At 33.7% G+C, this 87,672-nt stretch carries 75 protein-coding genes (1 of these 75 cut by a window edge); 20 read left to right on the top strand and 55 right to left on the bottom strand.

Going from position 1 to position 87,672, the window contains the following annotated elements; translation table 11 throughout:
• Positions 1-302 precede the first annotated feature (302 nt).
• Positions 303-713: a hypothetical protein gene (locus NTX22_16640; GenBank protein ID MCX6152156.1), complete on the top strand. Its 411-nt coding sequence runs from the start codon at positions 303-305 to the stop codon at positions 711-713.
• A gap of 51 nt (positions 714-764) precedes the next feature.
• Here NTX22_16640 and NTX22_16635 read toward each other — a convergent pair whose 3' ends face one another.
• Together NTX22_16635 and NTX22_16630 are read right to left on the bottom strand one after the other, a co-directional pair.
• Entirely contained in the window at positions 765-2,093 is a 1,329-nt protein-coding gene (locus NTX22_16635) for a UDP-glucose/GDP-mannose dehydrogenase family protein (protein ID MCX6152155.1), read from the bottom strand.
• A 381-nt stretch (positions 2,094-2,474) separates the two neighbouring features.
• Entirely contained in the window at positions 2,475-5,738 is a 3,264-nt protein-coding gene (locus NTX22_16630; GenBank protein ID MCX6152154.1) for a glycosyl hydrolase, read from the bottom strand.
• A gap of 218 nt (positions 5,739-5,956) precedes the next feature.
• Here NTX22_16630 and NTX22_16625 point away from each other — a divergent pair, with 218 nt between their 5' ends.
• From NTX22_16625 to NTX22_16600, 6 genes are all read left to right on the top strand, one after another.
• Positions 5,957-6,172 carry a PGPGW domain-containing protein gene (locus tag NTX22_16625; protein ID MCX6152153.1) on the top strand — a complete coding sequence of 72 codons (216 nt, stop codon included), beginning with the start codon at positions 5,957-5,959 and terminating at the stop codon, positions 6,170-6,172.
• Between the two features lie 72 nt (positions 6,173-6,244).
• Positions 6,245-9,658 (top strand): FG-GAP-like repeat-containing protein, encoded by a 3,414-nt coding sequence (locus NTX22_16620; protein MCX6152152.1) that lies wholly within the window; start codon positions 6,245-6,247, stop codon positions 9,656-9,658.
• Positions 9,659-9,856: 198 nt separating this feature from the next.
• Positions 9,857-10,486, top strand: coding sequence for a response regulator transcription factor (locus tag NTX22_16615; protein ID MCX6152151.1), 630 nt, complete (start codon positions 9,857-9,859; stop codon positions 10,484-10,486).
• Positions 10,487-10,614: 128 nt separating this feature from the next.
• Positions 10,615-10,899, top strand: coding sequence for a hypothetical protein (locus NTX22_16610; GenBank protein ID MCX6152150.1), 285 nt, complete (start codon positions 10,615-10,617; stop codon positions 10,897-10,899).
• Positions 10,900-10,931: 32 nt separating this feature from the next.
• The gene (locus NTX22_16605) at positions 10,932-14,768 is read left to right on the top strand and encodes a T9SS type A sorting domain-containing protein (protein ID MCX6152149.1); all 3,837 of its coding nucleotides are present in this window, start codon (positions 10,932-10,934) and stop codon (positions 14,766-14,768) included.
• A gap of 137 nt (positions 14,769-14,905) precedes the next feature.
• Entirely contained in the window at positions 14,906-16,798 is a 1,893-nt protein-coding gene (locus tag NTX22_16600) for an Nramp family divalent metal transporter (GenBank protein MCX6152148.1), read from the top strand.
• 44 nt (positions 16,799-16,842) lie between these two features.
• Here the strand turns inward: NTX22_16600 and NTX22_16595 are convergent, their stop codons facing one another.
• From NTX22_16595 to NTX22_16585, 3 genes are all read right to left on the bottom strand, one after another.
• Positions 16,843-18,519 carry a cation:proton antiporter gene (locus NTX22_16595; protein ID MCX6152147.1) on the bottom strand — a complete coding sequence of 559 codons (1,677 nt, stop codon included), beginning with the start codon at positions 18,517-18,519 and terminating at the stop codon, positions 16,843-16,845.
• Entirely contained in the window at positions 18,520-19,374 is an 855-nt protein-coding gene (locus NTX22_16590) for a universal stress protein (protein MCX6152146.1), read from the bottom strand.
• A gap of 296 nt (positions 19,375-19,670) precedes the next feature.
• Positions 19,671-21,080, bottom strand: coding sequence for a T9SS type A sorting domain-containing protein (locus tag NTX22_16585; protein ID MCX6152145.1), 1,410 nt, complete (start codon positions 21,078-21,080; stop codon positions 19,671-19,673).
• Positions 21,081-21,332: 252 nt separating this feature from the next.
• Between NTX22_16585 and NTX22_16580 the strand changes: the two genes are divergently transcribed.
• On the top strand, positions 21,333-22,841 hold the full coding sequence (locus NTX22_16580) for an NTP transferase domain-containing protein (GenBank protein MCX6152144.1): 1,509 nt from the start codon (positions 21,333-21,335) through the stop codon (positions 22,839-22,841).
• A gap of 70 nt (positions 22,842-22,911) precedes the next feature.
• Here the strand turns inward: NTX22_16580 and rpsT are convergent, their stop codons facing one another.
• Positions 22,912-23,193 (bottom strand): 30S ribosomal protein S20, encoded by a 282-nt coding sequence (gene rpsT / locus NTX22_16575; protein ID MCX6152143.1) that lies wholly within the window; start codon positions 23,191-23,193, stop codon positions 22,912-22,914.
• A gap of 256 nt (positions 23,194-23,449) precedes the next feature.
• On the opposite strand from rpsT, the gene NTX22_16570 reads away from it, so the two are divergent.
• On the top strand, positions 23,450-24,088 hold the full coding sequence (locus NTX22_16570; GenBank protein MCX6152142.1) for a radical SAM protein: 639 nt from the start codon (positions 23,450-23,452) through the stop codon (positions 24,086-24,088).
• Positions 24,088-24,504, top strand: coding sequence for a 6-carboxytetrahydropterin synthase (locus tag NTX22_16565; protein MCX6152141.1), 417 nt, complete (start codon positions 24,088-24,090; stop codon positions 24,502-24,504). Before NTX22_16570 ends, NTX22_16565 begins: the two co-directional genes overlap by 1 nt.
• 59 nt (positions 24,505-24,563) lie before the next feature.
• On the opposite strand, the gene NTX22_16560 is transcribed toward NTX22_16565, so the two are convergent.
• From NTX22_16560 to NTX22_16380, 37 genes are all read right to left on the bottom strand, one after another.
• A complete protein-coding gene (locus tag NTX22_16560) occupies positions 24,564-25,307 on the bottom strand; it encodes an NAD-dependent deacylase (protein ID MCX6152140.1) in 744 nt (247 codons plus the stop codon).
• Between the two features lie 42 nt (positions 25,308-25,349).
• Positions 25,350-26,048 (bottom strand): hypothetical protein, encoded by a 699-nt coding sequence (locus NTX22_16555; protein ID MCX6152139.1) that lies wholly within the window; start codon positions 26,046-26,048, stop codon positions 25,350-25,352.
• Positions 26,049-26,108: 60 nt separating this feature from the next.
• Entirely contained in the window at positions 26,109-26,897 is a 789-nt protein-coding gene (locus NTX22_16550) for a hypothetical protein (GenBank protein ID MCX6152138.1), read from the bottom strand.
• Positions 26,898-26,924: 27 nt separating this feature from the next.
• Entirely contained in the window at positions 26,925-27,902 is a 978-nt protein-coding gene (locus NTX22_16545; GenBank protein ID MCX6152137.1) for an HD domain-containing protein, read from the bottom strand.
• The gene (locus tag NTX22_16540; GenBank protein ID MCX6152136.1) at positions 27,903-28,433 is read right to left on the bottom strand and encodes a UpxY family transcription antiterminator; all 531 of its coding nucleotides are present in this window, start codon (positions 28,431-28,433) and stop codon (positions 27,903-27,905) included.
• Between the two features lie 89 nt (positions 28,434-28,522).
• Positions 28,523-30,118 carry an ATP-binding protein gene (locus NTX22_16535; GenBank protein ID MCX6152135.1) on the bottom strand — a complete coding sequence of 532 codons (1,596 nt, stop codon included), beginning with the start codon at positions 30,116-30,118 and terminating at the stop codon, positions 28,523-28,525.
• A 105-nt stretch (positions 30,119-30,223) separates the two neighbouring features.
• Positions 30,224-31,339, bottom strand: a complete 1,116-nt coding sequence (locus NTX22_16530; GenBank protein MCX6152134.1) for an NAD(P)/FAD-dependent oxidoreductase — start codon at positions 31,337-31,339, stop codon at positions 30,224-30,226.
• Between the two features lie 283 nt (positions 31,340-31,622).
• The gene (locus NTX22_16525; protein ID MCX6152133.1) at positions 31,623-32,288 is read right to left on the bottom strand and encodes a hypothetical protein; all 666 of its coding nucleotides are present in this window, start codon (positions 32,286-32,288) and stop codon (positions 31,623-31,625) included.
• 5 nt (positions 32,289-32,293) lie between these two features.
• A complete protein-coding gene (locus tag NTX22_16520) occupies positions 32,294-32,875 on the bottom strand; it encodes a sigma-70 family RNA polymerase sigma factor (GenBank protein ID MCX6152132.1) in 582 nt (193 codons plus the stop codon).
• Between the two features lie 169 nt (positions 32,876-33,044).
• The gene (gene holA, locus NTX22_16515; protein MCX6152131.1) at positions 33,045-34,070 is read right to left on the bottom strand and encodes a DNA polymerase III subunit delta; all 1,026 of its coding nucleotides are present in this window, start codon (positions 34,068-34,070) and stop codon (positions 33,045-33,047) included.
• A gap of 69 nt (positions 34,071-34,139) precedes the next feature.
• The gene (locus tag NTX22_16510; protein ID MCX6152130.1) at positions 34,140-34,841 is read right to left on the bottom strand and encodes a peptidylprolyl isomerase; all 702 of its coding nucleotides are present in this window, start codon (positions 34,839-34,841) and stop codon (positions 34,140-34,142) included.
• A gap of 89 nt (positions 34,842-34,930) precedes the next feature.
• Positions 34,931-35,773, bottom strand: coding sequence for an undecaprenyl-diphosphatase UppP (uppP, locus tag NTX22_16505; GenBank protein MCX6152129.1), 843 nt, complete (start codon positions 35,771-35,773; stop codon positions 34,931-34,933).
• Between the two features lie 8 nt (positions 35,774-35,781).
• Positions 35,782-36,423 (bottom strand): hypothetical protein, encoded by a 642-nt coding sequence (locus tag NTX22_16500; GenBank protein MCX6152128.1) that lies wholly within the window; start codon positions 36,421-36,423, stop codon positions 35,782-35,784.
• Complete coding sequence (locus tag NTX22_16495; protein MCX6152127.1) at positions 36,420-37,493, bottom strand: lysylphosphatidylglycerol synthase transmembrane domain-containing protein; 1,074 nt, start codon at positions 37,491-37,493, stop codon at positions 36,420-36,422. The genes NTX22_16500 and NTX22_16495 overlap by 4 nt, the downstream gene beginning before the upstream one ends.
• Complete coding sequence (gene lolA / locus NTX22_16490; protein MCX6152126.1) at positions 37,480-38,106, bottom strand: outer membrane lipoprotein chaperone LolA; 627 nt, start codon at positions 38,104-38,106, stop codon at positions 37,480-37,482. The genes NTX22_16495 and lolA overlap by 14 nt, the downstream gene beginning before the upstream one ends.
• A gap of 28 nt (positions 38,107-38,134) precedes the next feature.
• Positions 38,135-40,585 (bottom strand): DNA translocase FtsK 4TM domain-containing protein, encoded by a 2,451-nt coding sequence (locus NTX22_16485; GenBank protein MCX6152125.1) that lies wholly within the window; start codon positions 40,583-40,585, stop codon positions 38,135-38,137.
• A gap of 18 nt (positions 40,586-40,603) precedes the next feature.
• On the bottom strand, positions 40,604-41,347 hold the full coding sequence (locus NTX22_16480) for a 2-phosphosulfolactate phosphatase (GenBank protein ID MCX6152124.1): 744 nt from the start codon (positions 41,345-41,347) through the stop codon (positions 40,604-40,606).
• Positions 41,348-41,369: 22 nt separating this feature from the next.
• Positions 41,370-42,452, bottom strand: a complete 1,083-nt coding sequence (gcvT, locus tag NTX22_16475; GenBank protein MCX6152123.1) for a glycine cleavage system aminomethyltransferase GcvT — start codon at positions 42,450-42,452, stop codon at positions 41,370-41,372.
• Between the two features lie 7 nt (positions 42,453-42,459).
• Positions 42,460-43,107 (bottom strand): fructose-6-phosphate aldolase, encoded by a 648-nt coding sequence (gene fsa, locus NTX22_16470; protein ID MCX6152122.1) that lies wholly within the window; start codon positions 43,105-43,107, stop codon positions 42,460-42,462.
• A 158-nt stretch (positions 43,108-43,265) separates the two neighbouring features.
• Positions 43,266-44,852, bottom strand: a complete 1,587-nt coding sequence (locus NTX22_16465) for an Rne/Rng family ribonuclease (protein MCX6152121.1) — start codon at positions 44,850-44,852, stop codon at positions 43,266-43,268.
• 26 nt (positions 44,853-44,878) lie between these two features.
• Positions 44,879-45,949 (bottom strand): tRNA dihydrouridine synthase DusB, encoded by a 1,071-nt coding sequence (gene dusB / locus NTX22_16460; GenBank protein MCX6152120.1) that lies wholly within the window; start codon positions 45,947-45,949, stop codon positions 44,879-44,881.
• Between the two features lie 100 nt (positions 45,950-46,049).
• Entirely contained in the window at positions 46,050-48,164 is a 2,115-nt protein-coding gene (gene pnp / locus NTX22_16455; GenBank protein ID MCX6152119.1) for a polyribonucleotide nucleotidyltransferase, read from the bottom strand.
• Positions 48,165-48,171: 7 nt separating this feature from the next.
• Positions 48,172-48,441: a 30S ribosomal protein S15 gene (rpsO, locus tag NTX22_16450; protein MCX6152118.1), complete on the bottom strand. Its 270-nt coding sequence runs from the start codon at positions 48,439-48,441 to the stop codon at positions 48,172-48,174.
• 52 nt (positions 48,442-48,493) lie between these two features.
• The gene (locus tag NTX22_16445) at positions 48,494-49,432 is read right to left on the bottom strand and encodes a bifunctional riboflavin kinase/FAD synthetase (protein MCX6152117.1); all 939 of its coding nucleotides are present in this window, start codon (positions 49,430-49,432) and stop codon (positions 48,494-48,496) included.
• Between the two features lie 40 nt (positions 49,433-49,472).
• The gene (gene truB, locus NTX22_16440; protein ID MCX6152116.1) at positions 49,473-50,204 is read right to left on the bottom strand and encodes a tRNA pseudouridine(55) synthase TruB; all 732 of its coding nucleotides are present in this window, start codon (positions 50,202-50,204) and stop codon (positions 49,473-49,475) included.
• Positions 50,182-50,538, bottom strand: a complete 357-nt coding sequence (gene rbfA, locus NTX22_16435) for a 30S ribosome-binding factor RbfA (protein ID MCX6152115.1) — start codon at positions 50,536-50,538, stop codon at positions 50,182-50,184. The genes truB and rbfA overlap by 23 nt, the downstream gene beginning before the upstream one ends.
• Positions 50,538-53,252 (bottom strand): translation initiation factor IF-2, encoded by a 2,715-nt coding sequence (infB, locus tag NTX22_16430; protein MCX6152114.1) that lies wholly within the window; start codon positions 53,250-53,252, stop codon positions 50,538-50,540. Before infB ends, rbfA begins: the two co-directional genes overlap by 1 nt.
• Positions 53,253-53,325: 73 nt before the next feature.
• Entirely contained in the window at positions 53,326-54,573 is a 1,248-nt protein-coding gene (gene nusA, locus NTX22_16425) for a transcription termination factor NusA (GenBank protein ID MCX6152113.1), read from the bottom strand.
• A gap of 18 nt (positions 54,574-54,591) precedes the next feature.
• On the bottom strand, positions 54,592-55,044 hold the full coding sequence (locus tag NTX22_16420; protein MCX6152112.1) for a ribosome maturation factor RimP: 453 nt from the start codon (positions 55,042-55,044) through the stop codon (positions 54,592-54,594).
• A 253-nt stretch (positions 55,045-55,297) separates the two neighbouring features.
• Complete coding sequence (locus tag NTX22_16415) at positions 55,298-56,413, bottom strand: T9SS type A sorting domain-containing protein (protein MCX6152111.1); 1,116 nt, start codon at positions 56,411-56,413, stop codon at positions 55,298-55,300.
• A gap of 9 nt (positions 56,414-56,422) precedes the next feature.
• The gene (locus NTX22_16410; protein ID MCX6152110.1) at positions 56,423-56,842 is read right to left on the bottom strand and encodes a secondary thiamine-phosphate synthase enzyme YjbQ; all 420 of its coding nucleotides are present in this window, start codon (positions 56,840-56,842) and stop codon (positions 56,423-56,425) included.
• 184 nt (positions 56,843-57,026) lie between these two features.
• Positions 57,027-57,926: a hypothetical protein gene (locus NTX22_16405; protein MCX6152109.1), complete on the bottom strand. Its 900-nt coding sequence runs from the start codon at positions 57,924-57,926 to the stop codon at positions 57,027-57,029.
• Positions 57,927-58,082: 156 nt separating this feature from the next.
• Positions 58,083-60,116 (bottom strand): T9SS type A sorting domain-containing protein, encoded by a 2,034-nt coding sequence (locus tag NTX22_16400; GenBank protein ID MCX6152108.1) that lies wholly within the window; start codon positions 60,114-60,116, stop codon positions 58,083-58,085.
• A 66-nt stretch (positions 60,117-60,182) separates the two neighbouring features.
• Positions 60,183-61,217: a T9SS type A sorting domain-containing protein gene (locus tag NTX22_16395; protein ID MCX6152107.1), complete on the bottom strand. Its 1,035-nt coding sequence runs from the start codon at positions 61,215-61,217 to the stop codon at positions 60,183-60,185.
• 457 nt (positions 61,218-61,674) lie between these two features.
• On the bottom strand, positions 61,675-63,111 hold the full coding sequence (locus NTX22_16390; protein MCX6152106.1) for an IS1182 family transposase: 1,437 nt from the start codon (positions 63,109-63,111) through the stop codon (positions 61,675-61,677).
• 373 nt (positions 63,112-63,484) lie between these two features.
• Positions 63,485-63,778, bottom strand: coding sequence for a NadS family protein (gene nadS / locus NTX22_16385; GenBank protein MCX6152105.1), 294 nt, complete (start codon positions 63,776-63,778; stop codon positions 63,485-63,487).
• Positions 63,775-63,993 (bottom strand): hypothetical protein, encoded by a 219-nt coding sequence (locus tag NTX22_16380; GenBank protein ID MCX6152104.1) that lies wholly within the window; start codon positions 63,991-63,993, stop codon positions 63,775-63,777. Before NTX22_16380 ends, nadS begins: the two co-directional genes overlap by 4 nt.
• Before the next feature lie 228 nt (positions 63,994-64,221).
• Between NTX22_16380 and rocD the strand changes: the two genes are divergently transcribed.
• From rocD to NTX22_16365, 3 genes are all read left to right on the top strand, one after another.
• Positions 64,222-65,439, top strand: coding sequence for an ornithine--oxo-acid transaminase (gene rocD / locus NTX22_16375; GenBank protein MCX6152103.1), 1,218 nt, complete (start codon positions 64,222-64,224; stop codon positions 65,437-65,439).
• A gap of 316 nt (positions 65,440-65,755) precedes the next feature.
• Positions 65,756-65,941, top strand: a complete 186-nt coding sequence (locus NTX22_16370) for a PspC domain-containing protein (protein ID MCX6152102.1) — start codon at positions 65,756-65,758, stop codon at positions 65,939-65,941.
• Between the two features lie 4 nt (positions 65,942-65,945).
• Positions 65,946-66,497: a hypothetical protein gene (locus NTX22_16365; GenBank protein ID MCX6152101.1), complete on the top strand. Its 552-nt coding sequence runs from the start codon at positions 65,946-65,948 to the stop codon at positions 66,495-66,497.
• 7 nt (positions 66,498-66,504) lie between these two features.
• Here NTX22_16365 and NTX22_16360 read toward each other — a convergent pair whose 3' ends face one another.
• Entirely contained in the window at positions 66,505-66,951 is a 447-nt protein-coding gene (locus NTX22_16360; protein ID MCX6152100.1) for a hypothetical protein, read from the bottom strand.
• Positions 66,952-67,031: 80 nt separating this feature from the next.
• On the opposite strand from NTX22_16360, the gene NTX22_16355 reads away from it, so the two are divergent.
• Positions 67,032-67,604, top strand: a complete 573-nt coding sequence (locus NTX22_16355; protein MCX6152099.1) for an outer membrane beta-barrel protein — start codon at positions 67,032-67,034, stop codon at positions 67,602-67,604.
• 167 nt (positions 67,605-67,771) lie between these two features.
• Here the strand turns inward: NTX22_16355 and NTX22_16350 are convergent, their stop codons facing one another.
• Both NTX22_16350 and NTX22_16345 read right to left on the bottom strand, forming a co-directional pair.
• Complete coding sequence (locus tag NTX22_16350; protein ID MCX6152098.1) at positions 67,772-69,973, bottom strand: S46 family peptidase; 2,202 nt, start codon at positions 69,971-69,973, stop codon at positions 67,772-67,774.
• Positions 69,974-70,208: 235 nt separating this feature from the next.
• Complete coding sequence (locus tag NTX22_16345; protein ID MCX6152097.1) at positions 70,209-70,427, bottom strand: hypothetical protein; 219 nt, start codon at positions 70,425-70,427, stop codon at positions 70,209-70,211.
• 271 nt (positions 70,428-70,698) lie between these two features.
• Here NTX22_16345 and NTX22_16340 point away from each other — a divergent pair, with 271 nt between their 5' ends.
• On the top strand, positions 70,699-72,048 hold the full coding sequence (locus tag NTX22_16340) for a phosphomannomutase (protein ID MCX6152096.1): 1,350 nt from the start codon (positions 70,699-70,701) through the stop codon (positions 72,046-72,048).
• 178 nt (positions 72,049-72,226) lie between these two features.
• A complete protein-coding gene (locus NTX22_16335; protein ID MCX6152095.1) occupies positions 72,227-72,457 on the top strand; it encodes a hypothetical protein in 231 nt (76 codons plus the stop codon).
• A 104-nt stretch (positions 72,458-72,561) separates the two neighbouring features.
• On the opposite strand, the gene NTX22_16330 is transcribed toward NTX22_16335, so the two are convergent.
• Entirely contained in the window at positions 72,562-73,137 is a 576-nt protein-coding gene (locus tag NTX22_16330) for a phosphatase PAP2 family protein (protein ID MCX6152094.1), read from the bottom strand.
• Positions 73,138-73,273: 136 nt separating this feature from the next.
• Here NTX22_16330 and NTX22_16325 point away from each other — a divergent pair, with 136 nt between their 5' ends.
• Positions 73,274-75,532 carry an ATP-binding protein gene (locus NTX22_16325; GenBank protein ID MCX6152093.1) on the top strand — a complete coding sequence of 753 codons (2,259 nt, stop codon included), beginning with the start codon at positions 73,274-73,276 and terminating at the stop codon, positions 75,530-75,532.
• A gap of 43 nt (positions 75,533-75,575) precedes the next feature.
• Here NTX22_16325 and NTX22_16320 read toward each other — a convergent pair whose 3' ends face one another.
• The 3 genes from NTX22_16320 to NTX22_16310 form a co-directional block, all read right to left on the bottom strand.
• Positions 75,576-75,899: a cupin domain-containing protein gene (locus NTX22_16320; protein MCX6152092.1), complete on the bottom strand. Its 324-nt coding sequence runs from the start codon at positions 75,897-75,899 to the stop codon at positions 75,576-75,578.
• A gap of 6 nt (positions 75,900-75,905) precedes the next feature.
• Positions 75,906-76,466, bottom strand: a complete 561-nt coding sequence (locus tag NTX22_16315) for a GNAT family protein (GenBank protein MCX6152091.1) — start codon at positions 76,464-76,466, stop codon at positions 75,906-75,908.
• A gap of 106 nt (positions 76,467-76,572) precedes the next feature.
• Positions 76,573-77,037 carry a YbaK/EbsC family protein gene (locus NTX22_16310; GenBank protein MCX6152090.1) on the bottom strand — a complete coding sequence of 155 codons (465 nt, stop codon included), beginning with the start codon at positions 77,035-77,037 and terminating at the stop codon, positions 76,573-76,575.
• Positions 77,038-77,240: 203 nt separating this feature from the next.
• Between NTX22_16310 and NTX22_16305 the strand changes: the two genes are divergently transcribed.
• Positions 77,241-77,522, top strand: coding sequence for a hypothetical protein (locus NTX22_16305; protein MCX6152089.1), 282 nt, complete (start codon positions 77,241-77,243; stop codon positions 77,520-77,522).
• 89 nt (positions 77,523-77,611) lie between these two features.
• Here NTX22_16305 and NTX22_16300 read toward each other — a convergent pair whose 3' ends face one another.
• The 4 genes from NTX22_16300 to NTX22_16285 all read right to left on the bottom strand — a co-directional run bounded on the left by NTX22_16300 (position 77,612) and on the right by NTX22_16285 (position 85,193).
• Positions 77,612-78,115: a GNAT family N-acetyltransferase gene (locus NTX22_16300; protein ID MCX6152088.1), complete on the bottom strand. Its 504-nt coding sequence runs from the start codon at positions 78,113-78,115 to the stop codon at positions 77,612-77,614.
• Between the two features lie 10 nt (positions 78,116-78,125).
• Positions 78,126-79,325 (bottom strand): hypothetical protein, encoded by a 1,200-nt coding sequence (locus tag NTX22_16295; protein MCX6152087.1) that lies wholly within the window; start codon positions 79,323-79,325, stop codon positions 78,126-78,128.
• Positions 79,326-79,493: 168 nt separating this feature from the next.
• Entirely contained in the window at positions 79,494-81,947 is a 2,454-nt protein-coding gene (locus tag NTX22_16290; protein ID MCX6152086.1) for an AMP-binding protein, read from the bottom strand.
• Positions 81,948-82,097: 150 nt separating this feature from the next.
• Positions 82,098-85,193: a tetratricopeptide repeat protein gene (locus NTX22_16285; protein MCX6152085.1), complete on the bottom strand. Its 3,096-nt coding sequence runs from the start codon at positions 85,191-85,193 to the stop codon at positions 82,098-82,100.
• A 249-nt stretch (positions 85,194-85,442) separates the two neighbouring features.
• Here NTX22_16285 and nagA point away from each other — a divergent pair, with 249 nt between their 5' ends.
• Positions 85,443-86,600: an N-acetylglucosamine-6-phosphate deacetylase gene (gene nagA / locus NTX22_16280; protein ID MCX6152084.1), complete on the top strand. Its 1,158-nt coding sequence runs from the start codon at positions 85,443-85,445 to the stop codon at positions 86,598-86,600.
• A gap of 53 nt (positions 86,601-86,653) precedes the next feature.
• Here the strand turns inward: nagA and NTX22_16275 are convergent, their stop codons facing one another.
• Entirely contained in the window at positions 86,654-87,295 is a 642-nt protein-coding gene (locus NTX22_16275) for an NAD(P)-binding domain-containing protein (protein ID MCX6152083.1), read from the bottom strand.
• A gap of 320 nt (positions 87,296-87,615) precedes the next feature.
• Here NTX22_16275 and NTX22_16270 point away from each other — a divergent pair, with 320 nt between their 5' ends.
• Positions 87,616-87,672 carry the 5' portion of a hypothetical protein gene (locus NTX22_16270; GenBank protein ID MCX6152082.1) on the top strand. 189 nt of this gene lie beyond the right edge of the window, so 57 of the gene's 246 nt are visible here — the first part of the coding sequence; its start codon is at positions 87,616-87,618; the stop codon falls past the right edge of the window.

The raw sequence follows: 87,672 nt of genomic DNA, 5'->3' as shown, positions 1-87,672 counted from the left end.
GGAAGTTTCAAAATTTACCCGGAAAGATTTTGGGAAAGTCCTGTAAGTTTTGGAGAAACCCGCAACAAGTTATTACTAATCCAGAATAATTCTAGGAATGTCCGGAAAGATTTTATGTAAGGTTTAAAAAAAATATTTACGTTATGATGGAGGGTAGTGAAGATCAGGATCAAGAATAAGAATGAGATTTAGAAATTGAAGTCGCCAAATCCAATATCAAAGCCAAATAATATTTTTCCTTTTGTAAAATGATTTTCTTCATTTTTTTTTATAAGTTTCATTCAATAAGTATAGAATTACAAATGAAAAGTCTTATAAAATTTCTAATTATCCTTTTTCTTTTCTCATCAACTAATTTCTGCCAGGAAAATCAAGATTCCTCCCGGATAAAAAGTGAGAATGAAAAAAAACTTATTATACCAGTTCAATCATTCAAGTTGTTTACAAATACTTTTTCGTTTCAAAGTAACCTGCTCGGGTTTAATGAAAACTATACTACATCTAATTCATTCATTCCACTAAGTATGGCTGGGGATAAAAACTATTTAATTTCACTTAACAGGGATGATTTACTGCAGCAATTGACTTTGAATTATCAACAATCCAGACCAACTACTTTTCAACAAATAATGGGAATGGTACAAGTTGGGGCTGCTGTTGCTTTAGCAGGTTATCATCTTTATAAATATGAAATTAAAAAGGAAAAGAAATAAGCAAGAGGTAAACCTTCAGGATCAATTATGAACCTGAAGGTTTATAAATTATTAATGGTTTACAGGTACACGACCAATACTGAAATAAGTAAAATTAATCTCCTTCAACTTTTCGGGATTAAAAATATTTCTTCCATCAAAGATTACATGATTTTTTAATTTGGATTTAAGAATTTCAAAATCAGGATTTCTGAACTCGTTCCATTCAGTTAGAATCAGTAATGCATCGGCATTGTCAAGCGCGGTATATTCATCCTGTGCATAAGTAATCTTATCACTTAAAAAATATTTTGTGGTTTCCATTGCGGCTGGATCATAAGCTGTAATTGTTGCCCCGTTCTTCAGTAGCTCATTAATAATTACAAGCGAGGGAGCATCTCTCATATCATCTGTGTTTGGTTTAAATGCTAATCCCCAGATTGCAAAATGTTTTCCTTGTATATTATCATCAAAATATTTGAGGACTTTCTTCACTAAAACTAATTTTTGTTCTTTGTTCACCTTATCAACAACAGAAAGTATTTTCATTTCAGAATTGGCATCCAGAGATGATTTGATAAGTGCATTTACATCTTTAGGAAAACAAGAACCGCCATATCCAATTCCAGCAAATAAAAATCGTTTTCCAATTCTTGTATCTGTGCCCATACCTTTCCTTACAAGGTCTACATTCGCTCCAACGTTTTCACAAAAATTTGCCAGTTCGTTCATATAAGTAATCCGCATAGCCAGGTAAGAATTTGCAGCATACTTTGTTACTTCAGAACTTGCAGTATCCATTTCAATAATTGGATTTCCCTGCCGCACGAAAGGTTCATACAATGCTTTCATTTTTATCATTGAATCCGGATTGTTAGTTCCAATAACTATTCTATCTGGCTTCATAAAATCTTCAACTGCAAAACCTTCGCGTAAAAATTCAGGATTTGAAACAACATCAAAGTTAGATACACCATACTTTTTAATTGCAGATTCAACTCTGTTTGCAGTACCAACCGGAACTGTACTTTTATTTACAATCACTTTAAAATCCGTAATACTTTCTTCTTTCATTATCTTACCAATTTCATCAGCAACTCCCAGAACATATTGAAGATCGGCTGCGCCATCTCCACCTTGTGGTGTTGGTAGACTAAGAAAAATAATTTCTGATTTAGCAACCGCTTCTTTCAGATCGGATGTAAATGCTAACCTTCTCTTGGCAATATTTCGTAAGAATAATATTTCTAATCCTGGTTCATACATTGTAAGTTCAGCATCAAGAAGTTTTTTTAATTTATCCGGGTTATTATCCACGCAGATAACTTGATTCCCCATCTCGGCAAAGCAGGTACCGGAAACCAGCCCGACATACCCGGTCCCTATTACAGAAATATTCATTTAACCTCCCTTGAAAATTTTGTGGCGCACTAATACTGTGGACAAAAATAATAATTATTCAGACTAATAGAAATTGTTTTATGGTTTAGTTTCATGTCAATCCTCAGAAGTGAGACCACTAATTCTTACGTTTATGCCAAATAGTAAGTGGTTTTCAGGATGTAGGTATAGTGGTATATGGGTATACAGGTATATAGTAAGGTTCTCGGTGTACTTTATACCCTATACCAATATACCTTTATACCTACATCCCCAAAGCTTCTTAGATTTCACTATAACTTAAAATTAACTGGAAGACATATGCAAATGAAAAATTTTCTCTGCTCAATGTCTTCCAGTTTTAATGTTGGAATATCCTGATAATCAGGAATATTTAATAAACTATCTCAAGGATGGTAAACGACCAGGTGTCCAGGGTGCACCGGCTTTATCTAATTCAGCCTCAAGTGGTTTTATTCCTTCGCTTTCAATCTTCTTAACTTTTTCAAGGATCGGTGGAAATTCTTGTTGAAGAATTTCATAAGATCGTTTCTGGTTAAGTGTTACATTAGAAGTAGAAACCCACTGAGTATAGATCATTGTTCCCAACCTGTTATTCAAAGGAACAGCCTGAGGAGGAACTTCCTCTGCACTTGCTTTTGATGGTTGACCATTATAAGCAAATAAAACATCATCCAAATCTTTGGAAATTTGCTCAGCACGTTGCAACAAATCCGGTTTTACAGATGGTGTGTTGTTCAATGCCTGCTTAATAAATTCCACTCGTTTTACAAGTTCTTCCGTATATTTTTGTGTTCCTATTATGATACTTCCAAGTTCCATTGCTTTTTTCTGGAAGGTAACAACTTCTGCCCTGTTGGCTGCTGGTAAAGTAGTGTTGTTCAGAACAGTTGTATTAAAAGTAGTTGGGGCAATCAGTTCCTTTATTCCTTCCCTTGTAACCAAAGCCATAGCAACTTTATAATTCCCGGGCATAGCAAGTAATCCACTGTTACCTTTTGCAACCGGATCAAATTTATCATCCTTCAAATTGATTGGCTGAGCACTTTCATATTTTAAATCCCACACTATTCTGTTAATTCCATCTTTAGCTTCGGAATTTATTTTACGAACGACATTTCCTGTTTCATCCATTATTGTAAAAATAAAATATGGAGCTATTTCTTTTTCCTCTGTTTGCAATTCAGCATAGGTTGGCTGCGGAATGGGTTTTCCATCTTTGAACAAATCCTTCTCTTTTTCTTTGCGAATTTGTTTTAAAGTTTTTGGAACCTCCTTAAAGTAATAACTAAAGGTTGCTCCAAATTCCGGATTGGGGGCTTTGTAGTAAGTTGATCCCTGTCCATATCTTTCCCATTTAGGAATGTACATCAGAGCATCTTTTATTGGAAAAAGATAGGCATCTTTCTCGAAAAGTTCTTTTGTTACTTCACGCAGAGGAGAATAATTATCCAATATGTAAAAACCTCTACCGAATGTTGCAATCACAATATCATTTTCTCTTTTTTGAATTGCAATATCTCTGACAGGAATTGCCGGTAAACCGGATTTCAGTTGAATCCACTTCTCGCCGCCATCAAAACTAAAATAGAATCCAAATTCAGTTCCTACAAAAAGAAGATTTGGATTTATAAAATCCTGTTCAATTGAATGAACCATTCCGTTTGCAGGTAGATTACCAGCAATTGATTCCCAGGATTTTCCTTTATCATTACTCTTTAAAAGATATGGTTTAAAATCATCCCGCAGATGATTATTAAATGCAGCATAAACAATATTCTCATTAAACTTATCCGCAAGAATATCACTTACGTAGGTGTATTCCGGAACACCAGGAAATTTCTCTGTCTTAGTCCAGGTTTTAGCATCTTCTGAAACCTGAATCAAGCCATCATCAGTTCCTGCATAAATTAAATTTTCTTTTACAGGTGATTCCACCAGAGAAACAATTTCTCCGAAAAGTGAAGTTGAAACATCTTTAGAAACCGCATCAACGCTCCAATATTTTCCCATAACCTGCCAGGTGTTTCTATCAAGTTGTCTTGTTAAATCATCGCTAATAACTTCCCAGGTATCGCCATGATCATCGCTTCTAAAAATTTTATTAGCTGCGCAATATAAACGAGATGGTGAATGTGCACTGATAATCAACGGTGTGTCCCAATTCCATTTATATGTAAGCTCACCTTTGCGTGGTTCAGGACGGATATCAATCACTTCACCGCTCTTCTTGTCATAACGAACCATATTTCCATATTGAGCTTCTGCATAAACAATATTTGGATTAGTAGGATCAATTGCTGTCCAAAAACCATCGCCGCCATTTGTTACAAACCAATCACCGTTTACAATTCCATCTGCATTAATGGTTCGGGAAGGACCGCCGAAGCTGTTATTATCCTGCGTACCACCATAAACATAATAGAACGGTTCTGAGTTATCGACATTAACACGGTATAGTTGGGTTACAGGTAAATTTGATTTGAAGACATAATTTTTTCCACCATCAAATGATTCATAAACTCCTCCATCACCACCGATTAAGAAATGTTTTGTATCATCAGGATCAATCCATAATGCATGATCATCAACGTGACGGGAATTATTACCAAGTGATTTCCATGTTTTCCCACCGTCTTCTGTAACGTTTGTAATTGTTTCAACTGAATAAACTTTTTCTACATCTTTTGGGTCGCAATAAATCTCATTGTAATATTGCCCCTGCGCTACATGATCGCTCATTTTATCCCAGCTTGCTCCCCGGTTAGTTGAGCGAAAGAATCCACTTTTGCCTTCAGCCGCTTCAACAATAATGTAAACATAATCCGGATTAACCGGAGAAACTGCAATTCCAGTTCCACCAATATCCACAGTAGGTAGACCGCTCATGATTTTTTCCCAAGTCTCGCCAGCATCAATTGATTTATAAACCGCCGATTCTGGTCCACCATTTATTTTCGTATAAACATGCCTTCTTCTTTGTTCTGAAGTTGCATAAAGAACATTAGGATCTCTTGGATCGAAAACAATATTATTCACTCCGGTATTTTCGCTTATGTTTAGAGCTTTCTTCCAGGTCTTACCACCATCAACTGATTTAAATAAACCTCTATCACCGCCCGGTCCCCAAACAGAACCTTCCGCTGCAACATAAACAACATTGGAATTTCTTGGATCGATTACTATTCCGCCAATCTGACGCGAATCTTTCAATCCCATATTTTTAAAACTTTTTCCGCCATCAATACTTTTATAAACGCCATCACCATATCCTAAAGCCCGCTGATGATTGTTTTCCCCGGTTCCAACCCAAACTACATTAGAATTGTTTGGATCAATAACAACGCAGCCGATTGAATATGAATTGCAATTATCAAATACCGGTTCGAAAGTAGTTCCAGCATTAATTGTCTTCCAAACATGCCCGCTTGCGGAAGCCACATAATATTCGCTGTGGTTCTTTGGATTAACAGCAAAGTCCGCTATCCTTCCGGAAGTAAATGCGGGACCAATGCTTCTGAATTTCAATCCACCAAATTTTGAAGTATTTAAAGGATCTTTCTTTGTTGTATCCGCCTTTTCTGCCATTACGGAAACAGAACAAAGGGAAAGTACAAGTAAAATTGTAGCTAAATATTTTTTCATTATTACTCCATTTAATTGAATGATTGTTTCCTTACAAATTCAACAATCATAAATATTCCGAATTGCTTTTTACCATATTTAATAGTTTTAAAATAGTAATCTTTAGTGAGAAGTTATAACCGTTTATCCTTGATTTTTTCCTTTTGAAGAATAATTGGAAATTCAAAGCATTACCATTAACTTAATACCAGGCTTGAAACATTCGGGTGTACTTGTAAATGGTAACTAAAAGTCTGAAACAAATAAAGAAAATAATAATTGGTGTTGTTGGTTTTACAGTATTGTTAATTGGAATTGCGATGATTGTATTACCAGGACCTGCCATAATTGTTATACCAGCGGGACTGGCAATTCTTGGCAGTGAGTTTTTATGGGCTAAGAAAATACTGGAAAAAGTTAAAGAAAAACTAAAGCCAAAAAGCAAAATATTTTAACTACACTCTTTAAATTAAACTTCCCTATTCATTTAATTTTTAATATCTTCGCTTTCAAAATAATCTTTTCAGATGAATATATTCTACATACTGCTAACTATAAATTTGGTTTTCTTTACTAAGCCTTTCTTAAATGAAGAATTTAAGAAAAGCATTCAAAAAGTTGATGCTAAACAGCAAGAACTTTCATGGCAATTATTAGAATCACCATCTAAGAACCAGCTCAATTACATCAAAATGTTTTCTTCCAGCAAAGGCTACATTGGTGGAAGATATTTGCTTGAATTTGATGGAATTGAATGGGTAATTTCTAACAAAGGGCTGCCAAGAAAAGCAATATATAAATTGTTTATTGCTGAAGAAAATAATTTCTGGATGACCAATACTACATTTACAAATGAATCAGAGCTTTTTCATTTTGATGGTAAGCTTTGGAAGAAATTTTACAATCCATTTGCCAATCAAATTGAATCCTTGAATTTTTTTAAGGATGCTTATGGCTGGATTGGTGGTGATGGTGAATTAGCTTTCTTTGATGGAAAGAGATGGAAAAAATATTCGTATCCGCATTTTTCAGAACGAATTCTTAACATTTTTGGTGATAATGAATCAAGAGTTTGGATTCAATTAGCAAATCATACTCTTTATTTTTATGATGGAAAAAACTGGAAGCAAGAACTTGCGGGAAAAAAAGTCAACACCTTTCATTTTAATACTGTACAGAGTGGTTGGATATTAGCTGATGATGAACTGTATTTAGTTAATAATCTAAAGCCGGAATTTCATTCTAAAAATAATTTACTAAACAACATAAACCATCTTTACGTAATTAATCAACATAACATTTGGGCTGTAGGATCCAGTGGATTGATTCTCCATTATACTTTAGAAGGATGGCAAAAAATTAATTCACCTGCCAACGAATCACTTTTTTATATCCAGATGTTAAATGAATATGAAGGCTGGGCTGTTGGTGATAGAGGAACAATCCTTCACTACACGCAAACTAATTTTAATTCCAAACGCATACAAGATTATGGATTTGATCAGATGGTTGTTTATCCTTTTGGCAGAGAAGTTAATGATGAATATGGTATTGCAATGGAAGACCTGAATGGTGATGGATTGAAAGACATATATGCTGTTTGCATTTTCGATCCAAATCGTTTCTACGTAAATAAAAGCACAATAAGTTCAGACAAATTGGGAAATACAAAAAAGATTGACTTTTTTGAAGAAGCCGCTCCCCGGGGTATAAACGGAGTATTGGGTGGTGTAAATATGTTGGGTGCTTCTGATCTTTACCTTGGTGTAGGTATTGCTGACGTTGACAATAATAGTTCACCTGATTTGTATCTTTGCAGTCTAACCAGTACTAATAAACTTTTTTTAAATGATGGTACAGGATTCTTTAGAAATGTATCTGAAGAAAAAAATCGTGCTGCAGGTGAAAAGGAAAGAAGCAATTCCGCAATATTTGGAGATGTAGATAATGATGGTGATCTCGATCTTTTTGTTACTAATGAAAATACTTCAAATCGGTTATACTTGAATGATGGTAATGGATATTTTACAGATGTAACTGAAAGAGCCGGATTAAATTCCAACTTTGGTGGAATGGGCGCTTCCTTTGGAGATATTGATGGCGACGGCGACTTGGATTTATATGTTGCAAACTGGTATGGTAAAAATCTACTTTACAGGAACGAAACGAACAAAAACCAGGGAGTAATATTTATTGATATTACTCAAAGCCAAAATATTGGCGGAGAAATTTTTGCAAAAAGTAATGCTGTGGTCTTTGCTGATATTGATAATGATGGTGACCTGGATTTATTTGTAACAAATAGAAAAGCATCCAACCGGTTTTATTTGAATGATGGAAAAGGAAATTTTACTGACCTAACTTCAAAAATAATCGGTATTGATACAATGCTTAGCTATGGAGCAAGTTTTGCAGATTTTGATAACGATGGATTTCTGGATCTTTATGTGGCAAATGTTGGCGATAACGTTTTATATAAAAATATAAATGGTAAAAAATTTATTCCGATTACAACTAAATTCGATGCGCAGCTAAGTGGATACAGCACAGGAACTGCTGTTGGAGATATTGATAATGATGGTGATGTTGACCTTTACGTTGGGAATTATATTAACGGAAACAGTACACTTTTTATTAACAACATCAATAATAAAAATTTTCTGATCGTTAATTTTAGCGGAACAAAAAGCAACCGAGATGCAATTGGAACTAAAGTGTGGTTGTACAAATCAGGTTACTTAAATGATAAGAATAGTTTATTGGGATTTAGAGAAATAAATGGTGGAAGCGGATACGGATCGTTTAATTCAAAGGAGATTCACTTTGGAGTAAGTGATACCTCGTTTTACGATCTGGTAGTTTATTTTCCATCAAGTGGAATAAGAAAAATCTTTAAGCATATTTCTGCAGGCATACGCTTAAACATAAGCGAGGAAGATGGATTTGATAGAACACTAACACGTTTTTCTAAAGCGGCAAAAAGATTTATTACATGCCCAAGAACTCATTTTGAATTTGCAAAATCGCTGGTAATTGGTTTGTTAATCTTTGCATCCGGTTTCCGGGGCAAAAAAAGATATAAATGGTCAAAACTGACTCAAGTTTTTTATCATGGAATAATACTACTTACTTATTCATTACAAACTGGAATTTATTTTTACGAAAGTTTTTTCTTTTCCACTGTATTACCATTAATATCAGTAATTGTTTTACTTTCACTTATTCACCTTGTTTACGAACGATATGTTCTTGTAAAAATCTCCAGGCAGGAAAAGCAGGTAACACGGGATAGAATTGCAAGAGATTTACACGATGATTTAGCTTCTACATTAAGCAGCGCTGGAATTTATTCGGAAGCTCTTAAACGATCCTTAACAAATACATCAAACGATCAAGCAGATGTTGCAGCTAAAATTAATTCATTAATAATAGAGGCATCGGATTCAATTACTGATCTAGTTTGGACTGTCTCTCCACAGAATGATAAACTGGAGGATCTTCTGCTTCGCATCCGGTTGCTTATTAGCGAAACCTGCAAAACAAATTCAATAGAATATCACTTTGAAATGATTAGACTTGAAAATGAAATTATTCTTTCAGAAGATTTGAGAAGAAATATTTATCTAATCTTCAAAGAAGCAATAAACAATATTGCAAAACACTCTAGAGCAACTTTAGTTAATTTCAAATCGGGAATAAAAAACCACTTGCTGGAGATGGAGCTTGAAGATAACGGAGTTGGTTTATCTGATATAAAATTAACTATAACTTCAAATAGTAATAATACATTACCAAGATCATCAAAAGTTTTGCACGGTAATGGATTAAAAAACATGTTTCATCGTGCAAAAGAAATTGAAGGAGAAATAACAATTAGTTCTAACCCAAACGTTGGTACAAGGATTACATTTACCAGACAAATGACGCAAATGCGTTATTGATTTGTATGAATATTATTCTAAAATTTTATCTGTTGTTTTGAAATATTATAAATTTCCGATTATTTAAGAATACAATGGTTCAAAAGAATTGGTTTGAAATTTAACCTGAAGTATTTAATTCAAATACTTTTAATCGATGTTCAAGAAGTTTTCAATGACTTATTTTTATAATCTTAAAAATGGGGGAATGGACAGATAATGAATATTAAAATAGTAATTATCGAAGACCATAATGAGTTTAGAGAAAGCATTGCTTATATGCTTCAATCAACTGAGGGATTTAAATGCATCGGAAAATATGCCTCTGTGGAAGAAGCATTAGATCTTATGCAGGAGCCGGATGTAGTTCTACTTGACATAAATCTTCCAGGCATTTCCGGTATTGAAGGAATTGAAAAGATTAAGGCAATATTCCCCAAAACTAACATCATAATGCTTACCGTATTTGATGATAATAAAAATATTTTTCATTCAATACTTTCCGGAGCGGATGGCTACATACTAAAGAAAACGCCACCATTAAGAATACTTCAGGCAATAGAAGATGCAGCAGCGGGCGGTTCACCAATGACGGCTTCTATAGCCAAACAAGTGTTAAATCTTTTTAAATATCATATTCCTAAAAATAATGGAAGCATAAATCTTACTGAGCGAGAAAGAGAAATTTTATCTTTAATAGTTGTTGGTTTGAGCAATGACGAAATATCAACAAAACTTTTTATTAGTCAACAGACAGTTAGAAACCACATAAGACATATTTATGAAAAACTTCATGTCCATTCCAAAAGCCAGGCTGTGGCAAAGGCAATTAAGGAAGGAATTATTTAATAATTCATATTTAAAAATTATTGATACTTCCACTAAAACAATATAATAGAGGTGTTGCGTTTAGTTCCAGAAATGTACATGTTCCCTTAGGAAATTTTTGCTGCTTTAAAAATTAACTGGAAGCAGTTATGAAAAAAATAATATCATTTTTAATAAGAATTTCTACTTTCCACCTTTGTTTAGCTGCACAATCCATCTGTACAAAGACCTCCAATAAACAATGGGAAAGCATTCACAATTTTGTTAATGCTTTTTTCGCAATTATAAATCATTTAATTGATAGGGTTCTAACAAATAATTATCGAATTGTTCATTTACTTACACTTAATTCAATTTCAATTGCTTTTTTAAAATATATATCCAATAGCTTTACTTTTATTAACAATCAAAGTTTGCAAAGTACAATTATTTAAATAACAAAAAATGATAATAATAAGAGGCAAAAATGAAAATAAAGCATATGACATTTGTTTCTCCTTTTGTCATTGACTACAGTCGCCGATTAGCAATTTGTGGTTGGCTATTTATTCTTTTTTTAGGGGTGAACACTTCTAGTTTTGCACAAATTTATTCTACCACTTCCGGTGGGCTTTGGTCGAACACCACCACATGGATCGGAGGTAAAGTTCCTGTAAAAGAAAATGATGTGGTTATTCAAGGGAATGTACTTTTGGATGGAACAGTTGAATGTAATAACCTAAGCATAAATACCGGCAATATCTTAGAACATAATGGAAGTCCGGTTGATCTGAACGTCTGGGGAACACTTACAAACAACGGCACACTCCGTCATCAACCCGCAGCAGGTTGGTGGCTTAATGTAAGAGCTAAAGGTAATGTTATTAATAATGGATCTTTAATTGTTGATAACCTGATGTTTGAGAATCAAAATGATCAATACATCAGCGGCTCAAATCCGTTCAGCACTCAAAACATTAGGAAGGAAACCATCGGCGGAAATATTATTGCGGCAAGCAACATCGCCTTAGATTCTCTTGGTTCTTTTTGGCTTGGCGAAAATGATGTCCTGAATATGGGAACATACAAACTTACAATCGATAATCCGAATGATAATATTTACTGTTCTTATTCAAGCAACGGAAAGATATTTTCTAATGGTGAAATTGATGTTAGCGGGAATTTTGGTTGTAACTTAGACGGCAACTACATTCTTGTTGGCAGTAATCCAATGAGGATTAGAGGATCAATGAACTCATTAGGCAATTTTACAATTGCTTCAGGTAAAATTGTTGAGCATCAAGGTTCTCCTGTAGATCTAATCATCTGGGGTGATCTGATAAACAATGGCACAGTCCGTCATCGACCTGATTGGGGATGGTGGCTTAATGTAAAGGCTAACGGCAATGTAATAAATAACGGAACTTTACTTGTGGATAATCTGATGTTTGAGAATCAAAATGATCAATACATCAGCGGCTCAAAACCATTCAGCACTCAAAACATTAGGAAGGAAACAAACGGCGGAAATATTATTGCAGCAAGCAACATCGCTTTAGATTCTCTTGGTTGTTTCCGGCTTGATGATGATGATGTTTTGAATATGGGAACATATAAACTTACAATAGATAATCCGAAATATAATCTTTATTGTTCCAGTACCAGCAAAGGGAAGATATTTTCTAATGGTGAAATTGATGTTAGCGGGAATTTTGGCTGTAACTTAGACGGCAACTACATTCTTGTTGGCAGTAATCCAATGAGGATTAGAGAATCAATGAATTCATTTGGTAATCTTACAATTGCTCAAAGCAAAATTATTGAGCATACAGGTTATGCCGTGGATCTGGTTATCTGGGGCGATCTGATAAACAACGGCACAATCCGTCATCGACCTGAGGCTGGTTGGTGGTTTAATTTAAAAACTAAAAGTAATGTTTATAATAATAGTAAAATTTTTACTGATGAAATCCGCCTTGAAACGAATGGAAAAGTAAATACAATTTATGGGGAATTTGATGCACCGATTTACCTAGTGTTAACCGGAGATCCTGCTTCAGGCAAATTTATTGTTAACGGAATGTTTGTTGCAAATAAAGATATTACAATAAATCAAGGTGTTAAAATTGAAGTTCCAGTGGACAGCAAATTTTACACAAATAAGAATTTAACAAATAATGGCGAAATAGTTAATGAAGGTTCATTCCAGCAAACACGAAACATTTGGTGGGGAAATGTTACAAACCTAGATCTATCCCCTGTTTTAAATATGGATATGAAAATAACCGATCAGCAAAGCGTGGACACAATAAAATTTACAGTTCATAATAATTCATTTCATCCTAACGCATCTTCCTCAGCTAAAAGATGGTGGAAATTATCGGGCAATAAACCTATCGGATCCTATATTTTAACATTAAAATATGATGACAATTTATTGAACGGTATAAATGAATCACAGATTCAAGTCTATATTTCTAAGGATGACGGGAATAGCTGGAGTAGAATATCAAATCCTTTAAACACTACGTTCGACACATATTCAAATACCATCACAATCGGTACACAAAGTAATCCTGTTCTAAATGGCTTAGGAGATATTATAATTGGAACCGAAGGCTTTGTAAGAGTTCCTTCGATTTCTGGTGCAATTGGTGGAAGAAAGCAAATAAGAGTTGGACCGCCAAACAGATACACGATAAGTTATTGGAATAATTCCAGTTTACCAACGGACAATTTCTTTTATATTCTTCAAACGAATAGAGGAGTTCATATAAAATCAGTTTCATCCAAAGAAATTCAAACGGGAAATACTATAGAGATACCAATAGATTCATTAAACTACGATGGATACAAAGATGAAGCTATTTTTCTTGTTCAGGGTTTAGAGCCAAATGAAATTAGAAATTTTGATGTAATTCTAACATCTGAATTAGGAGTTGAATTTGCTAAAGTAACTGAGCCGATAACTTTTACAGCTATTGCATTGTGGGTTGGTGGTGCCATCCTGGAAGAATTTGTTTCTAATACAATTGTTGAAGGTTGCTATGAAATGTGGCGTCCCGTAGCAAATGATAAACCTTTGTTAGACGCGACCATACAATGTGTTAAGAATAGCGCCAAACCAAATTTTACTAAGGAAACTCCATTAAAAGGAGTTGCTAAAAAAGCGGCTTCGGAAATTATAGAGAAGACAGGACATGCTGTTGCCTGGCCTGTTATGCTTGCAAAAGATATTTTTGACTGCCTTGGAAATACAGTTAGAGGAATGGAGGATTATGTCAACGGTAATTTCGATAAGCAGGAAAAAGAACTTCAGAAAGTTACTTCGTGGGATCCCAATGCAAAAGAAGGACCCGGAGGGTTTGGAGAACAAGGCTTTATGGCAACATCTGCTCCAATGATGTATACTATATTTTTTGAGAATAAAAAGGAAGCTACTGCTGCAGCTTATGAAATATTAATTATTGACACCCTGGATGCAAATGTTTATGATATATCCAGTGTACAGTTCGGTGCTATGAGCCATTCAATGGGTGTACCATCTCAGCAAGGTAATATTCTAACATGGCATTTTGTTAATATTGAACTTCCACCTAATGTAACCCCACCCGAAGGTGAAGGATGGGTAAAATTTATTGTGAAACCAAAGAATAATTTACCAACAGGAACGCAGCTTGCTAATAGAGCTGTGATCAAATTCGATCTTAATCCATGGCTTGCAACTAATGTTGCCTTAAATACGCTCGACTTAGATCCGCCTGTTACTACACCAACATATGTTGTTAGAGCTCCCGGAGAGAATATTGTTCAAGTTGCCTGGACAATAAATGATGGCAATGGTTCCGGTGCAAAAAATTCTCTGGTATACGTTGCTAATAATGATGGTCCGTATAATCTTGCGGCTGTTTCAGATAGTGGTTGGGCGAATATTCCTGTAGTGCCAAACATCCTATATAAATTCTATATCCTCTCACAAGATAACGTGGGAAACTCAGAACAAAATCCGACACAGATACTTGAAATAATGACTGCGGTAAATGATAAGAATGTAATTCCGGATAAGTTTGAGCTTTCACAAAATTATCCAAATCCATTTAACCCGAGCACAAAAATTTCATTTGCACTTCCGGAGCGTGGATTAGTTAAACTAAAAATATTCAGTGTGCTTGGTGAAGAAATTTCTACTCTTGTAAATGAAGATCGGGATGCAGGAGTTTATGAAATTACCTGGCAACCTGCAAATTTAGCAAGCGGAGTTTACATTTATAGTCTTTCACTTAACAATAAAAACATTGTAAGGAAGATGACCTACTTAAAATAATCATAATATCACCCAATCCTCCCAGCCCTTTGGGAGGATTGGTGCTGAATTAAAAACTCCTATTGCATTTTCTCTTCTTGACAAAAATTCATTTAATTCCTACCTTGTTTTTAAAATTGAAACAAAATAATTCCTTTATGAGTAAATCTCTTGGTGAAGTACATTCTTCAGTTAATCTGAAACCGCAATCAAATTTTTGGGTACGGTTATTCACGTTTTCTGGACCTGCATTTATGGTGTCTGTTGGATATATGGACCCAGGTAACTGGGCAACTGATATTGCAGGCGGAGCTCAATTTGGTTATAAATTAATTTGGGTTATTCTTTTAGCTAATTTGATGGCGGTTCTTTTCCAAACACTATCTGCCAGGTTGGGGATTGTTTATGGTAAAGACTTAGCTCAAGCATGCAGAGATCATTATCCAAAACCAATTAATTTTATACTTTGGATTGTTTGCGAAATTGCAATTGCAGCCTGTGATCTTGCTGAAGTACTTGGTTCTGCAATTGGATTGTATATTCTATTTGGAATCCCATTGTTGTGGGGCGTTTTAATTACAACTTTTGATGTTTTAATATTAATGACTCTTATGTCTTTCGGTATAAGAAAAATGGAAGCATTCATACTTTCACTTGTAGTTACAATTGGTATTTGCTTTGGTTTAGAAATGATTTTATCAAAACCACAGCTTGGTCAAATTTTTACCGGCTTTCTACCAACATCACTTAATAGTGAAGCATTATTTATTGCATTAGGAATTATTGGTGCTACTGTTATGCCTCACAACCTTTATCTCCATTCTGCATTGGTGCAGTCACGGTTTGTAAAAAAAACTAATGAAGGAATAAAAGAAGCTAATAAATTTAATTTTATAGATTCAGTCGTTGCACTTAACTCAGCCTTTTTTGTTAACGCAGCAATATTAATTTTGGCAGCATCTGTTTTCTTCACGTCTGGTCATTCAGATATTGCTTCAATTATAGATGCACATGCTTTGCTTGCACCTTTACTTGGTTCCAGTATTGCACCAATTGCATTTGGGATTGCTTTACTCGCCGCCGGGCAATCATCAACAATTACCGGAACTTTTGCAGGACAGATTGTAATGGAAGGATTTGTTGGATTAAAAATGCGTCCATGGTTAAGACGATTAACAACTCGACTGTTGGCGATAATTCCCGCGGTAATAGTTATAAAAATTTCTGGTGATCATGCAGTCGATTCTCTTCTAATACTTTCCCAGGTAATTCTTTCTATTCAGCTCCCATTTGCTCTAATTCCGCTCCTTCACTTTACAAGCAGTAAACAAATGATGGGAAAATTTGCTTCGAATAAAATTATAGAAACATTTGCTTGGATTGCTTCTTTATTGATCATCACTTTAAATGTTAAGTTGGTTTTTGATACCATATTATTGAACATTTCTGCACCAACGGCAATTGGTTACTTTACGCGGTTTTTCCTGATACCTATGTCCGCAATCCTGCTTCCGCTTCTATTATATTTAGTATCGGAACCATTCATTAAGAAAGATAAAATTACAAAAATTATTTATGGCAGACGGAAAGATTTTTCTATTACTACTCCTTTTACCAACGCAATGGGTTTAACTAAAATTGGCATTGCCTTGGAAGGAAACAAAGAACGAGATGAACAAATTATTTTTGGAGCGATGCAAATTATAAAAACAATGAAAGCGTCAATATATCTAATCCATTGCGTTCAAACCGTAACAGCACACTTTATAGGTGAGATGGTGGAAGATGACGAAACTTTAAAGATGAAAGATTACTTAAATGAATTTGCTGAAAAGCTTGAAAAGGAAAATTTCTCGGTTCACACTATAATAACCGGCGGTGAACCACAAAATGAAATTATTAAGATTGCCAAAAAACAAAATTTAGAATTAATTATTGCAGGAAGCCACGGACATAGGTTTATTAGCGATTTAATTTATGGTTCTACAATAAATGGTGTTAGACAAGCTTTAAAACTTCCTGTGCTGGCAATACCGGTAAGTAAAAAATAATCATATTTAAACTTTGGGTAGCGTAAAAATATCACACTTATAAATCATTTTTGTAGCAGCTTTAAGTGGAATTCTTCCGGCGTTTTTGATCTAATAAGTTCTTCAACCTCATTTCTATCCTTAAAGCAGTTTGCAATTTCAGCAAGTAGTTTCAATTGCAGTTCATTGTTATTTTGTGGAGTTAATAGCAGCAGAATTACTTTTGCGGGAAGTTTATCAATTGATTCAAAATCAATTCCAGTCAGATTTATTGCAGCAAAAATATATGGTCTCTTAATATTCAACTTAGCATGCGGTATTGCTAAATAATTTGCAATACCTGTAGATATCATTTCTTCTCTTTTCCAAACCTCCTCATAAATTTCATTGGCATTAAGTCTTAATTCCTTGGCAGCTCTTTCAGTAAGCTCCATAATAATTTGTTGTTTGTTTAGAACAGTGGAAAAGTAAATATTTCTTAGGTTGATAAGCTGCTTAAAATTAAATCGTTTCCGTTCAACTAAAAATAAATTCATAAGTGGGGCGCTTGCTAAGGAAGTTACCAGAGCCATAATTACCAAGGCGACAAATACTTTTTCCTGAATCAATCCAAACTCTAAAGCCAGTAATCCTAATACAATTTCCATTGCGCCACGCGAATTCATTCCAAATCCAACCACAAGGGAATCATTTTTATTTAAACCGCCCCAATATGCACCTAAACCACACCCAACAATTTTTCCAATAAAAGCTAACACAAGAAAAATAACCACTATCGAAAAATCAAGATGTTTAATGAAGTTTACTTTCAGACCAATAGAAACAAAGAAGAGCGGCGCAAATATATTAGTAACGAATTGCTGGATAATTTCTCTTGTTTTTTCCTTTAAGGCAGCAGAATCGCCTATAGCAATACCAATAATGAATGCTCCAAAAATGGCGTGGATACCAATGTATTGTGTAAATGCCGCACTAAGAAATCCCAGGATTAATATAAATGTTAATACACCGCCGGGAAAAGATATTTTTTGTTGAATGATAGGAAGAAGTTTATTAATTATTTTTCTTCCAATTAGTAAAGTAAAAAATATAAAAAGGAAAGTAAGAGTTATAGTAGTCCCAACGGAAAAGTTTTCGGCAGAGCCGCCTACCATGCTTAATATTACAGAAAATATTATCCATCCTATTAAATCATTAAACATAGCCGAAGCAATTATAATAAATCCTAATTCGGATTTGAAGATATTTAAATCCATTAATGTTCTTGCAACAACTGGCAATGCTGTAATCGATAATGCTGTTCCTACAAAAAGAGCAAATACTAATTTCTGATTTTCATTAGCAATACCAAGAAAATCCGGGAACATATAGGCAATTGAAAATCCAAGAGAAAATGGAAAAACAATTCCCATAATACTTGTAATTGATGCTACTTTCCCCTGTCTTACAATTACTGCAAGATCAACTTCAAGTCCTGATACTAGCATAAGCATAACTACACCAAGAGTTGTAATCCCATCTAGTGCAATTCTTATGTTTGTTGTACCAAGAAATAAATTATTGTATAAATCAGGAAAAAATAAGCCAAAGATTGTTGGACCTAAAATAATTCCGGCTAATATTTCCCCAATAATTATCGGTTGCTTTATTAATCGCAATAATTCTCCAAGCGATCTTGCAATAAATAGCATTATTGCAATTACAAAAAGAAAAATTGCTATTTCACCTGAAGTTAAATTCAATTAAGTGTTCTTAAAAGTTTTTATTAACATCAATGGGCAGGGTAATTCCTTAATTGTAAATTCAAGGTCATGCTGAAAAATTCTATCAAGAAAAGTCAATCTCTTTTCTGGTGAAGACACAACAAAAATATCACTTTGAACAGCTCCAACAAATCTGTTTGCTTCCCAACCTTCTTTGCCAAACAAGGTAACAATATTAATATTTATTCCGGTTAAGTTTAACTCCTTAACAAGCATATTCATTTTATCATGCTCTTCCTTTTCCCATTCACTTCTAATTCTTTCAGCCTCCTCAGTAGAACCCGCATCCTGAACCGTCATAGCAAGTGCAGGTGCTTGAAAATCTCTGACGAGTATAAATTCTTTTGCTTTATCAAGCAGGGCAAATTTATGAGCAATTTTAATTGTTTCTTCACAACGTGGAGTATAATCAACAGAAACACTAAATTTCTTAAAACTTTTGGGAGATTCTGACGGCGAAATGTAAATTAATAATGAACAAGGCGCTTCCCTCATTAGCTTTCTTGCAACTGAACCAAAATAATATTTTACAAAATTTTCTTTTTCTAAAGCTCCTGCAATCAATAAATCGATATTCGTTTCTACACATTTTTTAACAATCGCATTTGCTATATCGCCTTTCGCCCATTCAAGCTGGAAGGAATCTTTGCTAAATCCTGCGTCTCCAATCAATTCAACCAACTGTTTTTCTTTTTCTTTGTTCTTTTCCCCAACATGAATGAATACAATCTTTGAATCGAATAAATCGCGCAGTCGTTTTGCTTCCATCAGCAATGCTTTTCCCGTTGGAGAAAACGTGATTGCCAAGCCAAGACATTTAAATATTTTTTCCATATTGGTTCTACTCAATTTTTCTTTGATAAATAACGAATGAAATTCTTTTTGCTAAAATAATAAAAATATTGTTGACTAATTCCTTGGTTAATATTATTGTGCAAAAATTATTTTCCAGTAACTTTGAAAAATATATTATTTGATAGAGTGTATTGAACAAAGTGGGGCATGAATTAAAATTAATAACAAAGTTTAGCTGGAGTAGAATGGCAACAGAAAAGTGATTTAAGATCGGATGCTGGATAACAGTTTCTCATTCTATCAAATCAATTACCCAGCATCAAGAACCAATAAAATTATCTAACAAGCATCATCTTTTTGCTAAACATCAGATTATCTGCTTTTAAGGTATAAAAATAAATTCCGCTAGAAAGATTTTGCGCATTAAATGTTTTTGAATAATTACCAGCCAACTTAAATCCATCAATTAATGTTGCTATTTCCTGTCCAAGCGAATTTGTTACAACCAATTTTACATTCATACCTTTTGGCAACGAATAACTGATTACAGTTGAAGGATTGAATGGGTTTGGGTAGTTCTGTTTAAGTGCAAACAAAATCGGTTGTGTTTTTTCATTTTCAACACCAGTGGGTTTAGAAGAAAATCTGTAAGCTGCCTTTTGAGCTGCATCTATTACATAAGCTGTATAACCATCTTTTGTAAAAGCCACATCCGTTGGCATACGTAAAGGAGCGCCATTTGGATCCGGGTTAGATGTACTATATTGTGCCGGTAATTCTTCCACTGCATTAGCAAAGTTAAAATTATCAACCTCAAATGCTTTTACCCATCTTCTGGTTGTATCTATTCCAGCAACCCAAAGTTTGTGTTTGTTATCTATTGTAATTCCATAAGGAATCCAGGAACCAACCGATAGATCGCTTGAGGCATCTGTAACTCTTTGTCCAACATAACTTTTAGGATCGGTTTGTGTTCCACCTGCCCATCTTGCTATTCCACCATTTGCACTAGTACTATTTAAAGAATTTCTGGAAGTGTACCAAACTGTTTCCGGGTTATTGTAATCTTCATTTGGATCAACAGCGCAATCTCTTATAATATCAAATCCACCTGAATTTGGACCACCAGGTTCTGCTGGAGTTAAGCTAGCCATATCAATATATGCGGCATAACCAGGTGCAGTTCTGGATAAAGAAAAATTATAACCACGTATGGAAGTTCCACCGTAAGCTAAACCCGCAAATACAATTGAATCCTTTGTAGCTGTAATACCGTAAACTTCCGTTCCCCATCCTGCATTGCCCATATTAAAGCCATAAAGAGTTGCTTTACTTGTATCTCCATCTAAATAATAATATCCCCTGGATACACCAGCCGGATGAATTAACTTATTACATTTAGAGGTAACAAGAATATCATCATCTATTGCGGTTAAACCTATTAATGCTCTAACATTTAAAGTATCACCCTTGGCTGTGTAATCAACTACTTCTGTTAATAAAGTATCTTCCGGTCCAGCTTTAAAAAGTGCATTATGTGCAGATGCGCTTGTAACCCGGGCTGATATAATCCACAAATTATCTTTTGAATCAACTACGCATGAATATGGACTAATGGTAGAATCTGCCAGTGTAGCTGGAAAGGAAATTTTCTGAACATATTTCCAATCCCCAGTTTGGCTAAATGAGGCAGCGTTCAGGAATAAAAAAAAGGAAATTATTATTTTTAAAGTAAAAAACTTCATAGAACTTCTCCAATTTTTATAAATACTTTTTTGCCGTTGTATTGGGTGAAAACATAACAAAAATAGTCATGGTTGTCAAGGAAACCACAGCAAACATAAATAGTCCAAAACCATAAATAAATCATCTTTTCCAAAGTATAAACAAAAAGAAAACTTCTTGTGCAAAATTGTCTTTGAAATTTTATTGAGTTATTTTATAATTACTTAGAAAAACAATTCGGATTCAAATGAAAAATATTTTAAAGGGGTAAAATGGAAGAAACGGTAGAATCTAAAAAACTGTACGAATCTGTAGATGAATTATCTTCAGATTTTAATTTTCAATTCAAAGAAACAGCTATTATACTTGCGGCTGGTCATGGTAAAAGAATTAAATCTCATCGATCAAAAATGCTGCACAGTATTTGGAATATTCCAACAGTTGAAAGAGTGTATAACACTTGCGTTAAGGCAATCCCGGATATCAATAATATTATTGTAGTTGGAATAAAAGCCCGGGATGTTATGGAAGTAATTGGGAAAAGAAAAAACACATTGTTTGCTTTGCAGGAAGAACAAAATGGTACAGGTCATGCTGTTCAGGTTGCGTTAGACCGGATTGATCCCGCAAGATTTGATGGAATTATTTACGTTCTGCCTGGTGATATGGGTTTGATCGATGAAAATACAATTACGATGTTCAGAGAAAAATTTATTGAATCGCATTGCGATATGATGGTGCTTACCGGAATTTATAAAGGTGCTCCCGAATTGAATAATTACGGCAGAATTATCCGGGTAAAAACAAAGGATATAAATGGTAAATCCTCCGGTGATGATCTTGACAAAGTAATTGAGATTATTGAACATAAGGATATTCTTCATTTGCAGGAAGATGAACCATATAAATTAAAATATAAAAACAAAATTTATTCTTATACAAAAAAAGAATTAATTGATAATAATGAATTTAATTCAGGTGTCTACGCATTTAACTCTAAAAAATTATTCCAATTGATTGGCAGTTTAACCAACGATAACGTTCAGAAAGAAATTTATATTACGGATCTTATTTCCTTATTCAATCAAAATGGATATGTTGTTGGTGCTGTTAGCCCATGCTATCAATATGTTCTAATGGGTTTCAATAACAAATCTGTTTTAAGAGAAATGGAGGCTTTGGCGCGCTCCCTGGCTTATGAAAAACTAAAGGATGTAATTGAAATAAATGATCCAGAAGATTTCTTTATCGATGAAAATGTTATTGATGAAATTTTAGAAATGGATAAAAAAGGAATTCCACTCGATATTGAGATTGGTAAAGGAGTACATATCGGCAACGGAGTAAAACTTAATTACAACCTTGTTTTGAAAAAAAATGTTTATGTAAACGGCAATGTTGTTTTTGGTAAGAATGTAACTGTTTGGGAAAATGTACATCTCTCCTGTTTTTATAACCAGAGTTTTGTTATTGAAAATAATGTGGAAATTCTTTCAGGTGATATTATTAAAGGAAATATTGTTATTGGCGAAAACAGCCGTATAGAATCAAGCGTAAATATGACCGGCAGCGATGACTTTCCTTTAATTATTGGAAAGAATGTTTTAATAAAAGGGACCAGCTATATTTTCGGCTCGATAATAGAAGATGATATTTTTATAGAACACAGTGTAATTATTAAAAAACGTGTGGAAAGAATTATTAAAAGGGATGGGCAGTTACAGCCAGTTAAATTTTATTTGCCTATGCCAGAAGGAATTGATGCCATAAGTAGTTTATAGTTTGCTTATGAATATAGAAAAAGCAATGCAGTTTTTGCATTGCTTTTATTTTGCAAAAATTTATTTCTAATTATGCTTTAACAGCCGCAGGCTCTGCAACAGGTAAAGAATTTACATGTTTGGTTAAAGCTGATTTTTTTCTAGCCGCTGTGTTTTTATGAATTCTACCTTTATTTACATTTCTATCTATTGTGGCAACTGCTTCTTTATAAACTTTATCTACTTCGGTTTTATCTTCTGCATTTAGCACTTTTTTTGTCAAAGTTTTAATCTTGGAACTAGCAGCCTGGTTAAACACTCTTTTTCTTTCATTGCTTCTAATTCTTTTTTTAGCTGATTTGTGATGAGCCATTTCTGTCCTTAAATTATTTTTTTTACAGTTAAAATATAACATATTTTAGGTTATTCTGCCAATTCCAAAAATATCAAATTTCAGTTCATTTTTTGCCTTGTTACTTCAAATGTCAGAAGTCAAAAGGGGAACCGGATCAATTAATCAGTATTTATCGCCTCCTTTTTGTCTTTCCATTTTTGAAGCTTCCGTAGTTATTCCCTTTATAAATAAAGTACGGATACTTATCTTTATAACCGTAAAATGAAAGACAATAATGCTAAAAGTAAATGAGATATTCTATTCCATCCAGGGGGAAAGCAGCAAAGTCGGACTTCCTTGCGTTTTTATCCGACTTACCTATTGCAATTTACGGTGTTCCTATTGCGATACAGAATATGCATTTTTTGAGGGTAAGGATAAAACCATAGATTCAATTATTGAAGAGATAAAGCAATACAATTGTAATCTTGTTGAAGTTACTGGTGGAGAACCTCTCGTTCAAAAAGAATCTCTTGAACTTATGAAAGTGCTGAGCGATCGTGGCTATGAAGTAATGCTTGAGACCAGTGGCAGTTTATCGATTCAAGAAGTTGATCCACGGGTAAAAATAATTATGGATTTTAAATGTCCCTCAAGTAAAATGGTTAAGAAAAACCTTTACCAAAATTTAAACTATCTTAAACAAATTGATGAAGTTAAATTTGTTATCGGGAGTAGAGAAGATTATGATTGGACAAAAAAAATTATTGAGGAATATCAATTGGATAAAAAAAATCAAATTCTTTTTGGTTGTGTCTTTAGCGATCTTAAACCGATAACTTTGGTAAATTGGATTTTAGAAGATAGGCTGAATGTAAGATTCCAGCTTCAGCTACATAAGTACATTTGGGAACCATCAACAAAAGGTGTTTAATGAAAATAGCTAAAGAATTCCGCTGGGAAATGGGGCATCGTTTATCATTCCACAAAGGAAAATGTAAAAATCTACACGGGCATACTTACAAATTGTTACTGGAATTATCTGGTGATGAAGATAAAAACGGAATGGTTATAGACTACTACGATCTTGAAAAAATGATTTCACCAATCATTGAAAAAATAGATCACTCCTGCATGGTTTCAAACAAAGATGTTGAACTTAAGGACGCATTGGTAAAATTGAATTCGAAGATGGTTATTGTTGATTTCGAATCTACCGCAGAAAATATTTCCAAATATATTTTAAAGGAAATTGCTGCAATAAAACTTCCACAAAATGTCAAATCCATTAAAGCCAGGATTTATGAAACTGAATTTGATTATGCTGAAGCTGAAAAGAATTTTGAATAACGAACAATGGATTCTGAATTTCGAAAATTAATAACTGTGAATAACATAATTCAACTTATTTACACTGATTTTACTTTCTTTACTTCTTCCAATAATTCCGGTAAAATATCACCAGCTTTTCCTTTAAATGAATAATCAACTAAATACGTCAACTCTGTTTCATCTAAATTAATTTCAATTAAATAAGCGCCAAATTTACGAGCAATCTGAGGTATTTGAGCTGCCGGATAAACAACTGCGGATGTTCCTACAACAAAACAAATATCACATTTTTCTGCTGCTGTTTCAGATGCTGTGAACGCATCCTGTGGAAGAAACTCTCCAAACCAAACAATATCAGGACGAATAAGTCCACCGCATTTACATCTTGGAGCATCACCTTCATTTGCAAAATCGGGAGAGTTGTAAAATGTTTTACAATCAATACAGTAGTTTCTTTCAATATTGCCGTGCAATTCATGAACTGTTTTACTTCCAGCCCGGTAATGCAGGTTATCAACATTTTGTGTAACAACCACAACTTCCTTAAAATACTTCTCGCACTCAACGATGGCTAAATGAGCAGGATTTGGTTTAGAATTGTGAATTATTTTTCTTCTATACTGGTACCACTCCCAAACCATCTTTGGATTTCTGAGGAAGGCATCGAAGTTAGCAAGTTCTTCCGGTTTTAATTTATTCCAAATTCCATCCGCACCACGGAAAGTGGAAATACCGCTCTCGGCTGATATACCTGCGCCGGTAAAGAACAAAACATTTTCTGCTTTCTTTAGTTTTTCTAAAAGTTCTGCTCTATTATTCAATTACCAACTCCAACCAACAATTTAATAATAGTAGGTTTACTATCAAAATTCATATCGCCCATTACACTCTGGAATTTCCCTCAACAATAAAAAACGAATAAAATAATATTTAATTTTGGAATCTCTATTTGTAAAATATTCTTTAGAATATTGATTTGATATCTTTAATATTTCACTTTCGTATTCGGGATGACTATTTACATGAATTATTGAAGAGTCTTTGCCATCTTCAAAAATACGCTCAACCAAAATATTTGAAGGATGAGATGAACCAGGTCGATAACGGATAACAGTTTTTATAAATAGAGTATCGAACTTTTTGCAGTTAGTTTCATGTGGCCCACTTTTTCGTACTTGAGCCTCACGATTTACAAAATGAATTTCATTATCAGAAACCGCTTCAGCATAATCTCGATTTATTTTACACACCGGTGTTATGATATACCTGAATATTAATTCGGCATTCAAAGTATCTTTGAGATAAATAAGATTTTTAAGATTTTCTATGTTTGCTTTTTCATATAATCCAATGTAAGAAAGACTATCTAAAGAACTTATTTTAATATTAGTTGCTTCAAAATTTATTACATCAAATATTACTTTGAATGAAGCTGAAACACCTGCTCGGCGAGCGATCTCTGGTATTGTAAAACTTGTGTTAGGAAAACAAAAAAAAGTAGAGGCATTAATCATTCGAAATAAACTAAATATTAAAACAATAGTTAGTGTAAATTTTTTCATATAATTCTCCTAACTTTGGATAAAGCAACCGAACATAAGTATGAACAATAAAAGAATAATTTATTTGTTCTTAATCTTTTCCATCAAGGCTTTAGATTCTGCAAGAAGCCGGTCATCATCTTCATCTTGTTTTGGTGATTTCTCAACTTTTACTAAATACTCTTTTGCCTTCTGGTATTCATCATCCTCAACATAAAACTTTGCAAGATCCATGTAAAACATTCTGTAATTTGAACGAAGCTCTATCGCTTTTTTATATTCACTTTCAGCAATGTCTGTATCACCCCAGCCTAATCCTAATGGCAACCTTATCAGATAAGCTTTCTCGCATACCTTAGCATGTGTTCTGCCAAGTACGTAATGCGCAGTTGCCTGAATTGTGTTACCGCCATTGCCAAGTTTAATTGCTTTTTCTAAATCAGCTCTAACCCCATTCACAATTCCAATTACAGAAAATACTCCTTTGAACAAAGCAATTCTTCCATTAGCAATCGCTCTTCGTAAATAAGTAACGGATTTATCAGGAGCAAGTTTAACTGATTTGTCTGCCCATTCATAAGCAATTTGATATTTTGCTAATTGCGCATCTTTTTGTTCATCGGTTACAGCTGGCATATGTTCGGTAATATCAACATAAGCCCGACTTATTCGCCAGTATACATCAAAGTTTTTAGGTGAAATTTTATCTGCCTGAAGATATTTTTCCAATGCTTTTTGATTGTCAAACTTTTCTTCGGTCAATTCATCACCTTCTTTTAGAAGAGCTTCCACAGATTGTGCGAGCGATGAACCGCACAAAAGAATAACTAATAACAAAGTTGTATGTAAGAAGTTTTTTAGATTCTTCATTTTTACTCCTGATTGATTTACTTGTTTTTATTGCCGGTTAAATTCTTCCGGAATATATAATTGAGAGCTGATCAGTTGAATGTACTTTGTCCAATTATTATCTCCTTTTGCCTCCGCTCCAATTGCGGATTTGTAGGCATTGGCTTTTGCGCTTAATTCATCGGCGTGGTAAAGGATTATTGCTTCCAAAGTTTTAGGCACAACCGGTGAAGCTTGCTCTAATTTTCCCTGGTGACTTAAAACCAAATGAAGGAGTTGGTTCTTCAAACTTTCGGGAAAATCTATTATCTCATCGCACTTTCGATTAATATCCATTGCTGCAATAACAATATGTCCAAGTAATCTGCCAACATCAGAATAATCGAAAGATGGACTAAATGTTAATTCTTTTGTTTTGCCAAAATCATGTAGTATTGCTCCGGTAATTAGCAAATCGCTATTAACTTCCGGATGAAAGTCCGAAGTTAATTTACAGATTTTAATAATTTCTAAAGTATGTTCTAACAATCCATGAATATAGGAATGATGCCATGATTTGCCGGCAGGTACTTTGATATACTTCTGATAAATTTCATCCTGCAAAATAGATTTTAATAATTTTAGAAGATATGGATTCTGAATGGCTTCAATTGTATCCCAAAGTTCTTTTTCCATTTCATCCAATTTTCTTTTAGATGTTGGAAGAAAATCCTCTGCAGAAAATATTTCATCGGGATTTAGCGATCTCACTCCTTTTACTCTAATTTGCAACTGCCCCTGGTATTCATCAATTACACCTTGCACATTAACAACGTTACCAATTTTTATGGATGAAAAAATAGCATCATAATTATCCCAAACATTTGCAGAAAGTGAGGCTGTTGCATCACCCAGTTCTAAGCTAAGGTAATTTTTTATATTCTTCCCGGTTTTAACTTCACACTTTTTAACAAGAAGAAAATGATTTACACTTTCACCTTTGGAAAGTTTTGACAATTCTGTTTGGTTTGTTTTTTTTCTGGACATTTATTCTTCCAATGCTTTTACAACGCTTTCCGCTGGTAATACAGCCGTAACCGAACGTTTCAACATATCAATTGTAATTGAAATAGTTTTTCCGCTTTGAGTATAATTTACTACTCCAATTACGCCCTGGAAAGGTCCATCTATTACTTTTACTTTTGCTCCAACTTTAATTACTTCCGAAAGTGTAAAATCAGAATCGCGGTTTAGCATTTTTTTAAGGTTTTCAATTTGCCATTCCGGAATAATTGCCGGTTGACCATGAAATGAAACGCACCTTACAATACCATTTTGCTGCAAGGCAAGAAATCTTTCTTTTTCCGTTACAAAAACAAAAATATAACCACGAATTAATGGTTCAATTATTTTTTTCTTTCTATCACTCCATTGCTTTAATCTTGTAACCGTAGGAAGATAATGCTCTACCTCTACCAAATGTAAATTTTCAGAAGCTTTAAATTCGTGCCGCGGTTTTGTGTAAAGAGCAAACCAATTTTTGCTCAAACCTGTATTATGAATAATATTCTCCACCATTTCTAAAATCAGATTTATGAAAATTGATAATTACACCAACAAAATAATAAAATTGAAATTATGATGTGGATATTTTTTATTGGAGATAATTAATTCGCCAACTTTAAAAGTATCTCTTGAAATTGTTTAAGGTCAACTGGTTTAGAAAGAATTGTTTCTACCCCCAGCTTCAAATATTTTTCTTTTATCTCTTCAATTTCAACCCCAGAAATTACAATTACAGGAATCCTAAAATTCTCATCTTTTTTTCGTAAAGATGTAATCAGTTGAATTCCGTTCATTAACGGCATTTGATGATCAGTAACTACAATAGTTGGGATTTGTTTTTGTATAATTCCTATCGCTTCGTAACCATTGCTTGCTGTTATAACTTCAAAATTTGGAAGATTTCTATTTATCAATTTCTTCCATAATATCATTGAAGCGTTTTCATCTTCTACAAGAATTATAGTGTTGGTAGCTTCGGATATTGTAAAATGAAATTCACTTCCGTTGCCTAATTCGGAGTAAAACCAAATATCTCCATTATGTTTTTCAATTATTTCCTTAACAAGAGTTAAACCTAAACCAGTTCCTTTTTCTCCTTTAGTCCCTTCAGTAGAAATTTTTTGATCAAATTGAAAAATTTTTGGTTTATTTGCTTCTGAAATACCTAATCCCTCATCTTTAACAACAAACTCTATCCAACCTTTCTTAAAAACATTTACGGAAACTTCAATCGATTTACCTTCCTCAGTAAATTTTATTGCATTACTTAAAAGATTAGTAAGTGCCTGGGTAATCAATCGTTCATCAGCTTGTATATGAATATCCGCCGGAGCAAAAGTCTTAATAGTAATATCTTTTCTCATAGCATTTCCAGTTAGAGCAGATACACAGCTATAAACCAGTGTTTTTGCTTTTATTCTTTGTAGTTCCAGTTTTGTTCTGCCGGTTTGCAACCGGGAATAATCCAGAAGATAATTAACAAGTTGCAATTGATTTTGTGATGATTCATAAATGTAATTCAAATATTCACGTTTATCATTTGCTGATAGATCCGATTCATTTAATAATATTTCTGCAAATCCTAAAATGCTTGTAAACGGGGCACGCAGATCGTGAGAGATGATTGATATAAATCTATCCTTTGATTTATTTGATTGAACTAGTGAATCTTCTGACTTTTTTAAAGCATCTTCAATTTTTTTAATCTCAGATATATCGGAAACAATTCCATCGTACCGGGTTATTTTTCCAAACTTGTCTCTTTCAACTACAATACTTTCCTTAAGCCAAACTGGTTCACCGGATTTTTTAACAATCCTATAGATCAGGTCGATAGACAATTGATTGGGATCTTTTTCAAATTGTGAGAGTTTATCTTTTACTAAAGCAGCATCTTCACCAAATACTAAATTTAAACCCCTACCAGGCATTTTTTTAAGTTCTTCTGGAGTGTAGCCTGTAATTTTTTCCAGGGATAATGTGTAAAACACATCTTCAATTCCATCAACATAAATCACTGACCAAAGGAATTCATTTATCTTTGAAGTTATTTGAATAAACCTGTCGAGGGATTTCTTAAGTTCAATAATTTCCTGATCTTTATTTTGCATAGGAGTTAATTCCGTCGAATCATCTTTATCAATTTTATTTTGATCCGCATTGTTTGCTGCCTGGTTAAGACTTTTATTTTCGCACATTTTTTGCCTCAAATGAATACGGAAAATTCAAACGCAATATAGTGAAAAAGTGAGAAAACTATCATAACAGTCATTCAAATAAAAATGGAAGATAAGTTTAAGTAATTAGTTGAATCTTCCATAAATATATTCTGCAATTGCAAGTGAGGCTGTAAGTCCTGGCGATTCTATTCCAACACAATTAATAATTCCTGGTAAGTTACGGTTGAATTCTTCATTGATAATAAAATCATTGAATTCTTTATCAGCAGCAAGCCGGGGTCTTATCCCTGACATATCTTCTATTAAATCATCCATTTCAATTTTTGGTAAGTAAGTTTTTATCGCTTCATAAAAAGCAGTTTTTCTATTTTCATCAACTGAATATTCTTCAATTCTTACAGCTAAATTTTCAACATCAGGACCAAACTTAACTTCCCCCTCTAATCCTAAAGTGATGTGAACCCCAAGTCCGTGTAGTTTTGGAAGTGGTACCGGATAAACCAAATGATTAAACTTGTATTTACGTGCGGATAGTTTAAAGTAATTTCCTTTTACAAATTTCTGCTTATAGGAGGCATCATCAACACCAAGAATTAAAGCTACTTCATCAGCGTACAAACCAGCACAATTAATTATTTTTGCAACTTCAATTTCACTTGCTTGATTTGATGCATCAGTTATTTCCACAAAGTAACCGGTGGATTGAGAATTTTTTGTAATGCTTTTTACTTTAGAACAAAAGAGAAAATCAGTTCCATGTTGTTGGGATTTTACCTTAAGCGAATCCATAAGCCCGTGTGCAGAAATGATCCCGCTTGTTGGAGAATACAAACCACCAACAGAATGAATTTCCGGCTCGTCTTCATTTATTTTTTCGGATGTTGCAAAATAAAGTTCATCCATACCAGCATTGCCGGCATTCTCCTTTATCATTTCTAATCTTGCTTTTTCTTCATCGTTTATTGCTATAATGTATTTACCTAAACGGCAGTGGGAAACTTTATGGTTCAAACACCATTCGTACAAAAGAATTTTGCCACGGATGCAAAGCAGAGATTTTAGCGAATCCTTTGGATAATAAATTCCAGCATGGATTACTTCGCTGTTTCGGCTGGAAACACCAGTCCCAATCTTGTTTTCTTTTTCAACAACCAAAACGCGTTGATTATTTTTGGAAAAAATTTCGGAAGTCGCAAGTCCAACAACGCCGGCACCAATAATAAGTGTATCGAAATCCATATCTACCTATTTTTAATCCAAACTTAAGTAATTCAGGAAACTCTGTAAAGTTATATTAAAATTATTTGTTAATGATTTTGGAGTAAGCTCCACGTTGTATGCAATAAACTGATAGGTACACAAGATTCTTCGATCTAAAAGTTAATTAACAAATCACAAAAACTGTTTCATATAATTACCCGCGGGATAACTTTTAGCTGCGAATTGACTTCCCCAAAATAGTCCCCTGTTCCTTCCGAATGGGAATCTTTGTAATTATTGGAAAATGAGATTTACATTATCACTATTTATTTTTTCCCTTTGTCTCTTTCTTTAAAGAATCCATTCTGGCTCTAAGTTCATCCATCGTCTGGTCTTCATCTTGAATAATATTAAATCCATTAAAATCTACAGTTTGACCGGTATTATTATTATTAAGTGTTTTGCTACCAGGTTTTACGCGTAAACTTTTATCGATGTTATTTTCATCCGTTGTAGCATAAATTAAATCAATAAATTTATTCTTCTTACTTTCAGCAGCAAATTCCGGTTTTGTTAAGTTATTTAAAACTGGACCTGAAGCGGAGGATTTTACCTCCAAAGGTTTTGTTTTATCGATCACAACATCGTTTTCAGTAATTATTATTTGATTATTGAGCTGTTCACTTTTAAGATTACTGGAAGAAGTGCGTAAAGATGGCGGTTTTAAAAATGGGTTTTCAATTTCAGATGGACCTTGGTTCAAGATCATCAAAAAGATTAAAAATAAAATTGCTGCTAATCCAAATGCAGGAGCAAATTTCCTAGAAAACGAATAGTATCGCACAGGTTTTGGAAGAGGTATTTGCGAAACAGTATTCAGTTCCCTTTTTAGATTTACTTCAAAATCGTTTGGAGCAGGTATGTGTGGCAATTCCCTTAGTGAATTTATCACATTAGTAAATTTTTCATCATTGTAATTTTTTAACATAGGCGTTACTCATGGTATATAAATTTTAACAATTTTTGTAGTTGTGTTCTTCCACGATTAATTCTCGATTTAACGGTTCCAATTGATAAACCCGTAATTTCTGCTATTTCCTCGTATGATAAGTCCTGCACATCTCTAAGTATAACAACTTCTCTATAAACAGGTTTTACTTTGGAAAGTGCTTTTTCAATTATCCGGTTCTTTAATTCACTATCCGCAAGAACATCCGGTAAAGCTGCATTATCTTTAATAACTATTTCTTGTTCATCATCATCATTATCTATAGAAAAAAGTCTTTTCCTTTTCCTTCTTTTCAATTCATTTTTAGCCAGATTAGTAGCAATTGTATAAATCCATGTAGAGAACTTTGCAAAGGATTTATAAGAATCTTTATTCAGATAAAAACGAATCATTGTATCCTGAACAACATCAGAACTTACATCCCTATCGCCAACAAAGCGGTAAACGAAGTTCATCAACGGGTCTTTGTATCGCTTAACCAGTAGCTCATAAGCTTCAACTGTATTATTAATTTGAAACTCGCTTATAAGTTGTTCGTCAGTAAGCGTTGATAAATTGTTCAACAATGATATTATACTCTTATAGTTAAAAATTGTTTCAGATTTTTCAGGTCAATTTTACAGAAATGAGTGAGCAAAAGCAAGGATTCCGTACTCAATAGCTGGGCTTTTGTTTGATAAAAATAAATAAGTTATCAAATTTAAAATGATCAAGCAATCTAATCACTTTAACCAATCATTGAAATATTTCTGCTAAAAGCATTAGCATTACAGTCTTAGTATCTGTTGAAGTTGTTTTCATAGTAACATCAGCATTTAGCAATGCTCTGCTAATTTTAAGAATCTTTGGTTCCTTATAAAAATTACTTGCCTTCACGTATTCCTTATAATAGTAAGGATGAGTTCCAATAATTCTTGCTTTAGCCTGTTCGGTAATATTATCCTTTTCTAACTCTGGAATTTGAGCGATGCTGGTAAAGTATTTATTAAGCATAGCAAGAATAAAAAGTGCTTGCTTATCTTCATCCCCCTGTGCAAGTAGATTAAAAAGAACCTCAACTGCTTTTGATTTATTTCTGCTGCCAACTGCATTAAGCAAATCAAAAATGATATATTCTTTTAGCTGGGAAGCAACACTCTTAATAACATCAAGTCTAATTTCTTTATTATCGCCAAGGTACGTAAATATTTTCTGAAGCTGCATTTCAATCAGTGTTCTGTTGTCACCAACAGTATCAATTAAAAGTTCAGCATTTTCTGTGGAAATAATTTTTCCATTTTTCGCTGCGAATTTAACTATCCAACTTGAAAGATCTTTTCCTTTTAACTCATTAGCTTCAAACAGAAAATTCTTATCAAGAAGTGCGGCAAATGGTTCTGCCTCAAGATTAGCAATATTACCATATTTTGTAATCAGCATTACTGTTGATGCAGAAGGATTTTTTACATATGGAGCAAATTGTTTTTTATCTCCTTTTAGTTCATCAAAATCTTTTAGAATTATTAATTTCTTTTCTGAACCAAATGGAAAAGCTAAAGCTAAATCGATCACTTCAACAACTGTTCTTTCTTCTGCGTTAATAATTTCTTTATCAAAGTCGGAGGTTAAAAATGGATCAACAACTTTTTCCACAGCTTTAACCGCGTTTTCAATACTAAAAGTATCATCACCATAAAAACAATAGATTGGAAGCAGAGTTTCTTTTTTTAGAAACTTTCCTATTGTATATATGGATGGTACTTCTACTTTCTTTTTAGCCATTGTATTAAAAGAATTGACATAACTTGACTCATGAATTACAAGCCGGCAAGTTATGTCGATTCACAATATTTATTTTGTATCAAAAATGCTGTTGATTTTAGAAACCCGTTTTTCAACGGATACTTTTTCCATTGCGATTGGTTGTTCTGGTTTACCATCGGTTGGACCCATTTGAGGAACAATTTTACCAGCAGCTATTTTATCAACCACATTCATTCCTTTAATTACTTTGCCAAAGATTGTATATTTTTTTGGCATTTGTGGTACATCGCTAAGCATAATGAAAAACTGGGAGGTATTTGTGTTTTCACCTTTGTTAGCCATTGCAAGTACACCACGGTCATATCCGTTTTTATAACTATTTGTTTCAGGATTTAATTCGTCTTCAAACTCACCACCATAAATGCTTGAGCCACCGCTGCCACTTCCTGTAGGATCGCCACCTTGAATTACAAATCCTTTGGAAACCCTGTGGAATATAATGTTATTGAAAAATCCCATCATGCTTAACCCAATAAAATTACGTGTGGTTTTTGGTGCATCGTTAGTATATAACTCTACTTCAATATTACCAAGTTTTGTAGTGATTGTGGCAACAGTTATTGAGTCTGGAGTTTTACTAATTACTTTTTCAATTGAATTCATGTCCACAGTTGACTCCTTTGATTTTGTTGAATCAGCTTCTTGCATCGCTGCACCTTCTGTTTTTTTTGAATTATTGCAACCAAGTATAAGCATTACTAAGAAAACTGAAATTAGAGATTTAAACATTGTTACTCCTTTATATTATTTCAAATATTTGTTAATGAAATGTTGGAAAGGGCGAAATGTAATTAGCCATATTTACATTCCAAGCTTGGTTAAACATAATGTAACCCAAGCAATAACAAAATTCCAACACCCAAAATTATTCTGTAATATATAAAAATGAAAGTTGAATTTTTTCTAAGAAACTTTAAAAGAAAATCAATTGCCAAATAACCGCTGATGCCAGCCGCTAAAGCGGCGGCGCTGAGATTTACAATATCGGATAAATTTATGTATGGTAATGATTCTTTAAGCTCAAGCAAACCGCTTGCTAAAACCGCTGGAATGCTAAGCAAAAATGAAAATCTTGCTGCGGTTTCTCTGTTGAATCCTAAAAATAATCCGGCTGTAATTGTTGTACCGGAACGCGATGCTCCAGGAATTAATGCCATCGCCTGACCAAAACCAACGAGTAAAGCATCATACCATTTTACCTGATGAATATCTTTTACATACTTGCTAACTTTTTCTGCGATTGCAAGTAAGACTGCAAGTGCAATCAAACTTATGGAAATTACCAATAAATTTTTAGTAAGTGCACCTTCTATTGCATTTTTAAAACTTAATCCAAGAATAACGATTGGTAAAGTACCAATTAGAATATACCATCCCATTTTGGAATTTAATGTTTGTTCTGCAAATTTTTTTCTTTTAAAAAAGTTGTTGCTTAAAAACTCAGTTATTATTTTCCAAAGGTCCAGCCAGAAATAAATTACCACCGCTAACATCGTTCCTAACTGGATAACTGCGATAAATGCCGTCCATCTTTCCGGATTTGCCTGAGAAATTACATTCATCAACTTACCAGCAATTGTTAAATGAGCTGTGCTGCTTATCGGTAAAAATTCTGTAAGTCCTTGAACAACACCCAGAATTATCGCTTCAATAATGTTCATAGTTCCTCTTAAAAAGTGTAGAGTATTCCAAGTCTAATTCCACCGGATACAGCATTAACATTTACATCCTGGATGCTTGAAGGATTGTAAGATAAAGAAGTACCGCCGGACTTTGGTACGCCTGGATAATCCATTTTTAAAATTAGTGCAATGGTAGCATAAATATTTTTTCCAATAGAAGTGTTCCCTTCTGCCTTTAACAGAATACCAAATCCAGTTGCTGTGTAGTTTTTTGATGAGTTAGATTGCGGTAGTGTTTCGGAAAGTGAAACATATCTTAAACCTAATCCCCCACCTAATTTAAATTTATATCCATCACCTTTAATATGGTAATAAGCCATTACTGTTGGAGAATGCTGATTAAATGCTAATTCATATTTTCCAATTCCCGCATATTGATTAGTATAAGAAAAAATCGAGAATGAATAATCAAGCGCTAAAAGAAAACTGTTTGAATATAAATAACCAACCTCGCCATAAAACTCAACGTTGGAATTAAATGTTGTAAGCTGGTTGGAGGGATTCAGTGCGCTTATATAATCGTTCAATGAAGCCATTGATGAAAAATTAATGCCCATACCTGCACTAATATCAATTTGTGCGTTTAATTCTATACTAACAAAAAAAAGTAGTAATAGTAATTTTTTCATTCTTCATCCATTTGTGTTTTAATAATATCAGAAAATTTTTCTCTTCTTCCATTACGTTTAGCATATTTTTTATCCAGCCAAAAGAAAAAAACAAGTGCAGTAACAACAAAAAGCAAATATGATACAATATGTGTAACAATGGCATATGCAAGACTTATTTCTTCTCCAAAACCAAACAATAATACCAGTACCGATTTGGCAAGTGTGTGGTAGGAACCGGTACCCCCAGGTGTGGGAATAATAACTCCTATTGAACTAATACTCATAACCATCCAAGCCATACCGTAGTTTACGGAAGTAATATTTTCCATCCCAACAATCAGAAATCCGATGTATGAATTAAGCGCGTAAATTAAAAGAATAATTACAGTAATCAACACGGTAAGGAAATAATTCCTAATTCCCTTTAAACTTCCAAATCCCATCAATAGCATTTCGAAAATGTAAGCAATTTTGTTAGCGAATTTTTCGGAAACTTTCCCAATAATTCTAACAATTACCTTAGACAATTTCTCTTTCATTTCAATCAATAGGAAGAGGAATAAAATAATTGCAACCATCAAAACTGTAACAATATATATTGAAGTTTTTAACCAGGGGAAATTTGCATATAGATTTCCAGTCCAGATAAAAGCACTAATTACAACTGTTGCAGCAAAAGCCAAAATATCAATTACTCTTTCCACTATTACCGTTCCGAACAAAGAAGATCTGGACAATTTTTCCCATCTACCTAAAACAACCGCACGGGAAACTTCACCAAGGCGTGGTATAGCACAGTTAACACCATACCCAACCATTAATGCTCCAAATAAATTTAATAAAGATGCATTTGGTTTGACTGAACCAATAATGATTTTCCAACGGACTGCCCTTAAGAAATGGGAGAGCAATAACGAAAGAATTAAAACTATTATCCAGAAAATAGAAGATTGAGAAATTAGATTAATGATACGACTGAAATTTACACCATGAAAAGCAATGTACAAAAAAATTGCGGTAAGCAGGAGAGAAATAATAACCCCGGTGGTTTGCTTAATTGTAAAACTTGTCTTGTTATCTGAGGTCAATAACTTCTATTCCTTTTGTTGGGCTGAAATTGAATTTGTCGTTAGAAATTTTTTGGTTCAATTTTATATTGGAAAGTTCAAATTCTAAGGTCGCTCCATTATTATCACTTATTTCAACTTTTTTAATAAGATTGGAATCATCCACCCAAATTTTTATTGCTTCAAAACTTTTCTTCCTTTCTTTGGGAGTTAAACGGATAACTTCGCAGGATTTTCCATCCATTGTTTCTTTGCCAACATATTCTACATTACTCTGGGAGGGATATTCATAAACAATATTTTTTAAAGAAAATGAAGAAGAATTATCTTCAGCGTTGCCAAGTATTACTTTTTTTGCAGCTTTGTTATAATTCCAAATGGTTTTACCATCAGAAATTATTTCAGAATTCTTCAGTTCAATTCTGTATTTATTTTCCTTTTCAAAAAAGAATTTTCCCAAGTAAGTAATTGGTTTTTTACTATCAGCAAATCTGCTGGATTGTGAAAACTCAGAGCTGAAATTGGTGATAGATTCAAACTTAGTTTGAAGGTTTTTTAATACCTGATTTCCATTCTGACAAAGCAAAACTGCTGGCATCATCAGTATTAAAATTAATTTAAAGATATTTTTCATTTCAATCATCCAAAAGTTGAATGTTATACTAAAGACTGCGTAATATTGTTTCCAATTGTTGCTCATCATCTACCAAAACTGAACGCACCTTGCTTCCATCGGCAGGACCCACAATTCCAGCTTCTTCAAGCTGATCAACAATTCTTGCTGCCCTGGAATAGCCAAGTTTAAGACGTCTTTGTAAAAGCGAAACAGAACCCTGCTGATGTCTAACAATTACTTTAGCTGCGTCATCAAACATCGGATCACGGTCGGCAAGAAATCCACCTTCTGATTCTTTCTTCTTTTCATAAAGCGACGGAAGGAAATATCTTTTAGAATATCCTGGCTGCGAATAAATATGGTTTGTTATTCTTTCAACTTCTTCTGTAGAAATAAAAGCATTCTGAACACGAATCGGTTTAGGTGTTCCTGATGGAAGGAACAACATATCTCCTCTTCCAAGCAATTGTTCGGCACCGTTCATATCCAGGATAGTTCTCGAATCAACTTTTGTTGCAACCTGGTAAGCCATCCTTGCAGAAAAATTGGCTTTAATAACACCGGTAATAACATTTACAGATGGACGCTGAGTTGCAAGCACCAAATGAATTCCAACTGCACGTGCTAATTGAGCAAGGCGCGCAATTGGCTCTTCCACTTCCTTGCTTGCTGTTATCATCAAATCAGCCAGCTCATCAATTATTACAATTATATATGGCATTTTATAATGCTGCACTTCATCGGTATCTTTTGGTCGTCTTTTAGGATCAGCAACTTTCTGATTATAATCTACAATATTTCTAACTCCTGCTTTAGCAAGGCGGTTGTACCTTTTTTCCATTTCATATTCAACTGATTTAAGTACCAGAACAGAATTTTGTGGAGTCGTAATTATCTCTTCATCCAGATCAGGTGAAACAGCAAGAAAATGTTTGTTTAATTTCTGGTAGAAAGAAAGCTCAATCTTTTTTGGATCGATAATAACAAACTTTACATCTGATGGATCCTTGGAAAAAAGCAAGCTGCAGATAATCATATTTATTCCAACACTTTTTCCGGAACCAGTTGAACCGGCAATAAGCAGGTGCGGCATTTTTGCAAGGTCGGTTATAAGAACATCACCTACTATTGTTTTTCCAATGGCAAGTGGAAGTTCATCTTTTATCTCGCCTGATTTTGAAAGTACCGAACGGGCATTAACCAAAGCTGCTTCAGCATTTGGTATTTCTACACCAATTGCACTTTTTCCAGGAATTGGAGCAATTATTCTTATTCCTCTTGCGGCAAGCGCAAGAGCAATATCGTGCTCCAGACTAACAATCCTGCTTATCTTAACGCCGGGTTCAGGAACAATTTCATAAAGTGTAACTACTGGTCCCGGTGTAACCGTAATATCCTCAATTTTAATATCGAACAAAGATAATTTTTCTTTTAACAGTTCAGCATTCTTTTTTAATTCTTCTTCTGCAACTTTATAATTTTCTTCCGGCGCAGGATCGAGTAATGTAATTGGTGGTTTTTTGTAATTTATAATTTCATCCCATTGATTAGGAAGCCTGGCTTCTATGTCTTTATCAATTTCCTGGATTGATTGAGTGTCAGTTTTTTTCTTGTCTTCCTTTTTCTGTTCAGATTTAACATCTTTCTCTTCAACTTTTTCTTCAACAGTTTTCGGTTCTTCAGAACGGACTATTCGAATCTTGGTTTCCTCGCCCTGTTCAGCAGCTTCAGCTTCATCATTTTTAAACTTCATTAATCGTGTTCGTTTAGGTTTATCTTCTTTCAACTCCTTTATTTTGGAAAGATTTTTTTCTGATTTTGACTGGCGCTCTTCCGCTGATAATTTTGTTTCATCTTTTTCAAACAAGCTCTTAAAAAACTCAAGTAACCTGCTAAGTTTCAAATCAATTGCAATAATTAAAGTAATAAGTATTAATGTTGATAGTAGAATCAAACTGCCTAAACCACCAAGCAACCGACTTAATGTTAATCCAAGAAAACCACCAGCATTACCGGATAGTTCATTCAAACTGCTAAAAACATTTAATTTAAACCGTAGGACACCAAATAAAGTAGCAATAAGAATAGCAGCAATAATTAAGAAGTTGGATAAACTTAAAGCGAATTTGGTGTTCTTGTTTTTCCGTAAAATTTCAAAACTCCAGATAAAAATAATAATTGGAAAAACAATCGAGCTAAATCCTAAAGTAGCATTAACAAAAAAGTTAGAGATGTATGCACCAAAGACCGAAAGCCAGTTTTGTGTTTCATCAATCTGTTTTGCAAATGAAGGATCTGGAGAGAAAACCCGGACAAAATCTTTAAGCTGCAAAGGAGGATTAGCTTGATCTTTTGAAGAGTATGAAATTATACTTAAAAATAACAACAGTGAAATTACCAGCAGAAAAATCCCAAGGATTTTTTTCTTTTTTTCTACCGAAACAACAAAATATTTTTCTGTGTTAGTTAAGTTATTTATTTTTTTTTTAAGAGCCATTTTTTAACTAACTTTTACTTAAACGTTTCCATTAGATAAACTAGCTGGAATTTTAATTGTTCCCTCGCTGTAAACCGGAAGTAAATCAATAATACCTACCTGCGCACAATATTTTACATCATCCATAAACCCATTTGCAACTAAAATTTTACCATGCTCACTTTCTTTCAAAATTTTCAATAGACTTTTGCCATACGATTTGGATAAAACTAAACCCGCTTTAGCCGAATCTGTCAGAACAGCTTCGCTATTGTGAGTTAAAATTTCTGCAACAAGTTTGCCTGCACAAACTGAATCTTCAATACTAAATCCACCGTTTCTTCCAGCGCAAAGAATTTCCAGATCATTACCTAATTGAGCTGTATGTTTTGCAACTGTATGAAGATTAATAAACGAACAAATGAAAAGATTTTTTGAAAACTTAGCTTTTACAATTGATTTGGAACCATTAGTTGTAAAAAGAATAATCGATTTTCCATTAACTACATCTTTGGTATATTCCAATGGTGAATTGCCTAAGTTAAATCCCTCAATCTTTTTTGTGTTTCTTTCACCACCAAGAAGAGTTTGCCCGCCAAAAAAACTACCAGAAGCTTTTTGAGCAAACTCAAAAGTACTTACAGGAATCACTTCTTTAGCGCCATTTTTTAACGCTTCTACAATTGTAGTGGTAGCCCTAAGAACATCAATAACAACAGTATTCTTACCGGCAAAGTACAGTTCTTCTACAAGCGAAGGGGAAAAATTTATATTAATCTTCATTTTTTAAATAGCTTTCCAAATATTACTTTTTTACAAACGGTAATTTAGTTATTCGTGCCGGAACTTCTTTACCGCGGATTAAAAAATTAATTTGAGCATCATCTTTTACAAATTTTGAATCGACATAACCAAGTGCGATTGCTTTTTCCAAAACAGGACTTACAGTTCCGCTTGTTATTGTTCCAACCTTATCACCATCTAAAGTTAAATCATAACCGTGGCGTGGAAAAGATTTTTCTTCCGATATAATTGGAACCAACTTTCTTTTCAGACCATCAGCTTTTACTTTTAATATTGCATCTTTAGCAATAAAATTTTCTTTATTCAATTTAGTTATCCAACCGAGTCCGGCTTCCAAAGGATTAGTAGTTTGATCAATATCGTTTCCATAAAGACAAAAACCCATCTCAAGTCTTAGGGAATCTCTTGCACCTAATCCAATAGGTTGAATATTGAATTCCCTGCCAGCTTCAAAGATATGCATCCAAACATTTTCAGCCACTTTTTCATCACCTTTAAAATATAATTCATATCCAAGCTCACCAGTATAACCAGTTCGGGAAACAATCATATTAACTTTTGCACATTTTGCTTCGAAGAAATGATAGTATTCCAAATTCAATGTTCGATTGCATATTTTCTGAAGAACATCACCGGATTTTGGTCCCTGAACCGCGAGCAGCGTATAATCATCTGATAGATCAAGAATCTCAACACCAAATTTATTATTCTCAATCATCCAGTTATAATCTTTTTGTTTATTTGAAGCGTTAACAACAAGCATAAATTCTTCATCGTTTAGCTTATAAACAAGAAGATCATCTACAATTCCACCATCAGGATAACACATAGCCGAGTATTGAACTCTTCCATTTGTTAGCTTTGAAGCATCATTGATTGTAATGTGCTGAACAAAGTCGAGCGCTTTTTTACCTTTGATAAAAATTTCGCCCATGTGCGAAACATCGAAAACACCAACTGAATTGCGAATAGCTTTATGCTCTGCAATTATCGATGAATATTGAACCGGCATCATATAACCGGCAAATTCAATTAACTTGGCGCCTAATTTTTCGTGTACTGAATAAAGAGTAGTTTTTTTCATAACCAATCTATTTTTGTTGTAGTTTTTTCCAATCATTTAGAAAACTTTGTAAACCAAGATCCGTTAAAGGATGATTGAATAATTTATTTATAACACTAAAGGGCATTGTAGCTACATCGGCACCAATTAAGGCAGCCTCAACAAGATGCATTGGATGGCGAATGCTTGCAACCAAAACTTCTGTTTTATAATCATAATTTCTGTAAATCTGAACTATTTGTTGAATTAAATCCATTCCATTCATGCTTATATCATCTAATCTACCAATAAATGGACTAATGTAAGTTGCACCAGCTTTTGCAGCTAATAACGCCTGAGATGGTGAGAAGCACAAAGTTACATTTGTATTTATCCCTTCATCGGATAAAGTTTTTACAGCTTTCAGTCCTTCCTTAATTAAAGGTACTTTAACAACAATGTTTTTATGCATGGAAGCCAGATCGTGCGCTTCCTTTAGAATTCCATTATAATCTGTTGAAATAACTTCTGCGCTGATAGGTCCGTCAACAATTTCAAGAATTTCCTTAAGTAAGGCTCGGAATTCTTTCCCTTCTTTTGCAACAAGAGATGGATTAGTAGTTACACCATCAAGAATTCCTAAAGAAGCTGCTTCTTTAATTTCAGCAATATTTGCGGTATCGATAAAAAATTTCATAATTCTCTCTTTCTATGTTGGCTAAAAATAATATTATGATAATACAAACCCATTCCAAATTTACGAAAAGATATTTTGGTGACAAAAGAAGTTGTTGAATCCTAATTTTAGAATGGTTCCGGCTATTATGCCGGAACTAAATCCACAGAATGAAAATTTTACGAAATATATTCCGCCGTTAAATCCTTCTGCGTTTTTACAGAAACAAATTGGAATGTAGCGGGATTTATGGAATCCATTTCATTTAATTTTATTTTAATAAAAAATTTGAATTGTAATTTTGTAATTGTTTTAATTTTCCCTTGTTTTAATATTTTACCTAAAGAAGGATGAACATTTAGAATAAGAAGTTTTTCACTTGAACTTCTTTTAAATCGCTTCAACCATTCTTCAATTTCGTGAATAAGATTTGATTTTTTTGTCAATAATCCGGTCCCGGCACAAAATGGGCAAACCTCATTCATAATATGAAGAATGTTCTCCCGGATGCGCTGCCTGGTAATCTGAACTAAACCAAATTCAGTCATTGGTAAAACAGAAACTCTCGCTCTATCCTTTCTAAATTCTTTTTTAAGTTCATCATAAATTTTCTTACGATTTTTATCATCATCAAGATCAATAAAATCCACTACAATTAATCCACCAATATCTCTTAACCTAAGCTGCCGGGCAATTTCGCGGGCTGCTTCCAAATCAGTTCTAAGTGAATTCAATTCTTGTTCTTTCTTTGCAGCATATCGTCCACTGTTCACATCAACAACAACCATTGCTTCTGTATGATCAATAATAATATATCCGCCCGCAGGAAGCGGAACCCGGCGTCCCATCAACATTTTTATCTGCTCTTCAATCTTAAAAGATTCAAAAATAGATGATTGTTCTCTAAACAATTCTATTTTGTCTTCAAGTGAGGGCTGAAGTAAATGGATATAACTTTTAATCTGCTTGTATAATTTTTTAGAATCGATGAATATCTTAGAAACATCCGGGGTAAACAGATCTCTGATTACACTTGAAGTAGTGCTTAAATCCTGGTAAACCAACGATGGTGGTTTTTCTGTTTTAACAGAAGCTTGCAGATCTTCCCAGGTTTTCCAGAGGTATTTTAAATCTTCAGAAAGAGCTTCTTCAGTTTGTTCTTTAGCTGCTGTTCTAATAATCAATCCACAGTTCTCTGGGATTATTCCCCTTGCAATATATTTTAATCTACGCCGTTCTTTAAAGTCTGAGATTTTTTTTGAGATACCAATTTTATTATCAAATGGAAGAAGAACGCAAAATCTTCCGGGTAATGAAATTGAAGATGTAACCCGAACTCCTTTATTTCCAACTGGTTCTTTTGTAATCTGAATAAGAATTTCCTGCCCTTTGTGAAGCTTTGGAATTGGAATCTCTCTTCTGGCATATTCATCAACCTGTGGCTGGCTTATTTTAGCTGGAGCTTGCCCGTTAAATGGCTCGTCATCATCTTCATCTATGTCAGAATCCTCATCCAAAATACTTTGCAAACCTTCAAGCCTATCTCCAATATCCGAAAAGTGAAGAAAGGCGTCGTGCTTCATACCAATATCTATAAAAGCAGCTTTAATACCTGGTAGAACTCTTGCCACTTTGCCCAAATAAATATCGCCAACCATCCTTCGTTTTTCTGGATGGTCAACAAAAAAATCTACTAAGTAATTATCCTCGATAATAGCTACGCGAGTTTGCGAAGTAGATGAATTTATAATAATTTCTTTTACCATAAAAGTAACACTCTTTAAATGAACGATTAATTTACTGTTTCCACGGGCTGATTGTTATTTAACCAAAAGAGAACTCGTTCATTGAAACTCTTTGTTATTTTATCGAAATTCTCTTCAGGATAATTATTGTTCCTGATCTTCTCAATATGATCAAGAATAAATTGTTCTACAGATGCAGCATTATCAATTGTAAAAATTGTATTGATTAAATGAGTAATGCCATTGTAGAATCTAAAATACCAAATCAAATTTTTCCGTGCTTTTTTAATCCCAAGCTCTTCGCCGGAATCTTTTATATTTAATTTCAAATGTCTTAATGCAACCGTGCCAACTTCATCCACAGTTGGTGGACCGGGATCTACACCTGTTTCTAACAGTGCGTTAAATCTTTTAAAAATGAAAGGATTGCCTAAAGCGCCTCTTGCAATAAAAACGAAATCGCAACCGGTTTCATTTATTAAATTTATGCAGTCTTCTGGCTCAAACAGATTACCATTCCCCATAACCGGAATATTAACTTCTTCTTTTACTCTTTTTATCCAGCTCCAATCAGGCAATTCTAAATAAGATTGATTTCTTGTTCTTGCATGAATGTTCATAAGAGAAGCCCCATTCTCTTCAATTATTTTTGCATTACGCATAACAGTAATATTATTTTTATCCCGCCCCAATCTTATCTTTATGGAAACCGGAATATCACCGGCTGACTCCACCATGGATTTAACAAGTTTTGCAAGAAGGATTGGATCATCAAGAATTGCTGCCCCCAAACCAAATTTGCAAACCTGAGGAACAGAACATCCGCAATTTAAATCAATTAAATCCGGTTGAAGTGATTTTACTTCTTTAATGGCTCTCTTTAAATAGTCTGGTTCGTTTGCAATTAGTTGAATGGCGATTGGCTTTTCACTTCGATTAAAAGCAAGAGCTTTTAGGGAGTAGAAAGAATTTTCAAATATTCCTTTTGCACTAATCATTTGAGTAAATGTTAACCCAGCACCGTATTCGCGGCATATCTGTCGTAGCGGCGCATCTGTTACCTCTACCATAGGTGCCAGGATGGCTCTATTATTCAGGTTTAATTTCCCGATATTCAATTTTATTTCCGAAGATGACTTACCCCGGCATCAATTCATCATTAAGCGGTGATGACCGGGGATGGTCAAAAAGTACTATTCAAAAAAAATATTTTAAGAACTAACCTTGTTTTGGTTCTTCTGTTCTAATTGGTTTTTCAGGAGCCAATAAAGCTTTTTTACTTAAACTGTATTTTCCGTTTTCAACTTTCAACAATTTAACTTTAAAAGTATCTCCTTCTTTCATAACATCAGTTACTTTAGCAATCTTTTTATTATCTATTTGCGAAATGTGAAGCAATCCTTCTTTGCCCGGCATAAATTCCACAAACGCACCGAACTCCATAATTTTAATAACTCTTCCTTCATAAACTTCACCAATTTCTGGAGTAGCAGTAAGAAGTTTGATGTAATCTTTACATTTACGTGCAGCTTCGCTATCCGCTGCTGCAATGCTTACAGTTCCGTCTTCCTGTATATTGATATCAACACCATAAAGCTTCTGAAGTCCCTGAACTGTCTTTCCACCTGGTCCAATCAGCAATCCGATCTGATCAGTTTGAATCTGAATTGTTATCAAACTTGGAGCATACTTAGAAATTGTTTCCTTTGGTTTTAGAATAGCTTCGTTCATAATGGAAAGGATGTGAAATCTTCCTTCCTTTGCCTGAGCCAGAGCTTTTTCCATAATTTCAAAAGAGATTCCCTGAATCTTAATATCCATTTGGATGGCAGTTATTCCATCTGTGGTTCCGGCAACTTTAAAGTCCATATCGCCAAGATGATCTTCATTACCAAGAATATCTGAAAGTACTGAAAATTTATTCTCTTCCTTTACTAATCCCATTGCAATACCAGCAACTTGTTTTTTAAGTGGAACTCCACCATCCATTAAAGCCAATGAACCTGCACACACTGTTGCCATAGAAGAGGAACCATTTGATTCAAGTATGTCTGAATTCAAGCGTACTGTATAGGGAAATTTTAATTCATCGGGCATTAACTTTTTAATTGCCCGTTCAGCAAGATTTCCGTGGCCAACTTCTCTCCTTCCAACATTGGAAATTCTTCCAACTTCACCAACAGAAAAAGGAGGAAAATTATAGTGCAGCAGAAATCTTTTAGTGTACTCTTCCTGCAGACCATCTATTTTCTGTTCATCATTCTTAGTACCAAGCGTAAGTGTTGTTAAACTTTGTGTTTCTCCTCTCGTAAACAAAGCTGATCCGTGAGTACGAGGTAGCACACCAAGCTCAATAGAAATATTACGGATTTGTGTAGTGTTTCTTCCATCAAGACGCAAGCCTTCATCAAGGATTCTTTTGCGCATTAATTCTTTTTCAGTATCGTGCAGCAGTTGCTTAATTTCTTTTTCCTGATCGGGATATTTTTCTTTCAGTGATTCAAGTACAAAAGTGTTTATTTCTTTATTCTTAGCCGAGCGTTCTTCTTTTGCAAGAATTGTTGAAACTGTTTCCGCATATTTATCATGTGCAAGGGCTTTAACATCAGTAACAAGATTTTCATCAACAGTTTTTACCGCAACTTCCATCTTAGGTTTGCCGCATAACTCTCTGAGTTCAATCTGAACTTGAACCAGTTTTTTAATTTCCTCGTGCGCAACTTTTAGAGCATCCAGAAGTTCAACTTCACCAATTTCGTTACCTTCGCCTTCAACCATCATAATAGAATCGGCTGTACCAGCAACAATAAGTTCATAATCACTTATTGCAATTTCTGCCAAAGTTGGATTTATAATTATCTGATTATTTATTCTTCCAACTCTAACTTCACCAATTGGCTCTAGCAGAGGAATTCTTGAAATTGTAAGTGCCGTTGATGCACCGATTGCACCAAGAATATCAGATTCATTTTCACCATCGAATGAATAAACGAAAGCAATAACCTGAGTTTCATTCTTAAAATTGTTATTAAATAATGGGCGAAGTGGTCTATCAATTAATCTTGCACTTAAAACTTCTTTTTCAGAAGGCTTTCCTTCACGTTTGAAAAATCCACCTGGAATTTTTCCGGCTGCGAAAGATTTTTCTCTGTATTCAACAGATAAAGGGAAAAAATCCTGATCCTCTTTTACTTCATCCGAGGCAACGGCGCTAACAAAAACCATCGTATCGCCAAGGCGAACCATAACAGCACCATCCGCTTGCTTAGCATATCTGCCGGTTTCAATAGAAATAATCTTACCGCCAATTTCAACTTCTTTTGTATATACCATTTACGTTCTACTTCCTTATGTTTAATTCTTTTATAATATTTCTGTATCGCTCAATATCCTTATCTGCAAGGTAATCGAGCATTCTTCTTCTTTTACCAACCAGCATCATCAATCCACGTCTTGAATGATGATCCTTTTTGTGTACAGCAAAATGTCCTGTCAAATCGTTAATTCTTTTTGTAAGAATTGCAATTTGAACCTCGGCGGTTCCGCTGTCTTTTTCGTTCTTACCATATTTCCTGATAAGTTCATGTTTTTCTTCAAATGTAATAGGCATTGTTTTGCTCCTTTTTATTGTACGATGTAACTCCAGATTTAACCGGGGTTAATTAGTTAGTTAATCTTTTTATTATTTCTAATCCTTTAATTTTGTCAATTTCCATTTGCGCAATTAATTCTTCTTTTGCTGGATATTTCAATTCTTCGCGCATACGGTGAATTATATTTACCGATACATTTTTTCCATAAATATCATTATTGAAATCATAAAGGTAAACTTCAATAACAACTTTTAATGAATCTTCAAAAGTTGGGCGTGTTCCAATGTTCATCAATCCAAAATGTTTTTTTGAGTTAACAAAAAATTCCACAATATAAATCCCATTAGCCGGAACAAGTTTTTGATTTTCATCTAATTCAATGTTTGCTGTTGGGAAACCAAGTTCTCGTCCTCGCATAGCACCCGTAACAACTTTCCCGGAAAAAGAATAACTTCTTCCAAGAAAAGCATTTGCTTTATCAATATTACCCTCAAGCAAGGCAGCCCTGATTATTGTACTGCTTACAATTTCTCCATTAATTTTTACAGCATTTACCGGAGCAACATCAAAAGAAAATTGTTTACCCAACTCTTTAAGTTTGCTCTCATCGCCAATTCTGTCCCTTCCCAAACGATGATCGTGACCGATTACTAATTCACTCGCTCCAATTTTTGCAACGATATAATCTCTAATAAATTCTTCCGCTGTTAACTTCGAAAATTCTTCAGAGAATTTTATAATAAGAATATTTTCAATGCCTGCTTTTTTTATTAAAGAAATTTTTTCTTCTGTTGAAGTCAACAGTTTAAGATTATAATCTTTAGAAATTACATTTCTTGGATGAGGTTCGAAAGTAATTACAAGACTTCTGCCACCTCTTCCGTTAGTATCAATAATAACCTGCTCCATTATTTTTTGATGACCTAAATGGAAGCCATCAAATGTTCCGATTGTTAGAACAGTATTTTTCTTTTTACTAACCTGCAATATATCTTGAAAGATTTTCATTTATGTTTTCTTTACGGTCTTTGTACCTTAACGAATAAAATCAATTGTTAATCTGCATAACTGGTGCTATTGAAATATTTTTCTTAAATAAATTAATAAACTCGTCAATTGTAAGAGCATCTTTAACATTATATTCACCAATTCGAGTTCTATTTAAACTGCTTAAATAAGCGCCACAGCCAAGCACTTGTCCTAAATCATTCGCTAATACTCTAATGTAAGTTCCTTTTGAACAATTAATCTCAAAATAAATATTGGGCAAATCGATTTGGGTAATTTCAAATTTATAAACATTTATTTCCCTGGATGCCCTGTAAACTTCAATTCCTTTTCTTGCATATTTGTAAAGTGCTTTTCCTTTATGCTTAATAGCCGAGTACATCGGTGGAGTTTGGTTTATCTTTCCAAGAAATAAATCTCTTGCTTTATAAATATCCTCTTCACTTATACCATCAGTACTTTTTTGTTCTATCACTTCAGATTCGGAATCCATCGACTTTGTTGCCGAACCAAGTGTAATTGTTCCGGTATATGTTTTTTCAAGATTCTGAAACGATTCTATTTCTTTAGTTTTTTTGCCAGTGCAAACAATAAGTAAACCAGTTGCATTAGGATCAAGCGTACCGGCATGACCAACTTTTTTTACACCAATAGTTTTCCTGATTTTATATATAATATGAAACGATGGTCTATTAATCATTTTATCAATAAGAACAACTTCGCCTTGTTCAAAATCAACTTCAGTAAGATCAGTCGTTGTTTTGTTTATCATTCTCATGAATCTTTTTAAAAATTCCTTCCATCTTTTCGACGTAATCAATTGTATCATCAATAAAGAAATCAATATCAGGAACAAAGCGCAGCTTAACTCTTTGGGCTAATTCTGTTCTAATTAATGCTTTTGCTTCGTTTACTTTTTCCAGTACAAAATTTCTTTTTTCTTTATTAAAAACCGAAAAATAAATTTTTGCAACCCGTAAATCCGGACTAACTTTTACATCTGTAATTGTAATAAGTCCAAATGCAGGATCTTTCAGTTTATAAAGAAAGATTATACTAATCTCTTCTTTTATCAACTTAGATACTTTTTCTATTCTGAATGACATTACTCTAATTTCTTTTTAGTTTCAATAAATTTATATGCTTCAACTATGTCCCCAACTTTTATATCGTTAAAGTTGTGCAGGTTTAAGCCGCACTCATAGCCAGCATCAACTTCTTTAACATCGTCTTTAAATCTTCTTAAGGAATCGAGCTCACCTTCCCAGGTTACAATTCCCTGGCGAATCAATCTTACTTTATTAGATCTTTGTATCTTACCTTCCTGAACATAACAGCCTGCAATTGTTCCTGCTTTAGGCACTTTAAATGTTTCTCTAATTTCAACGGTTGCAGTAATTTCTTCTGAAATAACCGGTGAGAGTAATCCTTCAAGAGCAGATTTCACTTCGTTGATTGCATCATAAATTACGTTGTAAAGCCGGATATCAACTTTCTCGGCTTCAGCAAGTTTACGGGCATTTAAATTTGGACGAACATGGAAACCAATTATAATTGCTCCAGATGCGGAAGCTAATAGAACATCACCTTCAGAAATTTGTCCTACTCCTGTATGAATAACACGAATTATAACTTCTTCATTCGATAATTTCATCAAAGAATCGGAAAGTGCTTCTACAGATCCATCCACATCACCTTTAACAATAAGTGGAAGTTCTTTAACTCCGCCAATGCTAATCTGATGTGCAATTTCATCAAGTGTAATATGGTGAACTTGTCTTTGATCCTGTTCACGTTTTAACTGCTGACGTTTAATGCTTATTTCACGTGCAGCTCTTTCGGATTCTACAACTACGAAAGTATCACCTGCCTGAGGCGCTCCTTCAAAGCCAAGCACCATAACCGGCGCTGATGGACTTGCTTTCATCACTTTATTATTTCTTTCATCAAACATAGCTCTAACACGTCCATGATTTACACCCGCAACAAATGGATCACCAATTTCCAGCGTGCCTTTTTGTACCAGGATTGTTCCGGTAATTCCACGTCCTTTATCAAGCTGGCTTTCTACAACAGTTCCGCGGGCTTTTCTATCTGGATTAGCTTTTAGTTCAAGCACTTCTGCTTCAAGCAAAATTCTTTCTAATAGTTCTTCAATGTTTTTACCAGCTTTAGCAGATATTTCTATACATTGATATCTTCCACCCCATTCTTCTACCAGAATATTTCTATCGCCAAGCTGCTGTTTAATTTTATCCGGGTTAGCGCCTGGTTTATCTATTTTGTTTATCGCAATAATAATTGGAACGTTTGCAGCCTGAGCATGATTTATAGCTTCCACAGTTTGTGGCATTACAGCATCATCCGCAGCAACAACAAGAACAACAATATCTGTTACTTTTGCACCACGGGCGCGCATTGCAGTAAAAGCTTCGTGTCCCGGTGTATCTAAAAATGTAATGAACTTTCCCTGTACGTTTACCTGGTAAGCACCAATGTGTTGTGTTATTCCACCCGCTTCACCGGAAACAACGTTAGTAGATCTTATCCGATCAAGCAATGATGTTTTGCCATGATCAACGTGCCCCATAATTGTAACTACCGGTGGACGTGGTTTCAAGGATGCAATGGTATCCGGTGTATCAGCCAACTCTTCTGATGAATACTCATCCTGAAACTCAACTTCAAAACCAAATTCATCTGCAACCAGAGTTATTGTATCAACATCAAGTCGCTGGTTGATAGAAACCATAATGCCCAATCCGATACATTTAGAAATAACATCGGATACAGGAACATTCATCAGGTTTGCAATTTCGCTAACAGCAATAAACTCAGTAACTTTTAATTTCTTTTCGTCTGCAAGCTGTTCTTCAAGTTTTCTTTCCTGAATTTCTGCTTTTTCCTTTTTCTTTCTTTTTCTTATGCTTGCACGTTCTGCCACAACCGAATCATCAAAACTGGAAAGCGTTCTTTTAATTGCTTCATCCACTTCCCTGCCATCAACTTCAATGCGCTTAAATTTCTTTTTCTTTGGGACTGCAACTACTTCTTCAGTTGTTTCTACTTTTAGTTTTTTCTTTGCTTTTGGTTTTTTCTTTTTCTTTTTAGATTGATCCAGTTCGGATTCTTCAGCAGCAGTTTTAACTTTTAAATCTTTTGCGGGAACACCTTCGCGTACAGTTTCTTCACCTTTGGATAATTTTGTTCTATCCGGAGAAACCACAGGTTTTTTCTTACCTTTATCAAGATCCATCTTACCAACAATAGTTAAGCCTCTACGCTGCTTAATTTCCTTTTCCATATCCGTCTGATAACTCAGAATTTCAGTCTGTTCCGTGGGATTGTCAGTTTCTTCGGTTGGCTTTTCTAAAACTACAGGAGTCTCTTCAATTTCTTTTCTATCTTTTTCCTTCTCTTCAACTTCGGCTACAATTTCAACCTGGTGAACTATTTCTTCAACATGAGTTTCTTTTACAACAATTTCCTCAACCGGAGGAATTTCTTCAACTTTAGGAATTTCCTCAACAACAGTTTTTACTTCTACTTTTACTGGTTCTTCCTTGCTGGGCTGCTCCGATTTCTCCGCTCTCTTTTTTTGAAATTCCGAAATCTTACGGTAATGTTTTTCCGCCTTTTCAATATCCTTTTTGAAATGAGCAGTAATATCCGCAATCATATCATCCGATAGAGCGGACATATGCGATTTTACATCGTGTCCTTTCTTCTGGAGGAATTCTAACAACGAATCTGCTGATAGATTATACTCAGATGCATATTTGTAAATTCTAACTTTCTTTGTCTTGGCTTCTTCGGACATATTTTTCCTATTTTAGATTTCGGATAACAGAATTATTTAATTCCGTTAACCTCAATTAGCAATCCGCAATTATTTACTCTTCTTCTTCAAATTGATTTTTAAGTATTTCAATTATTTCGGCAATTTTCTCTTCACTAAGTTCAGAAATTTCTTTTAACTTTTCTGGTTTTGCAGTTAATACTTCCAATGCCGTATCGAACCGGTGGTTGATTAGAATTTCATAAACTTCGTTACCAAGTTCTTCTTTCAGATCTACCAATTCAATGTCTTCTTCATATTCTTCATACGATTTTTCTTCTCTAATAACTTCAATTTCATAACCAGTAAGTTTCATTGCGAGTCGAATATTTACTCCGTTTCTTCCAACAACTAATGAAACCTGATCGCTATCAGCTACCACTGTTGCTTTTCTTGTGTCTTCATCAACAGAAATTGCTTTTAGTTTAGCAGGTGATAATGCCCTTTGAATATATACTTCTATGTCATCAGAAAAATTAACAACGTCAATATTTTCATTGTTCAGTTCTCTTACTATTGCATGGATACGAACACCTTTCATTCCAACGCATGCTCCAACAGCATCAATTCTTCCATCGGAAGATTCGACTGCAACCTTTGCTCTTTCACCTGGTTCTCTTGCAATTCCTTTTATCTCAATTACGCCATCATAAATTTCTGGTATTTCAATTTCAAACAATCTTTGCAGGAATAAATTATCAGCGCGGGAAACGATAATTACCGGACCATTCGGCGTTTTTTTAACTTCTTTTACAATTGCTCTAACAGTCTCTCCTTTGCGATATTTTTCTCTCGGGATTTGTTCGTGGCGCGGAAGTAGCAATTCATTCTTATTATGGTTAACAAGAATGTCATTCTTTCTAACCTGGTAAATATCGCCAACAACTATCTCGTTAAGCATTTCAATATATTCATTATAAATAATATCTTTTTCAAGTTCACGGATTTTCTGGTTTAAACTCTGACGAGCAAGATTTATCAATCTTCTGCCAAAGGAACTTAAATCTAATTTTTCAACAAAAACTTCGCCGACTTCTAATCCATCATCATTGCCGCGTTTTTCTACTTCCTCTAAACTAATTTCAATATTTGGATCAACTACATTTTCAACAATTTGTTTTTCAAGAAATATTTCTATATCACCCTTATCCATATTAACAACTACATCATATACTGCTTCGAGTCCATATTTTTTCTTAACAAGTATTCCGAATATTTCCTCGATTATTCCTCCAAGAACATCCTTATCGATATTCTTTTCTCTAACCATCTGGGAGAAGGATTCAACTATCTCACTATTCATTTATTTTTTCCTCCAACTTCAAAAGCTAATTATTACTTTTGCTGACTTAATTTTATTAAAGTTAATCATTAATTCATTTTTGTTTTGGCTGAAGTAAAGATCTTCGCCATCTATTTGAATAAGCTTACCTTCTATTTTATTCATTTCTTCTTCAGCGTGGTAAATTACCTCAAATTTTCTGTTCAAGTGTTTGGGAAATTGTTTCAGGAATTTTAATGGTCGCTCGGTACCAGGCGAAGAAACTTCTAACCGATATTTATATGGAATTAAATCTTGTTCTTCCAAAATCTTTGCTAATTGAAAGCTTACTGCTGCACAATCGTCTGCGGATACACCGGTTTCACTATCAATAAAAATCTGAATAATTCGATTCCTTTCGTCGCCTTTGTAGACAACTTCTATAAGTAGAAAACCTAAACCTTCTGTTACTTGTAAGGCAAGATCTGATATTTTTTTCTGTAAGATATTCATATAACAAAAAACGCCCTCAACGGGGCGGAATTACATTGTAAAAGTAATACTAAAAGGTGGAATAAGCAAATTGGCAAATAGTAACTTTTTATTGAAAAAGATATGTGGTATGGAAAAGGAATGATTTAGTGGCTTTTAAGTAAATAATGGATAAAGATTAATTACGGCGTGATTGAACTTAGTTCGGATCCAAATTTATTTTTAATCTCTTCTTATTTAAACTGGGGAAGATTCAAGTCAGTATTACCTTTTTTTATTTCATCACCATCATCTTTTTAGTTGTTGAGTAACTTCCTGCAGTAAGCTTATAAAAATAAATTCCACTTGTTAGGTGCGAAGTAACCTCACTCCTACTGGTATTAAACACAACTTCATAATTACCTGCTGGTTTATCTTCATTTACCAATGTTGCAACTTCGGTTCCAAGAACATTAAATATTTTTAAAGTTACAGTACTAAACGAAGCAAGTTGAAAACCAATTTCTGTTGATGGATTAAAAGGATTCGGATAATTTTGAAATAGCCGGAAATTTGAAGATCCTCTTTCATCCTTTACCTGCGTAACAATTTGTGGTTTGCCGGCTTCTACCCAAGCGGAATATATTAACACAGCTAAATTTTTAGCTGCATGGTTTAATAGATCGCTTGTAAAGTTTTTTGTTTGACTCCACAAGGTTGAATAATACAAATCGCTGTTTGTGTTTCCGGCAGTACTTTTTGAATTAATATCCGACTGAATTACTGAATCGACATATGAATAATTTGAATAGATATAATGAAAAATAAAATCGGAAGTATTTGAAACGTAGCCGATAGAATCCGTATTAAAAATTATTTGATCTGCATACCGGCTCATTAGATTGCTTTCATACCTGGAATGCAATCCACCCGGATTATAATTTTTTGTAATATGAAGCGGCATATGTCCGTCACCAACATAATGTCCAAGATCTGCCGCAAAAAATTTTGCTCTGTTCCAATCCTTTCTGCTAAAACATTTCTTCAAAGAATCGAAAGTAGTAATCGTTGCCCATGGTAAAATCCCCTGGTCGTTCACATAAGCTGCCCCGTGCAGCATAACCATCGAATCTAAATTTTGAGATATAAATCCATTTGTAACAAACTCGGAGTAACTATCGATGTCTATATAATGTTTAATGCCTTCTGTAGGATCGCTTCCCTTTCTGTTATCCGCATCGGAAGCGTGCTCAGAAAGATAGTCCTTCCAGTTTTCAAAACCGTTCATTTCCTTGGGGAAATATTGTGCTGCATTATAATTTATTTTTTGATGGGCAACTTTTCCCCAGCCGCCGAAAAGAAATAATACCGGGATTGCTAACAGTTTTATATAGTACAAATGTTTATTCATAATGAACTCTTATTTACCAATTAGTTGTAAAATAATATGTCTGGTTCTCTGTAGATTGTCAAAATCGATAAGAATTATTTGCTGCCATGTTCCAAGTAAAAGCTGCTTGTTGGAAAAAGGAACGGTGAAAGATGCGCCTAGAATTGATGCTCTTAAATGCGCATAACCATTACCATCGTGCCAGGTGTTATCATGATGATAATTTTTGTTCGAAGGAATTAATTTTTCAAAAAGTTCTGGCAGATCTTTTTTCAAACCGGGCTCAAACTCGGTGGTTGTTATTCCAGCCGTAGAGCCAACCACAAATACCAGCGCATTTCCTTCTGATAACCCGGAGCTGCTGATAAGCGATTGAACATTATCAGTAATATCGATTAAATCGTTAAAGCCTTTTGTCTTTACATCAAATGATAATGTTTTTATATCCATTTACTCTATATTAAAATACTGGGCAAAAATTATGGAATCAAAAATGGAATAGCAAGTGTAATGATTTTGGGGCAATAGAGCAGGTTGTTTTTTAGTAGTTAATTTAATATTAGATAAAAATAGTCTGAACCAAGTTCATTGCATATAACCGGGTTCAGACTTATATAAAATTTAATTTGGGCTTTTACTTAGCAGCTTCACAATCGAACGGAATATTTTTCATTCCGATACCATAAACTTCAGTAACACCATACTTATTTCCACCCTTGTATTCCTGTGTAAAAGAAATATCAGTCAACCGGCAGTTGCCATCATTATTCTTTAATATTACGTTTGTGTTAATTTCCCTGCGAAGAATATTCCCAAGATAATCCCGGATGATTCTCCAGTCATCTTCAACTATTACAACTTTAATTGGTGATTCATTCTTCCAGCCTTTATCCTTTATTGCTTTTAGCATAGATGATTGAAGTGCCGCATCTTTCATTTTTGCAATTGGAAGTTTATTAAGTTTTCCGGCAACCATTTCTCCAGATTTATTCAAAGTAAAAGATCCCTCTGCAAATTTCTTTAAACATTTATCTCCATCACCACCATAAAACTCAAATTTAAATTCATGGGTCCCATTTGGTAATGTTTTTACCAATTCAGCCCACTTTTCTGGAACACCTCCGTTGACATCATCCGGGTTATCCCCAGGAGATAAATTAAGACAGATTTGGCAAGTTGTCCATGTTTTCCCACCCGGTAAATAATTTTGATTGATAATTCCTTTATCAACTCCATCCACAAATACCATCAAACGAAAGTTAGAATTATTGTTGAAACAATTATCCCCCAGTCCTTCAGAAAGACGCGGCAGGCTTTTTTCAAGAAAAACTCTTCCGTACACCGGGTCAGATACATTAAAAACAGTTTCGTATGTTATCTGATCCTGGGCATCCTTTAGTATTCTTTCTTTTGCCCACAGAATTTTACCAACATTTTTCCTATGGGTTTCACCTGTCATTCCCTGATCTTGCGGAAAGATAACAGCGGTGAACAAAAATAAAATAGCAGCAATAAAAAGTAAATTCTTTTTCATAACTATCTCCTTTTATTGAATGATTAAATAAACACTATCTATAAGAGTTACATCAAAAAATAACAATCTGAAACTTATAATTAACATCTTCGATCACTTGGTCAAAAAGAAACAACAAACCAACTGGCATTACAAAAACAAACAATAACATTGTACTTATTTTAGAAGCATCAGCTTGGCGCTTTTCTCAAACACCTTTCCATCCTCAGTTGAAGAAGCTTTAAAATGATAAAAGTAAATCCCGCTTGAAACCTGCTCACCTGAATTGTTCCTTCCATCCCATACAACTTCTTTATATCCCTCTGTGTCATTACCTGAAACTAAAGTTTTTATCTCTCTTCCTATAAGATCATAAATCTTCAACTCAACATATGATGATTTTGGCAGAGCATATTTTATTGTTGTTGTTGGATTAAACGGATTGGGAAAGTTCTGATATAGTTTAAAGGAACTAATAATTTCATGCTTATCAACTTTTATTGATGTGCTTTTACTATAAAAAAAGGCTGGTACCATTTCTATACTAATCGAATTGCCGGAGGGATCTTCCGCATTTATCTTTAGTGAATAGTAATTGAATGATAATACCGGTATTTCAGTTTGATAATACAATTCGGTTATGCTCAGCGGTAGTTCTGACCAATTCAAATCATTTTCAGACCTGTAGAACAATTGCACATTAGATACAGAGTCGTCATCTTCCAGCTTAAAACGAATAGTATTCTTAGTAGCAGGGGTAATAATATTGTTTATTCTATCACCGGAAAGTATCTGAAATAAAATCATGTTTGGTGGATTCTTATCTTCATTCCTCAAATCAAATACCGCAGTTGCTTTTGTAATAGCTGGTTTATGTGCAACTTCACTCTTATCGTTCATGACAACTACCTTATATTTATCCGGTGGAACTGGAAATCTCAAACTATCAGGGACGTAACCTGCAGCAATAGAAATTGTAAATAATTCAGATAATATTTCTTTTTCTAAAATTACACTGTCTTGGTTACTTATTTGTATTTTGGGCGGGTACTGTGGTAGTACATCATTTGATTGCGAAAGAAATAGCTGTTGATCATTCCTTATCCCCCAATCACCCCTTATTCTTATTGTGTTTGTTTGATTAATATATTTTCCAAACCAGTAAGTAGGAGTAAAACCAAAATATGCGTCCTCGGTTTCCGAAAGAATAAATGGTTTATCATAGCTTGATTTTGAGGTATAGCCATATATTTTACCATTGCCAATACGCATTTGAGCACTTTCTAAATTCTCCTTTCCAGAACCATGTAAATCAACCTGTTGCCAGAACTTAGAGGCTATCAAATCAATCGAGGCACTTGTATCTTGGTAAATACTAACATTAAGTGGTAATTTATAAACTGGATCATCCAAATAATAATGACCGAACGGAAAAAACCCAACGTGAATTATTTGCGACATTATCGAATCCGGGAAACTGTAATGGAAATGAGCATGTTTATAATTCAAAGGATTATTTTGCACTATTGAATCTATATCTGAATTTTTTAGTTGACCATTTAAAATGTATATGTCACCATTATTTGATCGCTGCTTACCTTTTACAGCCCACTCGCAACTTATATTCTTATTTGGAAAATTGTTATACCGCAATATATAGTAAGGTCTATTATTCAATATTTGCTCGATTACGATACCTCCGTTAAATTTCTTAGTTCTATATACAAGATCTATTTGGTTAAGCAGCAAAGTTATATTTTCAGCCCGCAGCAAATTAAAATATTTTGTTTTATTAGCTTCAACTTTTTTAATAGTAATTGTTAAATCATTGTTTATATATGCTTCTTTATAAAAAACTGTATGTTGATATGGGATTTCTTGCTGATAGTAATTTGTAAATATCTGTAAGCTATCAGATGCTACTTTAAAAATATACTGGGTATTTTTTGTAAAATTTAAATATTCGCTACCACTTGCACTTAATATCCAAATACCTTCCATTTTAAAATCTGCATCTACAGTTAAAGTATAGGTCTTGGAATTTTGATTACTAATTATTTGCTTTTGGTTATTTTTATATTCCATAAGAGCAGTTTTATCGCCATTGAAAATCATTCTGTGAAAATTTGTTATATCTTGCGTAAATGAAGTATGAAGAAGTGGAATAAAGTATAGTAATAATATGCAGAGTTTCGTAAATCCAAAAGCCATAATAATCCCTAATATGTATTTAAGGGGCAAGTTTATCTTACCCCTTTTTACAAATTTATCAATATGCTATTTTGTTAATATCATTTTATTGACCATTGTAAAGTTACCGGCTTTTAATTGATAAATATATATTCCACTCGGTAAATTTTGCGCATTAAATTCTACACTGTGTTTACCTTTTTCAAGATTATCATTTAACAAGACTGAGATTTCCTGCCCCAACTGATTGTAAACAGTTAATCTAACAAACGTACTTTGAGCTAATTGAAATTTAATTACGGTTGTTGGATTAAAGGGATTGGGATAATTTTGTGAAAGTTCATATGTATAAGAAATTTCATCAGCAGATTTGGTTTTTTCAAGCCACGGATTGCAAACAAAAACTTCTTGTGAAGTAGCTGCTGATTCATTGTTTGTATAGTCTCTGGCAGTAACCTTATAATAAACGAAACGTTTATCACCTTCTGTGTAAGGGTTTTCGTTTATATCTGAATAATGTGTGGCAGTTGTTGAAGCACGATATGCCCAGCTTCCAGAACCTATTTTTTTGTAAACGACGTAATCCTTTAAATCATATTCACTATTAGCATCCCAGGAAATATATGGATGATTTGACTGCCAAGAACCATCAAATGAAACTGGGGTTTCAGGACTGACTACATCTGTTATTGAACCATATGCCCAGTCTGATACAGCCTCATCACTTGCAGGGGTATTTTCAGCTGTACAATAACCCTTAACACGATAATCTCCATTACCATATATAGCTGCTGCATCAAGGAATTGTAATCCATCATACCCTTGCCAGTTACCACTCATATCAGGTTGAGTTAAATGATAAAATTCGATATTAATTTTTGTTACCCATTGGTTACTTTCATACTTCTGTAACTCATAACCGAAATCAGCACTACTATAATATCTACACCATCCGGAGTAAATAAATGCCCATGAATGAAAGTCATTCCAAGGATCATCGTAAAAAGCTACTAAACTCATATTTGCTTCAGGGGGGTGTGGTGGTGGTGGATTTTGTGCAAGTATTATGTTGTTTAAAAAAGTTAATAAAATAGTTAAAATAATCAAGATAAAATTTTTCATTGCTATTCTCCGAATTATTAAAAAATTCATTTGCATTTAAAAAAAGACTTGAAATTCACTACAGCAATAGTTGGCTTTATAAAGTCTTGGAAATATTTACAGGATAATGCTGAAGTTATTAATAAAAGAGCTAAAAATAAATTTAGAATGCACTTTGTTATGGGACTAATTGCTTTGTGTAACGGGACAATTAGTCCCATTGTTAGATGAATTTGTTTATCGAATTGCCACATATTTTCATGAATCTCTCTAATTCATAATTCTAACATTTGCAAGTTAGAAACTTGCTTTGCAAATGTCAATATCCTAACCCTTGTGGTCTGTTCCCTGGCTGTCAAGGACCATGAGCCTGTCCGAGAACTACCTTTTTTAGTTAAATAAAAAAGTAATTTTTTAGTATTACCAGATTAAAATTTTTGGATATTTTATTTCTCTTACGAAAAATTAATATCTGGCATTATATAGTTTCCAGACTTAACTGTTTCCATAATTTCTTAATATTGTAAGCAGTACAAAGTAAACTCAACTCACAATTGGTTTTTTCAATTCCGCGAAGCAAGAACTGTCTGAACAACATTGTTCTTTTTAGATGTGCAAAGACAGCCTCTATGAGCATTCTTTTCTTATACTTTATTCTTCCCTCAGTAGATAATAGTTTATTCCGCATTTCAGTCTTAAACTTATCGTTTTCATATATATTTATCTCTCTGAACTTCGCAGTTTGCTTACTTATGCACTCTCTTCTAAGTTTGCAGTCTTTACATGATTGACCTTTATATATTTTGAACTTTACTCCATTACGTTTATCATTTTTCTTAAATTTCATCTGCTTCTCATTTGGACAAGTATAAGTGTCAGCAATTGCGTTATATATAAACTTCCTTCTATCAAATTTCCCGATTATTTCTTTACCCGATTCATCCGTCTCAGCGCTTATTTTACAATCAGGCAGATACGCATCTATTTTATTCTTTTCCAAATAATTATAGATTCTTCCACTTTGGTATCCTGCATCGGCAGATACTTCTTTCGGTTTTTCTCCTGCATTCTGAACAACTTCTTCATATACTGGAATTAAATTACCATGATCATCTTCTTTACTCGATGCTTTACATGCTAATATTACCTGATGTTCACTATCTATAGCTGCTTGAACATTATAGCATATATCAGTACCCCTATTATTAGTCAGCATTATTCTTGATTCCGGATCTGTTAGGCTTACTCTCTTTAAATTATTTTCCTCAAGATGTTTCTTTGCCTGTTTTATCTTTTCTAAGAGTTTCTCCTTGCCTGATAGTTCTTCTGGAAGTTCCTCCCCTCTTTTGTCTTCCCCGTATTTTTTATCCTCTTCTTTATCTATTTTATCTGCACATTCGATTATATGGCGTATCTTTTCCTCAACATTGCTTTCAAGTCTTAAGAGATCATCTTTATCCAACATCATTTTTCTTGATGAATTTGCTTCTATCTTTGTCCCATCTATTGCTACATGCCCTAGTGAAAATAAACCCATACGTTTACATATCTGAAGTACCTGCTTAAAATATTCTATCAGGTATTCCTTTTTGTTTTTCCTGAAGTCACTTATTGTCCTGAAGTCCGGTTTCTGCATTCCGGCCAGATACATAAAGTAAATATCACTTAATAATTTCTCCGCAATTTTTCTTGAACTCCTTACCCCCACTGAATAGCCATATAATAATATTTTTACCAACATCATTGGGTGGTACCCAGGTTGTCCTTCTTCACTATAACTATTATATAATTTTTTAAAATCAAGTTGTTCAACAATTAAATCAATTATTCTAATCAAATGATTTTCAGGGATAAGTTCTTCCAGATTATTTGGAAACATTATTACTTGGTGTTGCTGGTATGGACGAAATTTCATTTTTGGAGCTCACGATTTTTGCTACCAAAATATATTAATACTTTTATATATTTGCATTAGTTCTCGGACAGGCTCCCATTCCTTGACAGGATTGTTCATCCAGCTAGCGGAATTATTTTTATAAAATTAGTGGATTGAATTTTATCTACACCACTATCTCACTTTTAGTATCAATTAAAGTTATCTCTGTCAAAGTGTGGGAGTCTGTCCGAGAACTTAGATTTGTTAAATTAATTTTCACAATATTGCATTTAAATAATTTATAACCCCCTCTTATTGGATTTTTATTCTTGCAATACTAGTTCTCGGACAGGCTCGTGGACCTTGACAGCCGAAAAATAATTTAATTTTCCGTAGCGAGAATGAAATAATTTTAGGAACTATAAAGAGAATCAAGAATTGCATCTGGATGTTTAGCTGCTACGCAAAGTAATACTCTTGCTGGACCATCTGGTTTTCTTCTACCTTGTTCCCAATTCCGCAAGGTTCCAGCACTTATTCCAAGCAGCTTAGCAAATTTATCTTGCGATAAACCATAATGTTCTCTTATTGTTTTAACATCTGGATCATCAAAATTAAAAACACGTTTTGCTTTTCTAGAGCCGTGTAAGATTTCACCACCTTGTTTTATACTTGTAAGTAATTCATTAAATAATTTATCATTCATTTTATTTCTTCCTCCAACACTTTCTTTAATATTTTCAGTTGTTCATCTGTCAAATCATCTTGAACACTCTTTGGATAAATTAAGAGCATTAAAATTATTTCTTTTACTGAATGCCAATAATAAATAATTCTCGAACCTCCTCTCTTCCGGTGCCCAGAACCAGCTATGTAGTTAGTTCTTAAAATCATTGCAAAACGGCAAAAGTATTTGAGCAATGAATATTCTTAAAAATGCAGAATCTGATATCCCCGTTTCGTCGATTCACCGATTCGCCAATTCTTAAATGTTTGGTTCCGGCTTGTCTGGTTATGTATATAAACACCGCTTTTAAAATGACAACTATTCTTTCTACTAAAGTAATAAAAACATAATTTCACTCTCGATTGTGTAATTAAATTTCGATAGATTTGTAACAAAAATATCTATTAACAAAATGAGTTTTTATGACTTCTCAAGATTATATTCATTTAGAAGAAAAATACGGCGCTCATAACTATCATCCACTGCCGGTTGTAATTGCAAAAGGTAAAGGAGTTTTTGTTTGGGATGTTGAAGGAAAAAGATACTACGATTTTCTTTCAGCATATTCGGCAGTTAACCAGGGGCATTGTCATCCTAAGATAATTGCAACAATGATTGACCAGGCAAAAACTTTAACTCTAACTTCCCGTGCGTTTTTTAATGATCAATTAGGCGTTTATGCAAAATTTATAACCGAATACTTCGGCTATGATAAAGTTCTTCCAATGAACTCCGGCGCAGAAGCAGATGAAACAGCTTTGAAGTTATGCAGAAAGTGGGCTTATCAAAAGAAAGGAATAAAAGAGAATGAAGCCAGGATTGTTGTATGCGAGGGAAATTTCCACGGCAGAACAATTACAATTATTTCTATGTCCAGCGATCCTGATGCTTATAATGAATATGGACCTTACACTCCCGGATTTATAAAAATTCCTTATAACGATTTATCAGCATTAGAAAATGTTTTGCAGGATCCAAACGTTGCGGGATTTTTGGTAGAGCCAATTCAAGGCGAGGCAGGAGTTTTTGTTCCGGATGAAGGTTACATTTCCAAAGCGTACCAAATGTGTAAAGCAAAAAATGTTTTGTTCATTGCAGATGAAGTACAAACAGGCATTGCGCGAACCGGGAAACTGCTTGCCTGCGATCATGAGAACGTTAAACCAGATGTGTTAATTTTAGGAAAGGCGCTTTCTGGTGGCACAATGCCAATTTCTGCTGTGTTAGCAAATGATGATATAATGCTTTGTATTAAACCTGGTGAGCACGGCTCTACATTTGGCGGAAATCCATTAGCTGCACGTGTTGCAATTACTTCGCTTGAAATTGTTAAAGATGAAAAGCTTGCCAAGAACGCTGAAAAATTGGGAAAATTATTTAGGGATGAAGCGCGGAAAATTAAAAATGAAATGATTGAGCTTGTACGAGGTAAAGGTTTGTTGAATGCAATTGTAATTAAACCAATGAACGGCAAGGAAGCGTGGGATATTTGCTTGAAGATGCGTGATTATGGTTTACTTGCAAAACCAACACACAATCATATAATCCGTTTTGCTCCACCACTTGTTATAACTGAAGAACAGGTTATGGAAGCAATTGAAATTATTAAGAAATCAATTAATGAAATAAGCAGCAACTGATAAATTTACGATACACCAAGAAAGGAGAAATAGTTAAATACCAATAATCAAATTGCAAATAGCAAACAAATTTCAAATTCCAATTATTGCATACCGGAGAATATAGCAGAAAAAAATGTTTTTCTTTAAAAATTGGAATTTGAGGATTGGAGTTTGTTTGGATTTTGTTTTTTGTTATTTGGAATTTAATTAATAAATACTCTTGTTACTTGACAGTAAGTAAGAAAATAAATTCCTGGAAGAAGGACATAGGAATTGGTTAGTGTTTGGCATCCTGTTTTTAAAATATTAAAATAGATTTTTATCTGGAGTTAAGATGAAACAATTGCGTCGTTCTCATAATAAAATGATTGCTGGCGTTTGTGCTGGTATAGCTGAGTACTTAAACCTCGATTATTCTCTTGTTAGAATTGTTTATGTTCTGGTATCCATTTTCAGTGCTGCTTTTCCAGGAATACTTGTTTATATAATTCTTTGGGTTGTTATTCCGGAAAAGGAATAACCAAGTGAAGTCCAAATCAATTTTATTATTAATAATTTTATTCTTTTTTTTTCATACAAATTCTTTTTGCCAGATAAAAGAAGTTGGCGTTGGTATTTATGGTGGTGCTGGAAACATTAGCGGAAACCTGCCATCGCAAACCTGCTTTACAGTTGGCGCTACTTTGGATTTTCTTCCATCATTTACTGGTGGTCTCCCACTTCGTCTTGGAGTAATTTACGCACGCAAAATTGAAGTGATACTTCCAACAGGTTTGCAGGGAAGATATTATCCATTTGTAAAAGGAATTTTTCTTAAAGGAATTTTACAACAGCCGCTCGGTAAAATTGGATACCTTGAAGAAACAATTGGTCCGCTATTATTAAATGACAGAACCTTTAACGATGTTGATGCTTACGATATCGGCGCAGTCTTTTCCCTTTTGGTTGGATTAGATTTTAGAGATCTGGCAAATAAAGGATTTAAATCCGGATTTGGAGTTGAGTATGGTTCAACTTTTACTGGCACCACAGCTCAGTACACATCAATACATTTATTGGGGCAATTCTATTTTTAGTGAAAAGTCAAACGTGAGACAAAAAACTCCCCTTCTTTTTTCCCTTTCCGTTTCCCTCGTCCAGTTTCCCCCGTCCCGTTTCCCTTTCCCGTTTCCCTTTCCCTTTTCCCTTTCCTTTTCCTTTTCCTTTTCCCGTTTCCCTTTCCCTTTCCCCTTTCCCGTTTCCCTTTCCCGTTTCCCTTTCCCTTTCCCCTTTCCCGTTTCCCTTTCCCTTTCCCTTTTCCCTTTTCCCTCGTCCCGTTTCCCTTTCCCTTTTCCCTTTCCCGTTTCCCTTTCCCGTTTCCCTTTCCCTTTCCCTTTTCCCTTTTCCCTCGTCCCGTTTCCCTTTCCCTTTTCCCTTTCCCGTTTCCCTTTCCTGTTTCCCTTTCCCTTTCCCGTTTCCCGTTTCCCTTTCCCGTTTCCCCAGTCCCGTTTCCCCCGTCCCCCGTCCCGTTTCCCTCGTCCCTTTCCCCAAATATTGTTCTTGATTATTATTTATATAATCTTAATTTAGCTACGTGATTTTCATTTTTTAACAATTCAGGGGTGCTTGCCATGAAAAAACTATTAGTAATTTCCATCATTCTTTTTTTATTAAGTGCTAATTCCAGTTTTTATGCTCAGGGAAAAATTTCCAGGAGTAATTATAAGCTTGGAGGCAATGTTACATTTTCATCCTCAAGTAGTGAAGATGATTATCATAAATACACTGCCCTCTCGTTCGATGCCTACCCATCATTTTCCTTTCTTATAACGGATCATTTAGAAATTGGCACTAGTATTAGTTTTTACTACTTCGAAGATAAATATGAACCCAAAAACGGAGGTGGTTACAATCAAAAGTATTTTAGTAGGAACTTTGGCATTGGTCCAATGATACGCTATTATATTCAAGCTGGCAGTATATTCCCTTTTGTCGGCGCTGAATTCAGATATGCGACAAATAAATTAACAGGTGATAACAAAGAAGAAGGTAGAGATTTTAGTTTTTATACTGGAATTGATTTTTTTCTTTCCTCAAGTGTAGCAGTTGAACCGATTATTAAATATACAATTTCGAATAATCAATTCTACGAGCGGAATACTTTTAGTGTTGGTGTTGGTATTAATTATTTCATTACTAAATGAAAGAATCAGGAATAATCTTCTCAATTCCTGTGGAAGGAATTTCTTGTTTAACATTGGTTGAAGGATTTGATATATCTGGCTAATTTTGAAAAAGATGAAAGACCATGAGTTCAATAACAAAGCCGCCCAATGGCGGCTTTCCTATTAAATCAAACTGGGATTAATTTTTACTTTTTCTCTTCTTCACTTTTTATTAAATATTTTTCCGGAATCTTTCCTTGCTTTAATTCATCACTAAGACGTGTTGCCTTATAAAGATTCTTAATGCACTCCATCATTCCATCAGAAGCAACACTTAAACAGCGATTTAATTCAGTGGTAAAAATAAAGTTACCTGGTAAACTTTCCATATTGCCATCGAATGCAAGACCAACAATTTCTGCATTTTTATTTATTACCGGGCTGCCAGAATTTCCTCCAATAATATCATTAGTAGAAATGAAATTGAACGGTGTAGAAATATCAAACTCTGCTGGCGGCTTCTTCCATCTTTCAGGTAAATTCCAGGGATATTTTTCCTGGAATGAATAGAATCTATCGTACATTCCATAAAAAGTTGTTTTAGCCGGAGCCTTGGTACCGTTATAATCATAGCCCTGAACAACTCCATCGGCAATTCTTAAAGTAAAGGTTGCATCTGGTGGAATTGAAGTACCATAAACTTCAAATATTGCTCTGCCTAATTTTTGATTATAAACTTCTTCTTTATTTGTCAATTCTTTTACCTTAGCTCTGCACTCAGCCAATTTATCCTGCGTGTTCAATAAAAAATAAATAAAAGGATCATCCGAATTAAGTATTTGCTCAGGTGTGTTTTTCAAAAATTCCTGAAGCGATTCTTTTGAAACTAGTTTTGATTTGTTCAAAATAAAATCTGCTGCTTCTTTACCTTTTTTATTACCAAAAAGTCTTTGAACCAGTTCATTATCTTTGCCAAGGTTATCAATAATTATATCAGCGTGGACTTTTAATAATCTGTCATTATACATTTTATCAAAATCCTTTGGAAAAATAGAGTCAATAGTTGAATCCAAAAGAGCAGCTTGATATTGAGGCAATCTATCATTCTCAGGTTTTTGTAATTGATTGGCAAGCGTAATAACATTTTTAGCTATATCAAAATATGCTGATTTAAGAAGAGGACTTAAAGAATAAGCGGTGATAGTTTTGGAATACTTTCGTATTTCATTTCGCAGATTTGAAATATTTTCCCAGGCATCACCGTATTCAGATTCTAGTTTTGGATTTGCTTCAACGGCTGATCTAAATGTTTTTTCAAAATCTTTTTTCCGCGCCATAAGGTAAGGATCATTTAATCCTTTTATTTCACCAATATAAACTTTCTGAGAATTTGTGTAGCCATACAAACGATCCATTAATTTATCAGCCTTTGCAGGATTATCTTTTATAGTTTGCTCATAAACTTCAACAATACCATTTAACATTTTTAATATGGTTGGATATTGAATATCACGGAAGTATTCAAGTTGAGAAATCGTGTTTAAGCGATTAGTTCTGCCAGGATTGCCAACAACAAAAATTGCTTCACCATCCATTGCACTTTTGGGACTCCACTTAAAATAATTTTCTGATTTTAATGGTTTACCGCTGTCATCATAAACACGGAAGAAAGTTACATCAAGGTTGTAGCGTGGATAAGTAAAATTATCAAAATCGCCACCAAAAAAGCCAAGCTGTGTTTCCGGTGCAAATACCAGGCGAACATCTTTATATCTTTTATAGGCATACAACGAATATTTACCTCCGTTATAAAGTGTAACAACAGATGCTTCTAAACCGGATTCCTTTTTAAATTTGGAAGTAATCTCTTCAATTATTTTAGATTTATTAGATATTTTTTCCTCATCAGTTTTACCTGCAGCAATTGCATTTTGAACTTCCTTGGTTACATCTTTAATAGAAACAAGCTGATCAACAAATAAATCTTTTACAAGTCGTTCATCTTCAAGCTTTTCGGCAAAGAAACTTGTTTCCTGAAGGTCTTCCCCTTCTTTTGTAACTGCAGTTACACTGGCTCTACCACAATGGTCATTTGTCATAATTAGTCCATCTTCAGAAACAAAAGATGCAGAACAGTAAGAAGCAAACCTAAGGGCAGATTTCCTTACTTTTTCTAACCATTGTTCGGAAGGTTTAAATCCATATGTCTGGTTAAAATATTCCACTGGAGGATTATCGAACGTCCACATTTTGCCTGTATCAAAGCGCCCGGCTTTAACTGTATCCAGGTTAATTCCATTGTATAAGGAATATTTATTGAAATCTGTAGAACCAGAACAGCCATACATAAAAAGTGCAGAAGTAATTAATAAAACTTTCCCCAGATTTTTGGATAGTATATTTTTCATAATATCTCGAATTTATGAAGTGAATAAAATTGTGCGAAAAGTTAGCACAATTAAAAATATGAAACAAACGATTTTGCAGATGAAGTTTATTGAAGTGGATTAGAACACAGAAGAAATATTCTCTTTCATTTTAAACTGAATTTTTAAACAGTTTAAATTTTGGTTAACTATATATTCCAAAGAAAGAATATTGTATTCTTTCCTTAAAAATGTTACCACATACAATTCTTTTTAATCAGATGTAAGAATCAGGTGTATATAAAGGTTCAATTTCCCATTCATCTTCAATTGTGCCAATGCAATGAGAGCATTTATCAACATAGAATACTGATTTTTCTTCTGTTGGTAAAGCATGAACAAAATTGATAACTGTCTGGCAGCTTGCACATTGAACAACATGAGAAGTTTTTGTTTTTGCCCGGCAAATTGGGCATAAATAACCTAAATCATTCAAACTCTTATTTGGGTCAACTAAGTAAATTGAATTGCACTTTGTATTATTGCATTTTACGAAATGTAATTTGACCGTAGATTTCTGTTCGATGTATACCTCCATTTTTTCGTAGTACAAAGCTATCAAGTTGTTTCCAAAAAAACTATGGAAAAATTATGCCTTGAAAATTTTTTCCCACCTCACATTGTACTATTTTCATCTATTGTAAAAATATTTTATTTTAACTCAAAGGTTTTATTGATTTACAACTGTCATTTCAAAGGAAGATTGTATGGAAAAAATTTCCGCCATTAAAGCATATGATATTAGAGGAAAAGTGCCCGGTGAATTGAGCGCTGATTTAGCATACAAAATCGGTAGGGCATACACAAAACTTATAAAATGCAAAACCGTGGTCATTGGTCACGATATCAGAAAATCTTCTGAAGAATTATCTGTAGCGTTAGCTAATGGATTTAATGATAGCGGTGTTAACGTTATAGATATTGGTCTTTGCGGTACAGAAATGATTTATTTCGCTACCCCATTTTTAAATGCCGATGGTGGAATTATGATAACCGCAAGCCACAATCCACCTGAGTATAATGGAATGAAATTCGTAAAAAGAGACTCTGTTCCGGTTGGCTATGAAACTGGCTTAAATAAAATTGAACGAATGATTTTGGGAAATGAATTCGATGAACTTAGTAAATACAAAGGAAATGTTATTAAGGAAGATGTTATGACTCCTTTCATCCAAAATCTAAAAAAGTTTTATAATAGCGAAAAGATTAAACCGTTTAAAGTTGTTGTAAATGGCGGCAATGGTTGTGTTGGCTTAGCTTTAGATTCTATAGAAAATGATTTGCCAATTAAGATGATTAAAGTATTTACCAATCCCGATTCAAATTTTCCAAATGGAGTTCCTAATCCGCTTCTACCGGAAAACAGGCAGCCAACAATTGATGCAGTAATTAAAAATAAAGCTGATTTGGGTGTAGCCTGGGATGGAGATTACGATCGATGTTTTTTCTTTGATGAAAAAGGGAATTTTATTGAAGGATATTATATTGTAGGTTTGCTGGCAAAATCAATACTTAAGAAACATCCGGGTGAAAATATTGTACATGATCCAAGATTAGTTTGGAATACAATTAAAATAGTGGAAGCAAATGGTGGAAACCCAGTTCAATCAATTAGTGGACATGCATTTATAAAAGCAAAGATGCGTGAAGTAAATTCAATTTACGGCGGTGAAATGTCTGCGCATCATTACTTTAGAGATAATTCTTATTCAGATAGTGGAATGATTCCATTCCTTCTGGTTTTGCAGCTTATGTCTGAAGAAAATAAAACTTTTTCTCAATTAGTTGAAGAAATGGTTAATGAATTTCCTTGTTCCGGAGAAATCAATTCAACTATTTCTGATGCAGCGGCTAAAATTAAAGAACTTGATTCAATGTACACTGGCGGTAAAAAAGATTATTCTGATGGACTTAGCGTAGAATATGAAGATTGGCGATTTAATGTTAGAATGTCTAACACCGAACCAATTATTCGCCTTAATGTAGAAACGAAGCGAAATATTAAATTATTGAATGAAAAAACTGAGGAGTTGCTAAAAGCAATTAGATCTAAATAATTTGAAACATATACCGGGTTCTTTCATTTTGCAACCTGAAAATGTAATTTCTGCTGATCTGATGTTTTTAATTATTTAGAAAACTTTAATCGATCTTTTGTTGTAAATTTACGTAAAACCTTTTCAGATGGAAGCCGTCTAATAAAAAAAAGAACAATTATTTAACAGGTAATAAAATATGGCACTCGAAAACGAAAGAGATCTTGACATTAACAAAATCCTTCATAACAAACTAAAATCAGTTTCAATTGATTCACTGGAATCTGGCATTTCTAAAGTTGTAAGTGATCTGGTTGGGGAAGATTATAGATGCAGCATTGGAAATATCAAATACACTCTGTTCAGCGGGGCAGAAATCAATTTGAAGATAGAGCTTACACTAAAAGATGATAGCTTACCACAGATGTAATTAATTTATTTGCAGGTTGAAGTTTTATTTGACCTGCAAATACTTTTAAACACCATCCATTGTATAAGATCAGATTGTTGTCCAGTATGGACTTCCCCAATTCATTATTTTTTTTCAGTAAAGGAATTATATTTAGCAACAATGTAATCGTTAATTTTAAGTGATAAAAACGCCATTACATAACCAATTGCCGCACCAATAATAGCTCCACCAACAATATCAGAAGGATAATGTCTTCCAACATAAACTCTTGAAAATGCAATTAGTGTAGCAACAATAAATAAAATCCACTTTAGGGTTGGGAAAAATTTATAGAAAAATACAGCCGCAGCAAAATTATTTACCGCGTGAGAAGATGGAAAGGAAAAACTGCTTGAACAACCAGTAAGATCTCTTACACCTGGAAGAATGTTACAAGGACGAATTCTTTCAACTAAATTCTTAACAAAAAAACTACTAAATTGATCCGAAACTATAACCAAAAATATTGAACCAATAGCCGCCACTTTACCCAATCTACCGCCCTTAAAAAAACAAATTAACCATAGAATAACAAAAGCTATGTACCAATTTTTAACCTCAGTTATAAAAACAAAAAATTTATCAAAAAAAGGATTGGCAAGCGTTTGGTTAATAAAATAGAAAATAGTTACATCGATGGAATAAAAAAAATCGAGCATTGGTTAAATCCATAAATTTTAATTTATAAAGCACTAAACCAAAGATATGGAATAAATTTTTGACCGACATCAATAATTAGTGTTCTTTAACTAAAATTTTATTAATTTGGACTTCGAAAACAACGCAGGGATGTTAATGAATAAGGTGAATAGTTCCTTTGCTAATTATATCTATAAAATAGAACTTCCTTTCTCTTCCAAAAGATACGAACGTGTTAAGGACGAATTAGAAAAACTATTAATTTCCCCCTTAAAAGTTATTTCGATGCTGGTTACTATAGCCGGTATATTTGCTCTAATATTTGAAGTTAAATATTTTGCTAATCATGCAACTCAAATATATTTAGTACGGTTAACACAAACTTTAATTGGATTTGGGGTTTTGGCATATTCATTTTTTTTCCACAAAAAGGATAACCGAGTAATACTTGTCCACCTACTTTTGCTTACTATTGTGCTTGTATCGGCAATAATGATCTATCTGATCCCAACTACGCTTCAATTTAATTCCCATATTGCCGGCTTAATAATATTTACATCAGCATTGTTTTTAAGTTGGGAAGTAAAGAACCAAATAGTTGTAGCCATTTATTACAACCTGGTCTTTTCTTCAGCCATTTTTCTTAACAATGCCACCATCTACTTCATCCCAAATATTTTTGAATCAATAATCTTTATTTTATTCCTTGGCATGCTTTCCATTGTTGCCAGCGCAGTAAATTTTAAAATGAGAATTGATCTTGCTGAAAAATCATTCAGGATAGAAATTTCAGAAAGGAAATTTCATTCCTTATTCGATAATTCTGCGGAAGGTATCTTTCAGACGGAATATAATGGAAAATTTATAATTTCAAATCCGGCATTAGTTAATATGCTTGGATACAGTTCGATGGAAGAACTTTCAAATATAAATGTTGAAAATGACCTTTATATTAAACCTGAGGATAAACGTATTCTATTCAATCTCTGTAAAGATCAGGGAGAAGTTAAAAATTATAGAATTAATTTAAAGAAGAAAGACGGAAATGAAATAATTGTTTCCTTAAATAATAAATTAATGATTGATGAAGAAACTCAGGAATACTATTGTGAAGGAAATCTGCACGATATTACAAAAGAAGTTTATCTTGAACGGGAACGACGTCTTGTAGAAGATGAGTTAAGAATTGAAAAAAATAAATCTGATCGACTTGCAAAAGAAGCATTAAAAGCAAGCGATGCTAAAAGTACTTTTTTGGCAAATATGAGCCACGAAATTAGAACACCAATGAACGGAGTGCTTGGCTACCTTGAATTAGTTGAGCAAGATGCATATGAAAGTCCGGAAGAATTAAAGCAATTCGTTTCCAGAGCGCGAAGTGCAGCTTCCTCACTTTTAGATATTATTAATAACATTCTGGACATCTCTAAAATTGAAGCCGGAAGAATGGAATTAGAAGAAATTGATTTTAGTCTAAGGGAAGTATTGGATGAATCGATTTCCATTGTATCTTCTTTAGCTGATGAGAAATCTTTAAAAATAAACTGCAACATTGCCGATGATGTTCCTCTTCTTCTAATTGGCGATCCTGTTCGCCTAAGACAGATATTTGCCAATTTATTAAGTAATGCAATCAAATTTACTCTTAAAGGAAAAATTGCAATTAATATTTCTCTTAATGAAATGCAAAATGGACACGTTTTTATACTCTCATCAGTTAAAGATGAAGGAATTGGTATACCAAAAAATAAATTAGATCTTTTGTTCAAACCTTTTTCCCAGGTAGACAGCTCATATAAAAGAATATACGGAGGTACCGGTTTAGGTTTAAGGATTTGTAAAGAATTTATCCATTTAATGGGTGGAGATATTTATGTAGAAAGTGAAGAAGGTAAAGGAAGTAACTTTTTCTTTTCGGCTAAATTTAAATTGAGAAAAGATTTACTGATAAAAAAACCTGATAATTATGAAGAAAAAATCTCACACTCCTCTGCCTCGATTGAGGAATTAAAGTTATTGCGAAGCAGGTATTATGTTTTAATAGTAGAAGACAATGAAATTAATAATTCTTTTCAGGCAAAAATACTTATGGATGCCGGTTATAATGTAACCACTGCTAAAAATGGGAGGGAGGCATTAACTTTAGCCAAAGGCAGCAGATATGATTTAATTGCAATGGATATTGTAATGCCCGAGATGGATGGATTTGAAGCTACAAATTCAATTAGAGAGATAGATGTCAGATATAAGAATATTCCGATTATTGTTATTACAGCGGTTGCATTAAAAGAAGAAGCAGATAAGTTTTTATCTGCGGGTATGGATGATATTATTTACAAACCATTCAGTCTAAAGTACTATCTGGAAAAAATTGATAAGTGGCTTAGAATACAGAATCATTCGGTTGTAAAATAAAATTATATCTTAAACGATTAGAACCAGACTTTTTGATTACTAGCTATCTAAAATGAACAGCCAGCCAAATTGTTTCTTGATTTTTATCTGTCCAATTTACCCGGTGTTTTACTTGGGCAGGAATATAAATATAATCTCCCGTTGTTAATAATCTTTCTTCTTCTTCACTTTCGAATAAAATAGAAGCTGAACCTTTAAGCAGAATCACCCATTCGTTCATTTCCTGTTCATACCAAAATCCATCCGGAGATGATTGTCCGGTAGAAACTATTCTCTCTATCCTAATGTTTTCTTTTTCAAGCAAACTTTCAAAAATTTCTTCAAGGTTAGAATCTGGCAATTCCGAAAATATATTTTTTAATTTCATAATCTATCAGGAAATAATTTTGTTGCTAAAATCTTCAGGAATTAATGAAAATAAAACAGCATCATATATTTTATCATGGATGAGCAACCTATTTCTTAAAATACAATCTTTTCTGGCTCCGGTTTTTTCTGCTACTTTAATGCTTGCAAAGTTTTCAACCGCTGCAATTATTTCAATCCTATTTATCCCAATTTCATCAAATCCAAATTTTGCACAAAGAATTGCAGCAGTTGTAGCAATTCCCTTTCCAGTATAACCTGATCTAATCCAGTAACCAAGGTTTACTGTTTTATGCTCTTTAATAAACTGGTTTAATCCAACTCCACCAATCAATTTTCCATTTTTTCTATCAAGAATTTTAAAGCTAAATTCATTACCATAATCCCAGGCATCCATTTGGAAATTGATATAATCAACAGCCTCCTGTTTAGAATAATTTGGATGGCACCAAGGAAGCCAAATAGAAACTTCATCAACCGATTCTCTCACCGCTTCATAAAGCCTGTCTACATCTTCAAGGTAGTAACGGCTAATCATAATGTCTGTATCAAACAACTCGCTTTGCATTTTATACTTTACTCCCATACGAATTTTTTAGAATATTAAAGTAATTAAACTTAGGAAAGATAATTTTATTCCCTGATTACTAATTTTGAAAAAAATGAAGGACTTCTTATTTCAACGAAAAACTTATTACCTTCGGTTTAACTAATCTTTCAAAATCCTTGAAGGGAAGTTTAATAACTTCCGTATGGGTTCCAGCACTAAAAGCAATTTCTTCATCTTTAGTTAATGTTTCTGCAACAAAGACATCCATACCATAAAGATTACCAAAGGGCGGCATTGCCCCAACTTCACATCCTGGAAATTGATCTTCAAATTCCTGTTCAGTTGCTAAATCCGCAAATTCTGCCCCAGTTGTTTCTTTCAACAGATCAATGTCAACCAAATATTTGGCAGGTAAAACTGCCATCGCCATTTTGCCATCTATCTTTACAATAACAGTTTTAGCAAAACATTTTCCAGTAATGTGCGCTGATTCAGCAATTTCCTGTGCGGTGAAGGCTGGTGAGTGCTTAATACTAACGTATTTAATTTTATTTTTATCCAGGAATTCTTTCAACTTCTTTGCTGGCATTGTAACCTCCAATTTGTGATTGAACCCAGCGAAAATCTAAGTAAAGAGAAAATGAAATACAACAAAATTTTCGATACATTTTTCTACTGGTCCATTTTCAAGCAAAAATTTTTATCTGAAATTTTCATTTGAACTCTATAACCTTTTACTTAAATTTGCTTCACAGTTAGATAAGTTTCAAATCATAATATCAGGAGTTATTTATGCGCATAAAATTTTTTGTAGCAATAATTGCAGCGGCATTTCTTTTTTCAGGATTTAATTCCTCTTTTGCTCAGGATAAAGTAAAGAAAGAAGTAAAAACAGTACAAAAATCTGTTAAGAAAGATAAAATGAATTGCGATACTAAATTAGAGAAAAAAAATATAATGAATTGCTGCGCCAAAACTGAAATGAAAGATTGCGAAAATAAATGCAGCGATAAGAAAGATGCAGGTATGAAAAGCAGTGATGATAATGCTAAAACAGAATCAGAAACAAAATAATTAACACTTATTAATGAAAAAGGGAGAGCTTATGCTCTCCTTTTTTTTATGACGAACACTAATTTTAAAGATGTTGCTAAAAAGAATTATCAATTTGATTTTGATAATTTCTCAAGAGCCTTACCATCTAATCGAAATACTTTCCATTCTTCCAACGGTTTAGCTCCCAGATTTTTATAGAATTCAATTGAAGGTTTATTCCAATTCAAAACTGACCACTCAAATCTTCCACAATCCTTTTCAATGGCAATTTTTGCAAGATGAACAAGAATAGCTTTTCCAATTCCTTTTCCTCTAAGATGTGGCTTTACAAAAACATCTTCCAGATATAAACCTGGTTTACCCACGAATGTAGAAAAGTTGAAAAAATAAATTGCAAATCCTGCTGGTGCATCATCATAATAAGCAAGCAGAACTTTCGCTACTGAACCAGGACTAAATAATGTCTTAGTCAATAATTCTTCAGTGGCGGTAACATCATTAGATAATTTTTCGTATTCAGCTAATTGCTTAATAAACGAAATAACAATTGTTACATCTTCCTTACGTGCAGAAACAATTTTTAATTTCGAACTTTGATTCTCTGTTTCCATTTTAATATCCTTATTTTTTCCTGCAATGAATTACAATAAAATCTTTCGATTGATTTTTAGTAAAAAACAAATAATCATCTCCACCATCTTTCAAATGAAAATTTTTACGGATTGTTTCAGGTGAATCCGGAAAATCTCTCCTTGCTATGTTGGCTTTATTTATTGATCTAACTTTCAGATATGTACTTAATTTTTTTTTATTATAAATGAACACACTTACAACTTCGAATATTCTCCCTGGAAAATTTACAACATTGGTGGCGGAGGTTAAATAATCAATCGAATCATTTATGAAGAAAAGAGAAAATTGTTCAGCTAGTTTTTCCGTTAACCTTGCTTTAATGATGGCAGCATCAGGTTCATAAAAATAAGTTAATACTTTAGCTGCAATTTGCCTGGCGTAATTATCGTTTTCGTACCGGACGAATTCTTTTTGATTTTCGTCCGTTAATAACACCGCCTTAATCTTTACTTCAGCTGATTGTGAGTTTCTATTTAAATTCAAAAGTATTTCTTTACATTCGCCATTCAAAGAAACAACAATAAATTCTTTTAGATGCGGCAACTGCCTTTTCATTTTTATAAAATCAATCGCTGGCGAGGTTTTAACTAAAAGATTTTCTGACTTATAAAATAATTCCTTAAGATGAATTAGAATATTTGGTCTGCAGTGTTCCAATCCAACTGATCGTTTTTGTCCATCTCTTCTGGAAGGATCGATATAAATCCAATCAAAATATTCATTCGGAAAACCCGAGATCGCAGCTATTCCATCCCTACAATCTGCCTTAACATTTTTGATGTTCAATGCAATAAGATTCTTCTTAAATATTTCGCAAAGTATTTCAGAATCTTCGCAGTAAAAAACTTCATAAAAATTTTTAGAAAAGAAAATCGAATCTACACCAAGTCCACCAGTCAAATCAATAATTCTTTTTCCGCTAACCAGGCTGGATTTGTAAACTGCAGTAGCTTCACTTGAAGCTTGCTCAAGTGCAACCGATTCATAAATCAATGTTTTTGTGCAAAGACCGGGAAGTTTCTTAATGGCTTTTTGATAACATTTTATCTGTTCAGTTATGGCTCTTATTGGCAGATTCTTTTGCGAATTAAATTTTAATGCAAAAGATGTTGGCTGTTCAAGTTTATGTAATTCAAAAAAATCTCTGGATTCTTTTTGCAATAACAATTTTATTTCATCAAAATTCATAATTAATTAACATAGATCATCAGGTTTGAATATTATCTTATCTCAGACTTAGAAACAAAAACAAGCGATCTTCCCTTGAATTAAATAATATTCAGTTCAGCCAATGGTCAGAAAAATTTTTGATATTCATAAAACAATGCTTCTTAAAAATCCTTTTGATCTTATAAATCACTCGGGAAAATAACTCTGAATATTGTTTTGAGTTAACATGGTTATTGCATCGTAATCCAGATCGGCTGGATAAATTGGTTTTAGAAATTTCAATTGGATCTTTCCTGGTTTAGGAAACTTGCTTTCAACAGAAAATTTTTCGTATGCACCTTTAATTACAACTGGAATAACTGGTATGTTCAGTTCTTTACTTATAATTGCAAAAGTTTTTTTAAAAGCCGTTAACTTTCCATCTCTGCTTCTGTTGCCTTCCGGAAAAATGACCATATTGTTTCCATCATTTAAAATAGCAGCTATTTTTTGCAGAGTAAGTTTAAGGTTTTTGTTTATGTTCATTACCAGGATGTTGCTATTCCTTGCAACGTACTGACTGATTTTTGATTTAATATTTTTTTCGTTGGCAAAAAAGTAAGTTCTGTTTAGCATTCTATTCTTTAAAATGTTTGCTATCATAAGTCCATCAAAAAAGCTTTGATGATTAGGAACCATAATGACTGGCGAATCTGGAATATTCTCCAATCCTTCGGTTTCCACCTTCATATAAAATCTAAAAAAAGGTTTTGAAAATAGTTTTAAAGATTTGAGAACATAATTTTTATTTGGAATATCATATTTGATTTCCTGCTTTAGCATTTTTCCCCAATGCATAACTTCATTTTCAATTTTTGTTTTCTTTTCCTTTATAAATAAAGCAAGTTTTTCAACTGTTGAATGATGTGATAAATCTTCATCCGTCATCGAAATCCCAAACATCTTTTCGATATGTGCTTGAAGTTCCACCCTGTCCAGGGAATCAAGACCGAGATCAAGTTCTACATGCTCTTCCGGTAAAATATCTTTCTTTACAACGGATTCTAAGTATTCTTCGAGCAGTTTGTATTCCTGGTAATCCGGCACTTCAACAGCAGATTTTTCCTTTTTTTCTTTTTGTAATAATTGCATCAAGGTAAATCGTTTCAGTTTACCAAGCCGTGTTTTAGGAAGTTCATTGTGAACAATAGTAAAATTAAAAATCTTTTTATAAGATGAAGACGACCGGTTATATTTATCAATTACATTCCACTTGATTGTTTCCTGTATGCTAACAATTTGATCTTTTTCCAGTAATGCAAAATCCGGATAAATGATTGCTAATAATTGTCCTTCTTTTTGAATTACTCCAATTTCTTTTACGTAAGGGTAATTTGTAATTATCTTGGATTCAATTTCTTCCGGGTTTAGGTTTTTTCCATTTGGTAAAACAATTATTTCTTTTTTCCTGCCAGTAATGTACAGGTAATCATCCTTGTCCACATAACCTAAATCGCCAGTATAAATCCAACCATCTTTTAAAATATCATTTGTATCTTCTTCTTTATTGTAATAACCTTTCATTATGTTTCTGCCGGTAACAACAATTTCATCATCAACAATTTTGCATTTTGCTCCTTCGAATACTTTACCAACTGACCCAATTTTAACTCTTTCTGGTGGATTAAAAGATATTAATGGAGAAGCTTCTGTCATTCCGTAGCCTTCCAATGTTTTGAATCCAAGCGTCCAGAAATCCTGAGCAATAGTTTCATCTAACTTGGCTCCGCCACAGATAAAATATTTCATATTGCCGCCAAATGTATCCTGCACTTTTTTAAACAGTTTTCTATTAAGCGAAATATTGTTTATCCGTTTAGCAACACCGAAGAGTAGTTTTGCAACTTTATTAGCATTTATCTTTTTCATTATACTGTCATGAAATAGTTTATATAACCTTGGAACGCCAATTATCATTGTAACTTTGTGTCTTTGCATAGTTTTTATAATCTCTTCTGAAGAAAGTTGACTAAGAAAAACTACAGTACCGCCAATGAAAAGGGGCATTAGCATAGATCCTTGTAGCGGAAAAGAATGATGAAACGGAAGGATAGCAATTACCCTATCTTTGAATCCTATTACATCCAGTCCTGTTATGCATTCAACATTTGAATAAAGATTTTCGTAAGAAAGCATTACTCCTTTTGGATTTCCGGTAGTTCCGGAAGTATAAATTATTACCGCAATATCATCCTTATCGTCCGGAAATAATTTTTCTTCGTCTCCGTTATCATCTAACATTAATTCTTCAAAAATGATAAGAGCCGGATTATAATCAACTTCCTTTAAAGCAATTTTAATTACAGGTAGATTGTTTGTGGAAGTAAATATTGTTGTAGGTTTGCAATCATTTATTATATAAGCAATTTCGTCTGAGCCGGACATAAAATCAACCGGTACAGCAATTCCTCTTTTATTCCACACAGAAAAAAAAGCGCAACCCCATTCTGGTCTGTTCTCTGATAAGATTACAACGCGATCTCCCTTGGTGATATTTAGGAGTGAAGAAAATTTTCTTATTGAATTGATGAGTTCTTCATAGGAAATATCTTTATCATTATGGATTAAAGCTGTCTTAGAATAATTTTTGGTAAAGTTCATTTTTTACTTCTTATAAAATAAAATTTTCTATTGGTTCAACACGAAAATAACTGAAGCCGGACAATTAACAAAGATAATTATTTCCTTACGTGGATTTGAGCGAAAAAAAAAATTGCAAAATCGCTGTCAGGACTAACAATTATTCACCTATCATTTCCATTTGCTAATTCCTAAAGTTACGTTCGTTTTAATTTGATCAACGGCGCTTTTCTCCAATTCAATTCCACCAACTTTCAATTTAAGTATTTGCGGTAAGTATAATCCGGTAATCATAAATATCAGCGAAGCAAAAGTTAAAAATCCATAGTAACCAACTTCTATCGGCTGCCAGATTCTTAAACTGTTTTCCTTTTCTAATACATCTGCAATTAGCGGTTTGAATTTTTCAAGCTCTTGCTCGCTGATCATCAATTTGATCCTTGTTAATAATTTTTCTTCGCTTGTAAATTTTTTATCTAATACTAATTTTAATTTTGTTAAAAGTTCGTCTGGTACATCGTATCTTTTCAACTCTACAATTGATTCATTACTTAGCATAAAATTGCCGGTTCCATAAACTGGTTTACCAACAAAGTACAACCATTGCACAGTTAATAAAAATAAAAATGAAAAAATGAAAATAGCTGTAGGACCAAACTTTTCTGAAAGCCAGTGTACTGAACTATAATTAAATTTCTTCTGAATCTTTTCCTGGGCACGTTTAGCTTTATGATTATCCGGATCATTATTATAGCATAATTTAAAATCTTCCATCGCCTGCATTAAAACATTTTCATCTTTAGATAATTTCATGGATTCATAATATTTTACCCGTGCATATCCACGCGAGTAGTGAACTGCTGACAATTCACTGCGCTTTAACTTTTTTGAGCCTTTATTTGAATTTGCATAATTAAGGGATTTTGTATGACAATCAATTGCCAAAGGGTATAAATCAGTGTCTTCCTTATCCGCCATTTGCGTATAAATTTCTCCAAGTCCTATTAAGGATTCTACATTGAACGGTGTTGTATTTAAAATTTTCTTGTAACCTGCTTCCGCTTTCTCAATCATTTCAGCTTTTAAATATGATTCTGCCAGTCCAGCCTGAAGAATAAGATTATCCGGATCTTGATCGATTGCAATTTCAAAATTCTTAATTGCTTTTTTGTAATCTTCCAAACGGAAATAAGTAATAGCCAGTTTTGAATGAACTCTAGCAAGGTCCTTATCTTTTTCTATAGCTTTTTTCAAAACTTCTTTGGCTTTCTCATACTGTCCCATCATTAAATATAAATCACCCAGATCAAGTCGGCTCAAATAATCATCCTCATTAGTAAGGTTTTCCAGCAAAAGTTTTTCTGCCATCCTAAAATTTTCCCAGGCATTCCAGTGAGCCTTAATTCTCGCCGATGCACTCTCATCATCTTTGCCAATTGTGTTTTCTTTAATATCCAGATAAACACTCGTAAGATTGATAAGAATAGGAATATATTCAGGGTCAATTTTTAATCCTTCTTTGTAAATTTTTTCGGCATTAGGATAATCCTGAAAAACTGAGTGAAGAATATCTCCATAATAAAGCATGTGTTCTGCACTTTTAGTTTCAATGGCAGAGGGTTTCCCTTTTTCATAAGTTTCAGATGCCTTTTCCCAAATTTCATAGGCTGATTTGTAGTCTCCTTTTCTATCAAGAAGGAAAGCGTAATTATAATATGTTGATGCGTAATCTTTATCAGCTTCAATTGCATTTTTGTATTCTTCAATTGCACGGTTGTACTGTTTCAAGTTGAAATAAGAAAGACCGAGGTTGTGGTAAGCATAAACAAACTTCGGATCAATTTGAATTGATTTATAGTATTGCTCGATTGCATTAGGATAATCCATCAATGAGTAATAAACATTTCCCCAATCATTATAAACCTCTGCATTAGAACGCCTGTCCACTATTTCCTGAATTTCCTTTAACCCATCTTTCTTATCTTGGATTTTAGTTATTATCAAATTAAACTCATCAGATGCAAGTGCTTCGCGTAGACCAATCCCGCTTGCGATTTTATATTGCTCGAAGGCTTCTTCAAATCGGTTAAGTTTACTTAGAACGTTAGCATAATTAATAAATGAAAAAACATTTTGGGAATCGAGGTTAGTTAATTTTTTATATTCTACTTCAGCATTAGCAAAATCTTTTAGTTTGAAAAGACAATCCGCTAAACTCTTTATAGAATCGGCATAATTTATATCAATAATCAAAGCATCCTTAAAATGAGGAACCGCTTCAGAATATAAATGTTGCCGTTCTAGCGCCAATCCCCAATTATGATGCGCATAAATGAATTCCTTATCACATAGGATGGCTTTTTTGTATTGTTCAATTGCCAGTTGGTATTTTCTCAGATCAAAAAAAACATTTCCCCAGCGATTGTAAACCTCTGCTTTATCAGCTTCATCAACTTTTTTTTGAATTCGGGTTATAAATTCATTTCTGGTTTTTATTTCCGGTATAAGCCTACTTAGATCTTCTGCAACAATTGCGTCCGTGGGATTTATATTGATTGCAGTTTCATATTGTTTGATGGCTTCTTCGAACTTACCAAGATTTAACAGCGCCTTTCCAAGATTTATATATGCATTAACTGCTGATGGATCCTTTATAATAATTTTTTTGTAGAGATCAATAGCTTCACTGTTGTTTCCAAGTTTTAGAAGTATCCCTGCTAAATTTTTATTAGCATTAAGATAATCTGGTTCCAAATGAATTGCTTTTTGATATTGTTCTACAGCCTCAGATAATTTATCCATTTTTTCAAGAGCTAATCCCCAATTATAGAATGCGTAAATAAAATTTGGATCGACTTCTAACGCTTTTTTATATTGTGTTATTGAAAGCTCATATTTCCCTGAGTTTAGATATGCGTTACCTAAATCGTTGTACAAAGCAGAATCGAGTGGATTAATCTCTAACGCTTTTTCCAAATTCAGTATAGCATTATCAAAATCCAGTAGGTTGGCGTAAGCAATACCAAGGTTCCGGTATGCAGTTTTATTATTAGGTTCTAATTCTAAAACTTTACGGAAATTATCAATCGCCTCTTTATCCTTTCCCAATCTCAAAAAAGCTAATCCACTATTTAAAAATGCACTTGGATAATTGGGATCCTTTTTTATTGCTTCCTGATATTTTTCCAAAGCATTGGAAAAATTACTAAGCTCAAATAAATCATTCCCTTCTATTAGCAATAAGTCGGCTTCTTCTTTTGGCGTCATTGCAAATTCCTTTTAAATAGTTTGAATGAAAACCCTTGGACTTTAAAGTTAGAGGAAAAAGAAATGCAATTATTAAGTCCGGAATAATAATAAAAAGATTTTGGAATAGTTGCAACTGTTTCAATAAACGCAATGTATGGTGAATTTAGAATCAGGTTTACATTGTACCAAATTTGTTTTTTTGGTTTTCCTTTTTTAATTATGATAATGTAATTGTTATTAACAAATTATTTTAAAGGATAAATGATAATGCAAAATTCTATTCTGATTAAAAATTGCAGGCATTATAGTTCACTTTCTAAGACGGCAAAATATAATATTTTGATTAACGATGGAAAAATTAGTGAAGTAAACCAGAAAAAGATAACAACTGATACTGTGGAAGAAATTGATGCTGAAGGTAGAATTGCTGCACCTGGTTTTATTGACGTACACATACAGGGAGCGGGAGGAGCTGATATACTTGATGCAACTAAGGAAGCACTGGAAACGATATCCATAACTTTAGCCCGTGTTGGAACAACAGCGTATTTGGGTACAACCGTTGTTAAACCTTTAGAAGAAAACAAACATCTTAAACTGGTAAGAGAATTTGTTGATTCAGATTTGGGCGGAGCAACATTGCTTGGATTTCATCTTGAAGGACCTTTTATAAATATTAAAAAGAAAGGTGGATTGGACCCGGCAAGTATTTATGAATCATCCCCGGAAAAACTTAAAGAAATTTTGGAAGTAACCGGACATAAATTAAAAATGATGACCATCGCCCCGGAGCTTTCAGGCAACCTTGAAATTATTCAACAATTAGTTCGCAATAAAATTGTAGCTTCCTTTGCGCACTCAGAAGCAAATTATGAAGAAACAAAAAATGGATTTGAAGCCGGAATAAATCATATCACTCATATCTTTAACGCAATGATGCCTTTTCATCACCGGAACCCTGGACCATTGACAGCTATCTTTGAAAATGAAGAAGTCTCTGCGCAAATTATAAGCGATGGGCATCATCTTCATCCCGCTATAGTAAAAATAATTTATAAATTTATAGGACCGGAAAGATGCATTTGCATAACAGACGGAGTTCAGGCAATTGGTTTGCCAGAGGGGCGATATGTTTATAATGGAAGAGAATATGATTCGAAGGCAGGTGCCGCAAGATATTTAGATGGCACATTGATCGGATCTGCAATGAGTCTGGGAAACATTGCAGTAAAGTTTATGCAGTTTACGGGCTGCTCTTTTAAAACCGCAATTAATACGGTTACTAAAAATCCCGCAAAACTGTTAGGCATTTATGATAGAAAGGGTTCACTTGATGTAGGAAAGGACGCAGATTTAGTTTTACTGAATAAGGATTATTCTGTAAATACCACTATTATTAATGGTAAGGTTGTTTACCACGAGTGAATAAATTAAACTGTTACGATTGAATAAACAACAGTAACAGTTGAAAATTGATTTTATTTTTTAAGTAATTTAAATGCATGCGTCCAGTTATTATATTTGAATCCGTAATAAATCCATAGCATGGCAAATGTTTCTAACCAGTAAGCCATTGGGATTTCTCCAAGATCAATGACAGAAATCCATCCCCAGTTTTGGGCAATATCCGAAACAATTTTTTTTGCTTCATTTTCATTGCCGGCAATAAACAAATCCGGCATGCCTTCTTCACGTTTGGGATTAATCATACAAAATGCGCTAATAGTGTTGAACGCTTTTACAATTTTTGTATCGGGCAGCCAACGCTGAATTTGTTCACCCAGTGAATTACCAAGGCTCGCTGCAAATTTTGGTGGAGCACCTTGTGAAAAATCCAACGGATTGGTTACATCTATTGTAACCTTACCTTTAAAATTTTCTTTTCCAGCAAGGTTGATTGCGCTTTCAATTCCTGCCCAGGAAGTTGCTAATACAATCAGCTCCCCAAAAGAAGCTGCATCTTTAAAGCTTCCTACAGATGCATTTACGCCGGCAGTGTTCAGCCAATCATTAAGTTTAGGTGCGTCACGTGTTCCAATTTTAACTTTGTAACCGGATTTAAGAAAACCCAATCCAAGCTGTTGACCAACCACTCCAGAACCAATTATTCCAACATTCATATTTGTCCTCTTTATATTGTTGTATAAATTAAAAATGTATTTTTAATTATTATAATTCCATAAGATTATATTTAGATAACTTCCATACAAATTTAATCCGCTGTTTGTTGGACAATAAAAAGAATAGTAATTTTGAAACGAAAATGATTAAACTTACTTAGAATCATCTATCCAATTAAAATATGATTACAATTTTTTTAATATTCTGGATTCTTCTATCAGGAATAATCTGTGCCGCCAAATGTTGTGGTTGGTTTAATGAAAACGATTTATTAGCTGGCAAAAATTTTAAAGAGAAAACTAGAAACTGGATTTTGTTAATGACAAAAATTTGGTCTGTTGTAGCACCAATGCTTTTCTGTATTTGGATTTTGTAT

The organism is Ignavibacteriales bacterium, assembly GCA_026390815.1.
In the GTDB taxonomy this organism is placed as follows: Bacteria; Bacteroidota; Ignavibacteria; order Ignavibacteriales; family SURF-24; genus JAPLFH01.
The sequence above is the reverse complement of the archived record's forward strand: the minus strand, read 5'-3'. Positions and strand labels throughout refer to the sequence as shown.

Excerpts from the sequence above, each read along its gene's own strand:
- NTX22_16640 (MCX6152156.1), top strand. The coding sequence starts at position 303 with ATGAAAAGTCTTATAAAATTTCTAATTATCCTTTTTCTTTTCTCATCA.
- NTX22_16635 (MCX6152155.1), bottom strand. The coding sequence starts at position 2,093 with ATGAATATTTCTGTAATAGGGACCGGGTATGTCGGGCTGGTTTCCGGT.
- NTX22_16630 (MCX6152154.1), bottom strand. The coding sequence starts at position 5,738 with ATGAAAAAATATTTAGCTACAATTTTACTTGTACTTTCCCTTTGTTCT.
- NTX22_16625 (MCX6152153.1), top strand. The coding sequence starts at position 5,957 with ATGGTAACTAAAAGTCTGAAACAAATAAAGAAAATAATAATTGGTGTT.
- NTX22_16620 (MCX6152152.1), top strand. The coding sequence starts at position 6,245 with ATGAATATATTCTACATACTGCTAACTATAAATTTGGTTTTCTTTACT.
- NTX22_16615 (MCX6152151.1), top strand. The coding sequence starts at position 9,857 with ATGAATATTAAAATAGTAATTATCGAAGACCATAATGAGTTTAGAGAA.
- NTX22_16610 (MCX6152150.1), top strand. The coding sequence starts at position 10,615 with ATGAAAAAAATAATATCATTTTTAATAAGAATTTCTACTTTCCACCTT.
- NTX22_16605 (MCX6152149.1), top strand. The coding sequence starts at position 10,932 with ATGAAAATAAAGCATATGACATTTGTTTCTCCTTTTGTCATTGACTAC.
- NTX22_16600 (MCX6152148.1), top strand. The coding sequence starts at position 14,906 with ATGAGTAAATCTCTTGGTGAAGTACATTCTTCAGTTAATCTGAAACCG.
- NTX22_16590 (MCX6152146.1), bottom strand. The coding sequence starts at position 19,374 with ATGGAAAAAATATTTAAATGTCTTGGCTTGGCAATCACGTTTTCTCCA.
- NTX22_16585 (MCX6152145.1), bottom strand. The coding sequence starts at position 21,080 with ATGAAGTTTTTTACTTTAAAAATAATAATTTCCTTTTTTTTATTCCTG.
- NTX22_16580 (MCX6152144.1), top strand. The coding sequence starts at position 21,333 with ATGGAAGAAACGGTAGAATCTAAAAAACTGTACGAATCTGTAGATGAA.
- rpsT (MCX6152143.1), bottom strand. The coding sequence starts at position 23,193 with ATGGCTCATCACAAATCAGCTAAAAAAAGAATTAGAAGCAATGAAAGA.
- NTX22_16570 (MCX6152142.1), top strand. The coding sequence starts at position 23,450 with ATGCTAAAAGTAAATGAGATATTCTATTCCATCCAGGGGGAAAGCAGC.
- NTX22_16565 (MCX6152141.1), top strand. The coding sequence starts at position 24,088 with ATGAAAATAGCTAAAGAATTCCGCTGGGAAATGGGGCATCGTTTATCA.
- NTX22_16555 (MCX6152139.1), bottom strand. The coding sequence starts at position 26,048 with ATGAAAAAATTTACACTAACTATTGTTTTAATATTTAGTTTATTTCGA.
- NTX22_16550 (MCX6152138.1), bottom strand. The coding sequence starts at position 26,897 with ATGAAGAATCTAAAAAACTTCTTACATACAACTTTGTTATTAGTTATT.
- NTX22_16545 (MCX6152137.1), bottom strand. The coding sequence starts at position 27,902 with ATGTCCAGAAAAAAAACAAACCAAACAGAATTGTCAAAACTTTCCAAA.
- NTX22_16540 (MCX6152136.1), bottom strand. The coding sequence starts at position 28,433 with ATGGTGGAGAATATTATTCATAATACAGGTTTGAGCAAAAATTGGTTT.
- NTX22_16535 (MCX6152135.1), bottom strand. The coding sequence starts at position 30,118 with ATGTGCGAAAATAAAAGTCTTAACCAGGCAGCAAACAATGCGGATCAA.
- NTX22_16530 (MCX6152134.1), bottom strand. The coding sequence starts at position 31,339 with ATGGATTTCGATACACTTATTATTGGTGCCGGCGTTGTTGGACTTGCG.
- NTX22_16525 (MCX6152133.1), bottom strand. The coding sequence starts at position 32,288 with ATGTTAAAAAATTACAATGATGAAAAATTTACTAATGTGATAAATTCA.
- holA (MCX6152131.1), bottom strand. The coding sequence starts at position 34,070 with ATGGCTAAAAAGAAAGTAGAAGTACCATCCATATATACAATAGGAAAG.
- NTX22_16510 (MCX6152130.1), bottom strand. The coding sequence starts at position 34,841 with ATGTTTAAATCTCTAATTTCAGTTTTCTTAGTAATGCTTATACTTGGT.
- uppP (MCX6152129.1), bottom strand. The coding sequence starts at position 35,773 with ATGAACATTATTGAAGCGATAATTCTGGGTGTTGTTCAAGGACTTACA.
- NTX22_16500 (MCX6152128.1), bottom strand. The coding sequence starts at position 36,423 with ATGAAAAAATTACTATTACTACTTTTTTTTGTTAGTATAGAATTAAAC.
- lolA (MCX6152126.1), bottom strand. The coding sequence starts at position 38,106 with ATGAAAAATATCTTTAAATTAATTTTAATACTGATGATGCCAGCAGTT.
- NTX22_16485 (MCX6152125.1), bottom strand. The coding sequence starts at position 40,585 with ATGGCTCTTAAAAAAAAAATAAATAACTTAACTAACACAGAAAAATAT.
- NTX22_16480 (MCX6152124.1), bottom strand. The coding sequence starts at position 41,347 with ATGAAGATTAATATAAATTTTTCCCCTTCGCTTGTAGAAGAACTGTAC.
- gcvT (MCX6152123.1), bottom strand. The coding sequence starts at position 42,452 with ATGAAAAAAACTACTCTTTATTCAGTACACGAAAAATTAGGCGCCAAG.
- fsa (MCX6152122.1), bottom strand. The coding sequence starts at position 43,107 with ATGAAATTTTTTATCGATACCGCAAATATTGCTGAAATTAAAGAAGCA.
- NTX22_16465 (MCX6152121.1), bottom strand. The coding sequence starts at position 44,852 with ATGGTAAAAGAAATTATTATAAATTCATCTACTTCGCAAACTCGCGTA.
- pnp (MCX6152119.1), bottom strand. The coding sequence starts at position 48,164 with ATGGTATATACAAAAGAAGTTGAAATTGGCGGTAAGATTATTTCTATT.
- rpsO (MCX6152118.1), bottom strand. The coding sequence starts at position 48,441 with ATGCCTATTACATTTGAAGAAAAACATGAACTTATCAGGAAATATGGT.
- NTX22_16445 (MCX6152117.1), bottom strand. The coding sequence starts at position 49,432 with ATGAAAATCTTTCAAGATATATTGCAGGTTAGTAAAAAGAAAAATACT.
- truB (MCX6152116.1), bottom strand. The coding sequence starts at position 50,204 with ATGATAAACAAAACAACGACTGATCTTACTGAAGTTGATTTTGAACAA.
- rbfA (MCX6152115.1), bottom strand. The coding sequence starts at position 50,538 with ATGTCATTCAGAATAGAAAAAGTATCTAAGTTGATAAAAGAAGAGATT.
- infB (MCX6152114.1), bottom strand. The coding sequence starts at position 53,252 with ATGTCCGAAGAAGCCAAGACAAAGAAAGTTAGAATTTACAAATATGCA.
- nusA (MCX6152113.1), bottom strand. The coding sequence starts at position 54,573 with ATGAATAGTGAGATAGTTGAATCCTTCTCCCAGATGGTTAGAGAAAAG.
- NTX22_16420 (MCX6152112.1), bottom strand. The coding sequence starts at position 55,044 with ATGAATATCTTACAGAAAAAAATATCAGATCTTGCCTTACAAGTAACA.
- NTX22_16415 (MCX6152111.1), bottom strand. The coding sequence starts at position 56,413 with ATGAATAAACATTTGTACTATATAAAACTGTTAGCAATCCCGGTATTA.
- NTX22_16410 (MCX6152110.1), bottom strand. The coding sequence starts at position 56,842 with ATGGATATAAAAACATTATCATTTGATGTAAAGACAAAAGGCTTTAAC.
- NTX22_16405 (MCX6152109.1), bottom strand. The coding sequence starts at position 57,926 with ATGAAAAAGAATTTACTTTTTATTGCTGCTATTTTATTTTTGTTCACC.
- NTX22_16400 (MCX6152108.1), bottom strand. The coding sequence starts at position 60,116 with ATGGCTTTTGGATTTACGAAACTCTGCATATTATTACTATACTTTATT.
- NTX22_16395 (MCX6152107.1), bottom strand. The coding sequence starts at position 61,217 with ATGAAAAATTTTATCTTGATTATTTTAACTATTTTATTAACTTTTTTA.
- NTX22_16390 (MCX6152106.1), bottom strand. The coding sequence starts at position 63,111 with ATGAAATTTCGTCCATACCAGCAACACCAAGTAATAATGTTTCCAAAT.
- nadS (MCX6152105.1), bottom strand. The coding sequence starts at position 63,778 with ATGAATGATAAATTATTTAATGAATTACTTACAAGTATAAAACAAGGT.
- rocD (MCX6152103.1), top strand. The coding sequence starts at position 64,222 with ATGACTTCTCAAGATTATATTCATTTAGAAGAAAAATACGGCGCTCAT.
- NTX22_16370 (MCX6152102.1), top strand. The coding sequence starts at position 65,756 with ATGAAACAATTGCGTCGTTCTCATAATAAAATGATTGCTGGCGTTTGT.
- NTX22_16355 (MCX6152099.1), top strand. The coding sequence starts at position 67,032 with ATGAAAAAACTATTAGTAATTTCCATCATTCTTTTTTTATTAAGTGCT.
- NTX22_16350 (MCX6152098.1), bottom strand. The coding sequence starts at position 69,973 with ATGAAAAATATACTATCCAAAAATCTGGGGAAAGTTTTATTAATTACT.
- NTX22_16340 (MCX6152096.1), top strand. The coding sequence starts at position 70,699 with ATGGAAAAAATTTCCGCCATTAAAGCATATGATATTAGAGGAAAAGTG.
- NTX22_16335 (MCX6152095.1), top strand. The coding sequence starts at position 72,227 with ATGGCACTCGAAAACGAAAGAGATCTTGACATTAACAAAATCCTTCAT.
- NTX22_16330 (MCX6152094.1), bottom strand. The coding sequence starts at position 73,137 with ATGCTCGATTTTTTTTATTCCATCGATGTAACTATTTTCTATTTTATT.
- NTX22_16325 (MCX6152093.1), top strand. The coding sequence starts at position 73,274 with ATGAATAAGGTGAATAGTTCCTTTGCTAATTATATCTATAAAATAGAA.
- NTX22_16320 (MCX6152092.1), bottom strand. The coding sequence starts at position 75,899 with ATGAAATTAAAAAATATATTTTCGGAATTGCCAGATTCTAACCTTGAA.
- NTX22_16315 (MCX6152091.1), bottom strand. The coding sequence starts at position 76,466 with ATGCAAAGCGAGTTGTTTGATACAGACATTATGATTAGCCGTTACTAC.
- NTX22_16310 (MCX6152090.1), bottom strand. The coding sequence starts at position 77,037 with ATGCCAGCAAAGAAGTTGAAAGAATTCCTGGATAAAAATAAAATTAAA.
- NTX22_16305 (MCX6152089.1), top strand. The coding sequence starts at position 77,241 with ATGCGCATAAAATTTTTTGTAGCAATAATTGCAGCGGCATTTCTTTTT.
- NTX22_16300 (MCX6152088.1), bottom strand. The coding sequence starts at position 78,115 with ATGGAAACAGAGAATCAAAGTTCGAAATTAAAAATTGTTTCTGCACGT.
- NTX22_16295 (MCX6152087.1), bottom strand. The coding sequence starts at position 79,325 with ATGAATTTTGATGAAATAAAATTGTTATTGCAAAAAGAATCCAGAGAT.
- NTX22_16290 (MCX6152086.1), bottom strand. The coding sequence starts at position 81,947 with ATGAACTTTACCAAAAATTATTCTAAGACAGCTTTAATCCATAATGAT.
- NTX22_16285 (MCX6152085.1), bottom strand. The coding sequence starts at position 85,193 with ATGACGCCAAAAGAAGAAGCCGACTTATTGCTAATAGAAGGGAATGAT.
- nagA (MCX6152084.1), top strand. The coding sequence starts at position 85,443 with ATGCAAAATTCTATTCTGATTAAAAATTGCAGGCATTATAGTTCACTT.
- NTX22_16275 (MCX6152083.1), bottom strand. The coding sequence starts at position 87,295 with ATGAATGTTGGAATAATTGGTTCTGGAGTGGTTGGTCAACAGCTTGGA.